General features: G+C 59.6%; 105 protein-coding genes, 4 tRNA genes and 1 pseudogene (1 of these 110 running past the window's edge). 60 read left to right on the top strand and 50 right to left on the bottom strand.

The annotated features are described in order from the left end of the window. Window positions 1-1,224, bottom strand: the 5' portion of a protein-coding gene (locus tag KGB29_RS13330) for a TIGR03862 family flavoprotein (RefSeq protein ID WP_150813526.1). It extends 18 nt beyond the left edge of the window; only the first 1,224 of its 1,242 coding nucleotides appear in the window; the start codon lies at window positions 1,222-1,224; its stop codon lies beyond the left edge, outside the window. Between the two features lie 292 nt (window positions 1,225-1,516). After that, window positions 1,517-2,437, bottom strand: coding sequence for a histone deacetylase (locus tag KGB29_RS13325; protein ID WP_150813524.1), 921 nt, complete (start codon window positions 2,435-2,437; stop codon window positions 1,517-1,519). Window positions 2,438-2,516: 79 nt separating this feature from the next. Here KGB29_RS13325 and KGB29_RS13320 point away from each other — a divergent pair, with 79 nt between their 5' ends. The 3 genes from KGB29_RS13320 (at window position 2,517) to KGB29_RS13310 (ending at window position 4,652) form a co-directional block, all read left to right on the top strand. After that, the gene (locus tag KGB29_RS13320; protein ID WP_150813523.1) at window positions 2,517-3,086 is read left to right on the top strand and encodes a GNAT family N-acetyltransferase; all 570 of its coding nucleotides are present in this window, start codon (window positions 2,517-2,519) and stop codon (window positions 3,084-3,086) included. A gap of 106 nt (window positions 3,087-3,192) precedes the next feature. Continuing rightward, complete coding sequence (tesB, locus tag KGB29_RS13315; protein ID WP_090451550.1) at window positions 3,193-4,062, top strand: acyl-CoA thioesterase II; 870 nt, start codon at window positions 3,193-3,195, stop codon at window positions 4,060-4,062. Continuing rightward, the gene (locus KGB29_RS13310) at window positions 4,059-4,652 is read left to right on the top strand and encodes an HAD family hydrolase (protein ID WP_150813522.1); all 594 of its coding nucleotides are present in this window, start codon (window positions 4,059-4,061) and stop codon (window positions 4,650-4,652) included. Before tesB ends, KGB29_RS13310 begins: the two co-directional genes overlap by 4 nt. 143 nt (window positions 4,653-4,795) lie before the next feature. On the opposite strand, the gene KGB29_RS13305 is transcribed toward KGB29_RS13310, so the two are convergent. The 4 genes from KGB29_RS13305 to KGB29_RS13290 form a co-directional block, all read right to left on the bottom strand. After that, window positions 4,796-5,755, bottom strand: a complete 960-nt coding sequence (locus KGB29_RS13305) for an alpha/beta hydrolase (RefSeq protein ID WP_150813521.1) — start codon at window positions 5,753-5,755, stop codon at window positions 4,796-4,798. Then, window positions 5,756-6,649 (bottom strand): neutral zinc metallopeptidase, encoded by an 894-nt coding sequence (locus tag KGB29_RS13300; RefSeq protein ID WP_090451547.1) that lies wholly within the window; start codon window positions 6,647-6,649, stop codon window positions 5,756-5,758. A 226-nt stretch (window positions 6,650-6,875) separates the two neighbouring features. Next, window positions 6,876-7,709, bottom strand: coding sequence for an aldo/keto reductase (locus KGB29_RS13295; RefSeq protein WP_150813520.1), 834 nt, complete (start codon window positions 7,707-7,709; stop codon window positions 6,876-6,878). Continuing rightward, window positions 7,693-9,441, bottom strand: coding sequence for an FAD-dependent oxidoreductase (locus KGB29_RS13290; protein ID WP_150813519.1), 1,749 nt, complete (start codon window positions 9,439-9,441; stop codon window positions 7,693-7,695). Before KGB29_RS13290 ends, KGB29_RS13295 begins: the two co-directional genes overlap by 17 nt. Window positions 9,442-9,616: 175 nt before the next feature. Here KGB29_RS13290 and KGB29_RS13285 point away from each other — a divergent pair, with 175 nt between their 5' ends. The 4 genes from KGB29_RS13285 to KGB29_RS13270 all read left to right on the top strand — a co-directional run bounded on the left by KGB29_RS13285 (window position 9,617) and on the right by KGB29_RS13270 (window position 13,510). Next, entirely contained in the window at window positions 9,617-10,393 is a 777-nt protein-coding gene (locus KGB29_RS13285) for an IclR family transcriptional regulator (protein WP_150813518.1), read from the top strand. 255 nt (window positions 10,394-10,648) lie between these two features. Then, window positions 10,649-11,704: a Gfo/Idh/MocA family protein gene (locus KGB29_RS13280; protein ID WP_150813517.1), complete on the top strand. Its 1,056-nt coding sequence runs from the start codon at window positions 10,649-10,651 to the stop codon at window positions 11,702-11,704. A 2-nt stretch (window positions 11,705-11,706) separates the two neighbouring features. Beyond that, on the top strand, window positions 11,707-12,522 hold the full coding sequence (locus tag KGB29_RS13275; RefSeq protein ID WP_223543861.1) for a sugar phosphate isomerase/epimerase family protein: 816 nt from the start codon (window positions 11,707-11,709) through the stop codon (window positions 12,520-12,522). Window positions 12,523-12,631: 109 nt separating this feature from the next. Beyond that, window positions 12,632-13,510 (top strand): DMT family transporter, encoded by an 879-nt coding sequence (locus KGB29_RS13270; RefSeq protein WP_150813515.1) that lies wholly within the window; start codon window positions 12,632-12,634, stop codon window positions 13,508-13,510. Window positions 13,511-13,637: 127 nt separating this feature from the next. Here KGB29_RS13270 and KGB29_RS13265 read toward each other — a convergent pair whose 3' ends face one another. Beyond that, window positions 13,638-14,975: an MFS transporter gene (locus KGB29_RS13265; RefSeq protein ID WP_150813514.1), complete on the bottom strand. Its 1,338-nt coding sequence runs from the start codon at window positions 14,973-14,975 to the stop codon at window positions 13,638-13,640. A gap of 505 nt (window positions 14,976-15,480) precedes the next feature. Between KGB29_RS13265 and quiC the strand changes: the two genes are divergently transcribed. Both quiC and KGB29_RS13255 read left to right on the top strand, forming a co-directional pair. Continuing rightward, a complete protein-coding gene (gene quiC / locus KGB29_RS13260) occupies window positions 15,481-17,382 on the top strand; it encodes a 3-dehydroshikimate dehydratase QuiC (protein ID WP_057713205.1) in 1,902 nt (633 codons plus the stop codon). A 102-nt stretch (window positions 17,383-17,484) separates the two neighbouring features. Then, complete coding sequence (locus KGB29_RS13255; protein ID WP_057713206.1) at window positions 17,485-18,162, top strand: TetR family transcriptional regulator; 678 nt, start codon at window positions 17,485-17,487, stop codon at window positions 18,160-18,162. A 36-nt stretch (window positions 18,163-18,198) separates the two neighbouring features. Here the strand turns inward: KGB29_RS13255 and KGB29_RS13250 are convergent, their stop codons facing one another. From KGB29_RS13250 to KGB29_RS13240, 3 genes are all read right to left on the bottom strand, one after another. After that, complete coding sequence (locus KGB29_RS13250; protein WP_150813513.1) at window positions 18,199-19,053, bottom strand: shikimate dehydrogenase; 855 nt, start codon at window positions 19,051-19,053, stop codon at window positions 18,199-18,201. A 5-nt stretch (window positions 19,054-19,058) separates the two neighbouring features. Next, window positions 19,059-19,499, bottom strand: coding sequence for a type II 3-dehydroquinate dehydratase (gene aroQ, locus KGB29_RS13245; RefSeq protein ID WP_090451531.1), 441 nt, complete (start codon window positions 19,497-19,499; stop codon window positions 19,059-19,061). A 140-nt stretch (window positions 19,500-19,639) separates the two neighbouring features. Further along, a complete protein-coding gene (locus tag KGB29_RS13240; protein ID WP_218543907.1) occupies window positions 19,640-20,551 on the bottom strand; it encodes a LysR family transcriptional regulator in 912 nt (303 codons plus the stop codon). A gap of 226 nt (window positions 20,552-20,777) precedes the next feature. Between KGB29_RS13240 and KGB29_RS13235 the strand changes: the two genes are divergently transcribed. Next, entirely contained in the window at window positions 20,778-21,206 is a 429-nt protein-coding gene (locus tag KGB29_RS13235) for a DUF4160 domain-containing protein (protein ID WP_150813511.1), read from the top strand. Then, window positions 21,203-21,673 (top strand): DUF2442 domain-containing protein, encoded by a 471-nt coding sequence (locus tag KGB29_RS13230; RefSeq protein WP_090451526.1) that lies wholly within the window; start codon window positions 21,203-21,205, stop codon window positions 21,671-21,673. Before KGB29_RS13235 ends, KGB29_RS13230 begins: the two co-directional genes overlap by 4 nt. A 30-nt stretch (window positions 21,674-21,703) precedes the next feature. Here KGB29_RS13230 and trmA read toward each other — a convergent pair whose 3' ends face one another. Both trmA and KGB29_RS13220 read right to left on the bottom strand, forming a co-directional pair. Next, window positions 21,704-22,783 carry a tRNA (uridine(54)-C5)-methyltransferase TrmA gene (gene trmA, locus KGB29_RS13225; RefSeq protein WP_150813510.1) on the bottom strand — a complete coding sequence of 360 codons (1,080 nt, stop codon included), beginning with the start codon at window positions 22,781-22,783 and terminating at the stop codon, window positions 21,704-21,706. Next, complete coding sequence (locus tag KGB29_RS13220) at window positions 22,780-24,075, bottom strand: NCS2 family permease (protein ID WP_008050771.1); 1,296 nt, start codon at window positions 24,073-24,075, stop codon at window positions 22,780-22,782. The genes trmA and KGB29_RS13220 overlap by 4 nt, the downstream gene beginning before the upstream one ends. Window positions 24,076-24,297: 222 nt before the next feature. Here KGB29_RS13220 and KGB29_RS13215 point away from each other — a divergent pair, with 222 nt between their 5' ends. Together KGB29_RS13215 and KGB29_RS13210 are read left to right on the top strand one after the other, a co-directional pair. Further along, window positions 24,298-24,744 (top strand): DUF4879 domain-containing protein, encoded by a 447-nt coding sequence (locus KGB29_RS13215; protein ID WP_150813509.1) that lies wholly within the window; start codon window positions 24,298-24,300, stop codon window positions 24,742-24,744. Between the two features lie 67 nt (window positions 24,745-24,811). Continuing rightward, window positions 24,812-25,363, top strand: coding sequence for a DJ-1 family glyoxalase III (locus KGB29_RS13210; protein ID WP_150813508.1), 552 nt, complete (start codon window positions 24,812-24,814; stop codon window positions 25,361-25,363). 6 nt (window positions 25,364-25,369) lie between these two features. On the opposite strand, the gene KGB29_RS13205 is transcribed toward KGB29_RS13210, so the two are convergent. Beyond that, window positions 25,370-26,620, bottom strand: coding sequence for an MFS transporter (locus KGB29_RS13205; protein ID WP_150813507.1), 1,251 nt, complete (start codon window positions 26,618-26,620; stop codon window positions 25,370-25,372). Between the two features lie 486 nt (window positions 26,621-27,106). Between KGB29_RS13205 and KGB29_RS13200 the strand changes: the two genes are divergently transcribed. The 3 genes from KGB29_RS13200 to KGB29_RS13190 all read left to right on the top strand — a co-directional run bounded on the left by KGB29_RS13200 (window position 27,107) and on the right by KGB29_RS13190 (window position 29,808). Then, window positions 27,107-28,543 (top strand): cytochrome ubiquinol oxidase subunit I, encoded by a 1,437-nt coding sequence (locus KGB29_RS13200; RefSeq protein ID WP_150813506.1) that lies wholly within the window; start codon window positions 27,107-27,109, stop codon window positions 28,541-28,543. Window positions 28,544-28,546: 3 nt separating this feature from the next. Beyond that, on the top strand, window positions 28,547-29,554 hold the full coding sequence (gene cydB, locus KGB29_RS13195) for a cytochrome d ubiquinol oxidase subunit II (RefSeq protein ID WP_056728750.1): 1,008 nt from the start codon (window positions 28,547-28,549) through the stop codon (window positions 29,552-29,554). A gap of 86 nt (window positions 29,555-29,640) precedes the next feature. Beyond that, window positions 29,641-29,808, top strand: coding sequence for a DUF2474 domain-containing protein (locus KGB29_RS13190; RefSeq protein WP_015096916.1), 168 nt, complete (start codon window positions 29,641-29,643; stop codon window positions 29,806-29,808). Window positions 29,809-29,873: 65 nt separating this feature from the next. Here the strand turns inward: KGB29_RS13190 and KGB29_RS13185 are convergent, their stop codons facing one another. Both KGB29_RS13185 and KGB29_RS13180 read right to left on the bottom strand, forming a co-directional pair. Continuing rightward, a complete protein-coding gene (locus KGB29_RS13185; protein ID WP_150813505.1) occupies window positions 29,874-30,998 on the bottom strand; it encodes a methyltransferase in 1,125 nt (374 codons plus the stop codon). A gap of 175 nt (window positions 30,999-31,173) precedes the next feature. After that, the gene (locus tag KGB29_RS13180) at window positions 31,174-31,887 is read right to left on the bottom strand and encodes an autoinducer binding domain-containing protein (RefSeq protein ID WP_150813504.1); all 714 of its coding nucleotides are present in this window, start codon (window positions 31,885-31,887) and stop codon (window positions 31,174-31,176) included. 304 nt (window positions 31,888-32,191) lie between these two features. On the opposite strand from KGB29_RS13180, the gene KGB29_RS13175 reads away from it, so the two are divergent. Further along, window positions 32,192-32,968, top strand: coding sequence for a ferredoxin--NADP reductase (locus KGB29_RS13175; RefSeq protein ID WP_150813503.1), 777 nt, complete (start codon window positions 32,192-32,194; stop codon window positions 32,966-32,968). 208 nt (window positions 32,969-33,176) lie between these two features. Here KGB29_RS13175 and mscL read toward each other — a convergent pair whose 3' ends face one another. Then, window positions 33,177-33,590 (bottom strand): large-conductance mechanosensitive channel protein MscL, encoded by a 414-nt coding sequence (gene mscL / locus KGB29_RS13170; protein ID WP_150813502.1) that lies wholly within the window; start codon window positions 33,588-33,590, stop codon window positions 33,177-33,179. Between the two features lie 640 nt (window positions 33,591-34,230). Between mscL and radA the strand changes: the two genes are divergently transcribed. Beyond that, on the top strand, window positions 34,231-35,598 hold the full coding sequence (gene radA / locus KGB29_RS13165; RefSeq protein WP_008004292.1) for a DNA repair protein RadA: 1,368 nt from the start codon (window positions 34,231-34,233) through the stop codon (window positions 35,596-35,598). 131 nt (window positions 35,599-35,729) lie between these two features. Here the strand turns inward: radA and KGB29_RS13160 are convergent, their stop codons facing one another. Continuing rightward, window positions 35,730-36,098 carry a PilZ domain-containing protein gene (locus KGB29_RS13160; protein ID WP_150813500.1) on the bottom strand — a complete coding sequence of 123 codons (369 nt, stop codon included), beginning with the start codon at window positions 36,096-36,098 and terminating at the stop codon, window positions 35,730-35,732. 160 nt (window positions 36,099-36,258) lie between these two features. Between KGB29_RS13160 and KGB29_RS13155 the strand changes: the two genes are divergently transcribed. From KGB29_RS13155 to yjiA, 3 genes are all read left to right on the top strand, one after another. Continuing rightward, entirely contained in the window at window positions 36,259-38,325 is a 2,067-nt protein-coding gene (locus KGB29_RS13155; protein ID WP_090451508.1) for a carbon starvation CstA family protein, read from the top strand. Window positions 38,326-38,340: 15 nt separating this feature from the next. Next, window positions 38,341-38,538, top strand: coding sequence for a YbdD/YjiX family protein (locus KGB29_RS13150; protein ID WP_007895266.1), 198 nt, complete (start codon window positions 38,341-38,343; stop codon window positions 38,536-38,538). 162 nt (window positions 38,539-38,700) lie between these two features. After that, the gene (gene yjiA, locus KGB29_RS13145; RefSeq protein WP_102672642.1) at window positions 38,701-39,672 is read left to right on the top strand and encodes a GTPase; all 972 of its coding nucleotides are present in this window, start codon (window positions 38,701-38,703) and stop codon (window positions 39,670-39,672) included. A 122-nt stretch (window positions 39,673-39,794) separates the two neighbouring features. Here yjiA and KGB29_RS13140 read toward each other — a convergent pair whose 3' ends face one another. The 6 genes from KGB29_RS13140 to KGB29_RS13115 form a co-directional block, all read right to left on the bottom strand. Further along, a complete protein-coding gene (locus KGB29_RS13140; RefSeq protein ID WP_150813499.1) occupies window positions 39,795-40,475 on the bottom strand; it encodes a GntR family transcriptional regulator in 681 nt (226 codons plus the stop codon). A gap of 25 nt (window positions 40,476-40,500) precedes the next feature. Further along, entirely contained in the window at window positions 40,501-41,205 is a 705-nt protein-coding gene (locus KGB29_RS13135; RefSeq protein WP_150813498.1) for a FadR/GntR family transcriptional regulator, read from the bottom strand. A gap of 57 nt (window positions 41,206-41,262) precedes the next feature. Beyond that, the gene (locus KGB29_RS13130) at window positions 41,263-42,576 is read right to left on the bottom strand and encodes a C4-dicarboxylate transporter DctA (protein ID WP_057713223.1); all 1,314 of its coding nucleotides are present in this window, start codon (window positions 42,574-42,576) and stop codon (window positions 41,263-41,265) included. 289 nt (window positions 42,577-42,865) lie between these two features. Further along, window positions 42,866-43,429 carry a hypothetical protein gene (locus KGB29_RS13125; protein ID WP_223508117.1) on the bottom strand — a complete coding sequence of 188 codons (564 nt, stop codon included), beginning with the start codon at window positions 43,427-43,429 and terminating at the stop codon, window positions 42,866-42,868. 246 nt (window positions 43,430-43,675) lie between these two features. Then, complete coding sequence (gene glyA / locus KGB29_RS13120) at window positions 43,676-44,929, bottom strand: serine hydroxymethyltransferase (RefSeq protein ID WP_150813496.1); 1,254 nt, start codon at window positions 44,927-44,929, stop codon at window positions 43,676-43,678. A gap of 249 nt (window positions 44,930-45,178) precedes the next feature. Then, the gene (locus KGB29_RS13115) at window positions 45,179-49,027 is read right to left on the bottom strand and encodes an EAL domain-containing protein (RefSeq protein WP_150813495.1); all 3,849 of its coding nucleotides are present in this window, start codon (window positions 49,025-49,027) and stop codon (window positions 45,179-45,181) included. Between the two features lie 289 nt (window positions 49,028-49,316). On the opposite strand from KGB29_RS13115, the gene ettA reads away from it, so the two are divergent. Both ettA and gdhA read left to right on the top strand, forming a co-directional pair. Continuing rightward, the gene (ettA, locus tag KGB29_RS13110) at window positions 49,317-50,981 is read left to right on the top strand and encodes an energy-dependent translational throttle protein EttA (protein WP_090451500.1); all 1,665 of its coding nucleotides are present in this window, start codon (window positions 49,317-49,319) and stop codon (window positions 50,979-50,981) included. A 373-nt stretch (window positions 50,982-51,354) separates the two neighbouring features. Next, window positions 51,355-52,692 (top strand): NADP-specific glutamate dehydrogenase, encoded by a 1,338-nt coding sequence (gene gdhA / locus KGB29_RS13105; protein ID WP_102672636.1) that lies wholly within the window; start codon window positions 51,355-51,357, stop codon window positions 52,690-52,692. Here the strand turns inward: gdhA and KGB29_RS13100 are convergent. From KGB29_RS13100 to KGB29_RS13090, 3 genes are all read right to left on the bottom strand, one after another. Then, entirely contained in the window at window positions 52,689-53,183 is a 495-nt protein-coding gene (locus KGB29_RS13100) for a GreA/GreB family elongation factor (RefSeq protein ID WP_057713229.1), read from the bottom strand. The two genes, gdhA and KGB29_RS13100, sit on opposite strands and share 4 nt — an antisense overlap. Before the next feature lie 342 nt (window positions 53,184-53,525). Beyond that, window positions 53,526-55,379 (bottom strand): DUF4105 domain-containing protein, encoded by a 1,854-nt coding sequence (locus KGB29_RS13095; RefSeq protein ID WP_150813494.1) that lies wholly within the window; start codon window positions 55,377-55,379, stop codon window positions 53,526-53,528. A 232-nt stretch (window positions 55,380-55,611) separates the two neighbouring features. Continuing rightward, the gene (locus KGB29_RS13090; protein ID WP_007970900.1) at window positions 55,612-56,100 is read right to left on the bottom strand and encodes a DUF3015 domain-containing protein; all 489 of its coding nucleotides are present in this window, start codon (window positions 56,098-56,100) and stop codon (window positions 55,612-55,614) included. A 420-nt stretch (window positions 56,101-56,520) separates the two neighbouring features. Between KGB29_RS13090 and KGB29_RS13085 the strand changes: the two genes are divergently transcribed. Together KGB29_RS13085 and KGB29_RS13080 are read left to right on the top strand one after the other, a co-directional pair. Beyond that, entirely contained in the window at window positions 56,521-58,959 is a 2,439-nt protein-coding gene (locus KGB29_RS13085) for a Lon protease family protein (protein WP_057713231.1), read from the top strand. A gap of 301 nt (window positions 58,960-59,260) precedes the next feature. Then, window positions 59,261-59,602 (top strand): hypothetical protein, encoded by a 342-nt coding sequence (locus tag KGB29_RS13080; RefSeq protein ID WP_008052055.1) that lies wholly within the window; start codon window positions 59,261-59,263, stop codon window positions 59,600-59,602. A gap of 6 nt (window positions 59,603-59,608) precedes the next feature. Here KGB29_RS13080 and KGB29_RS13075 read toward each other — a convergent pair whose 3' ends face one another. After that, on the bottom strand, window positions 59,609-61,438 hold the full coding sequence (locus KGB29_RS13075; RefSeq protein ID WP_150813493.1) for a hypothetical protein: 1,830 nt from the start codon (window positions 61,436-61,438) through the stop codon (window positions 59,609-59,611). Window positions 61,439-61,609: 171 nt separating this feature from the next. On the opposite strand from KGB29_RS13075, the gene KGB29_RS13070 reads away from it, so the two are divergent. The 3 genes from KGB29_RS13070 (at window position 61,610) to KGB29_RS13060 (ending at window position 63,347) form a co-directional block, all read left to right on the top strand. After that, the gene (locus KGB29_RS13070; RefSeq protein ID WP_007970904.1) at window positions 61,610-62,098 is read left to right on the top strand and encodes a TIGR00645 family protein; all 489 of its coding nucleotides are present in this window, start codon (window positions 61,610-61,612) and stop codon (window positions 62,096-62,098) included. Between the two features lie 219 nt (window positions 62,099-62,317). Beyond that, window positions 62,318-62,608 (top strand): DUF6482 family protein, encoded by a 291-nt coding sequence (locus tag KGB29_RS13065; RefSeq protein ID WP_150813492.1) that lies wholly within the window; start codon window positions 62,318-62,320, stop codon window positions 62,606-62,608. A gap of 121 nt (window positions 62,609-62,729) precedes the next feature. Beyond that, window positions 62,730-63,347, top strand: coding sequence for an FKBP-type peptidyl-prolyl cis-trans isomerase (locus KGB29_RS13060; protein ID WP_008022510.1), 618 nt, complete (start codon window positions 62,730-62,732; stop codon window positions 63,345-63,347). A 138-nt stretch (window positions 63,348-63,485) separates the two neighbouring features. On the opposite strand, the gene KGB29_RS13055 is transcribed toward KGB29_RS13060, so the two are convergent. The 3 genes from KGB29_RS13055 to KGB29_RS13045 form a co-directional block, all read right to left on the bottom strand. Continuing rightward, window positions 63,486-63,743 (bottom strand): hypothetical protein, encoded by a 258-nt coding sequence (locus KGB29_RS13055; protein ID WP_008052059.1) that lies wholly within the window; start codon window positions 63,741-63,743, stop codon window positions 63,486-63,488. A 202-nt stretch (window positions 63,744-63,945) separates the two neighbouring features. Next, window positions 63,946-64,287, bottom strand: a complete 342-nt coding sequence (locus tag KGB29_RS13050; protein ID WP_008154270.1) for a zinc ribbon domain-containing protein YjdM — start codon at window positions 64,285-64,287, stop codon at window positions 63,946-63,948. Between the two features lie 202 nt (window positions 64,288-64,489). Beyond that, a complete protein-coding gene (locus KGB29_RS13045) occupies window positions 64,490-65,458 on the bottom strand; it encodes a polyprenyl synthetase family protein (protein ID WP_150813491.1) in 969 nt (322 codons plus the stop codon). Window positions 65,459-65,697: 239 nt separating this feature from the next. Between KGB29_RS13045 and rplU the strand changes: the two genes are divergently transcribed. The 5 genes from rplU to KGB29_RS13020 all read left to right on the top strand — a co-directional run bounded on the left by rplU (window position 65,698) and on the right by KGB29_RS13020 (window position 69,457). Then, on the top strand, window positions 65,698-66,012 hold the full coding sequence (gene rplU, locus KGB29_RS13040) for a 50S ribosomal protein L21 (protein WP_003176051.1): 315 nt from the start codon (window positions 65,698-65,700) through the stop codon (window positions 66,010-66,012). Between the two features lie 35 nt (window positions 66,013-66,047). Then, complete coding sequence (gene rpmA / locus KGB29_RS13035; RefSeq protein WP_003281574.1) at window positions 66,048-66,305, top strand: 50S ribosomal protein L27; 258 nt, start codon at window positions 66,048-66,050, stop codon at window positions 66,303-66,305. Window positions 66,306-66,500: 195 nt separating this feature from the next. Continuing rightward, window positions 66,501-67,724: an Obg family GTPase CgtA gene (cgtA, locus tag KGB29_RS13030; RefSeq protein WP_008052064.1), complete on the top strand. Its 1,224-nt coding sequence runs from the start codon at window positions 66,501-66,503 to the stop codon at window positions 67,722-67,724. 137 nt (window positions 67,725-67,861) lie between these two features. Next, window positions 67,862-68,980, top strand: coding sequence for a glutamate 5-kinase (proB, locus tag KGB29_RS13025; protein ID WP_057713234.1), 1,119 nt, complete (start codon window positions 67,862-67,864; stop codon window positions 68,978-68,980). 12 nt (window positions 68,981-68,992) lie between these two features. After that, the gene (locus tag KGB29_RS13020; RefSeq protein ID WP_008022496.1) at window positions 68,993-69,457 is read left to right on the top strand and encodes a CreA family protein; all 465 of its coding nucleotides are present in this window, start codon (window positions 68,993-68,995) and stop codon (window positions 69,455-69,457) included. Window positions 69,458-69,641: 184 nt separating this feature from the next. Here the strand turns inward: KGB29_RS13020 and rpsT are convergent, their stop codons facing one another. After that, complete coding sequence (gene rpsT, locus KGB29_RS13015) at window positions 69,642-69,920, bottom strand: 30S ribosomal protein S20 (RefSeq protein ID WP_007970922.1); 279 nt, start codon at window positions 69,918-69,920, stop codon at window positions 69,642-69,644. 252 nt (window positions 69,921-70,172) lie between these two features. Between rpsT and murJ the strand changes: the two genes are divergently transcribed. The 6 genes from murJ (at window position 70,173) to ispH (ending at window position 77,690) form a co-directional block, all read left to right on the top strand. After that, a complete protein-coding gene (gene murJ, locus KGB29_RS13010) occupies window positions 70,173-71,711 on the top strand; it encodes a murein biosynthesis integral membrane protein MurJ (RefSeq protein WP_150813490.1) in 1,539 nt (512 codons plus the stop codon). Between the two features lie 129 nt (window positions 71,712-71,840). Then, on the top strand, window positions 71,841-72,779 hold the full coding sequence (ribF, locus tag KGB29_RS13005; RefSeq protein ID WP_173677972.1) for a bifunctional riboflavin kinase/FAD synthetase: 939 nt from the start codon (window positions 71,841-71,843) through the stop codon (window positions 72,777-72,779). A 13-nt stretch (window positions 72,780-72,792) separates the two neighbouring features. Continuing rightward, on the top strand, window positions 72,793-75,624 hold the full coding sequence (gene ileS / locus KGB29_RS13000; RefSeq protein WP_150813489.1) for an isoleucine--tRNA ligase: 2,832 nt from the start codon (window positions 72,793-72,795) through the stop codon (window positions 75,622-75,624). Continuing rightward, a complete protein-coding gene (lspA, locus tag KGB29_RS12995) occupies window positions 75,617-76,129 on the top strand; it encodes a signal peptidase II (protein WP_007970932.1) in 513 nt (170 codons plus the stop codon). Before ileS ends, lspA begins: the two co-directional genes overlap by 8 nt. Before the next feature lie 7 nt (window positions 76,130-76,136). Beyond that, window positions 76,137-76,574 carry an FKBP-type peptidyl-prolyl cis-trans isomerase gene (fkpB, locus tag KGB29_RS12990; protein ID WP_172435403.1) on the top strand — a complete coding sequence of 146 codons (438 nt, stop codon included), beginning with the start codon at window positions 76,137-76,139 and terminating at the stop codon, window positions 76,572-76,574. Between the two features lie 168 nt (window positions 76,575-76,742). After that, window positions 76,743-77,690 (top strand): 4-hydroxy-3-methylbut-2-enyl diphosphate reductase, encoded by a 948-nt coding sequence (gene ispH / locus KGB29_RS12985; protein ID WP_150813488.1) that lies wholly within the window; start codon window positions 76,743-76,745, stop codon window positions 77,688-77,690. Here the strand turns inward: ispH and KGB29_RS12980 are convergent. Then, complete coding sequence (locus KGB29_RS12980) at window positions 77,659-78,198, bottom strand: GspH/FimT family pseudopilin (protein ID WP_150813487.1); 540 nt, start codon at window positions 78,196-78,198, stop codon at window positions 77,659-77,661. The genes ispH and KGB29_RS12980 overlap by 32 nt on opposite strands. A gap of 130 nt (window positions 78,199-78,328) precedes the next feature. Here KGB29_RS12980 and KGB29_RS12975 point away from each other — a divergent pair, with 130 nt between their 5' ends. Genes KGB29_RS12975 through thiO form a run of 7 tightly spaced genes read left to right on the top strand, consistent with a single transcriptional unit; the run spans window position 78,329 to window position 82,415 of the window. Further along, window positions 78,329-78,802 (top strand): GspH/FimT family pseudopilin, encoded by a 474-nt coding sequence (locus KGB29_RS12975; RefSeq protein WP_150813486.1) that lies wholly within the window; start codon window positions 78,329-78,331, stop codon window positions 78,800-78,802. Next, window positions 78,799-79,248, top strand: a complete 450-nt coding sequence (pilV, locus tag KGB29_RS12970; RefSeq protein WP_150813485.1) for a type IV pilus modification protein PilV — start codon at window positions 78,799-78,801, stop codon at window positions 79,246-79,248. Before KGB29_RS12975 ends, pilV begins: the two co-directional genes overlap by 4 nt. Beyond that, window positions 79,245-79,952 carry a PilW family protein gene (locus KGB29_RS12965; RefSeq protein ID WP_150813484.1) on the top strand — a complete coding sequence of 236 codons (708 nt, stop codon included), beginning with the start codon at window positions 79,245-79,247 and terminating at the stop codon, window positions 79,950-79,952. Before pilV ends, KGB29_RS12965 begins: the two co-directional genes overlap by 4 nt. Before the next feature lie 10 nt (window positions 79,953-79,962). Next, a complete protein-coding gene (locus KGB29_RS12960) occupies window positions 79,963-80,442 on the top strand; it encodes a PilX N-terminal domain-containing pilus assembly protein (RefSeq protein WP_150813483.1) in 480 nt (159 codons plus the stop codon). Next, complete coding sequence (locus KGB29_RS12955; RefSeq protein WP_150813482.1) at window positions 80,429-80,842, top strand: hypothetical protein; 414 nt, start codon at window positions 80,429-80,431, stop codon at window positions 80,840-80,842. Before KGB29_RS12960 ends, KGB29_RS12955 begins: the two co-directional genes overlap by 14 nt. A 14-nt stretch (window positions 80,843-80,856) precedes the next feature. Beyond that, a complete protein-coding gene (locus tag KGB29_RS12950; RefSeq protein WP_150813481.1) occupies window positions 80,857-81,258 on the top strand; it encodes a type IV pilin protein in 402 nt (133 codons plus the stop codon). Between the two features lie 56 nt (window positions 81,259-81,314). Next, complete coding sequence (gene thiO, locus KGB29_RS12945; protein ID WP_090451471.1) at window positions 81,315-82,415, top strand: glycine oxidase ThiO; 1,101 nt, start codon at window positions 81,315-81,317, stop codon at window positions 82,413-82,415. A gap of 129 nt (window positions 82,416-82,544) precedes the next feature. Here thiO and KGB29_RS12940 read toward each other — a convergent pair whose 3' ends face one another. The 4 genes and pseudogenes from KGB29_RS12940 to KGB29_RS12925 form a co-directional block, all read right to left on the bottom strand. After that, window positions 82,545-83,882 (bottom strand): sigma-54-dependent transcriptional regulator, encoded by a 1,338-nt coding sequence (locus tag KGB29_RS12940; protein WP_150813480.1) that lies wholly within the window; start codon window positions 83,880-83,882, stop codon window positions 82,545-82,547. Next, window positions 83,879-84,196 (bottom strand): annotated as a pseudogene (locus KGB29_RS12935) (hypothetical protein); the annotation flags it as partial. The pseudogene KGB29_RS12935 and the gene KGB29_RS12940, both read right to left, overlap by 4 nt. A 31-nt stretch (window positions 84,197-84,227) precedes the next feature. Then, window positions 84,228-84,461, bottom strand: coding sequence for a PP0621 family protein (locus tag KGB29_RS12930; protein WP_057713250.1), 234 nt, complete (start codon window positions 84,459-84,461; stop codon window positions 84,228-84,230). 125 nt (window positions 84,462-84,586) lie between these two features. Next, window positions 84,587-85,609: an outer membrane protein assembly factor BamD gene (locus tag KGB29_RS12925; RefSeq protein WP_150813478.1), complete on the bottom strand. Its 1,023-nt coding sequence runs from the start codon at window positions 85,607-85,609 to the stop codon at window positions 84,587-84,589. 151 nt (window positions 85,610-85,760) lie between these two features. Here KGB29_RS12925 and rluD point away from each other — a divergent pair, with 151 nt between their 5' ends. The 7 genes from rluD (at window position 85,761) to KGB29_RS12890 (ending at window position 91,016) form a co-directional block, all read left to right on the top strand. Then, the gene (gene rluD / locus KGB29_RS12920; protein ID WP_008052092.1) at window positions 85,761-86,723 is read left to right on the top strand and encodes a 23S rRNA pseudouridine(1911/1915/1917) synthase RluD; all 963 of its coding nucleotides are present in this window, start codon (window positions 85,761-85,763) and stop codon (window positions 86,721-86,723) included. Beyond that, window positions 86,720-87,439: a peptidoglycan editing factor PgeF gene (gene pgeF / locus KGB29_RS12915; protein WP_150813477.1), complete on the top strand. Its 720-nt coding sequence runs from the start codon at window positions 86,720-86,722 to the stop codon at window positions 87,437-87,439. The genes rluD and pgeF overlap by 4 nt, the downstream gene beginning before the upstream one ends. Window positions 87,440-87,734: 295 nt before the next feature. Next, window positions 87,735-90,299 (top strand): ATP-dependent chaperone ClpB, encoded by a 2,565-nt coding sequence (gene clpB, locus KGB29_RS12910; protein WP_057713253.1) that lies wholly within the window; start codon window positions 87,735-87,737, stop codon window positions 90,297-90,299. A gap of 300 nt (window positions 90,300-90,599) precedes the next feature. Continuing rightward, window positions 90,600-90,675 (top strand) — tRNA-Asn (locus KGB29_RS12905). A gap of 9 nt (window positions 90,676-90,684) precedes the next feature. Beyond that, window positions 90,685-90,761, top strand: a tRNA-Pro gene (locus tag KGB29_RS12900). A 5-nt stretch (window positions 90,762-90,766) separates the two neighbouring features. Then, window positions 90,767-90,842 (top strand) — tRNA-Lys (locus KGB29_RS12895). A 97-nt stretch (window positions 90,843-90,939) separates the two neighbouring features. After that, window positions 90,940-91,016, top strand: a tRNA-Pro gene (locus KGB29_RS12890). A 175-nt stretch (window positions 91,017-91,191) separates the two neighbouring features. Here the strand turns inward: KGB29_RS12890 and KGB29_RS12885 are convergent. From KGB29_RS12885 to KGB29_RS12870, 4 genes are read right to left on the bottom strand one after another with little or no spacing between them, the layout of a single operon-like run. Beyond that, complete coding sequence (locus tag KGB29_RS12885; RefSeq protein ID WP_090451465.1) at window positions 91,192-92,490, bottom strand: NAD(P)/FAD-dependent oxidoreductase; 1,299 nt, start codon at window positions 92,488-92,490, stop codon at window positions 91,192-91,194. A 60-nt stretch (window positions 92,491-92,550) separates the two neighbouring features. Beyond that, complete coding sequence (locus tag KGB29_RS12880; protein WP_007970531.1) at window positions 92,551-92,724, bottom strand: DUF3094 domain-containing protein; 174 nt, start codon at window positions 92,722-92,724, stop codon at window positions 92,551-92,553. Window positions 92,725-92,777: 53 nt separating this feature from the next. Continuing rightward, entirely contained in the window at window positions 92,778-93,305 is a 528-nt protein-coding gene (locus KGB29_RS12875; RefSeq protein WP_150813476.1) for an MOSC domain-containing protein, read from the bottom strand. Then, complete coding sequence (locus KGB29_RS12870; RefSeq protein ID WP_150813475.1) at window positions 93,302-93,928, bottom strand: DUF1780 domain-containing protein; 627 nt, start codon at window positions 93,926-93,928, stop codon at window positions 93,302-93,304. Before KGB29_RS12870 ends, KGB29_RS12875 begins: the two co-directional genes overlap by 4 nt. Before the next feature lie 219 nt (window positions 93,929-94,147). Here KGB29_RS12870 and KGB29_RS12865 point away from each other — a divergent pair, with 219 nt between their 5' ends. The 3 genes from KGB29_RS12865 to KGB29_RS12855 are packed head-to-tail and all read left to right on the top strand — an operon-like array spanning window position 94,148 to window position 98,000. Further along, window positions 94,148-95,491 carry an aromatic acid/H+ symport family MFS transporter gene (locus KGB29_RS12865; RefSeq protein ID WP_150813474.1) on the top strand — a complete coding sequence of 448 codons (1,344 nt, stop codon included), beginning with the start codon at window positions 94,148-94,150 and terminating at the stop codon, window positions 95,489-95,491. A gap of 3 nt (window positions 95,492-95,494) precedes the next feature. After that, window positions 95,495-96,715, top strand: coding sequence for a benzoate/H(+) symporter BenE family transporter (locus KGB29_RS12860; protein ID WP_150813473.1), 1,221 nt, complete (start codon window positions 95,495-95,497; stop codon window positions 96,713-96,715). A 16-nt stretch (window positions 96,716-96,731) separates the two neighbouring features. Beyond that, window positions 96,732-98,000, top strand: a complete 1,269-nt coding sequence (locus KGB29_RS12855; RefSeq protein WP_150813472.1) for an OprD family porin — start codon at window positions 96,732-96,734, stop codon at window positions 97,998-98,000. 9 nt (window positions 98,001-98,009) lie between these two features. Here the strand turns inward: KGB29_RS12855 and KGB29_RS12850 are convergent, their stop codons facing one another. Next, entirely contained in the window at window positions 98,010-98,252 is a 243-nt protein-coding gene (locus tag KGB29_RS12850) for a DUF2790 domain-containing protein (RefSeq protein WP_150813471.1), read from the bottom strand. Between the two features lie 121 nt (window positions 98,253-98,373). Here KGB29_RS12850 and KGB29_RS12845 point away from each other — a divergent pair, with 121 nt between their 5' ends. Further along, window positions 98,374-99,306, top strand: a complete 933-nt coding sequence (locus KGB29_RS12845; protein ID WP_150813470.1) for a LysR family transcriptional regulator — start codon at window positions 98,374-98,376, stop codon at window positions 99,304-99,306. A 71-nt stretch (window positions 99,307-99,377) separates the two neighbouring features. Continuing rightward, the gene (locus tag KGB29_RS12840) at window positions 99,378-100,067 is read left to right on the top strand and encodes an energy-coupling factor ABC transporter permease (RefSeq protein ID WP_007990394.1); all 690 of its coding nucleotides are present in this window, start codon (window positions 99,378-99,380) and stop codon (window positions 100,065-100,067) included. Window positions 100,068-100,102: 35 nt separating this feature from the next. On the opposite strand, the gene yacG is transcribed toward KGB29_RS12840, so the two are convergent. From yacG to KGB29_RS12820, 4 genes are read right to left on the bottom strand one after another with little or no spacing between them, the layout of a single operon-like run. Next, window positions 100,103-100,303 carry a DNA gyrase inhibitor YacG gene (yacG, locus tag KGB29_RS12835; RefSeq protein WP_007970539.1) on the bottom strand — a complete coding sequence of 67 codons (201 nt, stop codon included), beginning with the start codon at window positions 100,301-100,303 and terminating at the stop codon, window positions 100,103-100,105. Continuing rightward, entirely contained in the window at window positions 100,300-100,923 is a 624-nt protein-coding gene (gene coaE, locus KGB29_RS12830; RefSeq protein ID WP_046041800.1) for a dephospho-CoA kinase, read from the bottom strand. The genes yacG and coaE overlap by 4 nt, the downstream gene beginning before the upstream one ends. After that, window positions 100,920-101,792: a prepilin peptidase gene (locus KGB29_RS12825; protein WP_102672244.1), complete on the bottom strand. Its 873-nt coding sequence runs from the start codon at window positions 101,790-101,792 to the stop codon at window positions 100,920-100,922. The genes coaE and KGB29_RS12825 overlap by 4 nt, the downstream gene beginning before the upstream one ends. A gap of 1 nt (window position 101,793) precedes the next feature. Beyond that, entirely contained in the window at window positions 101,794-103,011 is a 1,218-nt protein-coding gene (locus KGB29_RS12820; protein ID WP_150813469.1) for a type II secretion system F family protein, read from the bottom strand. Window positions 103,012-103,238: 227 nt separating this feature from the next. On the opposite strand from KGB29_RS12820, the gene KGB29_RS12815 reads away from it, so the two are divergent. Next, window positions 103,239-103,658: a pilin gene (locus KGB29_RS12815; RefSeq protein WP_057713264.1), complete on the top strand. Its 420-nt coding sequence runs from the start codon at window positions 103,239-103,241 to the stop codon at window positions 103,656-103,658. Between the two features lie 300 nt (window positions 103,659-103,958). Further along, window positions 103,959-104,315, top strand: coding sequence for a BON domain-containing protein (locus tag KGB29_RS12810; protein ID WP_057713265.1), 357 nt, complete (start codon window positions 103,959-103,961; stop codon window positions 104,313-104,315). A 266-nt stretch (window positions 104,316-104,581) separates the two neighbouring features. Here KGB29_RS12810 and KGB29_RS12805 read toward each other — a convergent pair whose 3' ends face one another. From KGB29_RS12805 to acs, 5 genes are all read right to left on the bottom strand, one after another. Beyond that, window positions 104,582-104,875, bottom strand: coding sequence for a DUF2845 domain-containing protein (locus KGB29_RS12805; RefSeq protein ID WP_173677975.1), 294 nt, complete (start codon window positions 104,873-104,875; stop codon window positions 104,582-104,584). After that, the gene (locus KGB29_RS12800) at window positions 104,875-107,832 is read right to left on the bottom strand and encodes a DUF748 domain-containing protein (RefSeq protein WP_150813468.1); all 2,958 of its coding nucleotides are present in this window, start codon (window positions 107,830-107,832) and stop codon (window positions 104,875-104,877) included. Before KGB29_RS12800 ends, KGB29_RS12805 begins: the two co-directional genes overlap by 1 nt. Before the next feature lie 93 nt (window positions 107,833-107,925). Continuing rightward, a complete protein-coding gene (locus KGB29_RS12795) occupies window positions 107,926-108,942 on the bottom strand; it encodes a class I SAM-dependent rRNA methyltransferase (protein WP_150813467.1) in 1,017 nt (338 codons plus the stop codon). Between the two features lie 182 nt (window positions 108,943-109,124). Beyond that, on the bottom strand, window positions 109,125-109,994 hold the full coding sequence (locus KGB29_RS12790; protein WP_150813466.1) for an oxygenase MpaB family protein: 870 nt from the start codon (window positions 109,992-109,994) through the stop codon (window positions 109,125-109,127). Window positions 109,995-110,124: 130 nt separating this feature from the next. After that, a complete protein-coding gene (gene acs / locus KGB29_RS12785; protein ID WP_150813465.1) occupies window positions 110,125-112,062 on the bottom strand; it encodes an acetate--CoA ligase in 1,938 nt (645 codons plus the stop codon). Window positions 112,063-112,214 lie beyond the last annotated feature (152 nt).

The following is a 112,214-nucleotide window of genomic DNA, read 5'->3' as shown; positions in this document are numbered from 1 at the left end:
CCATTCAACCATCCCCAACCCCGCCGCTCGCCCACTGGCGAAACACGCGGTCAGCAGATAGCCGCCGGTCGGCGCTTCCCAGTCCAGCATCTCTCCCGCGCAGAACACGCCCGGCAGTTGCTTGAGCATCAAACGCTCATCCATCGCCTCGAACAACACCCCGCCAGCGCTGCTGATCGCCTCGTCCAGTGGACGGGTTTTCACCAGTGTCAGTGGCAATGCCTTGATCGCGTTGGCCAGCAAGGCCATGTCGGCAAAGCAGTCGGCGCTGGTCAGTTCACGCAATAGCGCCGCTTTGACCCCATCGATGCCCAACTGACTGTGCAGGTGCTTGGCCATGGAGCGTGATCCCCGGGGTTTGCTCAACGCCGCTGCAACTTTATCCACAGGCCGGCCCGGCAACAGGTCCAGATGAATGGTTGCCGAGCCGTGCTGGTTGATCGCTTCGCGGATGGGGGCCGACAGGGCGTAGATCAGACTGCCCTCGATCCCGGTGGCGGTAATCACACATTCGCCGAGTCGCGGCACGTCATCGTTAAGGCCGATGGCGATGTTTTTCAGCGGCGCGCCGGCGAATTTGCTGACCATCAATTCGCTCCAGGCCTGCACCTCGAAGCCGCAATTACTGGGTTGCAACGGCGCCAGTCCTACACCGCGTTGCTCCAGTGGCAGCATCCACGCGCCGTCTGAACCCAGGCGCGACCAACTGCCGCCACCGAGGGCGAGCAGGGTGGCGTCGGCTTGCACGGTTGTTTCACCTTCCGGGCTGTCGATACGCAATCCGCCACGCTCGTCCCAGCCGAGCCAGCGGTGGCGGGTGTGGATAACTACGCCACTGTCGCGCAGGCGTTTGAGCCAGGCGCGCAGCAGCGGCGCGGCCTTCATGTCGGTGGGGAATACCCGGCCGGAGCTGCCGACGAAGGTCTCGATGCCCAGTTCATGAATCCACTGACACAACGCTTCGGCGCCGAAGCCGCGCAGCAGCGGGGCGATCTGCGGGGCGCGTTTGGCGTAGCGTGAGAGAAATGCCGGGTAGGCTTCGGAGTGCGTGATGTTCATGCCGCCGACGCCGGCCAGGAGGAATTTTCGCCCCACTGAAGGCATACCGTCGTACAGGTCGACCTTGATCCCGGCCTGGCTCAACACTTCGGCCGCCATCAGACCGGCGGGGCCGCCACCGATGATGGCGACGCGGGAAGGGGAGGAGGTCGAAGATCGGGTCATGGAGTGCGCTGCGGTTTTGGCGAATGAAGCCGGGCATTCTACCAGCCCAGACCTCTGTAGGAGCGAGCCTGCTCGCGATGGTCTTGAACGATTACGCGGGAAACCGGATGCCCGGCGGCGACGTTGCGTTTTTCGCGAGCAGGCTCGCTCCTACAGGGATCTTTGGTGAATTCGAGGGTTGGTTAAAAAACAACCACCGCTCTGTAGCCCAATCTCCGCATGGGCTGCAGGCCCTTTCACTCAGGTTATCCACAGGCAGCTCCACAGGCATTGTGGGTAAAGCATCCACAACTCAGTGACAACCTGATGACTGCCAGACGCGCTGCGCGCTGTGATGGAGGATGCCGTGACGGCGTGCCAGGGCCTGGCGGTCCTTGCTGTAGCCGCCGCCGATTACCCCGACCACCGGAATGTCACGGCCCAGGCAATGACGCATCACGCTTTCATCGCGGGCGGCGACGCCTTCGTCTGTCAGCTTCAGATAACCCAGGGCGTCGTCCTTATGCACATCGACCCCGGCGTCATACAGCACCAGATCCGGTTGGTAGAGTGGCAGCAGGTAGTTGAGTGCATCGTCCACCACCTTCAGGTAGTCGGCATCGCCCATGCCTTTGGGCAGTGGAATGTCCCAATCACTTTCGGCCTTGCGTGCGGGAAAGTTCTTCTCGCAGTGCAGGGAAACGGTCACCGCTTCCGGGGTGTTATGAAGTATTCGTGCAGTCCCGTCGCCCTGATGCACGTCGCAATCGAAGATCAGCACGCGGTTCACCCGACCACTTTCCAGCAGGTAATGGCTGATCACCGCCAGGTCATTGAAGATGCAGAATCCGGCCGGGTAATCGTAGTGCGCATGGTGGGTGCCGCCCGCGAGGTGGCAGGCCAGACCATGCTCCAGCGCCTGCTCGGCCGACAGCAACGAGCCGCCCACCGCCCGTACCGTGCGTCGGGCCAGAGCTTCGTTCCAGGGCAGGCCGAGGCGGCGCTGGTCTTCGCGGGATAATTCGCCACTCATGTAGCGCTCGATATACGAAGGGTCATGGGCGAGGGCGAGAATCTCTGCGGGACACAGGTCCGGGCGCAGCAGATCGGCGTCGCGGGTCAGGCCGCTGCCCACCAGGTGATCGCGCAACAGGCGGAACTTGTCCATGGGGAAGCGGTGATCCGCCGGAAACTCTGGACTGTAGTCTTCGTGATAAATCAGCGGCAGTGGCATGGTCATTTCATGTAGGAATGAGAGACGGATCCTACCAGCGTTGTAGACTGGCGACATTGAAATGGAGGGGCGGGGCACGATGGAGCCAATACTGGAACTTGAAAGCGCTCGGCTGCTGTTGCGCCAGTGGCGCGATGAAGATTTACCTGACTTTGCGGCGATGTGTGCCGATCCGCAGGTGATGCGCTATTTCCCGGCAGCCTTGAGTCGGCTGGAGAGCGCCTCATTGATCGGGCGAATCCGTGGTCATTTCGCCGAGCATGGTTTCGGCCTATGGGCTCTGGAACGCAAGGACACCGGCCAATTCATCGGTTTTACCGGGCTCGGTGTGGTCGGTTTCGACGCGCCTTTCACCCCGGCCACGGAAATCGGCTGGCGCCTGGCCCGCGAGCACTGGGGGTTGGGTTACGCCAGTGAAGCGGCGTGGACCGCTCTGCGCTGCGGGTTTGACCGCTTGCTGCTGAGCGAAGTCGTGTCCTTTACCGCTGACAGTAACCTGCCGTCGCAGAAAGTCATGCAGGCGATTGGCATGCATCACGATCCGGCCGATGACTTCGATCATCCCAAGCTCTCCGTCGATCATCCCCTGCATCACCACGTGTTGTACCGCATCAGCCGTGAACAATGGCTGCAAACCTTGCATGGATAACCTGACACGGACGTTTACAATGGACCACATGTTGGCCCGGGCCAGAAACTGAATCGACCGCCGCAGCCAAGACTGGGCGGTATTGCGTTGTGTGAGGAGAGTCTGAATGAGCCAAGTGTTGGAAGATCTGGTCGACCTGCTGACGCTGGAGCCGATCGAAGAAAACCTGTTCCGTGGCCGTAGCCAGGACTTGGGTTTTCGTCAGCTGTTCGGTGGTCAGGTGCTCGGTCAGTCGCTGTCGGCGGCCAGTCAGACGGTTGAAGAGGCGCGCCATGTGCATTCGATGCACGGCTATTTCCTGCGCCCAGGCGATGCCGGGTTGCCGGTGGTGTATCAGGTTGACCGGGTGCGTGACGGTGGCAGCTTCAGCACGCGTCGGGTAACGGCGATCCAGAAGGGCCACCCGATATTCACGTGCAGTGCGTCGTTCCAGTACGACGAAGAAGGCTTTCAGCACCAGACCGAAATGCCGCAAGTGGTCGGTCCGGAAAACCTGCCATCGGAACTGGAGATCACCCAGCAGCGCGCGCACCTGATCCCCGAGAAAATGCGCGAAAAACTGCTGTGCCCGAAGCCGATCGAATTTCGCCCGGTGACCGAGAAAGATCCCTACAACCCGCTGCCCTCCGATCCGGTCAAGTACGTCTGGTTCCGCGCCGACGGGGCGCTGGCCGATTCGCCGGCGCTGCATAAATACCTGCTGGCCTATGCATCGGACTTCGGTCTGCTGGTCACCTCGATGCAGCCCCACGGCAAGTCGGTGTGGCACAAGGATATGCAGGTCGCCAGCCTCGATCACGCGCTGTGGTTCCACCAGGATCTGCGTGCCGATGACTGGTTGCTCTATGCGATGGACAGTCCGTGGGCGGGCAATTCCCGTGGCTTCTCCCGTGGCAGCGTGTTCAATCGCGCCGGGCAACTGGTGGCCTCGGTCACCCAGGAAGGCTTGATCCGTCACCGCAAGGATTGGGCATGAGCCTGGCCGAAGTGCGTCACTGGGTGTTCGACATGGACGGCACCCTGACGGTGGCCGTGCACGACTTCGCGGCGATTCGCGTGGCGTTGGCGATTCCTGCCGAACACGACATCCTGACCCACCTCGCCGCACTGCCGGCCGATGAAGCCGCAGCCAAACATGCATGGCTGCTGGAGCACGAGCGGGACCTGGCCCTTGGTTCGCAACCGGCGCCGGGCGCGGTGGAACTGGTGCGCGAACTGGCCGGGCGTGGTTATCGCCTGGGCATTCTCACGCGCAACGCCCGGGAGCTGGCGCATGTCACGCTGGAGGCCATTGGCCTGGCCGACTGCTTTGCGCTGGAGGATGTGTTGGGCCGCGATGATGCTCCGCCCAAGCCGCATCCGGGCGGGTTGCTGAAACTGGCCGAAGCATGGAAGGTGCCGGCGAGCGAGATGGTGATGGTCGGTGATTACCGCTTCGATCTCGATTGTGGGCGGGCAGCGGGAGCGCGGACTGTGTTGGTGAATCTGTCGGATAATCCATGGCCGGAATTGACCGATTGGCATGCGGCGGATTGTGTTGAGTTGCGGCAGATGCTTTCGGCTTGAGGGCGTTGTTGTCGGGTGAACCGCTTTCGCGAGCAAGCCCGCTCCCACATTTGATCTCGGGTGCTCACAAATGATGTGTACACCGCAGGTCCAATGTGGGAGCGGGCTTGCTCGCGAAGAGGCCCTTCCAGACACCACAAATACTACTGCCCGAACAATGCCTTCTGCCCCTCTGGCGAGGTAAACATCCCATCCCCGTTATGCCCGACCCCGGGCACTTCAACCAATTGCTGCTTCAACCCTTGCGGTTGCAGCCGCTTTAAATAATCGAAGTAAAAACGCCCGCGGGCCAATCGAGACGGCCCTTGCGCCCTGGCCTCACAGCTTTTATCCAGCGCCGGATGATTCGGGTCGGTGTCCTGCTGCCCCAGCAGATAAACGACTTCACGCTTGAGGTAACTTTCCTGCAACTGTGCTGCGGTTTGTCCTTCTGCGTAAGCCGGTAAATCCGCCAGCCCGTACTTCCAGCGATGGAAATTCGGGCAACCGGCGTGGCTGAATGCCACGGGCCTGCGCTCATCGAAATAAGCGTAGGAGGACGGATTGGCGATCACGTAGCGTACCTGCACGCCGGCAGCATCGAGGTCGGATTGCGCGTGACCGAGCAACGCATAGCGCTGAACCACCTGCGCGCCGCCGGAGTGCCCGGCGATGACGATTTGCTTCACATCCGGAAACTGCTGACGGTCACCCAAGCGGGCGATGATTTCGTCGAGCGCCGCGTAGGAACTCAGCCGAAAGGGTGCCGTGGATTCGCCGCCGGCCATCCATTCATTGCCTTGCCAGCGCAAAACGGTGTCGGCCACCGGATGGACCGCAACGTCGGTTTCATTGAGGAATTGCGGGGCGATCACCAGGGTCGTTGCGCTTTGCCCCGCCAGTTCGGCCGCGTGCTCACCACTCTGCAGATAGGTTTGCGCATTGCGCAAGCGACCGTGGAGGATGATCAGCACCCGTTCGATTTTTGCCGGGGCGGGGCTGATGCCCACCGCGATTTCACCTGACTTCAACAGCAGGCGCCCTGAGCTGAGTTCCTTGACCCCATGCTCGGCGGCCTGGGACGTTGTGCAAGTAAACAGAACAACCAACAACCACTTCTTCATTTACAGATTTTTCGCCGCAAAGGTATCGCACTGGCCAACCTGGCCTTGGGCGAAACCGGTTTTGAACCAGCGCACCCGTTGCGCCGACGTACCATGGGTGAATGAGTCCGGGACCACACGGCCCTGACCCTGTTGCTGCAAACGATCGTCGCCGATGGCGTTCGCGGCGTTCAGTGCTTCTTCGATGTCGCCCGGTTCCAGCCAGTTCAGGCGCTTCTGCGCATTGTTGGCCCAGACGCCGGCCAGGCAATCGGCCTGAAGTTCCTGGCGAACCAGCAAACCACCGTCGCCTTCCATCTGCCGGCCTTGTTGGCGCGCTGCCTGAATTTTCGTGGACACCCCAAGCAAGGTCTGCACATGGTGTCCGACTTCGTGAGCGATCACGTAGGCCTGGGCGAAGTCGCCCGCGGCGGAAAAGCGTTGGGACATTTCCTGGAAGAACGCCATGTCCAGGTAGACCTTCTGGTCAGCCGGGCAATAGAAGGGGCCGGTCGCCGAGGTGGCCAGACCGCAGGCCGAATTCACGCGGTTGCTGAACAGCACCAGGGTCGGGTCCTTATATTGGCGACCGGCCTGCTGGAATATCGCGCCCCAGGTGTCTTCGGTATCGCCGAGGATCGAGCGCACGAATTCCGCGCTCTCATCATTGGCCGGCGGTGCCTGGCGACTCTGGTTGGTGGCGGGCGCCGATTGCTGCTCCATTTGCCCGGTCAGTTGTCCGAGGATCTGCAGTGGATCCTGGCCGGTGATCCAGCCGATGCCGACAATCAGGAGGATCGCCGTCAGGCTCAAACCCTTGCCACCGCCAAAACGCATGCCGCCGCCACCACCGCCGACATCATCGCCACGGGCGTCGACCACGTTGTCGCTGCGTCGGCCTTTTTTCCATAGCATGTGGGAATCCTCTTCTGTTCCGGGGAAAGCGTCGTCCGATGAGTGTTGCTGCCAAGTGGGAGCGGCGCCAGTCCGGCCGTCCGTCTTTTTTCCGCGAACAGGTTGATTCCCGGCTACCCGTGAAGGGTTGCCGAGAAGGTCTCAGGCTTGTATTGAACACGGATAACCCATCGAATTCCGTTGGGCGATGGGTTTTTATCGTGAGGGCGATCGCCGGTCCTGCGAATTATTCGTCAAATGCATCCCACACCGGCGCAAAGTCAGGGCTGACCTGGCGCTCGCGTTTGGACAGGCTGGCGATCAAGGCACGGTCTTCATTATCCAGTCGCACATCCAGCGCCGAGAGATTGGCCAGTTGATTGGGCTCGCTGCTGGCCTTGGGGATCGCGGCCACGTTGGGTTGATCGAGCAGCCATTTGAGCGCGACCTGCGTCGGCAGTACGCCGTGTTTCGCGGCGATCCGCCGGATGGCCGGAATGTCGGATACCTTGTTGCGTGCCAGTGGCGTGTAGGCTGTCAGCGCAAGATCCTGTTGACGGGCGTAGTCGAGCAGGGCGTTTTGTCCGAGCAGCACGTGGTACTCGACCTGGATCGCCGACAGCGGCGCCCCCAGTTCTTCGACGACTTTGCGTAGCAGGGGCAGTGGAAAATTCGCCACGCCAATGTTGCGCGCCAGGCCTTGCTCCCTGAACGACACCAGGGTTTCTATGGTGCGCGGCAAATCCCAATCGGTGGTTGGCCAATGGAGCATGAACAGGTCGACGTATTCGCTGTGCAGGGCTTTGAGGCTACGGTCCATGGAGTGACGCATGGCGTCGGGTTGCAGTTGGTCCCACCAGACTTTGGTCGTGACGTGGATCTGCTCGCGGGGTGTCGGACTGTTCGCCAGCGCCTGACCGACCGCGTCTTCGTTGTTGTAGGCAGCTGCCGTGTCGATGTGCCGGTAACCCAGGGTCAGAGCCTGTTCCACTGCTCGGGTGCATTCCTCGCCGAGCATTGGCCAGGTGCCGAGGCCGAGTTTCGGCATGTTCAAACCCTGAGCGTTAATGATGTGCTGCATGGTCGATCTCCTTTTCATAAGCAGTGACGCCTGCGATATGGCGCGCGGCGATATAGCCGAATGTCAGCGCCGGGCCGAGATTGATGCCGCCAGCGGGGTAGTGACCGCCCATGATGCTGGCCATGTCGCCGCCCGCCGCGTACAGCCCGGCGATGGGTTGCGCCGCGCCGTCCAGGACTTGGGCATGTTGGTTGACCTTGAGCCCGGCGAAGGTACCGAAGCAGCCCGGCTGGACTTTCACGGCATAGAAGGGGCCTTGTTCGATCGGCGCGACGCATGGGTTGGGCTGTTGCAGTGCATCACCCTGCTTGCGGTTGTAGGGTGTGGAACCACGGCCGAATTGCGGGTCCTCGCCGTTGCGCGCGTGGCGGTTGTAGTCCGACACGGTGGTGCGCAAGCCAACCGGGTCGATGCCGCAGGCTGCAGCCAATTCCTCAAGGGTGTTGCCGGTTTTCAGATAGCCGCTGCGGATGAAGGATGACAGCGGCACAGGAAATGGCCGAGAGATGCCCAGGCCATATCGACGCTGAAAGCCATGGGTGCAGATCAGCCACGACGCCACTTCTTCACCCGGTGGGGCGGCGGCGACCATGGCCGTGACGTAGTCGTAGTAGCCGTTGGCTTCATTGACGAAGCGCTGGCCGTTGCTCAGCACTCCGATGATGCCCGGCTTGCCGCGCTCGATGATGTGCGGGAAGTGTCCCGTGCTGCCGTCGCTGTGCGGCACCTGCGAAACCGGTGCCCAGGCGACGGCGGACGCCATGTCGGTATTCACCCGGGCACCGGCACTTTCGCCCAGGCGCAGGCCATCGCCGCAAACGCCGAGGGGCGGCAAGGCCAGATGCTCATGCCCGGTCGGTGTGCGGGGGAACAGGGCCTTGCGGCGGTCGATGTCATTGGCGAAACCACCCGCGGCGAGCACCACGGCCTTGCGTGCATGGATGCGCACCGAGCCTTTGGCGGTGTTGACCACCGCGCCTCGTACCTGGTCATTCTCGCGCAGCAATCGGCTCACGGGCGCTGATTCCCAGAGCAACACACCGAGGTCATCGGCGGATTTCGCCAGGCGCGCCACCAAGGCCACGCCGTTGACCAGTTGCATCGCCCGGCCATGTACGACGAGATCGAACAGGTGGCGGCTGAAGCGCCGCGTAACGTGCCAGGCCGCCGACAGTGAACGGGTCAGGTTGAGGAATGCCGTGAGGTCCGCCCCCGCCATGATCGGCATGCCCATGAACGATGTTTCCCGCATGGTTTTGCGCAGACGCTTGAGCAGTGTGCCGACTTTTCGTGCGTCGTACGGGGCGGCGATCACCGAGCGTCCACCGGTGCCGGCCCCCGGCGTGTCGCCATGAATGTCGGCAATGGCGTTGCCGTCGGCGAACTGCAGCGAGGTGTGCTGCTCGAAGAACGACACCATCCGCGGGCCGGCTTCCAGGAAAGCGTCGATCATCGCCGGATCAAAGCGCTCGCCCAGTTCGTGTTTCAGGTAAGTGCGCGGCAGTTCAACGTCTTCGACGATGCCTGCGCGTCGGGCCAGCGGGTTGCAAGGCACCCAGGCCCAGCCACCGGACCAGGCCGTGGCACCGCCGAACACCGGGTCCTTTTCTACCACTATGACTTTCAGTCCATGCCACGCGGCGGTCACGGCCGCCGACAGTCCCGCCGCACCGGAACCAACGATCAGCACATCGCAGTCGATGTCGGGAAGAAAGTGCGCTTGGGCAGGCATTGTTTGAACTCCGGTGTTTTATTGTTTTGGAATCTTGTTCCAGAAAATATAAGAATCAGGTGAAGCCGAACAAGTCTTGAGGGTGTAAAACGGGCGGTTATCGAACGTTCAGTTCCAGATTTCGCATTCGTTCAGATGTCTTCTAGAATCGAGCAAATTTTGCGTGGAAGCGACCATGGCCGGCAGTCAGATCGAACGTGTTTTCAGTGTGCTCGAAAGCCTCACCAGCGATCCCCGTGGCCTGCCGATGCAGACCCTGGCAGAGCAACTGGATATCCCCAAGAGCGCGACCCATCGCCTGCTGGCCGAGCTGATCCGCCTCGGTTACGTGCGGCAGAATCCGGATAATCTGCGTTATCACCTCTCGACCAAACTGGTGGCGATGGGCTTCCGTTATCTGTCGAGCAGCGGTGCCGACATCGTGCAGCCAGTGCTTGACCGCCTGGCGCAGGAAACCGGCGAACTGGTGCGTCTCGGGGTGATCGACGGTGAGCGTCAGATTTGGATCGCCAAGTCCCAGGGCGCGCGCTCCGGTCTGCGTTACGACCCGGACATGGGCCGCGATGCGCCGTTGTTTTACACCGCCTCTGGGCATGCGTGGCTGGCCTGCATGAGCGATGCCGAAGCCTTGTCGCTGGTGGAGCGGCAGGGCGCACAAGTGCCGGAACATGTGGGGCCGAACGCGCCGCGCTCGAACATCGAATTGCTCGAACGCCTGCGTCTGGCGCGGGACCAGGGCTACGCCTGGGTCGAGGAGAGCTCGGCGGTCGGCACTTCGGCGATTGCGGCAGTGGTGCGCCATCCCGCCGATGGGCGGGTGATCGGCGTGCTCAGCATCGCCGGGCCGAGTGCACGGATGCCGGGGGCGCGGCTGCATGAGCTGGCGCCGTTGTTGCTGGCGTACACCGAGGAGTTGTCGGCGGCGAGTCTGGCCTCGGAGTTGTTCAACTAAGGCCTGTGCAAATCGACTGTGGGAGCGGCGGTGCGGCGATCCGACTTGCTCGCGAATGCGGTGTGTCATGGGATCTGGATGGCGCTGACACACTGCATTCGCGAGCAAGCCCGCTCCCACATTTTGAACAGTGTCTAGCTTGAGAAGCTGTGCGCTGTTCGAACACTTTCAGGATAGGTCTGTGTAAGAATCTGGAACTAGGTTCTAAATTATTGGGGTTCATCGCTCCAATAACACTCACAAGAGGACCGTATCTTGAATTCGCCACTTCGCATCGCCCTGATCGGTGCTGGCAACATGGGCCAGCAGCACTACCAGCATCTGCAATCCCTGACTGAAGCGACGTTGTGCGCCGTGGCCGATCCGGGACCGCAGGCGGCCAGTCTTGCGGCGCAATGGGGCGTAGCCTGTTTCGCCGATCATCGTCAGATGCTGGAGCAGGCGAAACCGGACGCCGTGATAGTCGCCAACCCGAACACGCTGCACGTCAGCACGGCCCTCGATTGCCTCGCGGCCGGCGTGCCGGTATTGCTGGAAAAACCGGTGGGCGTGCACCTGGATGAAGCCAAGGAGCTGGTGACTGCCTCGAAGGCGAGTGGCGTTCCGGTACTGGTCGGACATCATCGTCGCCACAATCCGCTGATCGTCCGCGCCCACGAGCTTGTCCACAGCGGCGCATTGGGTCGGTTGACCACGGTCACGGCGCTCTGGCAGTTGCGCAAGCCCGACAGCTATTTTGAAACACCCTGGCGGCGCGAGGCCGGCGCGGGGATGCTGTTGACCAACCTGATCCACGACCTCGATCTGCTGCGGCATTTGTGCGGTGAAGTGCGCCAGGTTCAGGCCATCACCAGCAACGCCATTCGCGGGTTTGCCAACGAAGATTGCGCGGCAATACTGCTGCAATTCGACAACGGTGCACTGGGCAGCCTGACCGGCTCCGATGCGGTGGCTGCACCCTGGAGCTGGGAGCTGGATTCGGGGGAGAACCCGGTGTATCCGCGTCATCCTGATCAACCGTGCTACTTGCTGGCCGGGACAGGTGGGGCGCTGAGCATTCCGCAGCTTAAACACTGGCACTACAACGATGTCGATGGCGGCTGGCATCAACCGTTGCTGGCAACCCAGGAAAACTTCAATGCCGATGAAGCCCTGCGTCTGCAGTTGCAGCACTTCGTGCGTGTTGCACGCCGGGAGGTCGAGCCGCTGGTGAGTGCCGCCGATGCCGCGCGTACGTTGGCGCTGATTGAAGCCATCCGCGAAGCCGCCGAAACCGGGCGTGCCTGCGCGCCATCCTTGATCGAGGGGTGAGCATGAGCGAGCGTATCTTCTCCCTGGCCAGCCTGACCGTGCTGGAGTTGTCACCGCCCGATATGGTCGAGGTCGCCGCGCGGGCCGGTTACAGCCATGTCGGCTTGCGTCTGGTACCGGCAACCCCGGAGGAGCACCATTTTGCCCTGGTGGCCGACCACGAACTGCGGCGCCAGACCTTGGCGCGTCTGCGCGATACCGGTATTCGGGTGCTGGACGTCGAAATCCTGCGGCTCAAACCGGAAACCGTCGTCGCCGATTTCGAAAAAGTCCTGGCGGTGGGTGCCGAGTTCGGCGCCAGTGAGTTGCTGGTGGCCGGCAACGACCCTGATGAACAACGGCTGACGGAACATTTTGCCGAACTCTGTGATCTGGCGGCACTCTATGGGCTGCACCCGTATCTGGAGTTCATGCCCTGGACCGATGCGCGCAATCTTCAACAAGCCGTGCGTATTGTAGAAAACGCCGGGCGGGAAAACGGCGGAGTGCTGGTGGACGCCTTCCACTTCGATCGTTCGGGATCGCGCCTGGAAGATCTGGCCAAAGTTGCTCCCTCACGGTTACGGTATGCACAGTTGTGTGACGTCGCAGGACTACGGCCGACCGATATGGCGGAGATCTTGCGCCAGGCGCGTAACGAACGGCGTTTTCCCGGCGATGGCGATTGTGATCTGCAGGGGTTGTTGGGGATTTTGCCGGCTGACATTCCATTGAGCCTGGAGATTCCCACCGTGCAGTTGCTGGAGCAGGGCGTGAGTGGGTTGGAGCGGGCGCAGATGGCGCTGGATAAAACCCGGGAATTGTTTGCGCGGCTGTAATCGGTGCTGCGCACCTATCGCGGGCAAGCCACGCTCCCACAGGTTCTATGCTGATTGGGTGGAAGCGTGGTTTGCCCGTGATGCTTTTGACTTTATGTAAGGAAACCCAATGACCGTCAGCACCCCGCTTTCCGGCGTCAATCAGCCCTTCAAAGGGATCCTGCTGATCGTTGTCGCAACCTTCCTGTTTTCCACCCACGACGCCTTTTCCAAATACCTCTCCGGTTTCTATCCCATTGTCATGGTGGTCTGGGCGCGCTACGTGGTTCACACCTTGTTGATGGCCGGGATTTTCCTGCCGCAGTCCGGGTTGCGGGTGCTGCGTACCAAACGGCCATTGCTACAGGTGATCCGGGCGCTGTGCCTGCTGGGCACCAGTCTGTTTTTCACCACGGGGCTGATGTACATCCCGCTGGCCGAGGCCACGTCGGTCAACTTCCTCGCTCCGGTATTGGTCACCGCGCTGTCGGTACCGCTGCTTGGCGAACGGGTGACCCGGGGGCAATGGCTGGCGGTGATTTTCGGTTTTAGCGGAGTGCTGATCATCGTTCACCCCGGGGGCGATCTGTTTACCCCGGCGGTGTTGCTGCCGTTCTGCTCGGCGCTGTTTTTCTGCTTCTACCAACTGCTGACCCGCAAGCTCAGCGAGATCGACAGCCCGACCACCAGTAACTTCTTCGCAGGCTTGTGCAACACGCTGGTGATGAGTGCGCTGGTGCCGTTCTTCTGGCAGACGCCGAACCTGATGCATGGCGCGATGATGCTGGCGCTGGGGGCCTGCGGGATGACGGCTCACCTGTTCCTGACCCAGGCTTTCCGCCTCGCGGCACCAGCACTGCTGGCACCGTTCAGCTATTGCCAGATCATCTTCGCCGGCCTGCTGGGCTGGCTGCTGTTTTCCCATACGCCGACACTGACCACCGTGCTCGGCATCGCCGTGATCTGCTGCAGCGGGTTGGCGGCGGCGTGGCAGCAAAGCCGCAAGTAGAAAGTAACCGGAAAACAACGGTGGGAGCAGGCTTGCTCGCGAAAGCGGAGTGTCAGTCACCATAAATATCGACTGACACTGCGCATTCGCGAGCAAGCCCGCTCCCACAGGGGCATTGCGCTTAACTTTAGTCAGTGACGGTCGGAATCTTGCGCGGTGCCATGAAGTACATCCAGATCAGCGCGATGAAGTACATCGCCGGAATCATGGTGAACAGCACGGTGTAGTTGTTGTTGGTGATTGTCAGGATGTGGCCGACCAGTTGGGTCATGAACATCCCGCCAATCGCCGCACACATGCCACCGAAGCCGAACACCGTACTCATCATGTGCTTGGGCGTGTAGTCCATCACCAGGCTCCAGATGTTCGCGGTCCAGGCCTGGTGCGCGCCGATGGCCAGGGAGATGGCGGCCACCGCGACCCACAGGTTGCTGGAACCGGCCGCCATGATCACGCCGATGATGCAGCAGGCGAACAGGAACATGGACATCAGTCGCGCCTTGATCGGGTTGACGCCGCGACCGATCAGGAACGAGGAGAGGATGCCGCCGCCAACGCTACCGAAGTCGGCAGTGAGGTAGATGATGATCAGCGGGATACCCATCTGGGTGACGTTGATGCCCAGGTTGTATTGCTGGTTGAGGAACGGTGGCAGCCAGTACAGGTAGAACCAGAACACCGGTGCGGTGATCGAGTAGGCGAGGGCGAAGGCCCAGGTGCCGCGCATGCGCAGGATTTTCGAGAACGGCACGCGGGTTTGTTCCGGCTCGACTTCTTTCTGGATGTAGTCCAGCTCCGACTGTTTCACGCTCGGGTGGTCTTCCGGGTTGAAGTACTTCAGGCCCCAGAACAGCAGCCAGACCCCGCCCAGTGCCGACATGCACAGGAACGCGGCTTGCCAGCCCCAGACGTGCAGGATCAGTGGCAGCAGCATCGGCGTGAACATCGCGCCGACGTTGGTCCCGGCATTGAAAATACCGGTGGCTACCGCACGTTCACCGGCCGGGAACCACAGGCGCGTGGTTTTCACGCAGGCCGGGTAGTTGGCCGCTTCGGTCAGGCCGAGGATGAAGCGGCAGACCATGAAGCCGACCGCCGAAGTGGCCAGGCCGTGGGCACCGGTCGCCAGGCTCCAGAGCAGCACGGCGCAGAAGAACACGCGCTTGACGCCGACCCGGTCGATCAAACGGCCTTGCAGCACGAAACCGATGGCGTAACCGACCTGGAACCAGAAGTTGATGTTGGCGTAGTCCATCGCCGTCCAGCTCATTTCCTTGGCCAGGATAGGCTGCATCACGCCCAGGGCGGCGCGGTCGATGTAGTTCAGGGTGGTGGCGAAAAACACCAGCGCCAGCATGCCCCAACGGGTTTTGCCGACTGCCATGGCGCCGCGAATCTTGTCGCCGATGCCACCTGTGGCGGTGCTCATGGCAGGTGCCATGCGAGAACTTTGAGAAGGAATCATGTGTGCCATCCGTTCAATGACTGACAAGCGGGGCTCGTCGTGACTTCAAGGGCGCGTGATCAATCGGTCTGTCGCGGCGTGCGCGAAAGGGCTGATCGGCTGTGTTCGTCGGCTGACGGGTTATTCAGCGAGCGGCACGGTTGTGCCGGCGGAGCGCGGGGTTCGGATGGACGCCAGGCAAGGCGTAATGACGGTAGAGCGAGTGAGCAAGGCGTTGAATGAGCGCATGAGCGTATACCCGTTTTTTGAAATTTTTATGTGGTGTTCTGGGTCTTGTTGACCGGGGCCGACGATTTCAAGACCGGACCCAATGTGGTGTTGATGTTGCGCAGTGAACAAAAAATCGTCAATTCGCTATCGGCCATTGTGTTCGATAATCGCACGCAAAACTAACTGGGTAGTACACTTTGAATTGCTCAATGCATCGACCAGCTCAATAATCCATCCACTCTTTTAAAAGCGGCGCAAATTCCCTGTAGCCGAAGCCTCCACCGGGAGCCGAAACATGCAGCGTTCCATTGCCACCGTATCCTTGAGCGGTACCCTGCCGGAAAAACTCGAAGCCATTGCCGCCGCCGGGTTCGACGGCGTCGAGATTTTCGAGAACGACCTTCTCTACTACGACGGTAGTCCACGGGAAATTAAACAGATGTGCGCCGATCTCGGGATCGCCATCACCCTGTTTCAACCGTTCCGTGATTTCGAAGGCTGCCGCCGCGATCGCCTGTCGCGCAACCTGGAACGCGCCGAGCGCAAATTCGACCTGATGCAGGAGCTGGGCACTGACCTGGTGCTGGTGTGCAGCAATGCCTCGGCCGAGTCCATCGGTGATGAACAGGTTCTGGTCGACGACTTGCGACTGCTGGCCGAGCACGCCGGGGCACGTGGCCTGCGCATCGGCTACGAAGCACTGGCCTGGGGCCGGCATGTGAACACCTGGCAACAGGTGTGGAACATCGTGCGTCAGGCCGATCACCCAAGCCTCGGTGTGTTGCTGGACAGCTTTCACACCCTGTCGCTCAAGGGCGATCCAAGTGCTATCGCCGAGATCCCCGGCGACAAGATTTTCTTCGTGCAAATGGCTGACGCGCCGATCCTGGCCATGGACGTGCTGGAGTGGAGCCGGCATTTTCGCTGCTTCCCGGGCCAGGGTGAATTCGACTTGCCGGGCTTCCTCGCGCCGATCATCAAGAGTGGCTACACCGGGCCTCTGTCGCTGGAAATCTTCAACGATGGCTTCCGCGCCGCGCCGCCACGAGCCAACGCCGCCGACGGCTTGCGTTCGTTGCTGTACCTGGAAGAGAAAACCCGCGAGCGTCTGGCCCAGGAAGCCAAGCCTGCGACCAACTCTGAGATTCTGTTCGAAACGCCCAAGGCCAGTGAGTACAACGGCATCGAGTTTCTCGAGTTCGCCGTGGACGAAAGCCTCGGCGCCAAGCTCTCGCATTGGCTTGAGCGACTGGGTTTCGTCAAGGCCGGGCAGCATCGTTCCAAGAGCGTCAGCCTGATGCGCCAGGGCGATATCAATTTGATCCTCAACTCTGAACCTTACTCCTTCGGCCACAGCTTTTTCGAAGCCCACGGCCCTTCGTTGTGCGCTACCGCCGTGCGAGTCAAGGACAGCGCCAGTGCGCTGGCACGAGCCGTGGCTTACAAGGGTCAACCCTATCGCGGGCTGGTGGGCCCCAATGAACTGGAACTGGCGGCGGTGCGTGCGCCGGATGGCAGCCTGATTTATCTGGTGGACCAGGATGCCGACGTCTACGGTACCGACTTCAATCTGCTGGCGGATGCACCGGTCAGCGGTGGCCTCAAGCGCATCGACCACATGGCCATGGCGCTGCCGGCCGACAGTCTCGACAGCTGGGTGCTGTTCTATAAGAGCCTGCTGGATTTCGAGGCAGACGATGAAGTCGTGCTGCCGGATCCTTATGGTCTGGTGAAGAGCCGTGCCTTGCGTAGCCGGGACAGTTCGATCCGCCTGCCACTGAACATTTCCGAGAACCGCAACACCGCGATCTCACACGCGCTGTCGAGTTATCGCGGCTCCGGCGTGCACCACATCGCGTTTGATTGTGATGACATCTTTGCCCAGGTCAGCCGTGCAAAAGAGGCGGGCGTGCCACTGTTGGATATTCCGCTCAACTACTACGATGACCTGGCGGCGCGGTTCGATTTCGACGACGAGTTCCTCAGTGAGCTGGCCTACTACAATGTGTTGTACGACCGCGACGCCCAGGGCGGTGAACTGTTTCATGTGTACACCGAGCCGTTCGAGGGGCGGTTCTTCTTCGAGATCATCCAGCGTAAAAACGGTTATGCCGGCTACGGCGCGGCCAACGTCGCGGTGCGCCTGGCGGCCATGGCCAAATCCCGTAGCGGTGCATTGCGCCAGGCGAAGTTGTAGGTAATTCGTAAACGCGGGATTAAACGTGGGCCGCGCGGCTTCCTTCACTGTGCCGCGCAGCCCATAATCGCCAGCCTGTGCAGTGATGGCCGTGAGCCCGCAATGACAATGACTTCAGAACTCCCCGCAGCCTCCGTAGAACCTGGTGCCGAGCCGCGCAAGAGTCGCAAGAACAACCCGGAAAAGACCCGCGAAAACATCCTGCAGGAGGCGATTGTCGAATTCGTCCAGCAGGGGCTTTCCGGTGCCCGCGTCGATGCCATCGCCGAGCGCATCCACACCTCCAAGCGCATGATCTATTACTACTTCGGCAGTAAGGAACAGCTCTACGTCGAGGTGCTGGAGAAACTCTACGGCGATATCCGCAACACCGAAAATCGCCTGCACCTGGCAGAGCTGGCGCCGGTCGAAGCCATTCGGCGGCTGGTGGAGTTCACCTTCGATCACCATGATCGCAACGTCGATTTCGTGCGCATCGTCAGTATCGAGAACATTCACAACGCCGAGTACGTGAAGCGCTCCGATGCGATCAAGGCGATGAACAACACTATCCTCGATTCACTGGGCGAGATTCTGCGTCGCGGCGCCGAGCAGGGGCTGTTCCGTACCGGGCTTGATCCGCTGGACGTGCATTTGCTGATCAGTTCGTTCTGCTTCTATCGCGTCTCGAACCGCCACACCTTTGGTGAGATTTTTCAGATCGACCTGCCGGACGAACGTATCAAGCAGCGTCATCGGGAGATGATTTGCGAGTCGGTTCTGCGGTACCTGCAAGCCTGAGGCGAGGTGAGGGGGTTGCCCCCTCACTTCACTCATTCAGTCATTCATGCTCTGGAAATGCTCAAGCATCCGCTGGGCATCCGGGACTACGCCGCTGAACAACTCGAATGCTTTGACCGCCTGAAACACCGCCATGTTGCCGCCGTCCAGCGTCCGGCAACCGAGGGCGCGGGCGTTGCGCAGCAGTTCGGTTTCCAGTGGGAAGTAAACGATCTCCGCCACCCACAATTCGGCTCGCAGCAGCTCGACCGGCACGGGCATGCCCGGCAGTTTTTTCATGCCCATCGGCGTGGTGTTCACCAGGCCGTCAGCCTGGGCCATGGCGTCGGACAGGTCATACCCGGCCACCGCCCGACTGACGCCGAAATGCTGATTGAGGTTGTCAGCCAGATCCTGGGCGCGGCGGATGTCCACGTCAAAAATGCTCAGCTGTTGTACGCCTTCGCTCAACAACGCGTGGGCCACCGCCGCACCTGCGCCACCAGCGCCCATCTGTACGACACGTTCAACGGCAACGCCTTTCAAACCCCGGCGAAACCCCTCGGCAAAGCCCAGGCAATCGGTGTTGTGGCCGATGCGTTTGCCATCCTTGAGCACCACCGTGTTGACCGCACCGATACCGCGGGCCTCCGGCGAGAGTTCGTCGAGCAGCGGGATGATCGCCTGCTTGCATGGAAAGGTTATGTTCAGCCCGGTGTAGTTCATGCGCTCGGCAGCCATCAACAGGTCGGGCAGGGCGTTGCTGTCGAGCTTCAACTGATCAAGATCAATCAGGCGATACAGGTAGCGCAGCCCCTGGGCATCGCCTTCATGCTCGTGCATGGCCGGTGTGCGGGACGCCTGGATGCCGGCGCCAATCAGCCCGGCCAGTATCACTTGGTTCTGAGTCACGGCGATCACCCCTTCAAACGATGACTGAAGTGTTCCAGCGCCAGGCGATAGCCATGACTGCCAAAACCGGCCATCACCGCCGTTGCAATGGCGGATACGAACGAATGGTGGCGGAACGGCTCGCGGGCGTGCACGTTGGACAGGTGGACTTCGATCACCGGCAGTTCGCTGGCGACCAGGGCGTCGCGGATGGCGACCGAGGTGTGGGTCCACGCGGCAGGATTGATGACGATCCCGGCGCAGCGACCGCGGGCGGCGTGAATCCAGTCGAGCAATTCGCCTTCATGGTTGGTCTGGCGAAACTCCACCGCCAGGCCGAACTCTTCGGCGGCGCGTGCGCACAGGGCCGAAATGTCTGCCAGGGTTTCGTGGCCGTAAGTCGCCGGTTCACGGGTGCCGAGCAGGTTCAGGTTCGGGCCGTTGAGCACCAGAACGATAGGGGGCATCGGAATCTCTCCACTTGTTATTTTTGGAATCGGCCGAGGGCTTCAGCCTGTGGAGATAAATTGTACTAACTAGTTAATTTGGTCAATTGGAGTGAAGGCACGTTGGCGGTTTGTGGGCGGTGATCGGACACTTTTGCTGTTCAGCGCGGCAGATGCTCCACCAGAAAATCAATGAACGCCCTCAAGCGCAGCGGTACATGGCGACTTTGCGGGTACAGCAAGGTAAACGGCCGCGATCGCCCGCCATAGGGCTTGAGCACTTCCACCAGCGAGCCGTCGGCCAGTTCCTTTTCAACGATAAACCGGTAGGTCTGAAACAACCCCGCCCCGTGTTTGGCCAGGGTCACACCGCCCAGCACATCGTCGGAGCAACTGAGGTTGCCCTCGGCCAGAATCTCCCGGGGCACGCCTTCATCGTTGAACAGCCAGGCAATGCGTCGGCCGCTGCTGGGCAATTCGTACTGGATGCACTCGTGGTTTTCGAGGTCGTCGAGGGTTTGCGGAGTGCCGGTCCGTTTCAGGTAATCAGGGCTGGCGATCATCACCAGGGCGGCATCTTCCAACGGTCGGGCGATCAGGCCGGAATCCGGGATGGCTCGCACGCGAATCGCCATGTCGTAGCCTTCGCCGACGAAATCGATGTTGCGATTACTGATGTGCGACTCGACCTTCACCGCCGGATAGCGCGCCCGAAATTCGGGCAAAAGCGGCAAAATTCGATGATGCGCGTAGGTGGTCGGAATACTGATGCGCAACGTACCGGACGGCACTTGCTGCTGGCCCATCACCTCGCGCTGGGCCTCGACCAGTTGCGCAAGGGCCTGGCGACATTCTTCGTAATAACGGCGACCACTGTCGGTCAGCTTCACACTACGCGTGGTGCGCGCGAACAGGCGCACACCAAGGCGTTCTTCCATGCGCGACACCGAACGGCTCACGGCAGCGGGGGTGACACCGGCCACCAGCGCCGCGGCAGTAAAACTGCCGGCCTCGGCGGCCAGGCAAAACAGCCCGATGCTACCCAACTGAAGATCGTCGAATTGTCGCTGCATGATTGATTACACCGGGGATCAGATGAAGAAACTGGACCAGTATTTATCAGGTGCCAGCGTCGTAATGAAAGGATTTCTTACCATTGCGCGCGGTGTTCCTCAGGGCCGGGTAACGCCAGGACGCTAGTCTGAGGACGCAAGAATTGATTCGACGGCCAATGCCAGCGGTCGGATTCTCCAGGGAATGTCGAATCCTCGGACTCATAAACCTAACGGATGGGTTAGCATGAAGGTATGTAATCACAAGGGACTGTCGGTGGTGATCATGTTGCGAGACGAGCATTGTCCGCCTCATGCGCATGTGGAGGCGGGTACATGGAGTGCGAGGTTCAGGTTCAGCTTTTGGCACAACGGGGTCGAGCTCTGGGATGTAGTTCCGCTTTCGCGTCGGCCACCGTTGGCAGTGCTTGAGGGATTGCGCCAATCGCTCCAGCAGCCTGCCCATTTGCGGCGCGCCCGGGGCATCTGGTGGCGAAAATTGCAAACGGCTTGTCTTGATAATCAATTGTGGGACTGGCAAAGCAACGAAGTCGTTGTGGTGAAAAGGGTTGTCAGTACGACCAACATGATTGGGTCGGCTTGCTACGAACCTGAGTCGAACAAGACGTTGCTGTCCCTGATAGGCACACAGGAAAGTGTAGAGATCGAGTTATGAAAACGATAAAAGCCAAGGTTCAGGCCGATAATCCCGTAACGGAAAGCAGCCTGGACAAAGCCATTGAACGTGGCGAGTTACGTAGAAAAAATAGCCTGCAAGCGACGGCGGTTACCTACCTGCCCCCGTGTCTGGCCGTCAGCTTCGAAGACGGCAGCGGCGTATTGTTGCCCGTAGCCAACTATCCGGAGTTCGATGATTTTGAGGGCGAGGAACTTGCCAGTCTGACTGTCGGCTACGCGGGTACTGCCCTGTGCCATGAAGGCAAGGACCTGCATGTATCTATTGCCGGGTTGATTTCTGCGAGCAAGCCGCTGATGGCCATGGCGGCGTCGGTCGTTGCTTCGCGCAATGGTCGCCAGAGCAGCGCCGCAAAGTCTGAAGCTGCGCGGGCCAATGGCAAGAAGGGCGGGCGCCCGCGCAAGGTCGATGTTGTCTTGCCGGTACCCACAAAAAAGCCGTCGTGAAGACGGCTTTTTTGTGCCTGGCAGGTGTCATCAACGCCGGGTCAGCATCACCCCGGATTCCATGTGATGGGTCCACGGGAACTGGTCGAACATCGCGCATCGGCTGATGCGGTGGGTGTCGTGCAGTTGGGCGATGTTGGCTGCCAGGGTCTGCGGGTTGCAGGAGATGTACAGGATGTTGTCGAAGCGCCGGGTCAGCTCGCAGGTGTCCGGGTCCATGCCGGCGCGGGGCGGGTCGACAAAGACGCTACCGAACTCGTAGCTCTTGAGGTCGATGCCGTGCAGGCGGCGGAACGGACGCACTTCGTTCAGGGCTTCGGTCAGTTCTTCGGCGGACAAGCGCACCAGGGTGACGTTATCTACCGCGTTTTCGCTGAGATTGCTCAAGGCCGCGTTGACCGAGGTCTTGCTGATTTCGGTGGCCAGCACCTTGCGCACGCGGGTGGCGAGGGGCAGGGTGAAGTTGCCGTTGCCGCAGTACAGCTCCAGCAAATCATCGGAGCGATCGCCGAGCGCATCGTATGCCCAGTTGAGCATCTTCTGGTTCACCGTGCCGTTGGGCTGGGTGAACGCGCCTTCAGGCTGGCGATAGCTGAAGGTGCGGCCGCCGACTTCCAGCTTCTCGACCACGTAATCGTGACCGATGACTTCGCGCTTGCCCTTGGAGCGGCCGATGATGCTGACGTTCAGGTCCGTCGCCAGTTTCGACGCCGCTGCATGCCAGTGCTCGTCCAGCGGGCGGTGATAGCACAGGGTGATCATCGCGTCGCCGGCCAGAGTGGTCAGGAACTCCACCTGGAACAGCTTGTGGCTCAGGGGCGCGCTGGCTTGCCACGCTGCCTTCAGTTGCGGCATCAACTGGTTGATGCGCAGGCTGGCAATCGGGAACTCTTCGATCAGGATTGGCGTGCGTTTGTCTTCCTGGGAAAACATCGCGTAGTGACGCTCGCCGGCCTCGCGCCACAGGCGGAACTCGGCGCGCAGGCGGAAGTTTTTCAGCGGCGAATCGAAAACGGCTGGCTCCGGTGCATCGAACGGGGCCAGCAGGTCACGCAGGCGCGTGACCTTTTCTTCGAGCTGAACGGCGTAGGCCTGGGAATCAAAAGTCATGCGTTGAACCAACCCAGCTTGATCACGAACAGAATCGACAGGATCACCAGCGCCGGGTTCAGCTCACGGCCACGACCGGACATCAGCTTGATGGCGGTCCAGGAAATGAAACCGAAGGCGATGCCATTGGCGATGGAGTAAGTGAACGGCATTGCCAGCGCGGTGATCACCACCGGCGCGGCGACGGTAATGTCGTCCCAGTCTATTTCGGCCAGGCCGGATGTCATCAGCACGGCGACGAACAGCAGTGCCGGTGCAGTGGCGAACGCCGGAACGCTGGCGGCCAGTGGCGAGAAGAACAGCGCCAGCAGGAACAGGAACGCCACCACGATGGCAGTCAGGCCGGTGCGGCCGCCGGCACTCACGCCAGCTGCGGATTCGATGTAACTGGTGGTGGTCGAGGTGCCCAGCAGGGAACCGGCCATGGCGGCGGTGCTGTCGGCGATCAGGGCACGGCCCATTTTCGGCATGTGACCGTCCTTGCGCATCAGACCGGCGCGCTTGGCCACACCGATCAGGGTGCCGGAGTTGTCGAACAGATCGACGAACAGGAAGGCGAAGATCACGCTGACCAGGCCGATGTCCAGTGCACCCTTGATGTCCAGTTGCAGGAAGGTCGGGGCCAGGGACGGCGGCATCGACATCACGCCGCCGAACGGGGTGAAGCCCATCACGATGGAAATGATGGTCACCACCAGAATGCCGATCAGCACTGCGCCGCGCACGGCAAGGGCTTCGAGGGCGACGATCAGGGCAAAACCGAGGGTGGCGAGGATCGGGGCCGGTTGTTTCAGGTCACCGAGGCCGACCATGGTCGCCGGGTTGCTGACCACGATGCCGGCGTTGTGCAGGGCGATCAGCGCCAGGAACAGGCCGATGCCGGCGGCAATCGCCGAGCGCAGCGGTAACGGGATGCTGTTGATGATCCATTCACGGATGCGGAAGATCGACAGCAGGAAGAAGCACACCGCCGAGATGAACACTGCACCCAGCGCCACTTGCCAGGTGTGGCCCATGTGCAGGACCACGGTGTAGGTGAAGAAGGCGTTAAGGCCCATGCCCGGTGCGAGGGCGATCGGGTAGTTGGCGATCAGGCCCATGGTCGTCGAGCCGATGGCAGCTGCCAGACAGGTGGCGACAAACACTGCGCCCTTGTCCATGCCGGTCTCGCCGAGGATGCTCGGGTTGACGAACAGAATGTAGGCCATGGCCAAAAAGGTCGTGACGCCCGCCAGAATCTCGGTCCGCACGTTGGTGTTGTGTGCCTTGAGTTGAAACAGCCTTTCCAGCATGTCTGCTCCCCGTGGCGCGCCGGGCGCCGTGAATGTATCGACCTCAACAGCAAAGCACAGGCAGCAGAACGCGCCTGAAAATTACTGTGGGCCGGAAAAAGCCGCGCATCATACCAGTAGCTTGGGAATATGGCTGCTTTGGCGGTGATCGTCGTCGATGTTTTGCGACAAAGCCAAGTGCGCCATACTGCGCGCTGGTTTTTTGGGGTGGATGGGTCCTGCATGAAAAAGCGTCTGGTTGCCGCCCTCGGAATAGGGGGGGCGTTGTTTCTCGGGGCGCAAACGGCCGTGGCGGCCTCGGCTCCACCGCTGACGCAATTGAAAGTGCTCAAGGTCGCGTCGCCGTCCTGTGGTGTCGAGAGCATCGACGAAGGGCAAACCCGGACTCGCTGCGATCACATTGGCCCGAACATCATGGTCTACGTGCTGGAAGTGGGTTATGGGCGTGAGGCCCATGTCGCCCTGGACGGTTTCGAGGTGAATGGCACCCGCACACCAGTTTGTGCGTTCAAGAACGGCAACCTGACCAGTTGCACTCCCGGGGAAAAAACCGTCGGCTATTTGTATGCCCTCGATCTGGCGGACAAGCAGGAAGGCACGCTGACCTTCAGCAATACCTCGATCAACGCGCCCGGCAATACGATGTCGACGCAGCTTTATATCCAGTAACCGCACGTATCGAACAAGGGTCAGAAAGCTGACTACGCTTAAAAGATCATTCCGTGGACAGTACCCGATGACCTTTAGAGCCTTGATTGCCCTCGCCGAGGGCACCGATGACCTGCAAACCGTGACCCTGATCGACGTACTGCGCCGCGCCAAAGTAGAAGTGGTGGTGGCCAGTATCGAAGGGCGACGCATGCTCACCTGCGCCCGCGGCACTCGCCTGACGTCCGATGCGATGTTGGTGGACTTGCTGGCGCAACCCTTCGACCTGATTGCCTTGCCCGGTGGAGCGGTGGGTTCGCAGCACCTGGCAGCCCACCAACCCCTGCAACAATTGGTCAAGGATCAGGCGGCGGCCGGTCGCCTGTTCGCCGGCATCGCCGAAGCGCCCGCCGTGGCACTGCAGGCCTTTGGCGTATTGCGTCAGCGGCGCATGACCTGCCTGCCTTCGGCCAGCCATCAACTGCTGGGCTGTAACTTCGTCGATCAACCGGTAGTGGTCGATGGCAACTGCATCACCGCCCAGGGCTCGGCTGGCGCATTGGCATTTGCCCTGGCGCTGGTGGAACAACTCTGCGGAAAAGCCACTCGTATGGCCGTGGCGGGGGAGTTGCTCGTTTAGAGAGTGTCAGACCTTCGCCTTTTCCTTCTCTTCAACTTTAGCCACGTGCATGCGATCGCGGCTGGCCAGTGTCGGGAACAGTTTGACCCACACCCCGGTCACCACCAGCGTGCCGATCCCGCCCATGACCACCGCTGGCACGGTGCCGAACCAGTGGGCAGTCAGTCCCGATTCGAATTCGCCCAACTGGTTCGAGGCACCGATGAACAGTCCATTGACGGCGCTGACCCGGCCGCGCATTTCGTCCGGGGTTTCCAGTTGAACGAACGAGGCGCGGATCACCATGCTGATCATGTCTGCCGCGCCCAACACCACCAACACCGCCAGGGAAAACCAGAACGAGGTCGACAGGCCGAAGGCGATGGTTGCCACGCCGAAGATGCCCACGGCCGTGAACATCACCCGCCCGACGTTGCGCTCCACGGCAAACCGCGCCAGGAACAGTGACATCAGCAGCGCGCCTACCGCGGGCGCCGAGCGCAGCAGGCCAAGCCCCCACGGGCCAGTCAGCAGAATGTCCTTGGCGAACACCGGCAGCAGCGCTGTGGCGCCACCCAATAGCACCGCAAACAGATCGAGGGAGATCGCCCCGAGAATGTCCGGACGACTGCGGATGAAGCGAATGCCCGCCAGCAGTGAGTCCAGCGTGGCCTTGCCCTTGTTCAGCGGGGTTTGTCGGGCCGGCAGGTTGAGCATCAGCGAACAGGCGATGACATACAAAAGCACCGTCGGGCCATACACCCAGACGCTGCCGAAGGCGTAGAGCAAGCCGCCGAGGGCTGGAGCGACGATGGTTGCCGATTGCTGGGCCGATTGTGCGGCGGCCACTGCACGGGGAAACAACGCGCTGGGCACGATACTGGGCAACAGGGCCTGGGTGGTCGGCATTTCAAAGGAACGAGCGGCACCGAGCAGGAAGGCCAGGATAAAGATCATTTCCCGGGTGACATGGTCGGTGGCGCTGCCGATGGCCAGTGACAGGGCGATTAATGCCTGGAGGGACTGGCAGATCGCCGCGACCTTGCGCCGGTCATAACGGTCGGCGACGTGCCCTGTGTGCAGCATGAACAGTACGCGCGGGGCGAACTCGACCAGGCCGACCAGACCCAGGTCGAGCACATTGCCGGTCAGCTGGTACAGGTTCCAGCCGATGGCCACGGTGAGCATCTGGAAGCCGCTGGCGGTAAATACCCGGGCCAGCCAGAACGCGAGAAAAGGGCGATGGTGACGTAACAGCAAGGGCTCTTGGCTGGGCATCTGCGCGAAGATCTGGGGAGAGGGGAGTGGCGAGATTATCACCAACCTGTAACAGAAAGTTGCCGTGACAAAAGATTTAGTTAGCCAGACATCGATTTCAGTAGCACTACCAATCCCTGTGGGAGCGGGCTTGCTCGCGAAGAGGGCGGCACATCCGGCATTGAAGTCGTCTGACACTCCGCCTTCGCGAGCAAGCCCGCTCCCACAGGAAATGTATTTCAGCTCGTGACCAAGGCCGTGAGGCAACTTGTCACGCGGCAAAAGACCACGCGGTTCATCCCCGAAATTGGGACTACTCTTTCAACGTTGATTGATCCAGATCAAAACCCACAAAAGGAATTGATCCGGCGGCCGCAAGGCCAGACTCCCTGCGTTGTGATGCGTGCAAAAAAAAGAACAAACAGAGATTCGCCACACTCCATATCCGTGGGGGCCGTGGGTGCAGGCTTCCAGCCGGCAGCCGTACTACCTGACAGAGGAAGACTTATGTTCGGTTTAGAGGCACTTGATCTCGCCCGAATTCAGTTCGCGTTCACCATCTCGTTCCACATCCTGTTTCCGGCCATCACCATCGGCCTGGCGAGTTACCTGGCGGTACTCGAAGGCCTGTGGCTGAAAACCCATAACGACACCTACCGCGACCTCTACCATTTCTGGTCGAAGATCTTTGCCGTCAACTTCGGCATGGGGGTGGTTTCCGGGCTGGTAATGGCCTATCAGTTCGGCACCAACTGGAGCCGCTTCTCGGACTTCGCCGGTTCCGTGACCGGGCCGTTGCTGACCTATGAAGTGCTCACGGCGTTCTTCCTTGAGGCCGGGTTCCTCGGCGTCATGCTGTTTGGCTGGAACAAGGTCGGGCGTGGCCTGCACTTCTTCGCCACCGTGATGGTGGCCATCGGTACGTTGATCTCGACTTTCTGGATTCTTGCCTCCAATAGCTGGATGCAAACCCCGCAGGGCTTCGAAATCGTCAACGGTCAGGTCATACCCACCGACTGGCTGGCGATTATCTTCAACCCGTCGTTCCCGTATCGCCTGATGCACATGGCCACGGCAGCCTTCGTCGCCACGGCCTTCTTCGTCGGTTCCTCCGCGGCCTGGCATTTGCTGCGCGGCAAGGACAACCCGGCGATCCGCAAAATGCTCTCGATGGCCATGTGGATGGCATTGATCGTCGCGCCGATACAGGCGGTCATCGGCGACTTCCACGGTCTCAATACGCTCAAGCATCAGCCGGCGAAAATCGCCGCCATCGAAGGCCACTGGGAAAACAAGGGCGACGAGGCGACGCCGCTGATCCTGTTCGGCTGGCCGGACATGAAAGAGGAGAAAACCAAATTCGCTGTCGAAATCCCGTACCTGGGCAGCCTGATTCTCACGCACTCCCTGGATAAACAGGTGCCGGCGCTCAAGGAGTTCCCGCCTGAAGACCGGCCGAATTCGACCATCGTGTTCTGGTCGTTCCGGATCATGGTGGGGCTGGGCTTGCTGATGATCTTCACCGGATTGTGGAGCCTGTGGCTGCGCAAGCGCGACACCCTCTACACCTCGCGGCCGTTCCTGTACCTGGCGCTGTGGATGGGGCCGTCCGGCCTGATCGCGATCCTCGCCGGCTGGTTCACCACGGAAATCGGCCGTCAGCCTTGGGTGGTCTACGGTCTGATGCGTACGGCGGATGCGTCGTCCAACCATAGCTTCATGCAGATGAGCATCACCCTGATCCTGTTTGTCGTGGTTTATTTCGCGCTGTTTGGCGCCGGTCTTGGCTACATGATGCGCCTGGTGCGCAAGGGGCCGAAGATCGACGAAGGCAAGGAAACCAACGACGGTGGCCCCGGCCAGAAACGCACACCGGCCCGTCCGCTGTCCGCCGCCGACGACGATCACGCCGATGCCGGCCAAAGCCTGACCAAGGAGATTTGAATCATGGGTATTGATCTTCCGCTGATCTGGGCCGTGATCATCATCTTCGGCATCATGATGTACGTGGTCATGGACGGTTTCGACCTGGGCATCGGGATTCTCTTCCCGTTCATTCCGGGCAAGACCGATCGCGATGTGATGATGAACACCGTCGCCCCGGTCTGGGACGGCAACGAAACCTGGCTGGTGTTGGGTGGCGCGGCGTTGTTCGGCGCGTTTCCGCTGGCTTATTCGGTGGTGCTCTCGGCGTTGTACCTGCCGCTGATCCTGATGTTGATCGGGTTGATCTTCCGCGGCGTGGCCTTCGAGTTCCGCTTCAAGGCCAGGGACGACAAGCGCCATCTGTGGGACAAGGCGTTCATCGGTGGCTCGGTCACTGCGACGTTCTTCCAGGGCGTTGCGCTTGGCGCGTTCATCGACGGGCTGCCTGTGGTCAATCGGCAGTTCGCCGGTGGTTCACTGGACTGGTTGACACCGTTCACGATGTTCTGTGGTGCGGCGCTGGTCGTGGCGTATGCCTTGCTCGGTTGCACCTGGCTGATCATGAAGACCGAAGGCAAGTTGCAGGAGCAGATGCATGACCTGGCACGGCCATTGGCCTTCGTGCTGCTGGCGGTGATCGGCATTGTCAGCATCTGGACCCCGTTGGCCCACACGGATATCGCCGCACGCTGGTTCACCATGCCGAATCTGTTCTGGTTCATGCCGGTGCCGATCCTGGTGCTGGTGACGATGTACGGACTGATCCGCGCCGTGGCCCGCAACGCGCATTACACGCCGTTCCTGCTGACTCTGGTGCTGATCTTCCTCGGTTACAGCGGGTTGGGCATCAGTCTGTGGCCGAACATCATCCCGCCGTCGATCTCGATCTGGGACGCCGCCGCGCCGCCGCAAAGCCAGGGCTTCATGCTGGTGGGCACGCTGTTCATCATCCCGTTCATCCTGGGCTACACCTTCTGGAGCTACTACGTGTTCCGCGGCAAGGTCACCCATGAAGATGGTTACCACTAGTCTGCTGCACAACGAATCTGTGGGAGCGAGCTTGCTCGCGATGGCGTCCTGACAGACGCCATTGATCTACATCGGAGGATTTATCAATGAACGGCAAACATTCCCTGCACGACATTGAAGAAGCCGAAAAAAAGCCGCTGTGGCAGCGGCTCGGCTGGTTGGCCCTGATCTGGGTCGGCAGCGTGGGCGCCTTGTTCATCGTCGCCAGCCTGATGCGTCTGTTCATGAACGCGGCCGGCCTGACCACGCACTGAATATCTCTCCCGTGGCCTCGAGGCACGGATTTACGACCCTCCTGCCGGAGGGTTTTTTTTTCCTGTTACTTGCGCGCCTTGAGGATCACGAACTTCGGATTGGCCGCCACTTGCTCGACCCCACGGAACAATCGCGCCAGCTTGCTGTGGTAACCCAAGTGACGATTGCCGACGATGTACAGCGCGCCGCCTACCACCAGCGCTTCGCGCGCCTGCTGGAACATCCGCCAGGCCAGAAAGTCGCCCACCACCTGTTGCTGGTGAAACGGTGGATTGCACAGCACGACGTCAAGCGATTGCGGTTCCTGGCCGGCCAGGCCATCGCCGGCACGCACGATCATTTCCCGTTCGCCCAACGCTGCGCGCCAGTTTTCGGCGGCCGATTGCACGGCCATGTACGACTCGTCCACCAGTGTGTAGTGGGCCTCGGGGTTTTGCAGGGCGCTGGCGATGGCCAGGACGCCGTTGCCGCAACCGAGATCGGCGACCCGCGCCGAACCGAGGTTTTTCGGCAGGTGTGGCAAAAACGCCCGCGTGCCGATGTCCAGGCCTTCGCGGCAAAACACATTGGCGTGGTTGAGCAGTTCGATGGCCGGTTCGTCGAGTCTGTATCGCGTTGGGTAAGGCGACACCGCTGGGGTTTTGTCTTCAGCGGTGGCAATCAATAGCCGCGCCTTCTTCACCGCCAACGAGGCTTGCACGGGGCCGATGTAACGCTCCAGCAAGTCGCCCGCCGCCCGGGGCAGATGCTTGATCATGGCTGCGGCAACCACTTGGGCGCCAGGTGCCAGTTGACCTTGCAGGCGGATCAGTTGTTCTTCCAGCAGGGCCAGGGTTTTCGGTACACGGATCAGCACACAGTCGAACGGCCCGGCAGGGGTTTCACTGGCGGGTACGCTCGGCAAGACATCAAAGGCCAGGCCGTTGCGCACCAGGTTCTTTTCCAGACCCTGGAAAGCCAGGAACGAATCACCGCTGCTGACCACCCGCACCTTGCCCGCCAGGCTGGCCGCCAACGCGCCGAAACTGTCATTGAGCACCAATACCCGGGTGTCCGACGCCGGTTGCTGTTCGGCCAGATGATTGAGCAGGTATTCATCGGCCGCATCGAAAGCTTGCAGCGGTTCATTCTGCTGTTCGGGCTGGCGGATCAGGTCGAGGCTGGCGAAGGGTGTTTCGAGCAAAGGCATGGGGCGGGGCTCTGGGTAATCAACGGATGTCCCGCTGCCCGAAGGCGTTGGAGCGGGCGGAGCCGTCCGAGTGTAATACGACGTGAAGGTCTACACGCCATCACTCAGGAGGGACCGCAAATGGTACGTTTTTTTTGTCTGGATTGCCCGCGGGTTTTCCCGCAGCCGGGCGCTTTCAGATGGCTCCGGACCGGGCCGCGGCAATGACGGCCGCAATCTTGTTGTTGACGCCGAGCTTCTCGATAGCCCTCTGCACATGAAAGTTGATTGTGCGTTCACTCAAACTGAGGATCCTGGCAATTTCATAGGCCGTCTTGCCATCGGCTGACAGTTTCAATACTTCGAGTTCCCGCCGTGACAAGGGAGGAGCCTGGGGGCGAGCCGGTTTTTTCGGTTGCATCCCGAGCGCCAGCGCGTGCAAATGGCGGCTGATGAACACCGAGAATCCAAGATGCTCGTACAGCTCATAGGCTGAAATCGGGCAGTGGCTTCTGGCCAGGCTGAGAATACTGCGCTGACCGGTTTCCTCATCAAAGATCGCCTGGGACCAGCCATGCTGCAAACCGTGTTGCTGCAGCAACTGCCATAGCCATGGCGCCCTGGAAAAAATCTCTTCGCTCCAGAGAACCGGCAACATTGAATGATTGCAATGCGCCACTATCGGATCTATTTGCGTGGCGTTGTTTTTTTCATATTGAGTGTTCCACTCATGGGGGAAATTATTCAGGTTCAGCGTACTGGTATCGACTCCGACTGAGTTCGAAGTTATTGAAAAGCCACAAAATTTATATCCAAGGTTTCTAGCGAAGTTGAGCGCGATTAGATAGGCAGTTTTGATCTCTTGCGTGTGTGACAATTGCTTGAGCTGTGACTCCTTCCAGATTTCCATACAAGGGGCTCCATCACCGTGTCTTCTGGGTGCGGTCTTGGATCCAAGATTCGGCACGTCACGAAGTGTAGGATAATTCCTACGGTGATGGTGCGACAATTTTGCTCTTTTGAATGTTGGAAAAGTGTATTTCAGGTTCTTAAGCAATCGATGGGATATAAAATGCCATATGTCATTTTATAATGATGGGTGTGTGCCGCATTTGGTAAGCAGTCACTAGTGCGGATTAATGTCACTACAAACTGTCGGTGGTTACGCTGCTTTCTTTGCGGGACACTGGGGTATCTTTCGATTGGAGCCTTCCATGTCCGTCAGTGAAGAAAAATTTACCCGTCAGACCTTGCTTGAGGTTCATCCGCTGACCCAGAGCCTGTTTACCTTGCGTGCCACCCGGGATGCAGGGTTTCGTTTTCGGGCGGGGCAGTTTGCCCGGTTGGGCGTCACCAAGGCTGACGGCAGCACGGTATGGCGCGCCTATTCCATGGTGTCCTCGCCCTTTGACGAGTTCCTCGAGTTCTTTTCCATTGTCGTACCGGGCGGTGAGTTCACCAGCGAGCTGAGCCGACTGGGTGTTGGCGATGCATTCCTGGTCGACCGCCAGGCCTTCGGTTATCTGACGCTGGACCGGTTTGTCGATGGGCGTGATCTGTGGTTGTTATCCACAGGCACGGGCATCGCGCCGTTCCTGTCGATACTCCAGGATTTCGAAGTCTGGGAGCGATTCGAGCGGATCATTCTGGTCTACAGCGTTCGCGAAGCCCGGGAACTGGCGTATCAGGAGCTGATTGCAGGGCTGGCGAAGCGTGATTATCTGGCGGAGTACGCCCATAAACTGCAATTGATCACCACGGTCACTCGTGAACAGCATCCCGGCTCATTGAACGGGCGGATCACCACGCTGATTGAAAACGGCGAACTGGAGCGGGGCGCGGGTGTTGCGCTGACGCCTGAGCATTCACGGGTCATGCTGTGCGGCAATCCGCAGATGATCGATGATACGCGCAAGCTGCTTAAACAGCGGGACATGCACTTGAGCCTCAGCCGGCGACCTGGTCAGGTGGCGGTGGAAAATTTCTGGTAAAAAAAAGGCGCCTCGAAGGCGCAATGCCTGTCAGTTAAGCCCCGGACATTGTGGGAGCGAGCTTGCTCGCGATAGCGGACCGTCAGTCACCCCTTGTGTGACTGTCCAACCGTCATCGCGAGCAAGCTCGCTCCCACAAGGTTTACGGTGCTTAAACGCTTAACTGACTGGCATTCGCCTCGAAGGCGCTGTTTTTTTGCTAATGCCGTCAAGGCCGGTTGTTCTGGGCCTTGAGCAAGTCGCGGATCTCGCCCAGCAACTCTTCTTCCTTGGTTGGAACCGGCGGCAGGCTAGGGGCCACGGCCTCTTCGCGCTTCAGGCGGTTGATGACCTTGACGCCCATGAAGATCGCGAGAGCGACGATGACGAAGTCGATGATGGTCTGGATGAATTTGCCATAGGCGAGCACCACCGCCGGAATCTCGCCCTCCGCTGCCTTGAGCGTTATGACCAGATCACTGAAGTCCACGCCACCGATCAGCATCCCGATTGGCGGCATGACCAGGTCACCGACAAACGAGGTAACGATCTTGCCGAAGGCCGCACCGATGATGATGCCGACGGCCATGTCGACCACGTTGCCTTTGACCGCGAAGGCCTTGAACTCATTTAGCACGCCCATAGGTTATTTCCTTGTTACAGATGAGGTTGATGAACGCAGTGTAAATCAGCAAATCGCATTCTGCTTGAATCAACTGCCTGCCGTGCTTGCCAGCAATCGACACCGGGTGGTGTAAAAAAATTCACCGATTGATCTTATCTGTGGGCGGCCGGACCTTGCGCGGTGTTTTGCATGTGATGTTTTTTCAGCGATATGGTTTCGTTTGTGTGAGCAAACCAAGGTTGAGGGAGGCCATCCCTGAAGCGAGACGTTAAAGTTAATCGGGTAGTCAGTGGTCAGGGGCGGTATTGAAATTGATTGCAGTTGTAGCGATATTAACTGTTTCGTTAGTTTGGGGGGGTAACAAGTAGCGTGCTTCCCTGAATTAATCACTGTGCTCTGTGTGAGTGTTTCAGAGTTGTGCATTAAGTGTGCAAATGAATAAAGTTTGTATAAGTTTTAAGGTTGTCCAGGCGGCATGTTCTTAGAGCTTGTTGATTACATTGGACTAAAAACTTATACAAGGTTTTGTTTGGCGGGTGTTTATCAATATACCTGATTTTTATAGGGGTATTTGTAATCATCAAAAGGGTTGCGAAGTATCCGGCCGCACTCGCGCGCTTGAGCTGAGCTATCATCGCGTTTTTTTCCGGGAGTTCCGATGGCCAAGGCCAAGCGCATGTACGGCTGCACCGAGTGCGGCTCAACCTTCCCCAAATGGGCCGGCCAGTGCGGTGAGTGCGGAGCCTGGAACACGCTCACCGAAACCATGGTGGAAAGCGGCGGGGCAGCCGCCCCCAGCGGTCGTACCGGCTGGGCAGGCCAGCAGGCGCAAATCAAGACCCTGGCCGAAGTCAGTGTCGAAGAAATTCCGCGCTTCTCCACCGCTTCCAGCGAGCTCGACCGGGTTCTGGGTGGTGGTCTGGTGGATGGCTCGGTGGTTCTGATCGGTGGCGACCCCGGCATCGGCAAGTCGACCATTCTGTTGCAAACCTTGTGCAACCTCGCCAAAAGCATGCCGGCGCTGTACGTCACCGGTGAAGAATCCCAGCAGCAAGTGGCCATGCGTGCGCGGCGCCTGGGGTTGCCCCAGGATCAACTGCGGGTCATGACCGAAACCTGCATCGAAGCCATCATTGCCACGGCCCGTCAGGAAAAGCCCAAGGTGATGGTGATCGACTCGATCCAGACGATCTTTACCGAGCAACTGCAATCGGCACCGGGCGGTGTGTCCCAGGTGCGTGAGAGCGCAGCCTTGCTGGTGCGTTATGCCAAACAGAGCGGTACGGCGATTTTCCTGGTGGGCCACGTCACCAAGGAAGGCGCGCTGGCTGGCCCTCGGGTGCTGGAACACATGGTCGACACCGTGCTGTATTTCGAAGGCGAGTCCGACGGGCGCCTGCGTCTGCTGCGGGCGGTGAAGAACCGTTTCGGTGCAGTCAATGAGCTGGGTGTGTTCGGCATGACCGACAAGGGCCTGAAAGAAGTCTCCAACCCCTCGGCGATTTTTCTGACCCGTGCCCAGGAGGAAGTCCCGGGTAGCGTGGTGATGGCAACCTGGGAAGGCACGCGGCCGATGCTGGTGGAGGTACAGGCGCTGGTGGACGACAGTCACCTGGCCAATCCGCGTCGGGTTACGCTGGGGCTGGATCAGAACCGGCTGGCGATGTTGCTGGCGGTGCTGCACCGTCACGGTGGCATTCCGACCCACGATCAGGACGTGTTTCTCAACGTGGTCGGCGGGGTCAAGGTGCTGGAAACGGCGTCCGACCTGGCGTTGATGGCGGCGGTGATGTCCAGTTTGCGTAACCGACCGTTGCCCCACGATCTGCTGGTGTTCGGTGAGGTCGGGCTTTCCGGTGAGGTGCGTCCGGTGCCGAGCGGTCAGGAGCGATTGAAGGAAGCCGCCAAGCACGGGTTCAAGCGGGCCATCGTGCCCAAGGGCAATGCGCCGAAAGAGGCGCCGGCCGGGTTGCAGATCATTGCCGTCACACGTCTGGAGCAGGCGTTGGATGCGTTGTTCGAGTAATCTGCAGGGGAAACACAAACCCTGTGGGAGCGGGCTTGCTCGCGAAAGCGGTGTGTCAGTCAACAGAGATGCTGAATGTAACGGCCTCTTCGCGAGCAAGCCCGCTCCCACACTGGATGGATGCCGGGCGGTCAGACTTCGATCAGGGCACCCAGTTCGCGCTCAAGCTCCTGCTGGTCGCCCAGGTTGAGCTCGATCAATCGCCGCAGGCGCTCGATGGACTCCAGACTGATGTGCAGGCAGACAAAGCCGAGTTGGCCATGGTCGTCGTGGGCCAGTTGCACATCCATGGTGATGTCGGCTTCTTCGCTCAGATGAATGTCGACCAGAAAATCCTGCTGCGGATTGCCCTGCCAGTGTTCGGGTCGTTCAATCAGCAAGCCCTTGAGCGACAAGTCAATCAACTTCACCGGCCAAGTGGACTCCCCCTGACTCAGCTCGGTTCGGGCATCGAACGCTATACGTTTGAAGCGGCGACGTTCGGCAGGGTACTCGCTCATGGCGCGATCCTCGGAAATGTACGCTGACTATAGACCCGCATGATCAAAGGCTGCCAGCACGTGCAGGTGTCCAGACCAATGTCGGGCTATGGTCATTGCCGTCAGGAGAGCTAAACTCGGGGTTGCTGTCTTTCTTGTCCACTCTGGCTGGAATAATAAAATGAAAAATAATAATAGCCCGCTACGCCATTTGCCTTGGCTGGTGCTGGCAATCGTAGGTGCGTGTGCGCTGGGTGTCGTGGCATTACGCCGGGGCGAGGCAATCAACGCCTTGTGGATTGTGGTCGCTGCCGTGGCCATCTATCTGGTCGCCTACCGCTACTACAGTCTGTTCATCGCTAACAATGTCATGCAACTCGATGCGCGACGGGCCACTCCCGCTGTGCTCAACAATGACGGTCTGGACTACGTGCCGACCAACAAGCACATTCTTTTTGGTCACCACTTCGCGGCCATTGCCGGCGCGGGGCCTTTGGTCGGTCCGGTGTTGGCGGCGCAGATGGGCTACCTGCCCGGCACGCTGTGGCTGATCGCCGGCGTGGTGCTGGCCGGTGCGGTGCAGGACTTCATGGTCCTGTTCATGTCCACCCGCCGCAACGGTCGTTCCCTGGGCGACATGGTCCGTGAGGAAATGGGCCGCATCCCCGGCACCATCGCACTGTTCGGCTGCTTCCTGATCATGATCATCATCCTCGCGGTGCTGGCGCTGATCGTGGTGAAGGCCCTGGCCGAGAGCCCTTGGGGCATTTTCACGGTGATGGCGACCATCCCGATCGCGATGTTCATGGGCATCTACATGCGCTACATCCGCCCGGGTCGCATTGGTGAAATCTCGGTGATCGGCGTATTGCTGTTGCTGGGCTCGATCTGGCTCGGCGGGCAGATCGCCGCGGATCCGGTGTGGGCCAAGGCCTTCAGCTTTACCGGTATCCAGATCACCTGGATGCTGATCGGTTACGGTTTTGTGGCGGCGGTATTGCCGGTGTGGTTGATCCTGGCGCCTCGTGACTATCTGTCTACCTTCCTGAAAATCGGCACCATCGTTGCCCTGGCCATCGGCATCCTGGTGACCATGCCCGAGCTGAAAATGCCGGCCCTGACCCAGTTCGTCGACGGCACCGGCCCGGTATGGAAGGGCGGTCTGTTCCCGTTCCTGTTCATCACTATCGCCTGTGGCGCGGTGTCGGGTTTCCACGCGCTGATTTCCTCCGGCACCACGCCGAAGCTGCTGGATAACGAAACCAACGCTCGCTACATCGGTTACGGCGGCATGCTGATGGAATCGTTCGTAGCGATCATGGCCATGGTTGCCGCTTCCGTGATCGAGCCTGGCGTGTACTTCGCCATGAACAGCCCGGCGGCCGTAGTCGGCGGTGATGTGGTGGCCGTTGCGACAGCCGTCAGCAACTGGGGCTTTGCGATTACCCCGGAAGCACTGCAAGCGGTGGCCCACGACATTGGTGAAACCACTATCCTGGCCCGTGCCGGTGGTGCGCCGACCCTGGCGGTCGGGATCGCGCAGATCCTGCACAGTGTTCTGCCGGGCGAGAACACCATGGCGTTCTGGTACCACTTCGCGATCCTGTTCGAAGCGCTGTTCATCCTCACCGCAGTCGACGCCGGTACCCGTGCCGGGCGCTTCATGCTCCAGGACTTGCTCGGCTCCTTCGTCCCGGCGCTCAAACGCACCGAATCCTGGACCGCCAACCTGATCGCCACCGCCGGCTGCGTGGCGATGTGGGGCTGGTTGCTGTACCAGGGTGTGATCGATCCATTGGGCGGCATCAATACCCTGTGGCCACTGTTCGGTATCTCCAACCAGATGCTGGCCGGTATCGCGCTGATGCTCGGCACCGTGGTACTGATCAAGATGAAACGCCAGCGTTATGTTTGGGTCACCATGTTGCCGGCGGTATGGCTGTTGATCTGCACCACGACGGCGGGCTTCATCAAGCTGTTCGACGCCAACCCGGCGATCGGCTTTCTGGCCCTTGCGAAGAAATACAGCGATGCCTTGGCCAACGGCCAGATCCTCGCCCCGGCCAAGGACATCACCCAGATGCAGCACGTGATCTTCAACGCCTACACCAACGCAACGCTGACTGCGCTGTTCCTGTTCGTGGTATTCAGCATCCTGTTCTATGCACTCAAGGTCGGCATTGCTGCCTGGGGTAAAAAGGAACGTACGGACAAAGAATCGCCATTCCAGGCGCTGCCGGATGCGTAACCAGAGGATTGCAGCATGTTCAATGACTTGAGTCGCCTCGGTAAATACCTCGGTCAGGCCGCGCGCCTGATGGTCGGCATGCCCGACTACGACAACTACGTCGAGCATATGCAGACCAAGCACCCGGACAAACCGGTGATGAGCTATGAGATGTTCTTTCGGGAGCGTCAGGAAGCCCGTTACGGTGGCAAGGGTGGGCCGAAGTGCTGTTGATCCGGTTGTCGGATTAACAGCCATACCTGTGGGAGCGAGCTTGCTCGCGATGGCGGACTGTCAATCAACAGTGATGTTGAATGTTAAGCCTCTATCGCGAGTAAGCTCGCTCCCACATTTGTTTTGTGTTGTTTTTTCACTGTGTGAAAAAGGAGATCCAGTTTGTCCTCTCCCATCCCGGTCACAATCCTCAGCGGCTTCCTCGGCGCCGGCAAGACCACTTTGTTGCGTCACCTGCTCAAGGCCGAGCACGGCCTGAAAATCGCCGTGATCGAGAATGAATTCAGCGATGCCGGTATCGATACCCAGTTGTTGGGCGATGAGCCGGTACAAGTGATGACACTGTCCAACGGCTGCGTTTGCTGCACCATCCACACGGACCTGACCAAAGCGCTTTATCTGTTGCTCGAGCGTCTGGACCAGGGCGACATCGCCTTCGACCGCCTGGTGATCGAATGCACCGGCCTGGCCGACCCGGCGCCCGTGGCACAAACCTTTTTCATCGACGAAGAGTTGCGCGAGCGCTATATCCTCGACGGCATCATCACCCTGGTCGACGCTGCACATGCCGACTTGCACCTGACCCAGACCATCGCCCAGGCGCAGATCGGTTTCGCCGACCGCTTGCTGGTGAGCAAGCGTGACCTGGTGGATGAAGCGACCTTCACCGCGTTGAGCGAGCGCCTGACCCGTATCAACCGACGCGCCCCGATCCGGGTGGTTGACCATGGAAAGATCGACCTGGCCGAATTGCTCGACGTGCGCGGCTTCAACCTCAATGCCGACCTCGGCGGCGGCGTGAGTTTGCGCCCGGTCAGCCAGGCCCCGTCCATCGACCGCATTTCCAGCCTGGTGCTGCGCACTGAAAAAGCGCTGGATATCGACAAGCTCAGCGAGTTCATGAACGAGTTGCTGGAGGAGCATGGCAAGCAGTTGCTGCGCTACAAAGGCGTGTTGAACATCCTCGGCGAATCGCGTCGCATGGTGTTTCAGGGGGTGCTGAAACTTTATGGTTTCGACTGGGATACCGAGTGGGCTGAAGACGAAGTGCGCGAGAGCGTGATCGTGTTCATTGCCGATGACTTGCCGGAGGAAAAGATTCGCGAGGGATTTGCGCGGGTGGCGGCGGTCTGAAGTTTTATGGCGTCTGTGAGGACGCCATCGCGGGCAAGCCCGGCTCCCACAGGTTTCTGGTTGAACACAAAGTCTGTGCTTGGCCTCGAACACTGTGGGAGCGGGCTTGCCCGCGATGCGATCTAGCCGGCAACACAATGTTCACGGGGTGTATTGAGCAGTGTCTGCTCCAGATGATCCAGATGCCGGTTTATCAGCATGACCGCTGTCGCAGCATTTCCACGTTCAACAGCATCAACAATCGCCAAATGCTCCTGCCACGCGCAAAAACTGTGCGTCTGCTCCTCACACTGCGCAATCGCCAATGACGTTAGCGGCACCAGGCTGCCAAGAAAATGCGCCAGCGGTGCATTTCCAGCCATTTCGGCCAACTGCAAATGAAACTCTCCCGACAAACGAATCGCCTGGCCACGCTCGGCGCATTGACGCTCGTTATCGACCAGTGTCCGCAGGCGCTTCAAGTCTTGCGCGCATGGCCGCTGACACGCCAGCCGTACCAGCATGATCTCGGCCAGACGCCGGGCATGCAGTGTCTGCCGGGTCTGCTCGGCATCAAGTTCGGCGACGCGGGGACGATGGTTGACTCGAAGAATGATGATTTGCTGGTGGGACAGTCGCGTCAGCACATCACGCATGTCGCTGCGCCTTGCACCGAACATCTGCGCCAGGCTTTCTTCGGTAAAGCGACTGGCTGAATGGATACGCTGCTCGAAAATGGCATCGAGGACCCGCGAATACAGATCATCCACCGAAGGGCGGACGGGCAGGGTAGCGAGCGTTTGTGGCGAAGCGAAGCTGTTCATGGCCAATCTCCAGATCGAAGAGGTTTCAACTGCCGAGGTTGTCTTCCGGGATGTTCAGTTCGATGCCCATGCGCTGGCCTTCGCGCAAAATGTGCCGACGCATCTCGGCGCTGGCCTGGGCGCTGTTCTTGCTGCGGATCGCCCGCACCACGGCTTCGTTTTCTTCAAGGCGTTCAGCCAGATGCTCCGGGGAGTTGCGCAACACTTCGGCGCTTTGCTTGAGGGCATTGCTGGTTTGCTGGACCACGCTCTGGAAGATCGGGTTTGACGTCAGCGTGAACAGCTCTTCGTGGAACGCGATGTAGGCGCTTACGCCGGCTTCACTGTCATTGGCCTCCAGGGCTTCACGCATGTCCATCAGGGTCAGGCGCAGTTGCCCGACTTCCTTGCTGCTGATCGACTGCGCCACGAGGCCGACGATGAATGGCTCCAGGGTGTAGCGCAGTTGCAGCACGTCTTCCAGGCTCGCGGCGGCCACCGCGCTGTCGTAGGGCTGCTCATCGCTGAGACTGGCCTCAAGTACGACGACGCCTTTGCCCGGCATCGAACGCACCAGGCCAAGGGTTTCCAGGACGATGACCGCTTCACGCAGGCTTGGGCGGCTGATACCCAGTTGTTCGGCCAGCTCGCGTTGCCCCGGCAGCATTTCGCCGGAGCGCCACTGACCACGGGCCAGTGCGGCCCGAAGTTTTTCTACGACTGAATTGACGACCGTTGAGGTGGTAATCACTGTGTGCTCCATGGATAAAGGCAGGGGAACCCGCCATCTGGCGGGCTCCCACATGATTCAAAACTCCTGCTGATGCGCCGGCGCGACCGGTTTTTTCGGCTGGAAGGTATAACCCATCTGGCCGGAAAGCACCTTGTTCGCACGCTGGATATCGATGTCCTTCTCCCAGCGGGCGATGGCCACGGTGGCGACACAATTGCCGATCAGGTTGGTCAGCGCGCGGCCGATGCCCATGAACCAGTCCACCGCGAGCACCAACACCAGACCGACCACCGGAATCGCCGGGATCGCCGTCAAGGTTGCCGCCAGAATCACCAGTGCCGATCCGGGAATCCCGTGGGCACCTTTGGAGGTGATCAGCGACACCAGCAAAATGGTCAGCAGGTCAGTCATGGCCAACGGCGTGCCGGTGGCGTTGGCGATGAACACGATGGCCAGGGTCAGGTAGATCGAGAAACCGTCGAGGTTGAACGAGTAACCCGTTGGAATCACCAGCCCCACCGTCGAACTGCCGATGCCCAGATGTTCGAGCTTGCGCATGATTTGTGGCAGCACGGCGTCGGACGAAGCAGTGCCCATGACGATCAGCAACTCTTCGCGCAGGTACTTGAGCAATGGCCACATCTTCAAGCCGGAGAGGCGCATCACCAGGCCGAGAATCAGGGCCACGAAGGCCACACAGGTCAGGTAGAAGAGGCCGACCAGGCTGCCCAGGTGTTGCAGCGAGTCCAGGCCATATTTACTGGTGGTGAAGGCGATCGCACCGAATACACCGATCGGTGCCAGTCGCACGATCATGCCCATGATGCGGAAAATCACGTGGCTGAGTTCATTGATCAGCCGCGAAATACCCGATGCCGCCTCGCCCACCAGATTCAGTGCACTGCCGAACAGCACGGAGAACAGCAGGACCTGCAGGATGTTGTTATCGGCAAAGGCACCGATCACCGACGTCGGGATCAGGTCCATCAGGAACTGTGTGGTGGTGTGCATGTGCTGGCCGCGCTGGGCAATGTCGCCCATGTCGGCTGCGGAAAGCTGCTCCAGGTGAATGTTCGCGCCGCTGCCGATGCCGGTGCTGAAGGCGAACACCAGACCGATCACCAGGGCGATGGTGGTCAGCACTTCAAAGTAGATCACCGATTTGAGGCCGATACGGCCGACCTTCTTCAGGTCGCCGGCACCGCTGATGCCGCTGACCACTACGCAAAACACAATCAAGCCAATGAGCATTTTGATCAGCTTGATAAAACCGTCACCGAGCGGTTTGAGCTGAGCGGAGTATTCGGGAAGGGTCAGCCCACAGACGATGCCGAGCACCAGTCCGAGAACCACTTGGAGGAAGATTGAACGCGAGCACCATCTGAGCATGGGAGGAATCCTGGTCGGCGTCCTGGCTGCCGTGTGCGGAGCACATCAGATTCAGGACTTAATTATTGTGGTCTTACCGGTATGTCCAGTGCAGGCTCAGTCTATGGTGTGTTTTTGGCTATCCGCAAGCAAAAAAACGAAAATTGGCATGACCGGTCTTACCAGTTGTTCGCCGGGCCCCGATCTTGAGCGGTTTTGCGAACAAAAAAAATCGGCAATGGATGCCGATTTTTTTGTCCGGGGTGCTCCACCTGATGTCAGCCTCATGGGTTTACTTTCAAGGTGTTTTTCAGGACTTTGTATGAGGTGCTTTTCTTTCAAGAATGCTCAGAATGAAAGTTATTTTTGAGCGTTCCTCCGTGCGGGCAAGGTAAACATATGGCGAGCCTCTAAAAGTTTGGCCGCCCACATATTTATTATCTTCAGTTACAAGCGAAACAGGTATGTGAGTGGGAGTAATATTATCCAGGGTTATCGGTCTGTTTTTGTGGTCAATAAGGGTGAAGGTTGTCGGATCGTCATCGTCTGAATCTACCGCGCCCAAAACATTAAGCCAACTTTCGCTTATAAGCTTGTTGTAATACTCTCCCGAGTTTTTTATGGACAGTACATAGCCATTGGCCGTGTACCGAAAATGCAGCTTCAGTGGGTGGACCGAACCGCCTTGCTCGTTGGGGCGGATGCCGAGCAGGCGAGAGTGATCAAGGGTTTGCGGTTTGCCGGTAAAGAATCCTCCGCTGAACATATGTACAGTGGCCAGTGCCGGTTTTTCATGAAGCAGTTCAAGAAAGTTAAGTTTGTGATCGAACATTCTAAGCGTAGCGATAAAGGACTTTTCAATAGAGTTGCTCATTATGAAGCCTGCTATTTGAGTGTGAAGGGTTGTGCTTTGATGCAGGGTTCAGATTAAGCATTTTTGATAGTGTTTTGGTGTTGTGTGTGTTGCAGGAAGTTGGAGGTGGAAGTGTCTGGTGATGAACTTTGATCGCTGGTAACAACGGTTGTCGATTTGTTGGTTCGCACTGTTTGTAAATGTCGCAAGCAAAAAAAACCGGCCATCTCTGGCCGGTTTCTTATGACTGCGGTTTAGCGGGGCTGATTAAGCACCGTATACCGGCAGCTTCTTGCAGATAGCCTTGACCTTCTCACGAACGGTATCGATCACCGCTTCGTTGTTCAGGTCAGCCAGGATGTCGCAGATCCAGCCGGCCAGTTCCTTGCACTCAGCTTCCTTGAAGCCACGAGTGGTCACAGCCGGGGTGCCGAAGCGCAGGCCGGAGGTGACGAACGGGGAGCGTGGGTCGTTTGGCACGGAGTTCTTGTTCACGGTGATGAACGCTTTGCCCAGAGCGGCATCGGCGTCTTTACCGGAAATTTCCTGCTTGATCAGCGACAGCAGGAACAGGTGGTTCTGAGTACCGCCCGACACTACGTCGAAGCCGCGCTCGATGAACACGCCGGCCATGGCCTGGGCGTTCTTCACCACTTGTTGCTGGTAAGCCTTGAACTCAGGCTGCAGCGCTTCCTTGAAGCAGATCGCCTTGGCCGCGATCACGTGCTCCAGTGGACCGCCCTGGGCGCCCGGGAATACCGCGGAGTTCAGCTTCTTCTCGATGTCGGCGTTGGCGCGAGCCAGGATCAGGCCGCCACGTGGACCACGCAGGGTCTTGTGGGTGGTGGTGGTCACCACGTCAGCGAATGGAACCGGGTTCGGGTAGACGCCAGCGGCAACCAGGCCGGCCACGTGGGCCATGTCGACGAACAGGTAGGCACCTACCTTGTCGGCGATTGCACGGAAGCGAGGGAAGTCGAGGATCTGCGAATAGGCAGAGAAACCGGCCACGATCATTTTTGGCTTGTGCTCAACGGCCAGGCGTTCGACTTCGTCGTAGTCGATCAGACCGTTGGCGTCGATGCCGTACTGGATGGCGTTGTACAGCTTGCCGGAGGACGAAACGCTGGCACCGTGAGTCAGGTGACCACCGTGGGCCAGGCTCATGCCCAGGATGGTGTCGCCGGCCGACAGCAGGGCCAGGTAAACGGCGCTGTTGGCTTGCGAGCCTGCGTGCGGCTGAACGTTGGCGTAGTCGGCGCCGAACAGCTCTTTGGCGCGGTCGATAGCCAGCTGCTCGACGATGTCTACGTACTCGCAACCACCGTAGTAGCGCTTGCCCGGGTAACCTTCGGCGTACTTGTTGGTCAGTACCGAGCCTTGAGCTTCCATCACCGCAGGGCTGGTGTAGTTTTCCGAAGCGATCAGCTCAATGTGCTCTTCCTGGCGCTGAGCTTCTTGCTCCATGGCGGCAAAGAGATCGGCGTCGTACTTGGCAATAGTCAAATCACGGCTGAACATGGCGGTCCTCAAGGATCGGGGGCGGAAAAGGGGGGCATTCTAACCTAATGGGTTTTAGATGGCATATGAAACGGCATCATGTCGCAGACAAGTGGTGTTCATGCGGGGATTAGCGGTGATCGTGCCGGCCTCTTCGCGAGCAAGCCCGCTCCCACAGGGCTCTCGGGTGTACACAAAGTGTGCGAACACTGTAGATCCACTGTGGGAGCGAGCTTGCTCGCGATGAGGCCAGTTGCCGCGCCGCAAATCTCAATCGAACATGAACAGGGCATCATTGCTGAACTGCCCTTCGAACCGGCCCGCCGGCATCGGCCGACCGAACAGATAACCCTGTACCTCGTCGCAACCGTGCTCCCTCAGGAAATCCAGCTGCTCATGGGTCTCCACGCCTTCGGCGATCACCGCCAGGTTGAGGCTGTGGGCCATGGCAATGATTGCCCGGGCAATTTGTGCATCCTGCTCGCCGCTGGGCAGGCCATCGACAAAGGTGCGGTCGATCTTCAGAACGTCGATCGGGAACTGCTTGAGGTAGTTGAGCGATGAGTAACCGGTACCGAAATCGTCGACCGCAATGCTCAGGCCGAGGTTTTTCAGGCCGTCGAGGATCTGCATCGCCTCGCTGACTTCGCGCATCAGGATACTTTCGGTCAGTTCCAGTTCCAGGCACGCCGGCGGCAGGCCGGTTTCCTTGAGGATGGTGGCGATACGCGTACCGAGCTGGCCGTCGGAGAACTGTCGCGCCGAGATGTTCACCGACACCTTCGGCACCCGTACCCTGGCCTGATGCCAGGCCTTGAGTTGACGGCAGGCTTCGCTGATCACCCAGTCGCCGACATCCACCACCAGCCCGAGCTCTTCTAGCACCGGAATGAAATCCCCCGGCGGCACCAGCCCGCGGCGTGGATGACGCCAGCGCAACAGTGCCTCGGCACCGGTCAGGCGCTTGCCGTCACCGCTGAACTGCGGCTGGTAATACAGCACGAATTCGTTCTGTTCCAGGGCATGGCGCAAGTCGCTTTCCAGCTCCAGACGTTCCAGCGCGCTGGCGTTCATGTCCGCCTGATAGAACTGGAAGTTGTTCTTGCCACGCTCCTTGGCGTGGTACATCGCAGTGTCGGCATTCTTCATCAACTGGCTGAGTTCGTTGCCGTCCTGCGGACTCAGGGCGATGCCGATACTGGCCGTGACGAAGAACTCGCGGCCTTCGAGCACGAATGGTTTCACCAGGCTGGCGAGAATCTGTTCGGCCACATGGATCGCCCGGTTCAGGGCGATTTCACGGTTGGCTCGCGGTTGCAGGAGCAAGGTGAATTCGTCACCGCCCATGCGCGCCACGGTGTCGTCATCGTCGACGCAACCGAGCAGGCGCGTGGCCATTTCCTTGAGCATGCGGTCGCCGGCGGCGTGGCCCAGGGAGTCGTTGATCGGCTTGAAACGGTCGAGGTCGAGGAACATCAGCACCACCCACGACTTCTGCCGTTCGGCCGATTGCAGTGCCGTGTGCAGGCGATCCTGGAACAGTGAACGGTTGGGCAGGTGGGTCAGGGCGTCGTAGTAGGCGAGGCGATGAATCCGTTGCTCGCTGGCCTTGCGCTCGCTGATGTCGCTGAAGAAACACACATAACTGGCCAGGTCGCCTTCGTCGTCGAGTACGGCGGTGATCCCGACCCAGGCCGGGTAGTGCTCGCCGTTGCGACGCTTGAGCCAGACTTCGCCTTCCCAGGTGCTGTGCTGGCCCAATTGCTTGAGCACGTAACGCAGATGGGCTTCTTGCTGGTCGTCGACGGTCAGCATGTTCGGCAGTTGGTCGAGGACCTGCTCCACGGCGTAACCGCTGACACGACTGAAGGCTTCGTTGGCCTGGACGATGTAGCCGGCCGGGTCGGTGATCAGGATCGCCGAGGTCGAGTGTTCGAATACCGTGGCGGCCATGCGCAGATCTTTTTCGGCCCGGCGTTGCTGACTGATGTCGCGGCCGACGCCGAGCACGCCTTCGAACGTACCGTGTTCGTCCCAGACCAATACCAGGCGCAGTTCGATCGGGATCTTGCGCCCGTCGGCCCGCAGGCAGTCGAACAGGAACAGTTGGGTTTGCACCTGGCTGCGCAACAGCGCCAGTTGGTCCGGTTGATCCAGCGCTTTGCTGACCCGGTCCATCAGGTGGTAGATGCCGGTCAGCTGTTGCGGGTTGGCGATGGTCGATTGCCAGCCATTCTGGAAAATCCACTCGGCGTCGTAGCCCAGCACTGCTAGTACCGAAGGGCTGACGTAATTGAGGTTAAGGCGGCTGTCGGTGGAGAAGATCACGTCGCTGATGCTTTCGGCAAGCATGCGGTAGCGCTGCTCGCTGTCGCGCAGCGATTCGCTGGCTTCGATCTGGTCGGTGATGTCCTTGGCTACACCGATGATCCGCGTGACCTGGTCGTCCTTGTCCCGCGCCAGTGCCTGCTCGCGAATCTCGAAGCGTCGCCACTGGCCGTCCCGATGGCGGAAACGCAACTGGCACTGCATCAACTGGCGATAACCGGCCTGGCGCTGGATCTGGCGAGAGCGGTGGTAATAGTCGGCGTCTTCGGGATGCAGGAGGATTTCCCAGAAGTATTCGCCCATCTGGTGCAGTTCGGTGCGGTTGTAACCCAGGGTCTGGCCCAGATGGTGGTTGCTGTAGATCATGCGCTGGCTGATCACATCCTGCACATACAGATGATCCGGCACGGTGCGCACCACATCCGACCAGAACCCTTCGCGCTCCTGCAGCGACAGCTCGATGAGCTTGCGACTGGTGATGTCAGTGATGCTCAGGATCACTGCATTATAGTCGTCCGGGGTTTGCGGCAGGCACAGCACCAGCCACAGGTGCTGGACGCGGCCGCTGGCGTCCTGCAGCTTGATTTCCAGCTCAAGCTGTTGCTGTTGGTTGAGCATCGCGTCGAGCATCTGGTTGCCGATGGCGGTGCCGTCCTGCGGATTACCGTCGATCAGCAGTTTCCAGGCTTGGTCGGCGCTATCGACATTAAGCAGTTGCAACGCCACCTGGTTGACCTCGGTGATCCGCAGTTCCTTGAGCAATGGCCGGCGTTGCTCCGGGATCGCCAGCCACGCTTGCAGTTGCTCACTGCCCTGCAGTTGTGCCTTGTCGAAAAAGACCTTGAGCCCGGACATATCGAGGACGCACAAGGCCACGCCGGTGCCTTCGAAAATGTCCTGGTAACGCCGGCGGCCTTCATTCAACTGGCGCTGACGCCGGCGCGTGTTCAGCAAGGCGAGGAACGGCAGCATGGAAAACGCCAGGCCCAGCAGACATTTGCCGATGAACGCCGGCAGCAGCTCTTCCAGCACGCGCTGACGGTCGAACAGGCCGCGCAATTGCCAATCGCTGCTGCTCAGCGGAACCGTCAGCACGCTGTTGGCGACATCGTCCTCGGTCAGCGTGCCCGGATTGACCGAGGGCAGCGCTTCGTCGCGACTGATGATCTGATGGTTGATGCGGTTCTCCACCAGCCACAACGGGCGGCCGCCGGCCTCGCGTTGCTTGGTCAGGGACGAAAAGAAGGTGGGCGTCAGGCGCAGGACCCAATAGCCTCGGGAACTGCCGCTGGCCTGATGCAACAGTAAATGCACAACGGAACCGTCGGTGGCGTTGCTGAAGTAGTGCGCCTGGGCGTGGCTGCGGCGTACCAGTTCACCCAGGTAGTTGTTGTCATCGCTGTCGGGAGCGCTGTCACTGATGACTCTTCCCGAGGGGCTGAGCAACGCCAGGCTGCGCAGATCAGGCAGTGACTGTTGCAGCTTGCGCAACAGGGCCTGCAGTTCATTGGCGCCTTGCGGTTGCTCGACGATCGGCAACAGGTTGAGGGCGATCTGCGCGTTGAGCGTCATGTTCAGGCTGACCTGCGCGGCCAGATCGGCGGTGTAGTCGATGGTGTACTGACGCTGGTTCTTCTGGGTTTCGCGCAACTGGTCGAGCAACTGCCAGAACAGCAGGGCCAGCAGCAATAATACGAGTGTCGCCAAGGTGCCCTTCAAAGTCCCGCGCAGGGGGGAGCCGAGCACTGTGGCCGGCGCACTGGAAATCGGAGGCGGAGGGGCAATGGACAAGCTGTAATCCTGCGGTTTGGCTGGACTGGCGCGACATGCACTATAAGCCGGACGCCCGAAGGGCGGCTAGCATGCCTTGAGTTGTGGCGAAGTGCCAGCCCCTGTCCGTCGGCTGGACTGCCACCGGTCATTAAGGTAGCTTTGCGGGTTACGCGGGAGCGTTCCAGCTCCTAGACTCAGACTTTTTTCAGCGCGCACGTCTTGATCTCCTCAAGCGGGCGACGCGCACAGTCTGGCCGGGCATTGCCTGCGCTCCAATCATTCATCAGTCACTGACCCTAGGTTCTCCATGGCTCAATACGTATTCACCATGCATCGGCTGGGCAAAGTTGTTCCGCCGAAGCGGGAAATCCTGAAAAACATTTCTCTGTCGTTCTTCCCCGGCGCCAAGATCGGCGTGCTCGGCCTCAACGGTTCGGGTAAATCCACGCTGCTGAAAATCATGGCTGGCGTCGACACCGAGTTCGAGGGCGAAGCCCGTCCGATGCCGGAGCTGAACATCGGCTACCTGCCCCAGGAACCACAACTGGATCCGACCAAGACCGTGCGTGAAGTGGTCGAGGAAGCGGTCAGCGTGATCAAGGACGCCCAGGCACGCCTGGACGAGGTCTACGCCGCCTACGCCGATCCGGATGCCGACTTCGACAAGCTGGCTGCCGAACAGGCCAAGCTCGAAGCGATCCTGCAGGCCAGCGACGGCCATAACCTGGAGCGTCAGCTGGAAGTCGCCGCCGATGCACTGCGTCTGCCTGCGTGGGATGCCAAGGTTGAAGTCCTCTCCGGTGGTGAAAAACGCCGTGTGGCGCTGTGCCGTCTGCTGCTGTCGGCACCGGACATGCTGCTGCTCGACGAACCGACCAACCACCTGGACGCCGATTCCGTCGCCTGGCTGGAGCACTTCCTGCACGACTTCCCGGGCACCGTGGTCGCGATCACGCACGACCGTTACTTCCTGGACAACGTTGCCGGCTGGATTCTGGAACTCGACCGCGGCGCGGGCATTCCTTACGAGGGTAACTATTCGGGTTGGCTGGAAGCCAAGTCCGATCGTCTGGCTGCCGAATCCAAGCAGCAGTCGGCTCACGAAAAAGCCATGAAGGAAGAACTGGAGTGGGTGCGCAAAGGCGCCAAGGCCCGCCAGTCGAAATCCAAGGCTCGTCTGCAACGCTTCGAAGAAATGCAGTCGCAGGAATTCCAGAAGCGCAGCGAAACCAACGAGATCTACATCCCGGCCGGTCCACGCCTGGGCGACAAGGTCATCGAATTCAAGAACGTCACCAAGGGCTATGGCGATCGCGTGCTGATCGACAACCTGTCGTTCTCCATGCCTAAAGGTGCCATCGTCGGCGTGATCGGCGGTAACGGTGCCGGTAAGTCGACCCTGTTCCGCATGCTGATGGGCAAGGAAACGCCGGATTCGGGCAGCATCGAAGTCGGTGAAACCGTGCAGCTGGCTTGTGTGGATCAGAGCCGTGAGGACCTGGACGGCAGCAAGACCGTGTTCCAGCAGATCTCCGACGGTTCCGACCAGATCCGCATCGGCAACTACGAGATCCCGTCGCGTACCTATGTCGGTCGCTTCAACTTCAAGGGCGGCGATCAGCAGAAGTTCGTCAAGGACCTGTCCGGTGGTGAGCGCGGTCGCTTGCACCTGGCCCTGACCCTGAAAGAGGGCGGCAACGTCCTGCTGCTCGACGAACCGTCCAACGACCTCGACGTCGAAACCCTGCGCTCCCTGGAAGAGGCCTTGCTGGACTTCCCGGGCGCCGCCATTGTGATCTCCCACGACCGGTGGTTCCTTGACCGCGTCGCGACGCACATCCTGGCGTACGAAGACGACTCGCAAGCGGTGTTCTTCGAAGGTAACTACAGCGAATACGAAGCTGATCGCAAAAAGCGTCTCGGCGAAGCAGCTGCCCAGCCGCATCGTGTACGTCACAAGAAACTGGCCTGATTTCGGGTTGGTTGCATAAAGAGCGGAGCCTTCGGGCTCCGTTTTTTTTTGCGCGTTTTTTCAGTGATACCGCGGCGCATTCATCGCGAGCAAGCTCGCTCCCACAGGGTTTTGTGAAGGGCCAAATCTCAATTCAGCAGAAGATCCCCTGTGGGAGCGGGCTTGCTCGCGAAGGCGGTGTTACTGATGGTGCATTGCTCGAATGGTGAATCCCTATTCAGGTGCAGAATGAGTCCAAAAAACGGACTTATTTATATCCTGTGCACCATTTAATTTCATGAATGCGACATTCTGCTCTGTTCCTGTGCGTGAATCGTTTGTTACAGTCCGGCTCAATCTCCTCCAACGACAATAAATTTGCCGAGACTTTTCCATGATCGAATCCGTCGAATCCTTCCTTGCGCGCCTGAAAAAACGCGACCCGGACCAACCCGAATTTCACCAGGCTGTCGAAGAAGTCCTGCGTACCCTGTGGCCGTTTCTTGAAGCCAATCCGCATTACCTGACCTCCGGCATCCTGGAGCGCATCTGCGAGCCGGAGCGGGCGGTGGTGTTTCGCGTGTCGTGGGTCGACGATCAGGGCAAGGTCCAGGTCAATCGTGGTTTCCGCATCCAGATGAACAGCGCGATCGGCCCGTACAAGGGGGGCCTGCGTTTCCACCCGTCGGTGAACATGGGCGTCCTGAAATTCCTCGCGTTCGAGCAAACCTTCAAAAACTCCCTGACCTCGCTGCCCATGGGCGGCGGCAAGGGTGGGTCGGACTTTGATCCGAAAGGTAAAAGTGATGCGGAAGTCATGCGCTTCTGCCAGGCCTTCATGAGCGAGCTGTACCGCCACATCGGCGCCGACGTTGACGTACCGGCCGGTGATATCGGTGTCGGCGCGCGGGAAATCGGTTTCCTGTTCGGCCAGTACAAGCGCCTGAGCAACCAGTTCACAAGCGTGCTGACCGGCAAAGGCCCAAGTTACGGCGGCAGCCTGATTCGCCCGGAAGCCACCGGTTTCGGTTGCGTGTACTTCGCCGAAGAAATGCTCAAGCGTCGCGGCCTGGCCGTGGAAGGTAAACGCGTAGCGATCTCCGGCTCCGGCAACGTCGCGCAATACGCGGCGCGCAAGGTCATGGACCTGGGCGGTAAAGTGATTTCGCTGTCCGACTCCGAAGGCACGCTGTATTGCGAAAGCGGTTTGACCGAGGAGCAATGGCTGGCGGTGCTGGAACTGAAGAACGTACAGCGCGGGCGTATCCGTGAACTGGCCGGCCGTTTTGGCCTGGAGTTCCGCGCAGGTGAGCTTCCGTGGAGCCTGAGCTGCGACATCGCGCTGCCGTGCGCGACGCAAAACGAACTGGATGCCGAAGCCGCTCGCACCTTGCTGCGCAACGGCTGCATCTGCGTGGCCGAAGGCGCGAACATGCCGACCACCCTTGAGGCGGTGGACCTGTTCATCGAGGCGAACATTCTGTTTGCGCCGGGCAAGGCATCCAACGCCGGCGGCGTGGCGGTGAGCGGGCTGGAAATGTCGCAGAACGCCATGCGCCTGGCGTGGACCGGTGGCGAAGTGGACAGCAAACTGCACGCGATCATGCAGTCGATTCACCACGCTTGCGTGCATTACGGCGAAGAGAATGGCCGGGTCAACTACGTCAAGGGCGCGAACATCGCCGGCTTCGTCAAAGTCGCCGATGCCATGCTGGCCCAAGGCGTCGTCTAAGTCGGTTCGATACGGATCACTTCAATCAGTTGATCCCCGGCGGGGCGCTGCCACAGCACTTCGTCGTTGAGTCGTGCGCCGAGCAGCGCCCGACCCAGCGGTGAGCTCCAATTGATCAGGCCGTGGGCGGCATCGGCCTGATCTTCGCCCACCAGTTGTACCCGGCGTTCGGTGGCGTGTTCATCGGCGTAGGTCACCCAACTGCCGATCTGCACTTTCTCGGTCGAAGTCGCGGCGGGAACCACTTGAGCGCTGCCCAGGCGCTGCTTGAAGTAACGCAAATCACGTTCGAGATCCGCCAGGCGCTGCTTGTCGGCCTGTTCGCCTTTTGCCGATTGTTCGGCGTGCAGGGATTGCAGTTCGGCGACTTTTCCCTGCAACAGGTTCAGGCCTTGCGGTGTGACGTAATTGGTCTGCGCGCTGACCTGCCGTTCGACTGGCTGATCGGCTTGCGCGGCGGCACTATCTTCATTGACGAAGGCACGGCTCATGGAATTCTCCCGGTATAGGATTTGGGCCATGGTCGCAGGCATTTGGTTTCACTGGATGTCTGAAAGCGACTTACGGCGAGTGATAGGCCCGGGCGGCGTCCTGATCCTTCTGCGCATACCACCACATCTCACTCTCCCAAGCCGATACGCGACCCATAGATAAAGTCTAGAAGTGGATTCGTCGGGTGGTTGTGAAAGGTGTGTAGGCGTTTTGACGAATACCACTTAACCCCTGTGGGAGCGGGCTTGCTCGCGAAAGGGGCGTGTCAGCCAGCATCAATGTTGAGTGCTATATCGCATTCGCGAGCAAGCCCGCTCCCACAGGGTAAGTGGTGTGTCAGGTCAGTAGTGATACCACTTCAGCTCAAGTATCACTTCGTTCTCGGCCGTCGCCAAATGGCTGAATTCGCGCCGGGCGCTCAAACGCAGTCCGAGATTGCGGGATATTTCCCATTGCTGATTCAAGCTCAGGCTACGGCGCACCTCGCCATTGGTGAAAAAGTCGCCCTTGGCTTCCAGGCTCAAATTGCCCAGCGGGTTTTTCCACAGCACACCACTGTTGAACCCGGCGGCCGGGGCAATGAAAGCGGCGAAATCGTTGTTGTGCTCGATGCGCACAGTGCCCAGGGCAAATCCGAGCAGGTCATCGCCCAGTTGCCAGGTGCCACCGCCACCGCCGTTGACGTGGCTGACCAGGGTTTGGTCATCGTGCTTGCCCGGCACTCGCTCCAGACCACCGGTGACTTGCCATGACAGCGGTTGCAGCAGCTCGTTACGCGGGGTCAGGGAGCGAATCGTTGCCAGGTCCAGTTGTTGCACTTGCCATTCATTGCTTTCGTACTGGCGCAGTTTCAATTGCAGGATTTCGATCTGCGCACCAAGGGGAAAGCTTTCGTTGTTGTCGTTGAGGTCGTGATAAGCCATGCGCAAGCCGTACTCGCCAAAGGCTTTATCTCCACGGCTGCCGAGGCCGAGCTGCCAGGTGCGGGACTCGTGACCGTCTTCAGGCAGGCCCGGTTGCGGGATATCCAGCTCCGGCGCCGGGTTCTGGTTGATGGCCCGCAGCAGTTCGAAGCTGCGCTGGGCGCGTGCCGGGTCGCGTTCCTGGCCATTGGCGCGGTAACGCTCCAGACGATAGGCCGCATCGATGATCAGCGCCTGACGGTCGCGGGCTTGCGCCTTGAACGCCGGGTCCTGCAATTGTTTCTGATCGGCGCTGACTTTCAGCACCCACTGTTGCTCTTCAGGGTCCAACGGCTCGGCGCGGCTGAGCAACTCGCGCTCCCGGGACGGACGATACTGGATCGATTCCACCAATCCGGCATCTTTCACGGCTTTGACGGTGTCGGTCGGGATGGCGGTGAGTGGGAATTGCTCGGTCAGGCGCAGGCCCGGTCGGGCCACTTGCAGCAGTTCCAGCAAGCGGTATGAGCAGTTTTCGTCGAAGAAGAAATAGTCGAACTTGATCTGCTTCAGCTCCCAGACGTGCTCGACCATGCGCGCGGTTTCCTGTTGGGTCAGGTTCAGGCGGTACTCCCACAGGTCGCGGTTTTCCAGGCTGCGGTATTCCGAGAGCTTTTCCTGATAGGGCACCATCGCGAACAGGCCGGGATAGCCGCCCATCAGGCCTTTCCAGGCATAGATGATGCTGTTGTCCGAGCCCTCGATGTAGGCGCCGAAGTTGATCGCGTAACTGAGCAGCGAAGTCTTGTCGCTCTTCACCTCGGCCTGGTCGATGCGCAACAGGGTATGGCCGAACATCGAGGACGGGCTGTTCAGGTAAGCCGCCGGGAAGATCATCACCGCGCTGTCGGGCGAGACATCCTTGAACCATTGCTTGAACCCGGCGCAGTCCGGCGTCGGCAGTCCGGCCAGGCCGAGTTGGTCTTTCAGCCAGCGGGTGCGGGCCGGGTAGACGCATTGAGCGTGTGTTTCACCGGCACTGGCCGGGGCGTACAAGGCTTGTACAGTCGCCGCCAGTTCATGGTCCGGATGTTCATTGCCGTCAGCGGCGAGGAAGAACTTGCGGTCACTGACATAGCTGCGCCAGCCGCCGAGCTTGGCGGTTTCGTAATGGCCCAGGGATATCCAGAAAGGGTCGTTGGCCAGTTGCTGCAAACGTTGTGGTTCGATGTGAGGCGCGGCGGATAGCGGGGCGCAGACACACAGCGCCAGCCAGGCAAGGCGTTTGAGCATAGAAGGCAACTTAAACAGGAAAAAATAAAGACCCAACGAGGTGGATGCCGTTTGCCTGTAGGCGCTGGCTTGCCAGCGATGGTTTCAAAGGCGCTGTGTTTATCCAGTAAACACGCGTGATCGTTAACGACCATCGCTGGCAAGCCAGCTCCTACAGTCAGCGACATTACCCAAAGAGGGGCAGGTCCAAAAAACAAAACCCGCTTCCCGAAAGAAGCGGGGCGGGTCGAGCTTAAGCCTGAGTCGCGTACTTGGCCAGACGAGGGTCGGCTTTGAGCACGGCCAGGGTATTGGTATGCACGTCTTCTGCGGTCACGTCAGCCTTGCTGAAGATCTGCTGGAAGTGCTCGTGAGTGACGGCAGCGAAGTGCGCACGGTCTTCCGGCGCCACGCCCAGTACCACGGCATAGGTGGTCAGCGCTTCGCCCTGACCCTTGGCCATGTCTTCGGACAGCTCGTTCATCATGCCATTCATGGCAAACCAGGATTTGCCGCCATAGGTCAGCGACGCATTGGTTGCGCAACCGTTGGTGCCGGAGGTCATGCCGAAGGTTGCGTTGCCGGAGGTGCCGTTGGTGGTGGATGCCAGGAAGTGAGCTGGAGTACCACGCTGGCCTTCGAACAGCATGTTGCCCCAACCGCAATCCGGACCGCCAGGCGCTTGCGCCATGGCATTGATGGATACAGCGGTGAAGAGAGTACCAAGAAGAATCCGTTTCATAGCTTTGTTCTCTTTGTGTGCGTACCAATAGACAAGGGAGTCTGGCCCCGGCTCTGCATGCAAACTGCCTGCGCGACGATCATGCTGCGTTGAAAGCAGGCTCGGAATGCTCATGTAGGCCCCTACACTCCGCGTCCTCGCCTGCTTTCGCCTTGCCTGATCGCCGCTCGGCGAGTTTTCCTGCAGACCCTTCCGGTGCCAGTGGGCCGGTCATTAGTCCAGCCGCGCAGTTTGGAGTTTAGGCACGATCACAGGGTTCCGTGATTTTTTGCAAAACATTCATGGAAAACGGCGGCGCAAGCCCGGCCCGCCTGGGGTTGGCCGGTTGACGGTGATCAGGCCTGCGGCGCTCCTTGCCAGTCGGGCATGGGCGGCGCCAGAATGCTGCCATCTGCCCCGCCTGATTGTTAAGGAAGCCCGATGCCTGATCCTGTTGCTGCCAGCTTGCGTCTAGCGCCCGAAGCGCTGACCCGTCCGTTTTCCGCTGAACAGTTCAGCTTCTCTACCACCAATGATCTGGAGCCCTTTCGCGGTGTGCTTGGCCAGGAACGTGCGGTCGAAGCCTTGCAGTTCGGTGTGGCCATGCCACGCCCCGGTTACAACGTATTCGTCATGGGCGAGCCCGGTACTGGCCGGTTCTCGTTCGTCAAACGCTACCTCAAGGCCGAAGGCAAGCGCCTGCAGACCCCGGCGGACTGGGTCTACGTCAACAACTTCGATGAACCGCGCGAACCACGTGCCCTGGAGTTGCCGTCGGGCACTGCCGGTAACTTCATTGGTGATATCAACGGTTTGATCGACAACCTGCTGGCGACATTTCCGGCAGTATTCGAGCATCCGTCCTACCAGCAGAAGAAAAGCAGTATCGACCGCGCCTTCAACCAGCGCTACGACAAGGCCCTGGACGTCATCGAGCGTCTGGCGCTGGAAAAGGAAGTTGCGCTGTACCGCGACGCCAGCAACATCGCCTTCACCCCGATGAGCGACGGCAAGGCGTTGGACGAAGCTGAGTTCGCCCAGTTGCCGGAAGCCGAGCGCGAGCGCTTTCACGAGGATATTTCGGCACTGGAGGAGCGCCTGAACGAAGAGCTCGCCAGCCTGCCGCAATGGAAACGCGAGTCGAGCAACCAGCTGCGTCATCTGAACGAAGAAACCATTACCCTGGCCTTGCAGCCATTGTTGTCGCCATTGTCGGAGAAGTACGCCGAGAACGCGGCGGTATGCGGTTATCTGCAGGCGATGCAGGTGTACTTGCTCAAGTCCGTGGTCGAGCAGCTGGTAGACGATAGCAAGACCGACGCTGTCGCCCGCAAGTTGCTGGAAGAACAATACGCGCCGAGCCTGGTGGTCGGTCACTCGGCCAGCGGCGGTGCGCCGGTGGTGTTCGAGCCGCACCCGACCTACGAAAACCTTTTTGGCCGGATCGAATACAGCACCGATCAGGGTGCGCTTTACACCACCTACCGCCAACTGCGGCCGGGTGCCTTGCACCGAGCCAATGGCGGTTTCCTGATCCTTGAAGCGGACAAAATGCTCAGCGAGCCGTTCGTGTGGGATGCACTGAAACGCGCCCTGCAATCACGCAAACTGAAAATGGAATCACCGCTGGGTGAACTGGGCCGCCTGGCCACCGTGACCCTGACTCCGCAACACATTCCGTTGCAGGTCAAAGTCGTCATCATCGGTGCCCGTCAGCTGTATTACACGCTGCAAGACCTCGATCCGGACTTCCAGGAGATGTTCCGCGTCCTGGTGGATTTCGACGAAGACATCCCGATGGTCGACGAGAGCCTGGAGCAGTTCGCCCAGTTGCTCAAGACCCGTACTTCCGAAGAAGGCATGGCACCGCTGACCGCCGATGCGGTGGCACGCCTGGCGACTTACAGCGCACGTCTTGCGGAGCACCAGGGGCGCCTGTCGGCGCGAATCGGCGACTTGTTCCAACTGGTCAGCGAGGCGGACTTCATCCGCCATCTGGCCGGCGATGAAAGGACCGACTCCGGGCACATCGAACGCGCGCTCAAGGCCAAGGCTACCCGCACCGGTCGTGTGTCAGCGCGGATTCTCGATGACATGCTGGCCGGGATCATCCTGATCGACACCGCGGGCGCGGCGGTCGGCAAGTGCAATGGCTTGACGGTGCTGGAAGTCGGCGACTCGGCCTTTGGTATACCGGCGCGGATCTCCGCCACGGTGTATCCGGGCGGCAGCGGTATCGTCGACATCGAGCGCGAGGTCAACCTCGGTCAGCCGATTCACTCCAAAGGCGTGATGATCCTTACCGGTTATCTGGGCAGCCGTTACGCTCAGGAGTTTCCGCTGGCGATTTCCGCGAGCATCGCCCTGGAGCAATCCTACGGTTATGTCGATGGCGACAGTGCTTCCCTGGGCGAGGCCTGCACCCTCATTTCGGCCTTGTCGAAAACCCCGCTCAAGCAGTGCTTTGCCATCACCGGTTCGATCAACCAGTTCGGCGAAGTGCAGGCGGTCGGCGGAGTCAACGAGAAGATCGAGGGCTTCTTCCGTTTGTGCGAAGCCCGCGGGTTGACCGGCGAGCAGGGGGCAATCATTCCTCACGCCAACGTCGCCACCCTGATGCTCGATGAGAAGGTACTGGCGGCGGTGCGTGCGGGTCAGTTCCATGTCTACGCGGTCCGTCAGGCCGATGAAGCATTGAGTCTGCTGGTCGGCGAGCCGGCCGGCGAACCGGACGAGAATGGCGAGTTCCCTGAAGGCAGCGTGAACGCGCGGGTCGTGGAGCGCCTGAGGGTTATCGCGGAAATGATCAGCGAAGATGATCTCAAGGAAGCCGAGAAGGAGTTGGCGCAAGAGGCTTTGGCGGAAACCAAGCCGGCCTGATGCAGTAACCCATGTGGGAGCGGGCTTGCTCGCGAATGCGGTGAATCAGCCAACATAAATGTTGAATGTTTTGACGCTTTTGCGAGCAAGCCCGCTCCCACATTTGTTTGTGTGAACCCTGGAAAGCGTCGTCGAACTGACGTCAATATTCACACTATGACCATTCGGCGCCTTTCGGTCTTGCCTCGGCCTGCAAGCCAGACTTTTCTTCTATTCTCTGCTCAAGGATATCGACGTAATCACAGGATCGAAACAGCCTTCCCATGGGGGCTGAACACCGGATCTACCGAGGGTCGCCGCCATGTCGCGCAACCTCTGCCTCACCCGTCAATGCCTGGGCCTTGTGACCCGTATCGAATGTGCCATCCGTCCATTGGCGGGAGATACGGGCATGTGGACTCTGCTGTTCGCCGCCGGAATGGCCGGTGAACAACCTTCGGCCATCAAGGCCCAAGGCCCGTTCCACGGTCCGTTCGTCGCTGAATCAATCCTCGACACCATCGTTGAAAGCCTGACCCTGCACGGCTACGAGTTGGCCGACGATCCACAAATCTGGTGCCTGCACCTGCAAGCCCAACTGCGGGAAATCAACGGTGGTCGCTGCCGGAACATGGGCGGCTTCGAGTTTCACCCCGAGCACTGAGTGGCACTATTGATCAAGGCGCGTCATGTCGGCCTTGTCGAGTTTGACTTCGAAACCATATTGCACGGTGGTGAGATCAGTGCGCTGATAGGTTTCCAGGCGCGTAGGCTGTCCGTAGAAGTAATGCACGGCAAACTGCGCCGGCCCCTGTGCGCTCGCGCCATGACTGACCGATAGAATCTCCTTCAAGTAACTACCGCTGTCGTCCTTGGCGAAAAAGCGCCAGTCCTGGGCGGGAAATACCTTCAGGTCCACCACCAGTGCATTGTCTTTGAGCGCGAGGCCCTTGGGCAGTTGACGGGCTTCGACGGTTTGCTTGTCGACCGTGGCCAGGAACAACGGCATCGAGCCCACCGCATAGGCCGGGGTTTGTGGAAACAGATTCAGATCGTAAGTGATGGTGCCGCGCAGGGGATCGATCTGGTACGCCTCTGACGGCAGTTCGATCGGCTCGTCGCGATTGCCACGAGTGTCTTCGGTAAAGAAGCTCACCGGACTTTCACCGGGGTTGAACGATGTGCCGAGCAGCTCATCGTTGAAGGTACGCAGGTGAGTGAATTCGATTCGCGCAGCGCTGGGGTCGTCGACCGACTGACTGATGCTGACGTTCTTTTTCAGCTGATCCTCACTCAGCGTTGCCCCTTTCAGCCAGCCCGCCGCCTGGTCGTCATAGACCACCACGGACAGGTTCAAGGGCTGGATGGACTTGTCCGTGGTATAGGCATCGAAGCGCCGGATCGGTAGGTCGAGGTCCTTTCGGGTGACCGTGACGGCGGAAAAATCCAGCATGCTGACTTCGAGAGTTTCGATCGTCCCGTTGAAGTACACCTTCGAATAATGTCGAGCCTGCTGTTTCTCAAAGTTGCGTTGTTCTTCATCGAGCTGTTTTTCCAGGGACTCGCTCCAGCTCTTTTGCTGCTGCATCTTGGCCAGTTGCTGCTGATAGAAGGCAATTTGTACCGAGGTTTCGTTGATTGAACCGGCGCGCGCGATGAATTGCCCGGTGCTGTCCCTGGCCTGGACGATCAGCGGGTTGAGCGGTGCTTCACTGACTTCGGGGGCCAGCGGCGTGCTGTTGTTGTATTCGATTTCCGCGTAGTTGTTCGTCAATGTGAGGAGGGTGACGCTCAGGTTGTCATTGGTGCGGGTCTGGCCTACGTCCTTTTTCGTCAGGTCGAAGCTGTAGAGGCGCCGTGGCGCGATGACTTCGACGTTGCCTTGCAGGCTCACCGGTTGCGGTTGCTGCTTTCTGTCAATGTCGAGGCCTTCGATGAAGGGGTAGGCCACGGTCAGGTCATCGGGGTTGGTCAGGTTGGAGCTCGATGGGCTGAGCTGAATGCCGGGGTCGGTTTCCGACCATTCCGGCTGGAAGGGAATCACTCGTTTGTTGCTTAGCGTGACCGACTGCCATTCCAGGCCATGGGGAAACAAAAACGCGGCAGGAACGCTGAACGTGAAGGGAAACACTGGCTGCAGATCGATCAGATAGTCGGAACTGGAGTCCTTTTGCAGCACGAACAACCCGTTGATGTAGGTGTCGACCAGGGCCTGCGGGCTCGGGTAGTGCTTGAGCATGGCGAGGGCGTCTTCGCCGTATTCGGTTTCCACCGGCTTGCTGTCGAGCTTGAGTTGCGCGCGTTCGAGCAGCAGCAGTGAGCCGCCCAGTTCCGACACGGCATCCTTGAGCTTCGGATCCTGAATGGCGTCCAGCGACTTTTCGAACTGCGCGGTTTTTTCTTCGAGGCTGACCTGGCGTTTTTCTTCGCTGGGTGAGCAGCCGCTCAGCAGCAGCGCCAGGCAAATTCCGGCACTCGTCAAAGGCAATTGCACATCCATTTCCAGTCTTCCTGTCCGACATCACTGAGCAGCCAATGATTTGGACACTAGCAGAAAAACTTTGATACACAGGCGCAGGTGACGGATTTTTCGACGGTTTCTGGCTGCTTCTGGGTATGGACGGGTGGCTGGTATACTCGCCGCCATTTCCAGTCCAACGTGTGAGATTCAATGGAACGCTTTATCGAAAATGCAATGTACGCCTCGCGCTGGCTGCTGGCGCCGATCTATTTCGGCCTGTCCCTCGGACTGCTGGCGCTGGCACTGAAATTCTTCCAGGAAGTCTTCCACGTCATCCCGAACGTGTTTTCGATGGCCGAATCGGACTTGATCCTGGTACTGCTGTCGCTGATCGACATGGCCCTGGTGGGCGGTTTGCTGGTGATGGTGATGATTTCCGGCTACGAAAACTTCGTCTCGCAACTGGACATCGACGACAGCAAGGAAAAGCTCAACTGGCTGGGCACCATGGACTCTTCGTCGCTGAAGATGAAGGTGGCCGCATCGATCGTGGCGATCTCGTCCATTCACCTGCTGCGCATCTTCATGGACGCCAAGAACGTCGATCCCGAGCATTTGCAGTGGTACGTGATCATCCACATGACCTTCGTGGTCTCGGCCTTCGCCATGGGTTACCTGGATAAAGTCACCAAGCACTGATTTACCCATCTGCTGTAGGAGCGAGCCCGCTCGCGATGGACTCAAGATCGCCGCGGGGTGTCAGGTTTCCCGCGTCATCGTTGGCAAGCATCGCGAGCGAGCTCGCTCCTACAGAGGGGCGTGATGAAACAGACGGGCGGCGTCGCTTGTGGCTTGTGCTTTGATGCGCCGAGGCCTATCCCTGTAAGTATGTTGGTTCGCCACTGCTGAGGTGCGCTCATGACCCTGAATGAGTTGAATGCGTATGCCGTCGCCGGGAAGGTCGATGAGCTGAACCTGATCTCGATGGAGGGGGGCATCTACCTGTTGGAGGCGCGGATGCATGGCGCGGCGTATCCATTGAGCGATACCCACGGACACATGATGAGCCTGCGTTCGGTGGAGCATGCCCGTGATGTGCTGCGCTCCTTTCCCAAGTTGCACTTCAACCTTGTGCACACGGTCGTGCATGACGAGATGTGCGGGCTGGTTGCCGATGTGGAGGAAAGCCTGAAGGTGCCGATCGCCTGAGGCCCCTCATCAATGACATGACATATGTGCTAGTCTGCTGGCCCTTTTGGTTCCGGGCGCTCCGGGACGCGCTGTGCACGCATGGCAAGTTCCCGAGCCGTCCGCACAGCGGAGCAGTGTCATGTCCGAAGTAAATCTGTCCACCGACGAAACCCGCGTCAGCTACGGTATTGGCCGTCAGCTGGGCGACCAACTGCGCGACAACCCGCCACCGGGCGTAAGCCTGGACGCGATCCTGGCAGGTCTGACCGACGCATTCGCCGGCAAACCAAGCCGTGTGGGTCAGGAAGAAATGTCCGCCAGCTTCAAAGTCATCCGCGAAATCATGCAGGCCGAAGCTGCAGCCAAGGCTGAAGCGGCTGCTGGCGAAGGCCTGGCCTTCCTGGCTGAAAACGCCAAGCGTGAAGGCATCACCACTCTGGCTTCCGGCCTGCAGTTCGAAGTCCTGACCGCTGGCGAAGGCGCCAAGCCATCCCGTGAAGACTCCGTGCGTACTCATTACCACGGCACCCTGATCGACGGCACAGTGTTCGACAGCTCCTACGAGCGCGGCCAGCCTGCGGAATTCCCGGTTGGCGGCGTGATCGCCGGCTGGACCGAAGCCCTGCAACTGATGAACGCCGGTAGCAAATGGCGCCTGTACGTGCCGAGCGAGCTGGCATACGGCGCTCAAGGCGTTGGCAGCATTCCGCCGCACAGCGTACTGGTATTCGACGTCGAACTGCTCGACGTTCTGTAAGACCCGCTGATTACCTGTACCTGTAGGAGCGAGCTTGCTCGCGGTGGGCGTCAACGATTACGCGGCCATTCTGAATGAACGCGGTGTCTTTGAGTTTTTCGCGAGCAAGCTCGCTCCTACAGAGTCTTGCGGTGATTTTCATATTTCGATCTTGTGGTGCAGTTCACTGTGCGGGCGCAACGCCCGGGCATAGCAGAACAGAAACAGATTACGCACCAGTTCCTTGAGCACCACCGGCTCACTGGAACTCAGGCCATTGAGGTCAAGATCACCTTGGTCCTGCAGTTCGCTCAAGGCTTCTTCTTCAAGCACTGCACAGACTTCCCCGGTTTCCCGATGCAGGATCCTGAGGTAAGGGTGTGGGCGGTCCAGCCAGGCATCGATCAGATAAGTCATGGTTCTCATCTCCATTGAAGGTTTGATGAGAATAATTCTTATTCATCAAATAGCAAGGGCCTATTGGCGGTTTACGCTTTTTTCCGGGTAAAGATTGCGTCAGGTCAAAAGGACTGGCGTTTGGCTATTGCGAGGAATTACTGGGCGAAGCAGGGGAGGGGGGCGCCATCCCGCGGCAGGCGCGGGATGGATAACAGCAGGCTCAGACTTTTCTGACGAACTCGGACTTGAGTTTCATCGGGCCGATGCCGTCGATCTTGCAGTCGATGTCGTGATCGCCATCGCACAGGCGGATGTTCTTGACCTTGGTGCCGACCTTGACCACCAAAGACGTACCCTTGACCTTGAGGTCCTTGATCACGGTGATGGTGTCGCCGTCTTGCAGGACGTTGCCGACCGAATCCTTTTTCACTGTGTCATCGGACACTGCTTCGGCTTCACCGCTGGCGGACCATTCGTGGGCGCACTCGGGGCAGATCAGCTGGGCGCCGTCTTCATAGGTGTATTCGGAATTGCATTTTGGGCAGGGTGGCAACGTGCTCACTAAGGCTCCTTGGATTCAGGATCGCTAAAAAGCGTACATTGTATAGGGTTTTAGCGGGGAGGGGTGCAGCGCGGGAAACCTGTGGGGAACAAACCTGTGGGAGCGAGCTTGCTCGCGATGGCGTCCTTTCAGTCAACAACGATGTTGAATGTAAGTGCCTAATCGCGAGCAAGCTCGCTCCCACAGGGGGCTTGCAGTGTTGTCAGTGCGTACGCGCGACCGCGAACTCGCTCAGTTCAACCAGTGCATCGCGGTACTCGCTGGCAGGCAGCGCTTCGAGACACTGGATTGCGCGTGCCACATAGTCGCGTGCCAGTTGCGCGGTGTACTCCAGCGAGCCCGAGGCTTCCACGGCTTCGCGGATGCTTTCCAGGTCTTCGATTCCGCCTTTCTGGATCGCCTTGCGCACCAGGGCGGCCTGTTCCGGCGTACCTTCGCGCATGGTGTAGATCAGTGGCAGGGTCGGCTTGCCTTCGGCCAGATCGTCACCGACGTTCTTGCCCAGGGTTTCGGCGTCGCCTTTGTAGTCGAGCAGGTCGTCGACCAGTTGGAAGGCCACGCCCAAGTGATCACCGAATGTACGCAGGGCTTCGGCCTGTTCCGGCGCGGCCTGGCACAGGGCGGCGGCGCTGTGGGTCGAGGCTTCGAAGAGCATCGCGGTCTTGCCGCGGATGACTTCCATGTAGGTTTCTTCGGTGGTGCTGACGTCCCGCACCTTCGACAGCTGCAATACTTCGCCTTCGGCGATGATGCGCGTGGCTTGCGAAAGGATCTTCATCACCGGCATCGAGCCAAGTTCGACCATCATTTCGAATGAGCGCGAATACAGGAAGTCACCGACCAGTACGCTTGGCGCGTTGCCCCACATGGCGTTGGCGGTCGAGCGGCCACGGCGCATGCCGGACATGTCGACCACATCGTCATGCAGCAGGGTGGCGGTGTGCAGGAACTCGATGGTCGCGGCCAGCAGACGCAGGTCATCGCCTTCGCGGCCCAGGGCCTTGCCACACAGCAACACCAGTAAAGGACGCAGGCGTTTGCCGCCGGCCGAGGTAATGTAATCGCCGATTTTCGATACCAGCGGCACTCGGGAAGTCAGCTGCTTCTTGATGATGCCGTCGACGGCGCTAAAATCGTCCGCCACCGCGCGGTAGAAAGCTTGGGGTTGCATCAGCGACAGTCGCTCCAGAAGGGTTGCGCGGCATGCTAGGACCCACGCTTGCAGGTGTCAAGGCGCGATGGACGGCCTCTTGCAAGGCTAGCGTGGCTTGCGTACAATCGCGCACCCTGAACTTCCTGGGCAGCACCTGCCTTACGCAATTGCAAGCGGGCCTCCAGCCCCATGCAGCCATGCCAGCCAATACCTCTTCTTATAAAGAGCTGGGTGAGCAGGATTATCGGAGAAATACCATGTCTTATGCAGTAATCGTTACTGGCGGCAAGCAGTACAAAGTCGCCCCAGGTGAATACCTGAAGATCGAAAAACTGGAAATCGCTACCGGCGAATCCGTTACCTTTGATCGCGTTCTGTTGGTTGCCAACGGTGACGACGTGAATATCGGCGCTCCAGTTGTTGCTGGCGCTACCGTTGTGGCTGAAGTGATCTCCCAAGGTCGTCACGATAAAGTCCGCATCATCAAGTTCCGTCGCCGTAAGCACCACATGAAGCGTATGGGCCACCGCCAGTGGTACACCGAGATCAAAATCACCGGTATTCAGGCTTAATTACAGCCTAATTCCTCACTAGGAGAATTGAACTCATGGCACACAAAAAAGCTGGTGGTAGTACCCGTAACGGTCGCGACTCAGAAGCCAAACGCCTTGGCGTGAAGATGTATGGCGGCCAGGCTATCAAAGCAGGCAACATCATCGTGCGTCAGCGCGGCACCCAATTCCACGCTGGCTACGGCGTTGGCATGGGTAAAGATCACACCCTCTTCGCTAAAGTCGAAGGCGTGATCAAGTTCGAAGTAAAAGGCGCCTTCGGTCGTCGTTACGTGAGCGTAGTCGCAGCTTAATTGCGCGATCGCTGGAAAAGCCCTGTCTCGCGACGGGGCTTTTTCGTTTGTGGGGTGAGTCTCTTGCAAAGCTGTTTGTATGGGCTGTCGGCGTACGATGTAGGTATCGTGGTTCAGGGTCGCTGCGCTCATTTTTGCAAGAGTCTTATGTCTTGATTGTTTTTCGGCTCGTCCGTATGGCGAGAGGCGTTTGTTATGAAGTTTGTTGATGAAGTATCGATTCGCGTAAAGGCTGGTGATGGCGGCAATGGCGCCATGAGTTTCCGTCGGGAAAAATTTATCGAGAACGGTGGCCCGAACGGCGGTGATGGCGGTGACGGCGGTTCCATCTACATGATGGCCGACGAAAACCTCAACACCCTGGTGGACTACCGTTACACCCGGCACTTCGATGCCGAGCGTGGCTCCAACGGCGGCAGCACCGACTGCACCGGCAAGAAGGGTGAAGACCTGATCCTGCGTGTTCCGGTCGGCACCACGGTGATCGACTCCGCGACTCAGGAAGTCATCGGCGACCTGACCAAGGCCGGTCAGAAATTGATGGTGGTGCAGGGCGGCTGGCATGGTCTGGGCAATACCCGTTTCAAATCCAGTACCAACCGTGCGCCGCGCCAGACCACTCCGGGCAAGCCGGGCGAGCAGCGCGACCTGAAGCTGGAAATGAAAGTACTGGCTGACGTAGGTCTGCTGGGTTTGCCGAACGCCGGTAAAAGTACCTTTATCCGTTCGGTTTCGGCTGCCAAGCCGAAAGTTGCCGACTACCCGTTCACCACGCTGGTGCCGAACCTGGGTGTGGTCAGCGTCGATCGCTGGAAGAGCTTCGTCATTGCCGATATTCCGGGTTTGATCGAAGGCGCTTCCGAAGGTGCTGGTCTGGGCATTCGCTTCCTCAAGCACTTGGCGCGTACGCGTCTGCTGCTGCACCTCGTGGACATGGCGCCGCTGGATGATGCCAGCGCACCGGATGCCGCTGAAGTGATCGTCAACGAGCTGATCAAGTTCAGCCCGTCCCTGGCGGAGCGTGATCGCTGGTTGGTCCTGAACAAGTGCGACCAGATCCTTGATGAAGAGCATGATGCTCGCGTCAAGGAAATCGTTGATCGCCTGGAATGGACTGGTCCGGTCTACGTGATCTCGGCCATCTCCAAGCTCGGTACCGAGCGTCTGTGCCACGACATCATGCGTTACATGGAAGATCGTGCCGATCGCCTGGCCAATGACCCGGCCTACAAGGAAGAGCTGGCTGATCTCGATCAGCGCATCGAAGACGAAGCTCGCGCGCAACTGCAGGCGCTGGATGACAAGCGTGCCCTGCGTCGCAGCGGCGTGAAGTCGGTCCACGACATCGGCGACGATGACTGGGATGAAGAAGATGTGGATGACGAAGACGGTCCGGAAATCATTTACGTGCGTGACTGATTCGTTGCGATAAACTTAAGCGCCGCTCAATCGAGCGGCGTTTTGGTATCTGGAAATCGATTGTTGGCCACGAGTAACCACGAATAACGTCACGGGCAGTGCTAGGTCGCGCTGCCCTCAAGCTAAGGTTGAAGATGATGCGGAGCAAGGTGACAGGTGCGCAGCGTTGGGTCGTGAAGATCGGCAGCGCTTTGCTGACGGCGGACGGCAAAGGCCTGGATCGCGCGGCAATGGGTGTCTGGGTTGAGCAGATGGTGGCCTTGCATGAGGCGGGCGTCGAGCTGGTGCTGGTGTCCTCCGGGGCGGTGGCGGCCGGCATGAGCCGTTTGGGCTGGACCTCGCGACCCAGTGCGATGCACGAACTTCAGGCTGCCGCCGCAATCGGCCAGATGGGGTTGGTGCAGGCCTGGGAGTCGAGCTTCGCCAAGCATGGCCGGCATACCGCGCAGATTCTCCTGACTCACGACGACTTGTCCGACCGCAAGCGCTACCTGAACGCCCGCAGCACCTTGCGTGCGCTGGTCGAGCTGAAGGTTATCCCGGTGATCAACGAGAATGACACCGTGGTCACCGACGAAATCCGTTTTGGCGACAATGACACCCTGGCGGCGCTGGTGGCGAACCTGGTCGAGGCGGACTTGCTGGTGATCCTGACGGATCGCGACGGCATGTTCGATGCTGATCCGCGCAACAATCCGGATGCCCAGCTGATTTACGAAGCGCGCGCCGATGATCCGGCGCTCGACGCGGTGGCGGGTGGCACCGGTGGTGCGCTGGGGCGTGGTGGTATGCAGACCAAATTGCGTGCTGCGCGTCTGGCGGCCCGTTCCGGTGCTCACACCATCATCGTTGGCGGGCGGCTTGAGCGTGTGCTGGATCGCCTCAAGGCGGGCGAGCGCATCGGCACCCTGCTGTCGCCGGAGCGCGGCATGTTGGCGGCGCGCAAGCAGTGGCTGGCCGGTCATCTGCAAACCCGTGGCACCCTGGTGCTGGATGCGGGTGCGGTGACTGCATTGTCTCAGGGCAACAAGAGCTTGCTGCCGGTTGGGGTCAAATTGGTGCAGGGCAGCTTCCGTCGCGGCGAGATGGTGGTTTGCGTGGCGCCGGACGGTCGCGAGATTGCCCGTGGCCTGGCCAACTACAGTGCGCTGGAGGCGCAAAAAATCATCGGTCAGTCGTCTGAGGCGATTGTCGGTCTGTTGGGTTACATGGCGGAACCGGAGCTGGTTCACCGCGATAACCTGATCCTGGTCTGAAGGAATACCTGAATGCGCGTGGCAAAAGGATTGTTGGGATTGCTGTTGGCGATGCCGCTGCTGGCGTCGGCCGAAGAGATCGGTCAGGTGTCGACGGTGTTCAAGTTCGTCGGGCCGAATGACCGGATCGTGGTCGAGGCCTTTGATGATCCCAAGGTCGACGGCGTGACCTGCTATCTGTCGCGCGCCAAGACCGGCGGGGTGAAGGGTGGTCTTGGTTTGGCCGAGGATCGTGCCGAAGCGTCTATCGCTTGCCGGCAGGTCGGACCGATCAGCTTCAAGGGTGAGCTCAAGGATGGTGACGAGGTGTTCAAGGAGCGCACGTCTCTGGTGTTCAAGACCATGCAGGTGGTGCGCTTCCTCGACAAAAAGCGCAATACGCTGGTGTACCTGGTGTACAGCGATCGCCTGATCGAGGGCAGTCCGCAGAATGCGGTGACGGCGATTCCGATTTTGCCTTGGGCACACGCTCAGTAATCTTGCGCAAAACGAAATGTGGGAGCGGGCTTGCTCGCGAATGCGGTGTATCAGATGACATGTGCGTCTACTGACACTCCCTCTTCGCGAGCAAGCCCGCTCCCACATTTTTTTGTGTCGCGTTCATCAAATCGCAGGCAATAAAAAACCGACCCTGAGGTCGGTTTTTTAATGAACGAGTCGCTTAGGCAGCAGCGGCAACGTTCAGGGCCTTCACGTGGCCATTCAGGCGGCTCTTATGACGAGCGGCCTTGTTCTTGTGGATGATGCCTTTATCGGCCATACGGTCGATAACTGGCACAGCCAGAACGTAAGCAGCTTGAGCTTTGGCAGCGTCTTTTGCGTCGATGGCCTTAACTACATTCTTGATGTAGGTACGAACCATGGAACGCAGGCTGGCGTTGTGGCTGCGACGCTTCTCAGCCTGTTTTGCACGTTTTTTGGCGGAAGGTGAGTTGGCCACCGTCGAGCTCCTCGAAAGACTTTTTAGGAAATAGCAAACAAAATAGGCCGCGAATCATGCCGATGAGTTGAGGTCTTGTCAAGGGCGGTTGAGACGTTCCGCTAAGTGGTAGGTGCTACACCTCTGGATATTTCTTTCCAGCGTGCGACCTGTAAACTCGCGAGCTTTGGCTCTGTGCTGTTGCGGCGCGGAGTATCGCATAAGTGGGCGCGTAGTTCGCCTGCTGTTTATCGACAGGCACAAACTCTTTCAATGAATCTGCTCAAATCGTTGGCCGCCGTCAGCTCTATCACGATGCTTTCCCGGGTTTTGGGATTTGTTCGTGACACCCTTATTGCGCGTGCATTCGGCGCGGGAATGGCGACAGACGCCTTCTTCATCGCCTTCAAACTGCCCAATCTGTTGCGGCGGATTTTTGCCGAAGGGGCGTTTTCCCAGGCATTCGTACCGATTCTTGCCGAATATAAAAGTCAGAAAGGGGATGAGGCGACGCGAACCTTCATTGCATATGTTTCCGGCCTGCTGACGCTGGTGCTGGCACTCGTCACGGCATTGGGCATGATTGCCGCCCCGTGGGTCATCTGGGTGACCGCGCCGGGTTTCATCGATACGCCCGAGAAGTTCGAGCTGACCACGAGCCTGTTGCGGGTGACCTTTCCTTACATATTGCTGATTTCCCTGTCGTCGCTGGCGGGTGCGATCCTCAACACCTGGAACCGTTTTTCGGTCCCGGCATTCGTGCCGACGCTGCTCAACGTCAGCATGATTATTTTTGCGTTGTTCCTGACACCGTACTTCGATCCGCCCGTAATGGCGCTCGGTTGGGCGGTGCTGGTGGGTGGACTGGCACAGTTGCTCTATCAACTGCCGCACCTGAAAAAGATCGGCATGCTGGTGTTACCGCGCCTGAACCTGCGCGACAGCGGCGTCTGGCGGGTGATGAAACAGATGTTGCCGGCGATTCTCGGGGTATCGGTGAGCCAGATCTCGTTGATCATCAATACGATTTTCGCTTCGTTCCTGGTCGCAGGTTCCGTGTCCTGGATGTACTACGCCGACCGTTTGATGGAGTTGCCATCCGGCGTGTTGGGCGTGGCGCTGGGGACGATTCTGCTGCCGACTCTGGCCAAGACTTACGCCAGCAAGGATCGCCACGAATACTCGCGCATCCTCGATTGGGGCCTGCGTCTATGCTTCGTGCTGGTATTGCCTTGCGCCTTCGCGCTGGGGATTCTGGCCGAGCCGTTGACGGTTTCGCTGTTCCAGTACGGCCAGTTTGATGCTCATGATGCGGCCATGACTCAGCGCGCGTTGGTCGCCTACTCCGTCGGTTTGCTCGGAATTATCGTGATCAAAGTGCTCGCGCCGGGCTTTTATGCGCAACAAAACATCCGCACGCCGGTAAAAATCGCAATTTTCACGTTGGTCGTCACTCAGTTGTTCAACCTGTTGCTGATCGGTCCGCTGGCTCACGCGGGCCTGGCGCTCGCCATCAGCGCCGGCGCCTGCCTCAATGCAGGGCTGCTCTTCTATCAACTGCGTAAACAGCAGATGTACCAGCCGCAACCGGGCTGGGCAAAGTTCGGCTTCAAGCTGGTGGTTGCGGTAGCGGTGATGTCTGGCGTGTTGCTGGCAGGGATGCATTTCATGCCTGCCTGGGGCGAGGGGCAGATGCTTGAGCGTTTCCTGCGTCTGGGTGCCTTGGTAGTTGCCGGTGTGGTGGCTTATTTCGGCATGTTAGTGTTGATGGGCTTCCGTTTGCGCGACTTCAATCGCAAGGCGCTGGGCTGAGGTTCTGGCCTTGATAAACACGGGCGAGCCGGCGGTTTTGTCGGCTCGATCACTTTGGGTTACGGTGTTGCCTGTCGTCGGCCGCCGGGTGTGGTTATAATCGACCACTTTATGAGCAAGAAGCGCGTTATGCAGCTGGTTCGAGGCCTCCACAATCTGCGCCCCCGGCATCGGGGCTGTGTCGCCACTATTGGCAACTTTGACGGTGTACACCGCGGCCACCAGGCTATCCTGGCGCGCCTGCGTGAGCGTGCGCTGGAGTTGGGCGTGCCCAGCTGCGTGGTGATTTTCGAGCCGCAACCGCGAGAGTTCTTCGCTCCGGACACCGCGCCGGCCCGTCTGGCCCGCCTGCGGGACAAGCTGCAATTGCTGGCTGCCGAAGGCGTCGACCGTGTTCTGTGCCTGGCTTTCAACCAGCGCCTGAGCAAGCTCAGTGCCAGTGAGTTCGTCGATACCATTCTGGTCGACGGTCTTGGCGTCCAGCACCTGGAGGTCGGGGATGACTTCCGTTTCGGCTGTGACCGCGCGGGAGATTTCGATTTCCTGCAGCAGGCCGGCATCGTTCAGGGTTTTACCGTCGAGGCGGCGCAAACCGTTGAGCTGGACGGTATTCGCGTCAGCAGCACTCAGGTCCGCAATGCCCTGGCCGCAGCTGATTTTGCCTTGGCCGAGCGACTGCTGGGTCGGCCGTTCCAGATTACCGGGCGGGTACTCCACGGCCAGAAGCTGGCTCGCCAGTTGGGTACGCCCACGGCCAACATACAACTCAAGCGCCGTCGCGTTCCGCTTTCCGGGGTTTACCTGGTCAACGTCGACATCGACGGCAAGACCTGGCCAGGCGTCGCCAATATCGGCGTGCGGCCAACGGTACAAGGTGATGGCAAGGCCCACCTCGAAATACATCTTTTAGATTTTGCCGGCGATCTGTATGACCGGCGTTTAACGGTGGTTTTCCACCACAAGCTGCGTGAAGAGCAGCGTTTCGCCTCTCTGGAGGCGTTGAAAACGGCGATCAACGCGGATGTCGCCGCCGCCCGTGCACTAGCCGCACCTAGCGCCCATCGCTAATGAAGAGCCTTAAATGACCGACTATAAAGCCACGCTAAACCTTCCGGACACCGCCTTCCCAATGAAGGCCGGCCTGCCACAGCGCGAACCGCAGATCCTGCAGCGCTGGGACAGTATTGGCCTGTACGGAAAGTTGCGCGAGATTGGCAAGGATCGTCCGAAGTTCGTATTGCACGACGGCCCTCCGTACGCCAACGGCTCGATTCACATCGGTCATGCGCTGAACAAGATTCTCAAGGACATGATCATCCGCTCGAAGACCCTGTCGGGCTTCGACGCGCCTTATGTTCCGGGCTGGGACTGCCACGGCCTGCCGATCGAGCACAAGGTCGAAGTGACCCACGGCAAGAACCTGGGCGCGGACAAGACCCGCGAACTGTGCCGGGCCTACGCCACCGAGCAGATCGAAGGGCAGAAGTCCGAGTTCATCCGCCTGGGTGTGCTGGGTGACTTCGCCAACCCGTACAAGACCATGGACTTCAAGAACGAGGCCGGTGAAATCCGTGCCTTGGCCGAAATCGTCAAGGGCGGTTTCGTGTTCAAGGGCTTGAAGCCTGTGAACTGGTGCTTCGACTGCGGTTCGGCCCTGGCCGAAGCGGAAGTCGAGTACGAAAACAAGAAGTCCTCGACCATCGACGTGGCCTTCCCGATTGCCGATGAAGCCAAACTGGCTGCCGCTTTCGGTCTGCCGTCGCTGGCCAAGCCTGCCTCGATCGTGATCTGGACCACCACCCCGTGGACCATTCCGGCCAACCAGGCGCTGAACGTTCACCCGGAATTCAACTACGCCCTGGTCGACGTCGGCGACAAACTGCTGGTGCTGGCGGAAGAACTGGTCGAGTCGTGCCTGGCGCGCTACTCGCTGGAAGGCTCGGTCGTTGCGACCACCACCGGTAAAGCGCTGGAACTGATCAACTTCCGTCACCCGTTCTACGACCGTCTGTCGCCGGTTTACCTGGCCGACTACGTTGAACTGGGCGCCGGCACCGGTGTGGTTCACTCATCTCCGGCCTACGGCGTGGACGACTTCGTGACCTGCAAGAAGTACGGCATGGTCAACGATGACATCCTCAATCCGGTCCAAAGCAACGGCGTTTACGTTCCGTCGCTGGAATTCTTCGGCGGCCAGTTCATCTGGAAGGCCAACCCGGCCATCGTCGACAAACTGACCGAAGTCGGTGCGTTGCTGCACACCACCGTCATCGAACACAGCTACATGCACTGCTGGCGCCACAAGACCCCGCTGATCTACCGCGCCACCGCGCAGTGGTTCATCGGCATGGACAAGCAGCCGACCACCGGCGACACCCTGCGCCAGCGTTCGCTCAAAGCCATCGAAGAGACCCAGTTCGTTCCGGCCTGGGGCCAGGCGCGCCTGCACTCGATGATCGCCAACCGTCCGGACTGGTGCATTTCCCGTCAGCGCAACTGGGGCGTGCCGATCCCGTTCTTCCTGAACAAGGAAAGCGGCGAGCTGCACCCACGAACCGTCGAGCTGATGGAAGAAGTTGCCAAGCGTGTTGAAGTCGAAGGCATCGAGGCCTGGTTCAAGCTGGACGCCGCCGAACTGCTGGGCGATGAAGCGCCGCAGTACGACAAGATCAGCGACACCCTCGACGTCTGGTTCGACTCGGGTACTACGCACTGGCACGTTCTGCGCGGTTCGCACCCGATGGGTCACGAAACCGGCCCGCGCGCCGACCTGTACCTGGAAGGTTCGGACCAACACCGTGGCTGGTTCCACTCGTCGCTGCTGACCGGTTGCGCCATCGATAACCACGCACCGTATCGCGAACTGCTGACTCACGGCTTCACGGTCGACGAGTCCGGCCGCAAGATGTCCAAGTCCCTGGGCAACGTGATCGCGCCACAGAAAGTCAACGACACCCTGGGTGCCGACATCATGCGTCTGTGGGTCGCTTCGACCGACTATTCGGGTGAAATGGCGGTTTCCGAGCAGATCCTGCAACGTAGTGCGGACGCCTACCGGCGTATCCGTAACACCGCGCGTTTCCTGCTTTCGAACCTGACCGGCTTCAACCCGGCCACCGACCTGCTGCCGGCCGAAGAAATGCTGGCTCTGGACCGTTGGGCCGTGGACCGTACCCTGCTGTTGCAACGCGAACTGCAAGAGCACTACGGCGAATACCGCTTCTGGAACGTGTACTCGAAGATCCACAACTTCTGCGTGCAGGAACTGGGCGGCTTCTACCTCGATATCATCAAGGATCGTCAGTACACCACTGGAGCCGACAGCAAGGCCCGTCGTTCCTGCCAGACTGCGCTATTCCACATCTCCGAGGCGCTGGTGCGCTGGATCGCGCCGATCCTGGCGTTCACCGCCGACGAACTGTGGCAGTACCTGCCGGGCGAGCGTAACGAGTCTGTCATGCTCAACACCTGGTACGAAGGCCTGAGCGAACTGCCGGAAGGCATCGAGCTGGATCGCGCTTACTGGGACCGGATCATGGCGGTCAAGGTCGCGGTCAACAAGGAAATGGAAATCCAGCGTGCAGCCAAGGCTGTCGGTGGCAACCTGCAGGCCGAAGTGACGCTGTTCGCCGAAGACGCGCTCACCGCCGACCTGGCCAAGTTGAGCAACGAACTGCGCTTTGTACTGATCACTTCGACCGCCAGTGTTGCGCCATTGGTGCAAGCACCGGCCGATGCCGTGGTCACTGAAGTCAGCGGCCTGAAGCTGAAAATCGTCAAGTCGGGCCACGCCAAGTGCGCTCGTTGCTGGCACTGCCGTGAAGACGTCGGTGTGAACCCGGAGCATCCGGAAATCTGCGGCCGTTGCGTCGACAACATCAGCGGCGCTGGCGAGGTCCGTCACTATGCCTAATGCCGTTGGCCGTTTCGGACGGCTGAGCTGGCTCTGGTTGAGTTTGCTGGTCCTGGTCATCGACCAGGCCAGCAAGTTCTACTTCGAAGGCAAGCTCCAGATGTACCAGCAGATCGTAATCATCCCCGATTACTTCAGCTGGACCCTGGCCTACAACACTGGCGCGGCATTCAGCTTCCTGGCTGACAGCTCCGGCTGGCAGCGCTGGCTATTCGCGTTGATCGCTGTCGTGGTCAGTGCGGTGCTGGTGGTGTGGCTCAAGCGTCTGGGGCGCAACGAGACCTGGCTGGCGGTTGCGCTGGCACTGGTGCTCGGCGGCGCGCTGGGCAATCTGTATGACCGCATTGCCCTGGGCCATGTGATCGATTTCATTCTGGTGCATTGGCAGAATCGCTGGTATTTCCCGGCGTTCAACTTTGCCGACAGCGCAATCACGGTTGGTGCTGTCATGCTGGCACTGGATATGTTCAAAAGTAAAAAGACCGGAGAAACCGTTCATGACTGAACAGGTATTGGCTGAGCAACGCATCGGCCAGAACACGGAAGTCACCTTGCATTTCGCATTGCGCCTGGAGAACGGCGACACGGTGGACAGCACCTTCGATAAAGCCCCGGCGACCTTCAAGGTCGGTGACGGCAACCTGTTGCCAGGTTTCGAAGCGGCGCTGTTCGGTTTCAAGGCCGGTGACAAGCGCACGCTGAGCATCGAGCCGGAAAACGCTTTCGGCCAGCCCAACCCGCAAAACGTGCAGATCATCCCGCGTTCACAGTTCCAGGACATGGAGCTGTCGCCAGGTTTGCTGGTGATCTTCAACGATGCGGCCAATACTGAATTGCCGGGCGTGGTCAAAGAGTTCGATGACGCGCAAGTGACCATCGACTTCAACCACCCGCTGGCGGGCAAGACGTTGACCTTTGACGTAGAGATCATCTCCGTCAAAGCGCTGTAAGGCATTACGGGGCAGCTTCTGTTGCCACCGGACCCTGTGGGAGCGAGCTTGCTCGCGATGAGTGCCTGACATTCAATTTTGATATTGACTGACACTCCGCCATCGCGAGCAAGCTCGCTCCCACAGTTTGTTTTTCATTGTTTTCGCGCGCAAGACACGAGGCACAGCATGCAAATCAAACTCGCCAACCCCCGTGGCTTCTGCGCCGGTGTGGACCGGGCGATCGAAATCGTCAACCGCGCCCTGGAAGTCTTCGGGCCGCCGATCTATGTACGCCACGAAGTGGTCCACAACAAATTTGTCGTCGAAGACCTGCGCTCCCGTGGTGCGATCTTCGTCGAAGAGCTGGACCAGGTGCCGGACGACGTCATCGTGATCTTCAGTGCCCACGGCGTTTCCCAGGCCGTGCGCAGCGAAGCGGCTGGCCGTGGGTTGAAAGTGTTCGACGCCACGTGCCCGCTGGTGACCAAAGTCCACATCGAAGTGGCGCGCTACAGCCGTGACGGCCGAGAGTGCATTCTCATCGGCCACGCCGGTCACCCGGAAGTCGAAGGCACCATGGGCCAGTACGATGCTGGCAATGGCGGCGCGATCTACCTGGTCGAAGACGAGAAGGATGTCGCGGCTTTGCAGGTGAAAAACCCTGAAGCGCTCGCCTTCGTGACCCAGACCACATTGTCGATGGACGATACCAGTCGCGTTATCGACGCTCTGCGTGCGCGCTTCCCGGCCATCGGTGGACCGCGCAAGGACGACATTTGCTACGCCACGCAAAACCGTCAGGACGCGGTCAAGCAACTGGCCGACGAATGTGATGTGGTGCTGGTGGTCGGCAGTCCGAACAGCTCGAACTCCAATCGCTTGCGCGAATTGGCAGAGCGCATGTCCACTCCGGCCTACCTGATCGACGGCGCCGAAGACCTGCAACAGAGCTGGTTCGACGGCGTCGAGCGTATCGGCATCACCGCTGGCGCATCCGCCCCGGAAGTCCTGGTGCGCGGCGTGATCCAGCAGTTGCAGGCCTGGGGTGCCACCGGAGCCGATGAATTGGCAGGTCGCGAGGAGAACATCACGTTCTCTATGCCTAAAGAACTGCGCGTTCGTTCGTTGCTCTGAATTTATTCCCTTTTTCGCATAACGGCTGTCCAACCTTGTCGTTGCGCAGGCTGACGCGACCGGTCCGTGCCAACACCACTTGATGTTGGCTTACCGGTTCGCGAACGGTGCAAATGTATAACGTCCCTCCAATCAGTGACTCGCCCTGACCTCTGAATCGTATGGAACTTTCGACCGGACCGTTCCCCACAATCGACACGCGTGCGCCGCTCTGGCGTTCGGCCAGCAGTGGATTGTCGCTGTCCATCTCCCCCTTGCCGCTGATATCCAGAATCATCCGCCAGCCTTGGCTCCAGTCGCCATTGATGCCGTGAATCACCACGGCCTCGTTGCGGACGATGGCTTCGCTCCGGGCAGTGCGAATACTGCTGAAAAGGGCCTGCGCCGCTTGCTGTCTCTGGTTCGACTCGATCAGCGTTTCGAACGCCGGGCTGACCAAATGCAGAACAATTCCTGTAATTGCCAGTCCCATGAGCAGTTCGATCAGGCTGAAGCCTTGTTGCCGCATGACATCTCCCTCCGTGGTGTGCTGTAGCCCGCGCAATCCCTGCACGAGAAATGGCAACGCAAACGCACCGCATCGCTCGAATGTTGTGCTGCGCAAGAGCAGGTATAGCCGAAGGAAGCAGAAGGCCCCGATGGATCATCCTACAAAAGGTTTCACGCTGATCGAGTTGCTGGTCGCGATGGCGATCCTTCTGATTCTGCTGACTCTGGCTGTCCCGGCGTTTACCCGCTCGATGCAAACAACGAGGGCGGATACTGAAATCGCTGACCTGCGACGAGCCCTGAATTTTGCCCGGCTTGAAGCCATCGATCGGGGCAATGCCACACGGGTGCGACCGACGGCCGGTGGGGATGTCTGGAGTGGGGAACTGACGGTTTACGACGGTACTGGCGCTTTGGCCAATGTATTGCGGGTTGTTCCGGCGATGAGCGGCGGTGCAACACTGGCGCTAACCTCTGACGTCACTGCCATCGATTTCAACAGTATGGGCGGATTGTCATCACCGTCCTCAGAGGTGGTGATCAGCTATGGGCGGGGCGCACAAAGCAGGACGCTGACGGTGTGTTTGAACGGACGAATTCTATTGGGTGGAAATTGCGGATGAGGGCAGGGAGGCAAGGCGCGCAGGAGGGCATGACGCTGGTCGAAGTCCTGGTGGCGTTAGTCATTCTGGGAGTGAGCCTGCTGGGGGCTGCGGCGGTTCAGCTCAATGCGCTGAAGTACACGGACAGTGCGCGCATGACCAGTCAGGCCAGTTTTATCGCCTACGACCTGATGGACCGCATTCGCGCCAACGCCGCAGCGGATTACACCATTGCGCCGCCGGCCTCGGGCAATCCGGACGTTACCCGGGATCAGGATCTGTTTGATTTCAACGCCAACATCGTCAGTTCACTCGGAGCCTCCGCGACGGGCAGTGTTACCGTTAACCGGCAGGTGTACACCATCACTATTACCTGGGACGACTCACGGGCCGCGAATACTGCCGATTCGCGACGCAGCTTCATCCTGAGCAGCCGCGCGGCCATTGATCCGATGGTGATCCCGTGAGGCGCCGCAGCAAGGGTTTTAGCCTGGTCGAGTTGCTGATCGCCATGGCGTTGAGCCTGATCGTGGTGCTGGGCGTGGTGCAGGTTTTCATCGCGGCCAAGAACACCTATCTCAGCCAGAATGCGGCCGCGAACATGCAGGAGGACGCACGTTTCGTGTTGAGCAAAATGATTCAGGAGATTCGCATGGTCGGGATGTTCGGTTGCCTGGAAAGGATCACTGATTCCAGCAAGAACGGTGATTTCCATGCCAATCGTGTAACGCCGATCCGTTGGGACAATGGCAGTCGCAGTTTGACGCTGGTTACGGCGGATGTCGGCAGCAACGGCGACAAGCCGGACTGGACCGTACTTTCCGATTGTAGAACCAATTCGACGGCCTACAGTGAAGGTCGGACACCAGTGGCAGGGCAACTGGCATTTCCGATCCGGCGGCTGATTTACAGCTTCAACAACAACCAACTGCTCATGAAGGGCGGGGCCGCAGCAGACCAGGTATTGGTGGATAACGTCAGCGCTTTCGACGTGAGCTTCGGCCTGGCCAGTACGGCCACTGATCTGGCTGCTTCGCGCTACAGCAGCAACCCGCCGAACCCCGCGCTGATTCGTAGCGTTCGCCTGAGCCTGACCCTCACCGATCCGAATCACCGCGTGAGCGATCAAACCTTCAATGTGGTTGCCGCTCTGCGCAACCGCTTGCCATGAGAGGGTGCCAATGAATCGGTCTCCCATGACGTGTTACACCCAGCGCGGCATGGCCCTATTGGTCAGCCTGGTGTTCTTGCTCTTGCTGACGTTGATTGGCCTTTCATCGATGCAAAGCGCCACCCTGCAGGAAAAAATGGCCGGTAGCGTCGCCTTGCGCAACCAGTCGTTTCAGCGTGCCGAAGCCGCATTGCGGGTGGGCGAGAGTACAGTGCAACGGGACAGTTATGCGCTACCTGTTTGTAGCGGCATCGTTCAATGTGCGCCACCGTCCGAGTCTTCGACTATTACCGCTGCCGGTTTCAACGCTTCTTCCGGAGTGACCTGGATTGCATCGGGCAACGGCTTTTATGGTGTGCAAAATATTGGTGACAGCCAAGATGCGGTGAATGTGCCAATCAATACCCCGGCGATGTTGTATCGGGTAACGGCAGTCGGCATCGCGGGGCATTCGCGCAGTGTGGTGGAGAGCATCTATGCGAAGTACTGAGCGACCTGTCAGGTTATGGCCACAACTGTTTGGTGCCGTCGTCGCGCTTAACCTGTCGGTGTCGGCGCACGCTGCCACATCAGCGGATTCGCCAGCGCTGAACCGGCCCACCTGTCTGGCCAATGGCAACTGGTATGGTTTTTACCATGGCAATCAGGGGTTGAAGGCCGTCTGCCTGAAGCTGCCCGCTGCGATCAGCGTTAAGATGCTCGACAGCAACGCCGATGGAGTGGTCGACAACAGCGACACGTTATCCGATGGCGTGATCTTTATCGGGGAGCATTCGACCCAGGACGCCAGCGACAATGGCGGGGTCGTGAACGATTCCACTGGCGACGGTACTGCGGGGATGGAAAAATCCGGCGGCAGCCGTCGCATCATGTGGCGACAAATACAGTGAGTGAGAATTGAGGCATGCGTAGTTCCAACCGCGGTTTTACCCTGATCGAAATCATGATCGTGATTGCGATCATCGGTATTGTCATGACCATTGCTGCCCCGAGTTTCACCGAATACCTGAACAAGGGCCGTCGCGCGGAAGTAGCCGGTCTGCTCTCGGAGCAGGCGCAGCTCCTGGAGCGCTTCTACTCGCAGAAAAATGCCTACACCGATGCGACGGGCCTCAGTGCCGGCAATGATTACTACAGCATCACACCGACCCTGACCGACCAGACTTTTCTGCTGACGGCGGTGCGCAAGGCTGACTCGAGCATGGCCACTGACAAGTGCGGTGATCTGACCATCACCAACACCGGTGTGCTCGGTATGGTCAACGCGAAATCCGGCCTGACCAGCAAAGACTGCTGGGGGCGCTGAGTTTCTATTTCGGGTGCCTTTTGTACCCTCTGTCTATTTAACGATTGGATCAGAACATGACCAGGCAACAGCAAGTGGTGATTGTCGGCGGTGGGGTGATTGGATTGCTGACGGCCTTCAATCTCGCCTCCGAAGTGCAAAGCGTTGTGCTGCTGGATCGCTCGAGCGTCGGCCAGGAATCGTCCTGGGCCGGCGGCGGCATCGTTTCGCCGCTTTACCCGTGGCGATACAGCCCGGCGGTCACCGCGTTGGCTCACTGGTCCCAGGACTTTTATCCACAGCTGGGCGAGCGCTTGTTTGCCGCCACTGGCGTTGATCCTGAAGTGCACACCACCGGTCTGTACTGGTTGGATCTGGATGACGAGGCTGAAGCGCTGGCTTGGGCTGTCCGGGAAAATCGCCCGCTTAGCGCGGTGGATATTTCGGCAGCACACGACGCCGTGCCGGTGCTGGGCAGCGGTTTTTCCCGGGCGATCTACATGGCCGACGTCGCCAATGTGCGTAATCCGCGTCTGGTGAAGTCACTCAAGGCTGCATTGCTGGCGTTGCCGAACGTGACGATCCATGAGCAGTGCGAAGTCAGCGGGTTTGTTCGTGAGGGCAATAAAGTGGTCGGCGTGCAGACCTCCACAGGTACTGTTCCGGGCGATCAAGTCGTCCTGACGGCGGGGGCCTGGAGCGGTGATTTGCTCAAGCTTCTTGATCTGACGCTGCCGGTCGAGCCGGTGAAAGGGCAGATGATTCTCTACAAGTGTGCGGCGGATTTCCTGCCGAGCATGGTCCTGGCCAAGGGCCGTTATGCGATTCCCCGGCGCGATGGGCACATACTGATCGGCAGTACGCTGGAGCATGAAGGCTTTGACAAGACGCCGACCGGGTCGGCACTGGAAAGCCTGAAGGCGTCCGCGGTGGAATTGATCCCGGCGCTGGCCGATGCCGAAGTGGTGGGGCATTGGGCCGGATTGCGCCCGGGATCACCCGAGGGCATTCCCTACATCGGCCCGGTGCCGGGTTTTGATGGGCTCTGGCTCAACTGCGGGCATTACCGAAACGGGCTGGTGCTGGCGCCAGCGTCATGCCAGCTGTTTGCCGATGTAATGCTGGGCCGTGCGCCGATTATCGATCCGGCGCCTTATGCGCCTGCCGGGCGGCTCTGACTGCTGGATCGCAGTCGTTTACCCGGTCGCTATCGCGAGCAAGTTCGCTCCTGCAATGGTTCTGAGGTGTTCGCAGTTGTTGTGTTCACCAATGACCCTGTGGGAGCGAGCTTGCTCGCGATAAGGGCCTCAATCCAATCCAAACTTCTTGAGCCTATAGCGCATCGACCTGAATGACAGGTTCAACCGCTGAGCCGCCGCCGTGCGGTTCCAGCGGGTTTCCTCCAGGGCCTGGAGCAGTAGTTGGCGTTCGATGTTTTCCAGGTAGGCTTCCAGATTGTCGATCCGGGTCAGGTCCGGCACGCCACCCTCAGCCCCACAGTTGCCTTCAGCCAGGCGCAGGTCGCCGGCTTCGATCTGTTTGTTCTCACACAAGGTGTGCGCCCGTTCGAGCATGTTTTCCAGTTCCCGCACATTGCCCGGGAAGCGATAGCTCTTCAGCGCATCGAGGGCTTGGGGGTGGAGTCTCGCCGCAGGTTGACCGGTATCGGCGGCCAGTCGCTTGAGAATGTGGCTGGCTAGCATTTCGATGTCATCACGGCGCTCGCGCAAGGGCGGCACCCGGAGTTCGATCACGTTCAAACGGTAGTAAAGATCATGACGAAATCGTCCGGCGGCGACTTCGGCGCCAAGGTCCTTGTGCGTGGCGCAGAGAATGCGCACATCCACCGCCACTTCCTGCTGACCGCCGACGCAGCGTACGGATTTCTCCTGAATCGCGCGCAGCAATTTGACTTGCATGGACAGCGGCAGGTCGGCGACTTCATCGAGGAGCAGGGTGCCGCCGTGGGCTGTCTGGAACAGGCCGGGCTTGTCTTCGATGGCGCCGCTGAAGCTGCCTTTGCGATGGCCGAAAAACTCGCTCTCCAACAGTTCCGAGGGAATCGCCGCGCAGTTGATCGCAATGAACGGCTGATTGGCGCGAGGGCTTTGATCGTGGATCAGGCGCGCGACCAACTCCTTGCCGCTGCCGGACTCTCCGCTGATGTATACCGTCGCATGGCTGCCGGCCAGTTTGGTGATGTGTTCGCGCAGGTTGCGCATGGGCAATGAGTCGCCCAGCAAGCGACGATCGATGCCGACCCCGCGGGCAGGAACCAGCAGGGCGCTGGTGACCAGCTCACGCAGACGCGTAAGGTCCACCGGTTTGGTCAGGAAGTCGAATGCCCCGGCCTTGAGCACATTGATCGCGTTTTCGAGACTGTCATAGGCGGTGATCATCGCCACCTGGACCCGGGGGTGGCGTTGCTGGATGTGCTGCACCAGCTCCAGGCCGGTACCGTCCGGCAACTGCATGTCGGTCAGGCATAGATCGAAGGTTTCGCGTTTGAGCAGGGATTGCGCTTCGCCGACGTTGCGGGCGTTGAACGTCTCCAGCTTCATCCTTCCCAGGGTGATTTCCAGGAGTTCGCGAATGTCCGGTTCGTCATCGACAATCAAGACTTTTTGTCGTGGTTTGGTGTTCAACGTAGGTTCCGTCCGTGAGCAAAGGTCATGCAAAAGCAGCCGCTTTCCTGGCGTGCCTTGAAGTTTAGGCGGGACGGAATGCTTTCGCCCGGCTGGCCGGACAGATAAAGCCCCAGGCCCCTGATATGGCGGGCTGGGGCTTTATTTTCGAGTATTTCCAGTGATTTCAGCTCGAGCCGTAGCGGCGACATTTGCTCGCGGCGCTGCAGGTGCAGGACGTTTTCGATTACCCGGTTCATTCGCAGAGAGAGGTCTTGAATAATCTGTGTCAGACGTCGATCTGCGCCTTTCAGTTCCTTGGGTGCGCGCGATAGTCCTTAATCGGCCGCTATTTCGGGTGACGTGTCAGCGGCCGCTGGAATCCTTGTCTTGCTCGAGGTGAGCCTGGCTGCAATACCATCGTTGGTCGAGGCTCAGCGCGCGGTCGCGGGGCAGGTGGACGCCACAATGGGCGCAACGGACCATGGGCGCCGCGTCCCGCTCGGCAGGGGGCCTGGGGGTGGAAGCCTGACCCTTGAACTTGCGCCAGAACCACACTGCAGCGGCAATCAGGGCAATCCAGAACAATAAACGAAGCATGGTGAGCAGCTTTTTGATTGATGAAGCGGCAGTTTAGCCAAGGACCTGACAGGCGCACAGTGTAATAAAGCGCTGAAATAAAAAAGGGAGACTCGAAAGTCTCCCTTTTTGCACAACCCGGGGTGTCAGTCGAACACGCCGAAGGTCATGTAGCTGAACCACGAGCGGTCACTGTTGTTGCCTTCCGCTTCGTGATTTTCTTCTTCGATCACGTCGCCATTGTCGTCTTTAGGCTTGAGCTCGCTCGGGATGGCGTCCTTGGCGTCCTGGAACTGCCTCTGTACGTCCTGGTTGGCGCGGGTTTCGCCCGGTGGCAGCGGTGGACGGGACTCGATCAGGCCCAGGGTCGCCTTGCTCAGCCACGAACGGTTGTCCGCTTCGGCGACGGTCGGTACGAACTGGCCGTCCACCAGCGTCGGGTGGTTCGGGTAGTTGAGCTTCAGGGTTTCCAGGCTGGTGGCAGCCAGTTCGTCCAGGTGCAGGCGCTGGTAGGCCTCGGTCATCACCGCCAGGCCGTCGCCGACCGAAGGGGTTTCCTGGAAGTTTTCCACCACGTAACGACCGCGGTTCGCGGCGGCGACATAGGCCTGACGGGTCAGGTAGTAGTCGGCCACGTGAATTTCGTAGGCCGCCAGCAGGTTGCGCAGATAGATCATGCGCTGCTTGGCATCCGGTGCGTAACGGCTGTTCGGGAAGCGGCTGGTCAGCTGGGCGAACTCGTTATAGGAGTCGCGGGCGGCGCCCGGGTCACGCTTGGTCATGTCCAGCGGCAGGAAACGCGCCAGCAGGCCGACGTCCTGGTCGAAAGAAGTCAGGCCTTTGAGGTAGTAGGCATAATCGACGTTCGGATGCTGTGGGTGCAGGCGAATGAAGCGTTCCGCAGCGGACTTGGCCGCTTCTGGCTCGGTGTTCTTGTAGTTGGCGTAGATGAGTTCGAGTTGCGCCTGATCGGCATAGCGACCGAACGGATAACGCGATTCCAGAGCCTTCAGCTTGGCGATGGCACTGGTGTAGCTACTGTTGTCCAGGTCATTTTGAGCCTGTTGGTACAGCTCGACTTCACTGAGGTTTTCGTCTACGACTTCCTTCGATGAGCAAGCAGCGGTCAATGCGAGGATGGCGATCAGCAGCAGGTGTTTCACTTGCATGGCGGCTTGCGTCCCTATGACGGCCGCTGTCTTGGGCGTGGCCGTCCTGTTATGATGAGTGCCCCGTTGAATAGCCTCGGGGCAAAAGACGCCGTATTTAACCACAAGCGCGCAGCCGAAACCAAAGGCTGTGCCGACGCCTAGTCTGAGCATGTCCGATAAAATTGAACTTCGCGCAGAGGTGCCGTCCGAATTGGGCGGCCAACGCCTCGATCAAGTCGCCGCACAATTATTCGCTGAGCACTCGCGCTCGCGCCTTTCCGCCTGGATCAAAGACGGCCGCCTGACTGTGGATGGGGCGGTTATCCGCCCGCGAGACATCGTCCACGGCGGCGCCATCCTTGAGCTGACTGCCGAGCAGGAAGCTCAGGGCGAATGGGTCGCTCAAGACATAGCCCTGGATATCGTCTATGAAGACGACGACATCCTGGTGATCAACAAGCCTGCGGGCCTGGTGGTGCACCCGGCTGCCGGTCATGCCGACGGCACCTTGCTCAACGCCTTGCTGCACCACGTGCCGGACATCATCAATGTGCCCCGCGCCGGTATCGTGCATCGCCTGGACAAGGACACCACCGGTCTGATGGTGGTGGCCAAGACCATTCAAGCGCAGACGCAGCTGGTTACACAGTTGCAGAGCCGCAGCGTCAGCCGGATCTACGAGTGCATCGTGATCGGTGTGGTGACAGCCGGTGGCAAGATCAACGCGCCGATCGGTCGTCACGGCCAGCAACGCCAGCGCATGGCTGTGATGGAGGGTGGCAAGCAAGCCGTCAGCCATTACCGCGTGCTCGAACGCTTCCGCTCCCACACCCATGTGCGAGTGAAACTGGAAACCGGTCGTACGCACCAGATTCGCGTGCACATGGCGCACATCAACTATCCGTTGGTCGGAGATCCTGCCTATGGCGGTCGTTTCCGTATTCCGCCGGCCGCCAACCCAACCATGGTCGAGTCGCTGAAAAACTTTCCGCGTCAGGCGCTGCATGCGCGTTTCCTGGAACTGGATCATCCGACCACCGGTCAGCGCATGAGCTGGGAATCCCCATTGCCGGAAGATTTCGTCTGGTTGCTGACCCTGCTCAAGCAAGACCGTGAGGCGTTCATCGGATGAGTGACTGGCTGATTCCTGACTGGCCCGCGCCGGCCGGGGTCAAAGCCTGTGTGACCACCCGAGCGGGCGGCGTCAGTCTGGCGCCGTTCGACAGCCTCAATCTCGGCGATCACGTCGACGACAGCCCTGAAGCTGTTGCCGAGAATCGCCGTCGTCTGACCGATCATTTCTCCATTCAACCGGCCTGGCTGCAGCAGGTTCACGGGATTGTCGTGGCCCATGCCGATCCAGGCCGGGTGGACACTGCCGATGCCAGTTGGACATCAACGCCGGGCGTCGCCTGCGCGGCGATGACCGCCGATTGCCTGCCTGCGCTGTTTTGCGACCGTGCCGGTACTCGCGTCGCGGCAGCTCATGCCGGTTGGCGCGGGTTGGCGGCGGGTGTGCTGGAAGCTACGCTCGACAGTCTGGCGGTACCGCCTGCCGAGGTATTGGTGTGGCTCGGTCCGGCCATTGGCCCACAAGCCTTTGAAGTCGGCCCGGAAGTGCGCGAAACCTTCGTGCAGCAACTGCCTCAAGCCGCAGAAGCCTTCGTGCCAAGTCAAAACCCCGGCAAGTTCATGGCTGACATCTATATGCTGGCGCGTTTGCGTCTGGCGGCTCGCGGTGTAACGGCTGTCTATGGTGGCGGTTTCTGCACCGTGACCGATCCTCGCTTCTTTTCTTACCGTCGTGCGCCCCGCACTGGCCGATTCGCCTCACTGATCTGGCTGTAGCGCCCTGTCTCACGAATACTGTTCCTCTTTGACGGCGTCTGTTGCCGTCATGCTGCGTTGCCGCTCCTCGCCATAGCGGGCTATGACTCGTCGCGGCGCCTTGCCTGACGACAACAGCCACTCGCCAAAGAGGAACGTATTCGTAAGGCAGGGCGCGACCGCTAGACTTGCCTGACCTGCATCAACGTCCCGACGCTTGAAACTCCCAGAATCGACCACATCTATTGTGGTATCTGGCAGGTTTCTTCATTCAGGATGTTTTATAGGTCCGGCCTGCTCAAAAGGAAGGTGACCCATGCGTATAGACCGTTTAACCAGCAAATTGCAGTTAGCGTTGTCCGATGCCCAATCCCTGGCAGTCGGCCTCGATCATCCGGCCATCGAACCGGCGCACTTGATGCAAGCCTTGCTCGAACAGCAGGGTGGCTCGATCAAGCCCCTGTTGATGCAGGTGGGCTTCGACGTCAACAGTCTGCGTAAAGAGCTGACCAAAGAGCTCGACCAGCTACCGAAAATCCAGAACCCGACCGGCGACGTGAACATGTCGCAGGATCTGGCGCGCCTGCTCAACCAGGCCGACCGTCTGGCCCAGCAGAAGGGCGACCAGTTCATCTCCAGCGAGCTGGTGCTGCTCGCCGCCATGGACGAGAACAGCAAGCTCGGCAAGCTATTGCTCGGCCAAGGCGTGAGCAAGAAAGCCCTGGAAAATGCGATCAACAACCTGCGTGGCGGCGAAGCGGTAAACGACGCCAACCACGAAGAGTCCCGTCAGGCGCTGGATAAATACACCGTCGACCTGACCAAGCGCGCCGAAGACGGCAAGCTCGACCCGGTGATTGGCCGTGACGATGAGATTCGCCGGACCATCCAGGTGCTGCAACGTCGTACCAAGAACAACCCGGTGCTGATCGGTGAGCCTGGCGTGGGTAAAACCGCCATCGCCGAAGGCCTGGCCCAGCGCATCATCAATGGCGAAGTGCCGGATGGCCTCAAGGGCAAGCGCCTGTTGTCCCTGGACATGGGGGCGCTGATCGCCGGTGCCAAGTATCGCGGTGAGTTCGAAGAGCGCCTGAAATCCCTGCTCAATGAGCTGTCGAAGCAGGAAGGGCAGATCATTCTGTTCATCGACGAACTGCACACCATGGTCGGCGCCGGCAAGGGCGAAGGTTCGATGGATGCGGGCAACATGCTCAAGCCGGCCCTGGCCCGCGGTGAGCTGCACTGTGTGGGCGCCACTACGCTCAACGAGTACCGCCAATACATTGAGAAGGACGCCGCTCTCGAGCGACGTTTCCAGAAAGTGCTGGTGGACGAGCCGAGCGAAGAAGACACCATCGCCATCCTGCGTGGCCTCAAGGAGCGTTATGAGGTTCACCACAAGGTGGCGATTACCGACGGCGCGATCATTGCCGCGGCCAAGCTCAGCCATCGCTACATCACTGACCGGCAGTTGCCGGACAAGGCCATCGACCTGATCGATGAAGCCGCCAGCCGCATCCGCATGGAGATCGACTCCAAGCCGGAAGTGCTGGACCGTCTGGAGCGTCGCCTGATTCAGTTGAAGGTGGAATCCCAGGCGCTGAAGAAAGAAAGCGACGACGCGGCGAAGAAACGTCTGGAAAAACTGCAGGAAGAAATCGCACGTCTAGAGCGTGAGTACTCGGATCTCGAAGAAATCTGGAACTCGGAAAAAGCTGAGGTCCAGGGTTCTGCGCAGATCCAGCAGAAAATCGAGCAGTCCCGTCAGGAGCTGGAAACGGCCCGCCGCAAAGGCGATCTGAATCGCATGGCGGAGTTGCAGTACGGCGTGATCCCGGACCTGGAACGCAGCCTGCAAATGGTCGACCAGCATGGCAAACCCGAAAACCAGCTGCTGCGCAGCAAGGTGACTGAGGAAGAGATCGCCGAAGTGGTTTCGAAGTGGACCGGTATTCCTGTGTCGAAAATGCTCGAAGGCGAGCGCGAAAAACTGATGAAGATGGAAAGCCTGTTGCACCAGCGTGTGATCGGCCAGGACGAAGCGGTCGTTGCGGTTTCCAATGCGGTGCGGCGTTCTCGCGCCGGGTTGTCCGACCCGAACCGGCCAAGCGGCTCGTTCATGTTCCTCGGCCCGACCGGTGTCGGTAAAACCGAGCTGTGCAAGGCCCTGGCCGAATTCCTCTTTGATACCGAAGAGGCGATGGTGCGGATCGACATGTCCGAGTTCATGGAGAAACATTCCGTGGCTCGCTTGATCGGTGCGCCACCAGGCTATGTGGGGTATGAAGAGGGCGGTTACCTGACCGAGGCCGTACGTCGCAAGCCGTACTCGGTGATCCTCATGGACGAAGTCGAGAAGGCGCACCCGGATGTGTTCAACATCTTGCTGCAAGTGCTCGAAGACGGTCGTCTGACCGACAGCCATGGCCGCACGGTGGATTTCAAGAACACCGTGATTGTCATGACTTCCAACCTGGGGTCGGTGCAGATCCAGGAACTGGTCGGTGATCGTGAGGCGCAGCGTGCAGCGGTGATGGATGCGATTTCCAGCCACTTCCGGCCGGAGTTCATCAACCGGGTCGACGAAGTGGTGATCTTCGAGCCGTTGGCGCGGGATCAGATCGCCGGCATTACCGAGATCCAGCTGGGCCGCCTGCGCAGCCGCCTGACCGAGCGGGAGCTGAAGCTTGAGCTCAGCCCTGAAGCCATGGACAAGCTGATCGCGGTCGGTTACGACCCGGTGTACGGCGCACGGCCGCTCAAGCGCGCTATCCAGCGCTGGATCGAGAACCCGCTGGCGCAGTTGATACTGTCCGGTCGATTCATGCCGGGCGACACGGCTCATGGTGTGGTGGAAAACGACGAAATCGTCTTCGTCTGATCCAGATCGGCAACAAAATTGAAAAGGCCTCGCATTGTGAGGCCTTTTTTTCGTTAGGCTGTTGAACTCAAAGGAAAAGGCTTGTAAAGTGCGCCCCGCAGTAAGTCACCCGCCAGGGTTTCGGCTCACAAGGCAGGAATCCAAAATAAGTTGAAAATCATTAACTTGAAAGCAATTTAGGGGGTTGACAGAGGTGCTGAAGATTGTAGAATAGCGCGCCTCAGACACACGAACGCAGCGATGCGAACGGGTTGAAGAGAACGCAGTAAAGCTTCAAAGTTGTAAATTGAAATGTGTAGTTCCGTGATAGCTCAGTCGGTAGAGCAAATGACTGTTAATCATTGGGTCCCAGGTTCGAGTCCTGGTCACGGAGCCAATTTCAAACCGGGGTATAGCGCAGTCCGGTAGCGCGCCTGCTTTGGGAGCAGGATGTCAGGAGTTCGAATCCCCTTACCCCGACCATTTTTGGGTCGTTAGCTCAGTTGGTAGAGCAGTTGGCTTTTAACCAATTGGTCGTAGGTTCGAATCCCACACGACCCACCATTTTTGAAACCAGGTTAAAAACTGGAATCGAATCTTAAGATCAGACGCCAAAAGCTCTGTTCGCAGAAGGCGCCTCCCGAAGGTGCCTTTTTTTTACCGGGGTATAGCGCAGTCCGGTAGCGCGCCTGCTTTGGGAGCAGGATGTCAGGAGTTCGAATCCCCTTACCCCGACCATATTAAAAATCCTCGTATCGAAAGATACGGGGATTTTTTTTGTCCGCAGGAAACTCAAGAACGCCGCAAAACCAATGTGGGAGCGGGCTTGCTCGCGAAGGCAGTGTGTCAGTCGACATAAATGCTGAATGACATGGCCTCTTCGCGAGCAAGCCCGCTCCCACAAGGGGGTGTTTTAGTGCAACTTCAGGCGCGGCTCGGTGCCACGTCCGATCTTGCTGCCGAGCATCAGCATCGCTGTGCGGAACGGCCCGTACAGCGCCATCTGGTGCATGCGGTACAGCGACACGTAGAACATCCGCGCCAGCCAGCCTTCGAGCATCACGCTGCCGGTGAGGTTGCCCATCAAGTTACCCACAGCCGAAAAACGCGACAGCGAGATCAGCGAGCCGTAGTCGGTGTACTTGTACTCCGGCAACGCCTTGCCTTCGATGCGCAGTTTCAACGATTTGGCCAGCAGCGAAGCCTGTTGGTGAGCGGCCTGGGCCCGTGGCGGTACATTGCGGTCGCTACCCGGTTGCGGGCAGGCGGCGCAATCACCGAACGCGAAGATGTTTTCGTCACGGGTGGTTTGCAGGGTCGGCAGCACTTGCAGCTGATTGATGCGGTTGGTTTCCAGGCCATCGATGTCCTTGAGGAAACCCGGTGCGCGAATCCCCGCGGCCCAGACTTTCAGGCTGGCCTTGATTTCGTTGCCGTCGGCGGTGATCAGGCTGTCGGCCGTCACTTCGCTGACAGCGGCATTGGTCATGACGTTGACCCCGAGTTTCTCCAGGGTTTTATGCACAGGCCCGCCAATGCGCTCCGGCAGCGCCGGCAGCACCCGTGGACCGGCTTCGATCAGGGTGATGTGCATGTTTTCCGGTTTGATCCGGTCCAGGCCATAGGCTGCCAATTCGTGGGCGGCGTTGTGCAGTTCGGCGGCCAGTTCGACCCCGGTGGCACCGGCGCCGACGATGGCCACGCTGATTTGCTCGATCGTGTCGGTCTGACCGGCGTGCGCGCGCAAATAGTGATTGAGCAGTTGTTGGTGGAAACGCTCGGCCTGTTTGCGGGTGTCGAGGAACAGGCAGTGTTGCGCCGCGCCCTGGGTGCCAAAATCGTTGGTGGTGCTGCCGACGGAGATCACCAGCGAGTCGTAAGGCACTTCGCGGGCCGGCACCAGCTCCAGACCGGCTTCGTCATAAGTGGCAGCCAGCTGGATTTTTTTCTTCGCGCGATCGAGTCCGCTCATGCGCCCCAGCTGGAACTCGAAGTGGTTCCATTTGGCCTGGGCGACATAGTTGAGTTCGTCTTCGGAAGAGTTCAGGGAACCGGCCGCCACTTCGTGCAACAACGGTTTCCAGATGTGGGTCAGGTTCGCGTCGACCAGCATCACGCTGGCCGTACCGCGCTTGCCCAGAGTCTTACCCAGACGGGTAGCCAACTCCAGACCGCCGGCGCCGCCGCCGACAATGACAATACGATGGGACATAAGGATAACTCGCAAGGCTAAAAGAAATCGGTGCAATTACCCGAGCGAGCGCAAGGCAGCTCATAGCGTCAAGTAACTGATAAGTCGGCTCAACAGGCCCAGACCAATGGTCACTGCCAATACCAGTACAAGGAGCATCCACGGCCGGAAAGGCCGGCGCTCGACTTGGTGCTGGGACAACTGCAGGTACTCTTCGACATGCTTTTGGTCGTCGGGGTTCAGGCGGCTGGTCATATCGGGCCTCGTCAGGAGTAGACGTTGCTGAATGTGTAGAAGCTACAGTGTTTTTACCCAGGGTTGAACGCAGCATAGCCGCTGTCCGGAATGGGTTCGATGCTAACGATGTCGTCCAGGCGAATGATGCCACTTTGTAACACCCGGGCAGTGATTCCGCCATGTCCGCGCACGGCCTGAAAGGTGCCGATGCCCAGGTTGCTTTCCAGGCGCGCGCAGGGCTGGCACCAGCCGGTGGTTTCGAACGTTGCCTGGCCGATCCGGAAGCGGCGGCCCTTCAGGCTGAACAGATTGATGCCACTGATAACGAGATTGCGCCGCAGATCTTCAGGCCGGACCGGATGATCCTGTGCTCGCCCCATCAGTGAACTGATCACCGCCAGGTGCTCCCACTGAATCAGCGTTACTTGCCGCGCATTGCGCACGCCGGGGCGGGCGTGGTCGCCGGTCAGGCCGGCCTCCAGGCGCGCCTCCACGGCATCGAGTTCAAGCATCGCCGAACGTGATTGCGGGCGCACGCCGATCCAGCGTACACGACCCTGTTGTGGCACCTCGGCGATCAGCTCCTGCAGCGGGCTCACAGACTGATCCCGACGTCGAACACAATGCTGCGCCCCAGGTTGCTGCGCAAGAAGTCCGGCGCATCCGGGTGAGCGAACAGCACGCGGGCGAATGTCGGCCCAACCAATGACAGCGAGCGCCAGCCCTGGCGCAGGTATTCGGTCGGCGGCGGGAAATGGCTGTTGAGGTCCAGTATTTCGCGTTTGAGGCTGGCGAAGGCAATGATGTCCAGCTCACCCAGATCCATGCCGCGCTCTTTGTAGTTGTGCGCTTTTTTGCGCAAGGTCGGCGCCAATCGCAGCAAGAACTCGTTGGCGGGGATACGTCGTGGCTTGGCCTCGCGGCGCACCAGTTGGCTCAGGGAAAACGCGCTGCGTCGGCGTTGCAGTTCGTCGCGCCATTCATCGTTGAGGCGCCGGCCCTCGTCGAGCACGAAGAACACCTCGAAACTGGCATCGCGAAACAACACATCCGGCGGCTCCCCGGCGGGGGCGAACTCATCGGCGCGATAGGGAATGTTCAAGCCTTGCAGCAGGCGCTGGCAGACCCAACGCTCACGCTCCCACTTGCGGGCATTGGACAGGAACGCATTGGCTTGCTCGGCCGCGATGGTCAGCAGGCGTAAATAATCTGAGTCATCCATAGGCCCAAGCTTAGCGTTCAAACGTGATCGCAAAGAAGACAATTTGTCGGAGAGGGTCAATGCCTCTCGTTCACATGCCCGTTTCAGGGCTCTGCACAAAATGGATAGTGATCTGCGCGCACTGGATATTGCCACGCATCGGGCGGCTCTACCCTCGGCTGTACGGACGTAAGCCGTGTTACCGACGCTCTAAAAAAACAACAACAAGAGATATATGCCATGCGCAAGATCGACGTACATGAGGTTATCGACAACGCTCGCTTCAACCGCTTTCACTGGATGGTGCTGTTCTGGTGTGCCCTGATCATCATCTTCGACGGTTACGATCTGGTGATCTACGGCGTGGTCTTGCCGATGCTGATGAAAGAGTGGGGGCTCAGTCCTCTGCAAGCCGGTGCACTGGGCAGTTATGCACTGTTCGGCATGATGTTCGGTGCGCTGTTCTTCGGTCCGCTGTCGGACAGGATCGGTCGCAAAAAAGCCATCACGATCTGCGTGATGCTCTTCAGTGGCTTCACCGTGCTCAATGGTTTCGCCCGAAACCCCACCGAGTTTGGCCTCTGTCGCTTCATTGCCGGGCTCGGCATTGGCGGCGTGATGCCTAACGTCGTGGCACTGATGAACGAGTACGCGCCGAAAAAAATCCGCAGCACTCTGGTCGCGATCATGTTCAGCGGTTACTCGGTGGGCGGCATGCTGTCCGCCGGACTGGGCATTGTGCTGATCCCGAGTTTCGGCTGGCAGTCGGTGTTTTACGTGGCGGTCCTGCCGTTGCTGTTGTTGCCGCTGATCATGTATTTCCTGCCCGAATCGGTGGGCTTCATGTTGCGTCAGGGGCGTAATGAAGAGGCGCGCAATATTCTTCAGCGCATCGATCCGGCCTACGTCGCGCAAACCTCTGATCAATTGCACATGGCCGAAGTGAAAGGCACGGGCACCCCGGTGTTGCAGTTGTTCCGTGAAGGCCGTGCGCTGCGCACGCTGATGCTGTGGCTGGCGTTTTTCTGCTGCCTGTTGATGGTGTACGCGCTGAGTTCCTGGCTGCCGAAACTGATGGCCAATGCCGGTTACAGCCTGGGTTCGAGCCTGTCGTTCCTGCTGGTGTTGAACTTCGGGGCGATCTTCGGCGCGGTCGGTGGCGGGGTGCTGGGCGACAAACTCAATCTGCCGAGAGTGCTGGCGGTGTTTTTCGCCATGGCGGCGGTGTCGATCACGCTGTTGGGCTTCAACAGCCCGATGCCGGTGTTGTACTTGCTGATCGCCATTGCGGGTGCCACCACCATTGGCTCGCAGATTCTTTTGTACGCCTGTGCCGCGCAGTTTTACTCCATGACGATTCGGTCTACCGGTCTGGGCTGGGCGTCGGGCATTGGGCGCAACGGGGCCATCGTCGGTCCGCTGCTGGGGGGTGCCTTGCTCGGGATCAGCTTGCCCCTGCAACTGAACTTCATGGCGTTTGCCTTGCCCGGTGCGGTGGCGGCCCTGGCCATGACCGTGTTCGCCATCAGCAGCCGACGCAGCGCTGCCGACCTCAACCCAGCGTTGTCAGCGACCGGTGCCTGAATCATGAAAGCGTTTTTCCAGGACTTCTCGTTGTCAGCCGCCGTGGCTGGATTCATTGCCACGGTGATTTCCTATGCCGGCCCGTTGGTGATCATCTTTCAGGCGGCAGAAGCGGCACATCTTTCGCGGGAAGTGTTGTCGTCCTGGATCTGGGCGATCTCCATCGGCAGTGCCGTGCTCGGTATCGGTTTGAGCTTGCGCTACCGCGTTCCCGTGATCATTGCCTGGTCGGCGCCGGGCTCGGCGTTGCTGGTGACGCTGTTGCCGGACATCTCCATGGCAGAGGCGGTGGGGGCGTATCTGGTCAGCAGCCTGATCATTTTCGTGGTTGGCATCTCGGGCGCTTTCGACCGGATCATCAGCAAACTGCCCGCCGCCATCGCGGCGGCGATGCTGGCGGGGATCCTGTTCAGTTTCGGCACTGGCTTGTTCGTGTCGATGCAGCGCAAGCCGTTGCTGGTCCTGGCGATGTTTGCCTGCTACCTGATCTGCAAGCGTGTGATGCCGCGTTATGCGGTGATGATGGTGCTGCTGATGGGCTGTTCGATTGCCGCGTTCACCGGTGAGTTGCACCGTGAAGCGCTGGTGATCGGCCTGGCCACGCCGGTGTGGATCACGCCCGAGTTCAGCCTGGGCGCGATCCTGAACATCGCCTTGCCACTGGTGATGGTGGCGCTGACCGGTCAGTTCGTGCCCGGCATGGCGGTGCTGCGCGCCAGCGGTTATCCGACGCCGGCGAGCCCGATCATCGCCAGTAGCGCGCTGGGCACGGCGTTGCTGGCGCCGTTTGGTTGCCACGGACTGAATCTGGCGGCGATCACCGCGGCGATCTGCACCGGTCGCGAAGCCCACGAAGACCCTCGCAAACGCTACGTGGCCGGGGTCGTCGGCGGCCTGTGCTACCTGCTGCTGGGGATCTTCGGCGCCACGCTGGTCTCGCTGTTTTCAGCGTTCCCCAAAGAGTTGATCGCGGCGCTGGCCGGGCTGGCCCTGTTCGCCGCCATTGCCGGCGCGTTGACCGGCGCGATGGCGGTACCGAGCGATCGCGAAGCCGCGCTGGTGACCTTTCTGGTCACGGCTTCGGGCATGTCGTTGTTTGGTTTGTCCGCGGCGTTCTGGGGGCTGATTTTCGGCATGGTCACCCATGTGCTGTTGAGCGCCCGTCGTCCCGTTCCCCGTCGCAAATCCACTGCAACTGAAGTCCTTCAATCAGTCGATCAATAACAATAAGAGAAAAACGATGAAACAGATTCTCCCAACAACCGGTTCTGCGTTGTCCCTGGCTGTCGTCTCGGGTTTTTCCACGGGTGCGATGGCAGCTGAAACCGGCTTTATCGAAGACACCAGCGCAACGTTGCAGGCACGCAATTACTACTTCAGCCGCGACTATTCCGACATCGTCGGCGCCAACCAGCAATCGAAGGCTGAAGAGTGGGCCCAGGGTTTCATCCTCAACGTGAAGTCCGGATACACCCAGGGCACCGTCGGGTTTGGGGTGGACGTTATCGGCTTGCTCGGTCTCAAGCTCGACAGTGCTCCGGACCGGACCAATACCGGTTTGTTGCCGGTGCAGGACGATGGCCGCGCGGCAGACAACTACAGCCGTCTGGAAGGCGCGTTGAAGATGCGCTACTCCAAAACCGAGCTGAAAGTCGGTGAGTTGCAACCCAACCTGCCGGTATTGGCATTCAGCGATATTCGCCTGCTGCCACCCAGTTATCAGGGCGCAAGCATCACCTCCAACGAGATCAATGGCCTGACGCTGCAGGGTGGTCACTTGAGTTCAACCAGCCTGCGCAACGAGGCTGGCGACGAAAAGATGCAGGCGATGCTGGGTCACGTGCCGCAGCGTCAGGTCAGCAGTGACGGTTTCAATTTTGCCGGCGCTGATTATGCGTTCAATGACAAGCGCAGCTCGGTCAGCGCCTGGTACGGGCAACTGGAAGATATCTACAACCAGCGTTTTCTGGGCTTAAAGCACAGTGAGCCAGTGGGCGACTGGATCCTCGGCGCCAACCTCGGTTACTACGATTCGCGTGAAGACGGCAAAAAACTGCTGGGCAATATCGACAACCAGGCGTTCTTCTCGTTGCTGTCGGCCAAGCGTGGCGGCCATACGTTTTACGTCGGCTATCAGGGCATGTTCGGCGACAGCGCATTTCCACGGGTATTTGCCAACATCTCGCCGCTGGGCAACGAAGTGCCGACCTATGAGTTCGCCTTCACCGATGAACGTTCCTGGCAGGCGCGTTACGACTACGACTTCGCGGCGCTCGGCGTACCGGGGCTGACCAGTACCGTGCGCTACATCAGCGGCAACAATGTCGATACCGGCAAGGGCTATGAGGGCAAGGATCGCGAACGTGACCTGGACCTCGGCTATGTGTTGCAGAGCGGCAGCCTCAAAGGTTTGGGCATTCGCGTGCGCAATGCGATGGCGCGTTCAAACTACCGCAGTGATATCGACGAGAACCGCTTGATCCTCAGCTACACGTGGACCTTGCTGTGAGCCCGGTGATCACAGGTTGCTGGTGCAATCACCCATGACGTTGTAGGTCACACGGTGGGTCTGGCCCTGATGATCGACATACACCATGGTCGCCGGTACGACCCCGCACGCAGTCGCGGTGTTCGACACAGAAACCACGCTGGCGATGTCCAGTGGCTGCGCCGGGTTGTACAGGACTGTGAGGGGCTCGTTGTCAGCGGCCATGGCCGAGGTGGCGATGACGGTCAGCAACAAGCTGATCAACGTTTTCATGTTGGCGTGCTCCGTATCGGTTTTGATGTCTGAATTTTAGTCTTTGCCACCGACGGATAAAGGGGCGAACGGCGGATGCAGCCTTACATAAAACGTAACAGTCATCGCCCGAGGGGGGCTTATGGATGTGCTTAACAACTTGCGCGTATTCATCCGGGTGGTGGACTGCGCCAGTTTCACCGGGGCTGCCGATGCGCTGGATCTGTCGACCGCGCAGGTATCCCGATTGGTGGCGGATCTGGAGGAACATGTACAGGCGCGGCTGCTGCAACGCACCACGCGGCGCTTGAGCCTGACCGACGCCGGCGAGCGCTTCCTGCTGCGCAGCCGGCAAATCGTCGAAGCCATGGATGAGGCGACGGCCGAGGCCCGTGGCGCTCATATCAATCCGGCCGGACGCCTGCGGGTGCACAGCATGAACGGCCTGGGTGTGCTGCTCACGCCGTTGATCGCCCGCTACAGCGAGCTTTATCCCGATGTAGTGTTCGAGCTGACCTTGTCGCAGCGCAATCCCGATCCGCTGGAGGAGGGGCACGATGTGGTGATTTCGATCGCTCCGGAACTTGCCGATTCGCAAATGGTTGCGCAAGCCATCGGGCAGATCTACAGCGTGCCCTGTGCCTCCCCGGCCTATCTGCGACGCCGGGGTGTGCCGCAGCAGCCGCTGGCGCTGAGCGATCATCAGTGCCTGCGCATGCTCGACCCGCTGTACGGCGATCAATGGCTTTTCCACGACCAGGACGGCGAGCACGCCGTCAGCCCGGCCAAGACCTTTCAGTGCAATGTTGCCGAGTCGATGGTCAAGGCTTCGGAGGCGGGCATGGGCATCAGCTTGCTGCCGTTCTACACCGCGACGCGGCCCTTGAGCGACGGTACTTTGCTGCGTGTGTTACCTGCATGGCGCCTGCGCGAACGCAATGTGTATGCGCTGTATCCTTCGCGACGCTTTCTCGATGCCAAGGTCCGCACCTGGGTGGACTTTCTCAAGTCTGAGCTACCGAAGCTGTTCGCCGAACATGACGCGGTGATGAACGATCCGCGGCATTGGGCTTGAAGTCGAAGGGCATGCGGGCGGCGGTGTAGACTGAGTGCCTGTTGTTCTTCGCCTGGGAGGCGCACGTAGCCATGATCGGTGCAGAGTTGCTGTCATCGCAAACCCTTGCGGTCGGCTGGCTGATCTATGTGCCGGTGTTGATCTGGGCGATCTGTCGCGCGCCGTGGGTTGAACTGTTCACCGACAGCCGTCGTCAGCATCTGCTGTTTGGAACGGTGTTTGCGCTGTTTCTGTTGTGGCTGGTGCGGCGCGACTTTGATACCGGCGTGTCTTACCACTTCATCGGCATGACCGCAGTGACGCTACTGCTGGACTGGCCGCTGGCGCTGGTGGGGGGCCTGGTGGCGCAAACGGGGCTGGTGTTGCTCGGGCGACAGGACCTGGCGGCGGTCGGGGTCAATGGCGCGCTGTTGATCGCGTTGCCGGTGCTGGTCACCGAGTGCTGCGCCATTCTGGTGGAGAGGGCGCAGCCACGAAATCCCTTCGTGTATATCTTCGTTTCCGGATTTTTTGCCGCAGCGCTGTCGGCGTTGCTGTGTCTGCTGCTGGCGCTTTGGTTGTTATGGTTCGACGAGCGTTTTGCCATGCCGTACTGGCTGGAAGATTTTGTCGGATATCTATGGCTGATCATTTTTCCCGAAGCGTTTATCAACGGCATGATCGTCAGTGCGCTGGTCGTGTTTTGTCCGGAGTGGCTTGAGACGTTCAACCGCACGCGCTACCTCTCGGCTCCCTGGAAGGACGACGATCCCAAGTCCTGATCCGCATCAAAACCTGGAATCGCCCACTCGATGGATCAATGGCGCGGGTCGAAGTCACCGCTGAACATCTCGTCCTCGGCATCGGGAGCCACTGGAATCTTGTGTTCTTCGGACGCCCAGGCACCCAGGTCGATCAGTTTGCAGCGGTCGGAACAGAATGGCCGGAATTTGCTCTCGGCGGTCCATTCCACGGGGGCGCCACAGGTTGGGCATTCGACGGTTGTTGGTTGGCTCATGACTGGCCTCCACGCAAAGAAAGATAAAAATGATGCAGGCGTTCGACCTCGCTGTGCAGCCAGGCAAGGTCGCGGTCGTTGACCACGACGTCGTCGGCATGGCTCACGCGATCCTGGCGACTGGACTGGGCCTTGAGGATCGCCTGGACCTGCTGCTCGCTGGTCTGGTCACGTTGCAGGGTACGTTCGATCTGCAATTGTTCGGGGGCATCGATCACCAGCACCCGTTGGGTCATGGCGTATTGCCCGGACTCGATCAGCAGCGGCGAAACCAGAATCGCATAAGGCGATTTTGCCAGCGCCAGGTGGTGAGCGATTTCTTCGCCGATCAGCGGATGCAGGAGGGCCTCCAGCCAGCGGCGTTCTTCTGGCACTTCGAAGATCAATTTGCGTAGCGCGGCGCGGTCCAGTTGCCCGTCGGCCTGCAGCACGCCGGGGCCGAAGTGTTCGGCGATTTGTGCCAGTGCCGGGCGACCGGGTTCAACGACCCAGCGAGCGGCATGATCGGCGTCGACCACATGCACGCCAAGATCGATGAAGTGTTGGGCGGCCGCACTTTTGCCGCTGCCGATGCCGCCGGTCAGGCCGAGAATCCAGGGTTTTTCCACAGGGCTATTCATTTCAAACCGACAAACTGCCAATAGAGGTCGGTTATTTGACCACCCCAGAGCAACGCAATCCAGCCGGCAATGGCCAGATAGGGACCGAAAGGGATAGGTGTCGAGGTTTTTGCATTGCGCCAGCGCAGCAGCATCAGCCCGATAATGGCCCCCACCAGCGAGGACAGCAGGATGGTCAGCGGCAAAATCTGCCAGCCACCCCAGGCGCCCAGCATCGCCAGCAACTTGAAATCACCGTAGCCCATGCCGTCCTTGCCCGTGATCAGCTTGAACAGCCAGAACACCGACCACAGCAGGCTGTAGCCGGCTATCGCCCCCCAAAGCGCCTCGTGCAACGACACGAACAGGCCGAAACTGTTGACGATCAACCCCAGCCATATCAACGGCAGCACCAGTACGTCCGGCAATATCTGATGCTCGGCGTCGATCAGGCTCATCGCCAGCAAACCCCAGCTCAGGACCAGCATCAGGCAGGCGGGCCAACCGAAGCCGAAGTGCCAGGCAACAAATGCCGACAACAGGCCGCAGGCCAGTTCGGTCAACGGATAGCGCGGGCTGATCGCGGCCGCACAGGCTGAGCAGCGGCCGCGCAAAAACACATAGCTGAGCAGCGGGATGTTTTCCCAGGCGCGGATGCGGTGACCGCAGTGCGGGCACTGGGAGTGGGGCAGCAACAGGTTGTAGGTCGGCAGCGGCGTTTCGCCTGGCAGCCCGAGAATGTCATGGGCCTGCTCGCGCCAGTCGCGTTCGAGCATTTTTGGCAGGCGCCAGATCACGACATTGAGGAAGCTGCCGACCAGCAGGCCGGTGATGCCTGCGAGAAGGACAAAGGCCAGCGCAGATTGAGTCAGGATTTCATTCAAGGGCATGTCAGATCGCTGAGCCAAGTTGGAAGATGGGCAGGTACATGGCAACTACCAGTCCACCGACGATAACACCCAGCACCACCATGATGAACGGCTCCATCAGGCTGGTGAGGTTATCGACCATGTTATCGACGTTGTCTTCGTAGAACCCCGCGACTTTGTCGAGCATAGCGTCCAGGGTGCCGGACTCTTCGCCAATTGCAGTCATTTGTATCGCCATGTTCGGAAAGACGCCGCAGGTGCGCATGGCGAAATGCAATTGCATGCCGGTCGAGATGTCCTGCCGGATGCGCAATACCGCGCGCTTGAACACGCTATTGCCGGTCGCACCGGCCACTGATTCCAGAGCCTCCACCAGCGGCACGCCGGCAGCGAAAGTGGTCGACAAAGTACGGGCGAACCGGGCCACGGCGGACTTGTGCATCAGGGTGCCCACCAGCGGCAGTTTCAGCAGCCAGGTGTCCATCCGGTCACGCAAGGCCGGGGATGTCCTGAGGGCGTGGCTTACGCCGAAGGTCATCGTGATCAGCGTGACAAGGACCACCCACCACCAGGCTTGCATGAATTGCGAGAGGCCAATGACCATCACGGTGAAGGCCGGCAGTTCGGCGCCAAAGCCTTTGAACACCGATTCGAACTGCGGCACGACATTGACCAGCAGGATCCCGGTGACAATCGCCGCGACGAACACCACCACCAGCGGGTAGGTCATGGCTTTCCTGATCCGGGCCTTGAGGCTTTCGCTTTTTTCCTTGTAGGTCGCGACCCGCTCCAAAAGGGTGTCGAGGGCACCGGCCTGCTCGCCGGCATCCACCAGGTTGCAATACAGCTCATCGAAATACCGGGGCTTCTTGCGCAGGGCGGCGGCGAAACTGCTGCCTGCCGCAACTTCCTGTTTCAGTTCGTCCACCAGCTTGCGCATGGCCGGATTGTCGAAGCCCTCGCCGATGATGTCGAAGGACTGCAACAACGGCACGCCGGCCTTCATCATCGTCGCCATTTGCCGGGTGAACAGGGCAATGTCCTGGGCCTTGATACGCTTGCCCATGCTGAAAACCGAATGGTTTTTTTTGCGAACCTTGCCCGGACTGATGCCTTGCTTGCGCAGTTTCGCCTTGATCAGCGCCGGGTTTTGAGCGCTGAGTTCGCCGGTCACTTTTGTGCCTTTGCGGTCGATGCCTTCCCACGCATACACGCTGATTTTCGCTGCCTTGACCGCCATGTTCAGTCCTGGGTATTCCGATTGAATTGCTCTTATAGCCTAGTCAAAGGATGGGGCCAAACCCGCAAGGGTGATGTGACAAAAAACGTCAGATAGTACTGATCTTGGTAGTAAGTAAGGGCTTTGCGAACACCACGCCCCCGGTCAACAGGGGCTTCTGGCCTTGGCACAGGCTGTGCTGCCATGGGGCAGGTCATGAGCCTTCGACTCATGCATGGAGCTTGTACATGAACTATCAGAAAGGTTTTACCCTGATCGAGTTGCTCGTCGTGGTAGCGATCATCGGGATCCTGGCAACCCTGGGCCTGCCGATGTATTCCAAGTACCAGGCGCGGGCCAAGGTCACGGCGGCGATGGCCGAGCTGACTGCAATGAAGGTGCCGTTCGAGGATGTGATCAGCCAGGGGGAAACGCCGACAATTGCCAACGTGGCGCCCGCTGGCAAGACATCGACCAACCATTGCGCCCTGTCTGTGACGGCTACAACGCCGGGGGCGGGATCAATCGTTTGTACGTTGCACAATGCCCCGGGGGTGGTCCAGGGCAAAACTGTCACCCTGACACGGGACGAAGCCAAAGGCTGGTCATGCAAGAGCAGCGTTACCGAGGACTACTTGCCTAAAGGGTGTTCCGGTTCTGCGGCATGAATTGCTGAATCAAGTCCCCGCTTTTGCGGGGATTTTCCTGTTTGTCGACCCGTCGTCAAATGTTGCAGATAAAGCTCAGAAATTTCAGCATCTTAGGAACTTTCCATAAACCCGCAACTTGCATGCAGTGTTTGTGCTTCTCGTGCATTTTGCATGATTTCGAAAGTTGGCTTGTTTTGTAACTTATTGATTAATAAGGTTTTAGTTCCTTTTTCAAAGTTGGCACAGCGTTCGCAATATCCTTGGTAACCCTGCCGACAAGACATCCGGCAGACTTTCCGAAAAACAGGAGTTACTCGTATGAAGAAGTTCGCTATCACTGCCGCTGCTGCTACCGCGCTGACCCTGACCATGGCCAACGCCGCGTTTGCTCAAACCACCCAGGCAACCCAGTCGCCAATGGTGCTGGCTGCCGGTGAAATGACCGAAGTGAAAGAAGATACTTCCGACACCTGGATCACCACCAAAGTCAAGGCTGACCTGATGACTGAAAAAGGCATTCCAGGTAGCGACATCAAAGTTGAAACCAACAAAGGCGTGGTATCGCTGTCGTCGACCACCGCCGTGACCGATTCGCAAAAAGAAGCGGCTGTGGCCATCACCAAGAAAATCAAAGGCGTCAAGGCGGTCTCCGCTGACGGCCTCAAAGCCGAGTAAGGCAGGCTTCTCGCCTGGACCGGGAGAAGGCGCGACAGACGGGCAGAGTCATACGTCTGTTGCAACCTGAGTGTTCATGCGAAAGGCCATAAGGATGTGGCCGTCACAGGCCCCGTGCATTTATTGCCGGGGCCTGTTCTATATGTAACGCTGAAAACCCAATGTGGGAGCGGGCTTGCTCGCGAAAGCGGTGTGTCATTCAACCAATAAGTTGACTGATCTATCGCCTTCGCGAGCAAGCCCGCTCCCACATTGGATAGTGCTAATCAATTGCCGCGTTTACTGGTGATCTGTTTCAGCCGATTACCTTCGAACCGCAAGTATTGATACATCCCGCCATTCGGTCCGTAGGTCCACTCCTCGACCTGAAACTCCTCGCGTCGATCGGCACTGCGCTTGTACCCCAGCAAGTCGCGGCTGACCGGCTCACCGCATTTCTGCACGACCTCACTCGAGCGATCGCCGACGCTGATCAACTGGCTGCCACAGCGCAGGGTATCGGCCGCCCAGGCCTGACTGACGGAGAGCGCCAGAGCCAGGCCTGCCAGCTGCCGATGCATCACTCGGCATCCAGATGCATCGGCGTCACCACGCGGCCGTCGCTTTGCGCCTCGCCCAGATTGGCATCGATGAAGTACACCCGGTCATCTTCCAACTGGGCCTTGTCGACCAGATAATCTTTGATGCTGCTGGCGCGTTCCTGGCCCAGTTGACGCAACAGTACGTCGCTGGCACTCCAGAACTTGATCACCTCGGCACGCATTTTCGCGGTGCGTTCTTCCTTGCCCAGGTCCTTCCATTCGGCAGGGGGCTGGGTTTTCAGGCGGGTGCGGTAGATACCTTCGAGCAGCGGGCCCTTTTCTCCGTCCGGCACTTCCAGCAACGAAGCCTGGGCCGGGACCTTGTCACCGCGGCGCTGGAGCATTTTGTAGTAGTTGTACTGGTATTCACGCTCCAGGCGTTGTTCGGCGATCAGCGGGCCATCGCTGCTCTGGGCGGCGGTGCCTTCGATTTCCAGGCGCAGGGCCGGGCGTTCCTTGAGCGCCTTGGACAGTTTGTCGAGGGCGCCTTCGGCGTCCTTGCTCAATTCGCTGGAACCGGCTGCGAATGAAACGCTGCCCAGGTCTTCCGAACCACCACCGTTGACCAAGCCGCCAATGAGTTTGAACGGTGCTGCCGCGGCCTTGACGATCAGGTTGCGCAGGGTCTGCCAGATAATCGGCATGACGCTGAACTGAGGGTTGTTCAGGTCGCCAGTGACCGGCAGTTCGATGGAGATCTTGCCGTCGACGTCCTTGAGCAAGGCAATGGCCAGTTTCAGTGGCAGGCTCACGGCATCCGGGCTGTCGACTTTTTCACCCAGTTGCAGTTGTTCGACCACCACTTTGTTTTCAGCTTTGAGCTGACCCTTGGTGATCTGGTAGTGCAGGTCGAGATTGAGCCGGCCCTTGCGGATACGGTAGCCGGCGAACTTGCCGGAGTAGGGCGTCAGCGTGGTCAGTTCCACGCGTTTGAAGCTGGTGGCGATGTCGAGGCTGGCCATCGGGTCGAACGGATTGACCGAGCCCTTGATGGTCACCGGTGCGTAGCGATCGACCTTGCCCTTGACGTCGACACTGGCCGGTTTCGGCCGGCGGCTGTCGATGGTGCCGATCTGCCCGTTGAGTTGCTGGATGGCGGTGGCGAAGTTCGGGGTCAGGCTGAAGTCGGCGAAGTTGGCCGAACCGTCATTGATGAAAATGCCGCCGATGTGGATGCCCAACGGTTTTTCGTTGCTGGCCGGTTTGTTCGCCGCCGGTTTTGCCCCGGAATCCGCTGGCTGTGGAATCAGCAGGTCATCGATGTTGGTGGTGCGATCATCGTTGATCATGAACCGCGCATAGGGCTGGAACAGGTTGATCTTGTCGATCGACAGGCTGTCCCCATGCTGATAGTTCAGGCCATCGACCACGACCTGCTGCCACTTGAGGAAGTCGCGGGTTTTCAAGGTGTCCAGGGTGTGCAACTGATCGACCTGGGCACGGCCGGTGACGCCGAAGGCCAAGGGCTCGGTGCTTTTCAGGTCTACCGCCAGATCGCTGCCGAGCATGCCGCTGCGCAGTTCCAGGCGAATGAACGGCGTGATGTAGGACTGGGCAACCCGCAGGTCGATGTCCTTGGTCTGTACCTTCAGCCTGGCGCTGACCGGGGCCAGGTTGACCTCGCCGTCGGCCATGATCTTGCCTTGCTTGCCTACACCGGTATCGAGCTTGAGGGTAAAGGGGGAACCGTTGAGGCTGTCGAAATTTTGCAGGTCGAGGTTCAGCGGACTCAGTTCCAGGGCGACGGCGGGTTGTGCCTTGCGGTCAGCCAGATGCACCTTGTAGTCGCGCAGTTGCACATCCTTGAGCAGCACCTGCCAGGGTTTGTCTGGCACGGCCGGTTCAGGTTTCGGTGAGTCTGCCGCCGCCGGAGTGCTGGTCGGTTCGGCATCCGCCATGGCTTTGGCAGAGTGTTTGGCCGGCTGGCTGGCGAACAGTTTCTGCCAGTCGAGTTGGCCGTCCGATTCCAGCGCGGCCCAGGTTTCCAGTTTGTGGCTGCGGATCTTGCCCACCACCACTTGCTGCTTGGCCAGGTCCACGGTGGTTTCGCTGACGTCCAGGCGCTCGAGCTTTACCAGCGGCCGGCCATCCGGAGCCTTGATCGCGAAGGGGGCGATGCTGACCGCTACATTGCTCAGTAGCAGCTCGGTTTCCTTGGCCAGGTTGAGTTTGTAGTCGGTGCTGATGCTCATGACGCCGTTTTCGAGATCCAGTGGCACGGCATCGCGCACATAGGGCCAAAAGGCTTTCATCTTGCCGTCAGTGATTTTCAGCTTACCTTCGGAGGCGATCGGGATCAGGCTGAAGTTGCCGGTCCAGTCGATCTGTCCGCCATTGGGGCCGATGGCCACCAGGGTCATGTCTGCGCTGTCATCGGGCAGGGTACTGAGGTTCTTCAGTTCGAAATCGAGTGTGTCGTAGAGAAACTCGATGGGCTCGCTGGGCCGGGCATCTTCAAAATGCACGGCGCCGCCCGCCAGTTTGATCCGCTCGATGCGCAGTGGAAACGGCTTGGCATCCGGGGCGGCCGGCGTGGGTTCGCTCTCTGGCAGTTTGAACAGCCCGAGCAGATTGAGTTTGCCGTCCTTGCTGAACAGGATTTCGGTCTTGGGCTTGGTCAGTTCGACATCAGACAGGTGCACCGCCTTGGTCCACAGGCTGTCGAATTGCAGATTGGCGTACAGGCGCTCGAAACCGACCTGCTCCTTGCCGGGTTCGCCGATGTTCAAGCCCCAAAGGGTCAGTTCAAGGCTGAATGGATTGAATTCGATCCGCTGGATGGTCGCGGGTGTAGTGGCGTAGTTGGCCAGTTGCTGGTTGGCAACGCGCAACGCGACACCCGGTAAAATCAGAAAACCCAGCAAGCTGTAGAGGGCCAGAGCAGTCAACAAGGCGCCGATGGCGCGAATCAATCCTTTGTGCATGTGCGGCTTCATCTGTCTGAATCGGATAGCCTTGGAGTATGGCACGCGTTTCCGGTTCCGAAGTGATTGGCCTGTTCATGAATTTTCAGATTTCTCCGACGACGGTCAGAGCTGCAGGATCAGGGTTTTCAGCGGTGGCTGTTGATCCATTGACGGAAAATCGGCGCCCGGTTTCATCACGGTCCATTCACGCACCGGCCGCCCGGCCTTCTCTGCACAACGCAAAACCTGTTCGCGCCAGTCGTCCATGCTGACTTTCGCCAGGTTGTTGCAGCAGATCAGCACGCCGTTGTCGGCAGTGGTCAGCAAGGCCGGTTTGAGCAGGCTCTGGTAGTCGCGCAGCAGGTCGACGGTGCCGAATGCACTCTTGGCCCAGGCCGGAGGGTCCAGCAGCACCAGATCGTACTGGCGCTGTTCCAGGCGCTGATAGCTCGGAAGTTTTTGCCCGCGGCGCTGGCTGATCGGCAGGCCGGCCAGTTGGCGAATGGCCGGGAAGTAGTCGGACTGGATAAATTCCATGGTCGGCAACTGCGGGTTGAGCTGCCCGTTCTCCCGACCGACCGCCAGGTTGCCTTCGGCGAAGTCCAGGTTGCACACCTCGCGTGCGCCACCGGCGGCGGCACTGAGGCCGACACCACAGGTGTAGGCAAACAGGTTCAGCACGCTTTTGTTCTTGCTGTGATCCTTGACCCAGCCGCGGGTGTTGCGCAGGTCGAGGAACAGCAGCGGGTCCTGTCCGGCATGGCGACCGCGCACCCGATAGTTCAGGCCCCATTCGTGGCCGACCAGGTCTTGCAGGGCGGCTTCGTCGGCGCGGTAGACGATGTCATCGCGATCGATGCGCGAGTTGCCGCGGGAGCGGTCGTTGTAGACCAGCAGGGTTTCAAAACCCAGGTGTTGATTGATCGCTTCGTGCAGTTGCAGCAGCGTCTCGCGCTCCAGCGCCTGGTGGAAACTTTGCACCAACAGCTGCGGGCCGTAGCGGTCGATGGTCAGGCCACCGGCGCCTTCCTGGCTACCGTGGAAGAGGCGATAGCAATCGGTGCCCTGCAGGTGCAGTTCGGCGAGCAGGTCCTGGCGTTGATCGAGGGCGGCGCGCAGCGCCTGATTCAAGGAAGACATGCTGGGCGCCTTGCAGGAGGGAATTGGGCGCGGGAGTTTAACAGTTTTGGCGCGGGACCGAGGCGCTGCCTTCGCGAGCAAGCCCGCTCCCACATTGGATTTTCTGTGAACGTAAAACTTGCGATCGACATAGATCCAGTGTGGGAGCGGGCTTGCTCGCGAAGCTTTTGACTTTGTTCTTTCTAAGTAATCCCCATTCGCCGCTTGGCCCGCTGCACCGACCCATTACGCACTGCCCAGCGCAGCATCGGCGCACTGCGATTGACGCTGGCGCGGATCAGCTTGCGTTGCAGCGGGTTCTGACTGGCGCCGAGCATGTCGCTGGCCCAGTCCGGCAGCAGGTCGATCCCGGCCTGCATCATCAGACCACCGATAGGCTTGGCCAAGCGACTGGGAGAGGGGGCGTTCAGCAACAGGCGCAGGACTTCCCGACTGCGTTCGTCGCACAGCAACTGAGGGCGCATACGCTCAAGATAGTCGGCAATTTCCTGCCGCGTACGGGGCACATCCCTGGCTCCGAGCCGCTCGGCAACCAAGGCGATTTCAGCGTAGTAGCGATCCTGATCGACCGGGGACAGGTGCGGGTTGCGATAGCGCAAATGCGCGGCGAGGAAGTTGCTGACTTCCGCCACATGCACCCACGTCAGCAGTTCGGGATCGCTGGCGGCGTAGGCACGTCCGTCCGGCGCTGTACCGGTGATCTGCAAATGGATGGTGCGGACTTTTTCGATCAGCCAGTCGGCATCCTGTCGAGAGCCGAACGTGGTGCCGGATATGAACTGCCCGGTGCGGCGCAGGCGGCCGAGCATGTCTTCACGAAAGTTCGAATGGTCCCAGACCCCGGCCAATGCCAGCGGGTGCAGGGCCTGCAGCATCAGGGCACTGATGCCACCGATCAGCATGCTGCTGAAATCGCCATGGACTTGCCAGCTCACCGAGTCTGGCCCGAACAGCCCGGGGTCGCCCTTGGGGTTTTCCAGGTCGAGTTTGCCCAAAGACAAACCGGTCAGGCTCATGATCTGGGTTTCGATGCGGGTGCGGATGAATTCCATGGCCACTCTGTAATTTTCTGTAGGAGCGAGCCTGCTCGCGATGGACGTTAACGGTAACGCGTTTTTCCTGAATGCACGCGGCGCGCTTGAGTTCATCGCGAGCGAGCTCGCTCCTACAGAAGACAGAACGTTATTGATTCAGGCGTTTATCGATCAAGCCTTGTACCACGCTTGGATCGGCCAAGGTCGAAGTGTCGCCCAGATTGTCCAGTTCGTTGCAGGCAATCTTACGCAGAATGCGCCGCATGATCTTGCCTGAGCGGGTTTTCGGCAAGGCCGGCGCCCATTGGATCAAGTCCGGTTTGGCGAAACTGCCGATTTCCTTGCTGACCAGGGCCAGCAATTCTGTCTTCAGTTCATCGTTGGTTTCGATGCCGTTCATGGGTGTGACGAAGACATAGATGCCTTGGCCCTTGATGTCGTGGGGATAACCGACCGCAGCGGCCTCGGCGATGCTCTCGTGCAGCACCAGGGCGCTTTCCACTTCGGCGGTGCCGATACGGTGGCCGGACACGTTGATCACATCGTCGATGCGCCCGGTGATCCAGTAGTCGCCATCTTCATCGCGCCGCGCGCCGTCACCGGTGAAGTAGTAGCCGGGGTAGGGCTTGAAGTAGGTGTCGACCATGCGTTGCGGGTCGCGATAGACACTGCGGATTTGTGCAGGCCAGCTGGACTTTATGGCCAGTACGCCGCTGCCAGCGCCCTTGATTTCCTTGCCTTGCTCGTCGAGCAGCACCGGTTGCACGCCGAACATCGGTTGTGTCGCACAACCGGGCTTGATCCGCTGGGCACTGACCAGCGGGCTGAGCATGATGCCGCCGGTTTCGGTCTGCCACCAGGTGTCGACGATCGGGCAACGCTCTTCGCCGACCTCATGGAAATACCATTCCCAGGCTTCCGGGTTGATCGGTTCGCCAACCGTGCCGAGTAGCCTGACGCTGGCGCGGGATGTTTGCTTCAACGGTTCCGGGCCTTCGCGCATCAGTGCGCGCAGGGCCGTCGGGGCAGTGTAGAAAATGTTCACCTTGTGCTTGTCGATCACCTGCCAGAAGCGCGAGGTACTCGGGTAGTTCGGCACGCCTTCGAAAATCAGCGTGGTCGCGCCGTTGGCCAGCGGACCGTAGACGATGTAGCTGTGGCCAGTGACCCAGCCTACGTCGGCGGTGCACCAGAAGACTTCGCCGTCGCGGTAGTCCAGCACGTACTTGAAGGTCATCGCTGCTTGCAGCAGGTAGCCACCGGTGGTGTGCAGCACGCCTTTGGGTTTGCCGGTGCTGCCGGAGGTGTAGAGGATGAACAGCGGGTCTTCGGCGTCCATCGGCTCGGGCGGGCAATCGGCGCTGGCTTCGCGCAGGGCCTGCTGGTACTTGATGTCCCGTCCTTCGACCCAGTTCACCAGCCCCTCGGTGCGCTCGACCACCAGCACGCTGCTCACGTCCGGGCAGCTTTGCAGCGCCTTGTCGACGTTCTGCTTGAGTGACACGACCTTGCCACCGCGCACGCCTTCGTCGGCAGTGATCACAGTGCGGCAATCGGCGTCGAGAATGCGGTCGCGCAACGAGTCCGGGGAGAAGCCGCCGAACACTACCGAGTGCACTGCACCAATACGGGTACAGGCCAGCATGGCGTAGGCCGCCTCGGGAATCATCGGCATGTAGATGCACACGCGGTCGCCTTTTCTCACGCCACGGTTTTTCAGCACATTGGCCAGGCGGCAGACGTTTTCATGCAGTTTTTTGTAGGTGATCGATGTCGAGTCGGCAGGGTCGTCGCCTTCCCAGATGATGGCGACCTGATCGCCGCGTTTCTCCAGGTGTCGGTCGATACAGTTGTAGCTGACGTTCAATTGCGCACCGGCAAACCAGCTGGCTTCACCGGTTTTCAGGTTGTAGCGCTGGACGGTTTCCCAGGGCGCGCTCCAGTCGAGAAAACGCGTGGCCTGTTCGGCCCAGAAGGTGCTGGGGTGTTCGACGGATTGGCGGTACAGGCGCTGATAGTCGTCTTGACTCAATTGTGCGGCCCGGCGGACGGCATCGGCTTTGGGGAACGTGCTGATATCGAACATGACGGTTCCTTATGCTTGTTTTGCGACAAGGATAAAGATGCGCCGAGAGGTCGATGGGTTCAAGTCATACACAAAACAACTGTGGGAGCGGGCTTGCTCGCGAAAGCGGTCTGACATTCACCATCATCGTTGAATGTCAGACCGCTTTCGCG

The organism is Pseudomonas sp. BF-B-30, from assembly GCF_019956305.1.
Lineage (GTDB): Bacteria > Pseudomonadota > Gammaproteobacteria > Pseudomonadales > Pseudomonadaceae > Aquipseudomonas > Aquipseudomonas jessenii.
Note: the sequence above shows the minus strand (reverse complement) of the source record. Positions and strands in the feature narration are given on the sequence as shown.

Excerpts from the sequence above, each read along its gene's own strand:
- KGB29_RS13325 (WP_150813524.1), bottom strand. The coding sequence starts at position 2,437 with ATGCCACTGCCGCTGATTTATCACGAAGACTACAGTCCAGAGTTTCCG.
- KGB29_RS13320 (WP_150813523.1), top strand. The coding sequence starts at position 2,517 with ATGGAGCCAATACTGGAACTTGAAAGCGCTCGGCTGCTGTTGCGCCAG.
- tesB (WP_090451550.1), top strand. The coding sequence starts at position 3,193 with ATGAGCCAAGTGTTGGAAGATCTGGTCGACCTGCTGACGCTGGAGCCG.
- KGB29_RS13310 (WP_150813522.1), top strand. The coding sequence starts at position 4,059 with ATGAGCCTGGCCGAAGTGCGTCACTGGGTGTTCGACATGGACGGCACC.
- KGB29_RS13305 (WP_150813521.1), bottom strand. The coding sequence starts at position 5,755 with ATGAAGAAGTGGTTGTTGGTTGTTCTGTTTACTTGCACAACGTCCCAG.
- KGB29_RS13300 (WP_090451547.1), bottom strand. The coding sequence starts at position 6,649 with ATGCTATGGAAAAAAGGCCGACGCAGCGACAACGTGGTCGACGCCCGT.
- KGB29_RS13295 (WP_150813520.1), bottom strand. The coding sequence starts at position 7,709 with ATGCAGCACATCATTAACGCTCAGGGTTTGAACATGCCGAAACTCGGC.
- KGB29_RS13290 (WP_150813519.1), bottom strand. The coding sequence starts at position 9,441 with ATGCCTGCCCAAGCGCACTTTCTTCCCGACATCGACTGCGATGTGCTG.
- KGB29_RS13285 (WP_150813518.1), top strand. The coding sequence starts at position 9,617 with ATGGCCGGCAGTCAGATCGAACGTGTTTTCAGTGTGCTCGAAAGCCTC.
- KGB29_RS13275 (WP_223543861.1), top strand. The coding sequence starts at position 11,707 with ATGAGCGAGCGTATCTTCTCCCTGGCCAGCCTGACCGTGCTGGAGTTG.
- KGB29_RS13270 (WP_150813515.1), top strand. The coding sequence starts at position 12,632 with ATGACCGTCAGCACCCCGCTTTCCGGCGTCAATCAGCCCTTCAAAGGG.
- KGB29_RS13265 (WP_150813514.1), bottom strand. The coding sequence starts at position 14,975 with ATGATTCCTTCTCAAAGTTCTCGCATGGCACCTGCCATGAGCACCGCC.
- quiC (WP_057713205.1), top strand. The coding sequence starts at position 15,481 with ATGCAGCGTTCCATTGCCACCGTATCCTTGAGCGGTACCCTGCCGGAA.
- KGB29_RS13255 (WP_057713206.1), top strand. The coding sequence starts at position 17,485 with ATGACAATGACTTCAGAACTCCCCGCAGCCTCCGTAGAACCTGGTGCC.
- aroQ (WP_090451531.1), bottom strand. The coding sequence starts at position 19,499 with ATGCCCCCTATCGTTCTGGTGCTCAACGGCCCGAACCTGAACCTGCTC.
- KGB29_RS13240 (WP_218543907.1), bottom strand. The coding sequence starts at position 20,551 with ATGCAGCGACAATTCGACGATCTTCAGTTGGGTAGCATCGGGCTGTTT.
- KGB29_RS13235 (WP_150813511.1), top strand. The coding sequence starts at position 20,778 with ATGAAGGTATGTAATCACAAGGGACTGTCGGTGGTGATCATGTTGCGA.
- KGB29_RS13230 (WP_090451526.1), top strand. The coding sequence starts at position 21,203 with ATGAAAACGATAAAAGCCAAGGTTCAGGCCGATAATCCCGTAACGGAA.
- trmA (WP_150813510.1), bottom strand. The coding sequence starts at position 22,783 with ATGACTTTTGATTCCCAGGCCTACGCCGTTCAGCTCGAAGAAAAGGTC.
- KGB29_RS13220 (WP_008050771.1), bottom strand. The coding sequence starts at position 24,075 with ATGCTGGAAAGGCTGTTTCAACTCAAGGCACACAACACCAACGTGCGG.
- KGB29_RS13215 (WP_150813509.1), top strand. The coding sequence starts at position 24,298 with ATGAAAAAGCGTCTGGTTGCCGCCCTCGGAATAGGGGGGGCGTTGTTT.
- KGB29_RS13210 (WP_150813508.1), top strand. The coding sequence starts at position 24,812 with ATGACCTTTAGAGCCTTGATTGCCCTCGCCGAGGGCACCGATGACCTG.
- KGB29_RS13205 (WP_150813507.1), bottom strand. The coding sequence starts at position 26,620 with ATGCCCAGCCAAGAGCCCTTGCTGTTACGTCACCATCGCCCTTTTCTC.
- KGB29_RS13200 (WP_150813506.1), top strand. The coding sequence starts at position 27,107 with ATGTTCGGTTTAGAGGCACTTGATCTCGCCCGAATTCAGTTCGCGTTC.
- cydB (WP_056728750.1), top strand. The coding sequence starts at position 28,547 with ATGGGTATTGATCTTCCGCTGATCTGGGCCGTGATCATCATCTTCGGC.
- KGB29_RS13190 (WP_015096916.1), top strand. The coding sequence starts at position 29,641 with ATGAACGGCAAACATTCCCTGCACGACATTGAAGAAGCCGAAAAAAAG.
- KGB29_RS13185 (WP_150813505.1), bottom strand. The coding sequence starts at position 30,998 with ATGCCTTTGCTCGAAACACCCTTCGCCAGCCTCGACCTGATCCGCCAG.
- KGB29_RS13180 (WP_150813504.1), bottom strand. The coding sequence starts at position 31,887 with ATGGAAATCTGGAAGGAGTCACAGCTCAAGCAATTGTCACACACGCAA.
- KGB29_RS13175 (WP_150813503.1), top strand. The coding sequence starts at position 32,192 with ATGTCCGTCAGTGAAGAAAAATTTACCCGTCAGACCTTGCTTGAGGTT.
- mscL (WP_150813502.1), bottom strand. The coding sequence starts at position 33,590 with ATGGGCGTGCTAAATGAGTTCAAGGCCTTCGCGGTCAAAGGCAACGTG.
- radA (WP_008004292.1), top strand. The coding sequence starts at position 34,231 with ATGGCCAAGGCCAAGCGCATGTACGGCTGCACCGAGTGCGGCTCAACC.
- KGB29_RS13160 (WP_150813500.1), bottom strand. The coding sequence starts at position 36,098 with ATGAGCGAGTACCCTGCCGAACGTCGCCGCTTCAAACGTATAGCGTTC.
- KGB29_RS13155 (WP_090451508.1), top strand. The coding sequence starts at position 36,259 with ATGAAAAATAATAATAGCCCGCTACGCCATTTGCCTTGGCTGGTGCTG.
- KGB29_RS13150 (WP_007895266.1), top strand. The coding sequence starts at position 38,341 with ATGTTCAATGACTTGAGTCGCCTCGGTAAATACCTCGGTCAGGCCGCG.
- KGB29_RS13140 (WP_150813499.1), bottom strand. The coding sequence starts at position 40,475 with ATGAACAGCTTCGCTTCGCCACAAACGCTCGCTACCCTGCCCGTCCGC.
- KGB29_RS13130 (WP_057713223.1), bottom strand. The coding sequence starts at position 42,576 with ATGCTCAGATGGTGCTCGCGTTCAATCTTCCTCCAAGTGGTTCTCGGA.
- KGB29_RS13125 (WP_223508117.1), bottom strand. The coding sequence starts at position 43,429 with ATGAGCAACTCTATTGAAAAGTCCTTTATCGCTACGCTTAGAATGTTC.
- glyA (WP_150813496.1), bottom strand. The coding sequence starts at position 44,929 with ATGTTCAGCCGTGATTTGACTATTGCCAAGTACGACGCCGATCTCTTT.
- ettA (WP_090451500.1), top strand. The coding sequence starts at position 49,317 with ATGGCTCAATACGTATTCACCATGCATCGGCTGGGCAAAGTTGTTCCG.
- gdhA (WP_102672636.1), top strand. The coding sequence starts at position 51,355 with ATGATCGAATCCGTCGAATCCTTCCTTGCGCGCCTGAAAAAACGCGAC.
- KGB29_RS13100 (WP_057713229.1), bottom strand. The coding sequence starts at position 53,183 with ATGAGCCGTGCCTTCGTCAATGAAGATAGTGCCGCCGCGCAAGCCGAT.
- KGB29_RS13095 (WP_150813494.1), bottom strand. The coding sequence starts at position 55,379 with ATGCTCAAACGCCTTGCCTGGCTGGCGCTGTGTGTCTGCGCCCCGCTA.
- KGB29_RS13090 (WP_007970900.1), bottom strand. The coding sequence starts at position 56,100 with ATGAAACGGATTCTTCTTGGTACTCTCTTCACCGCTGTATCCATCAAT.
- KGB29_RS13085 (WP_057713231.1), top strand. The coding sequence starts at position 56,521 with ATGCCTGATCCTGTTGCTGCCAGCTTGCGTCTAGCGCCCGAAGCGCTG.
- KGB29_RS13080 (WP_008052055.1), top strand. The coding sequence starts at position 59,261 with ATGTCGCGCAACCTCTGCCTCACCCGTCAATGCCTGGGCCTTGTGACC.
- KGB29_RS13075 (WP_150813493.1), bottom strand. The coding sequence starts at position 61,438 with ATGGATGTGCAATTGCCTTTGACGAGTGCCGGAATTTGCCTGGCGCTG.
- KGB29_RS13070 (WP_007970904.1), top strand. The coding sequence starts at position 61,610 with ATGGAACGCTTTATCGAAAATGCAATGTACGCCTCGCGCTGGCTGCTG.
- KGB29_RS13065 (WP_150813492.1), top strand. The coding sequence starts at position 62,318 with ATGACCCTGAATGAGTTGAATGCGTATGCCGTCGCCGGGAAGGTCGAT.
- KGB29_RS13060 (WP_008022510.1), top strand. The coding sequence starts at position 62,730 with ATGTCCGAAGTAAATCTGTCCACCGACGAAACCCGCGTCAGCTACGGT.
- KGB29_RS13055 (WP_008052059.1), bottom strand. The coding sequence starts at position 63,743 with ATGACTTATCTGATCGATGCCTGGCTGGACCGCCCACACCCTTACCTC.
- KGB29_RS13045 (WP_150813491.1), bottom strand. The coding sequence starts at position 65,458 with ATGCAACCCCAAGCTTTCTACCGCGCGGTGGCGGACGATTTTAGCGCC.
- rplU (WP_003176051.1), top strand. The coding sequence starts at position 65,698 with ATGTCTTATGCAGTAATCGTTACTGGCGGCAAGCAGTACAAAGTCGCC.
- rpmA (WP_003281574.1), top strand. The coding sequence starts at position 66,048 with ATGGCACACAAAAAAGCTGGTGGTAGTACCCGTAACGGTCGCGACTCA.
- cgtA (WP_008052064.1), top strand. The coding sequence starts at position 66,501 with ATGAAGTTTGTTGATGAAGTATCGATTCGCGTAAAGGCTGGTGATGGC.
- proB (WP_057713234.1), top strand. The coding sequence starts at position 67,862 with ATGCGGAGCAAGGTGACAGGTGCGCAGCGTTGGGTCGTGAAGATCGGC.
- KGB29_RS13020 (WP_008022496.1), top strand. The coding sequence starts at position 68,993 with ATGCGCGTGGCAAAAGGATTGTTGGGATTGCTGTTGGCGATGCCGCTG.
- murJ (WP_150813490.1), top strand. The coding sequence starts at position 70,173 with ATGAATCTGCTCAAATCGTTGGCCGCCGTCAGCTCTATCACGATGCTT.
- ribF (WP_173677972.1), top strand. The coding sequence starts at position 71,841 with ATGCAGCTGGTTCGAGGCCTCCACAATCTGCGCCCCCGGCATCGGGGC.
- ileS (WP_150813489.1), top strand. The coding sequence starts at position 72,793 with ATGACCGACTATAAAGCCACGCTAAACCTTCCGGACACCGCCTTCCCA.
- lspA (WP_007970932.1), top strand. The coding sequence starts at position 75,617 with ATGCCTAATGCCGTTGGCCGTTTCGGACGGCTGAGCTGGCTCTGGTTG.
- ispH (WP_150813488.1), top strand. The coding sequence starts at position 76,743 with ATGCAAATCAAACTCGCCAACCCCCGTGGCTTCTGCGCCGGTGTGGAC.
- KGB29_RS12980 (WP_150813487.1), bottom strand. The coding sequence starts at position 78,198 with ATGCGGCAACAAGGCTTCAGCCTGATCGAACTGCTCATGGGACTGGCA.
- KGB29_RS12975 (WP_150813486.1), top strand. The coding sequence starts at position 78,329 with ATGGATCATCCTACAAAAGGTTTCACGCTGATCGAGTTGCTGGTCGCG.
- pilV (WP_150813485.1), top strand. The coding sequence starts at position 78,799 with ATGAGGGCAGGGAGGCAAGGCGCGCAGGAGGGCATGACGCTGGTCGAA.
- KGB29_RS12960 (WP_150813483.1), top strand. The coding sequence starts at position 79,963 with ATGAATCGGTCTCCCATGACGTGTTACACCCAGCGCGGCATGGCCCTA.
- KGB29_RS12955 (WP_150813482.1), top strand. The coding sequence starts at position 80,429 with ATGCGAAGTACTGAGCGACCTGTCAGGTTATGGCCACAACTGTTTGGT.
- KGB29_RS12950 (WP_150813481.1), top strand. The coding sequence starts at position 80,857 with ATGCGTAGTTCCAACCGCGGTTTTACCCTGATCGAAATCATGATCGTG.
- thiO (WP_090451471.1), top strand. The coding sequence starts at position 81,315 with ATGACCAGGCAACAGCAAGTGGTGATTGTCGGCGGTGGGGTGATTGGA.
- KGB29_RS12930 (WP_057713250.1), bottom strand. The coding sequence starts at position 84,461 with ATGCTTCGTTTATTGTTCTGGATTGCCCTGATTGCCGCTGCAGTGTGG.
- KGB29_RS12925 (WP_150813478.1), bottom strand. The coding sequence starts at position 85,609 with ATGCAAGTGAAACACCTGCTGCTGATCGCCATCCTCGCATTGACCGCT.
- rluD (WP_008052092.1), top strand. The coding sequence starts at position 85,761 with ATGTCCGATAAAATTGAACTTCGCGCAGAGGTGCCGTCCGAATTGGGC.
- pgeF (WP_150813477.1), top strand. The coding sequence starts at position 86,720 with ATGAGTGACTGGCTGATTCCTGACTGGCCCGCGCCGGCCGGGGTCAAA.
- clpB (WP_057713253.1), top strand. The coding sequence starts at position 87,735 with ATGCGTATAGACCGTTTAACCAGCAAATTGCAGTTAGCGTTGTCCGAT.
- KGB29_RS12885 (WP_090451465.1), bottom strand. The coding sequence starts at position 92,490 with ATGTCCCATCGTATTGTCATTGTCGGCGGCGGCGCCGGCGGTCTGGAG.
- KGB29_RS12880 (WP_007970531.1), bottom strand. The coding sequence starts at position 92,724 with ATGACCAGCCGCCTGAACCCCGACGACCAAAAGCATGTCGAAGAGTAC.
- KGB29_RS12870 (WP_150813475.1), bottom strand. The coding sequence starts at position 93,928 with ATGGATGACTCAGATTATTTACGCCTGCTGACCATCGCGGCCGAGCAA.
- KGB29_RS12865 (WP_150813474.1), top strand. The coding sequence starts at position 94,148 with ATGCGCAAGATCGACGTACATGAGGTTATCGACAACGCTCGCTTCAAC.
- KGB29_RS12860 (WP_150813473.1), top strand. The coding sequence starts at position 95,495 with ATGAAAGCGTTTTTCCAGGACTTCTCGTTGTCAGCCGCCGTGGCTGGA.
- KGB29_RS12855 (WP_150813472.1), top strand. The coding sequence starts at position 96,732 with ATGAAACAGATTCTCCCAACAACCGGTTCTGCGTTGTCCCTGGCTGTC.
- KGB29_RS12850 (WP_150813471.1), bottom strand. The coding sequence starts at position 98,252 with ATGAAAACGTTGATCAGCTTGTTGCTGACCGTCATCGCCACCTCGGCC.
- KGB29_RS12845 (WP_150813470.1), top strand. The coding sequence starts at position 98,374 with ATGGATGTGCTTAACAACTTGCGCGTATTCATCCGGGTGGTGGACTGC.
- KGB29_RS12840 (WP_007990394.1), top strand. The coding sequence starts at position 99,378 with ATGATCGGTGCAGAGTTGCTGTCATCGCAAACCCTTGCGGTCGGCTGG.
- yacG (WP_007970539.1), bottom strand. The coding sequence starts at position 100,303 with ATGAGCCAACCAACAACCGTCGAATGCCCAACCTGTGGCGCCCCCGTG.
- coaE (WP_046041800.1), bottom strand. The coding sequence starts at position 100,923 with ATGAATAGCCCTGTGGAAAAACCCTGGATTCTCGGCCTGACCGGCGGC.
- KGB29_RS12825 (WP_102672244.1), bottom strand. The coding sequence starts at position 101,792 with ATGCCCTTGAATGAAATCCTGACTCAATCTGCGCTGGCCTTTGTCCTT.
- KGB29_RS12820 (WP_150813469.1), bottom strand. The coding sequence starts at position 103,011 with ATGGCGGTCAAGGCAGCGAAAATCAGCGTGTATGCGTGGGAAGGCATC.
- KGB29_RS12815 (WP_057713264.1), top strand. The coding sequence starts at position 103,239 with ATGAACTATCAGAAAGGTTTTACCCTGATCGAGTTGCTCGTCGTGGTA.
- KGB29_RS12810 (WP_057713265.1), top strand. The coding sequence starts at position 103,959 with ATGAAGAAGTTCGCTATCACTGCCGCTGCTGCTACCGCGCTGACCCTG.
- KGB29_RS12805 (WP_173677975.1), bottom strand. The coding sequence starts at position 104,875 with ATGCATCGGCAGCTGGCAGGCCTGGCTCTGGCGCTCTCCGTCAGTCAG.
- KGB29_RS12800 (WP_150813468.1), bottom strand. The coding sequence starts at position 107,832 with ATGAAGCCGCACATGCACAAAGGATTGATTCGCGCCATCGGCGCCTTG.
- KGB29_RS12795 (WP_150813467.1), bottom strand. The coding sequence starts at position 108,942 with ATGTCTTCCTTGAATCAGGCGCTGCGCGCCGCCCTCGATCAACGCCAG.
- KGB29_RS12790 (WP_150813466.1), bottom strand. The coding sequence starts at position 109,994 with ATGGAATTCATCCGCACCCGCATCGAAACCCAGATCATGAGCCTGACC.
- acs (WP_150813465.1), bottom strand. The coding sequence starts at position 112,062 with ATGTTCGATATCAGCACGTTCCCCAAAGCCGATGCCGTCCGCCGGGCC.